Source organism: Vibrio sp. R78045 (genome assembly GCF_042466085.1).
GTDB lineage: Bacteria > Pseudomonadota > Gammaproteobacteria > Enterobacterales > Vibrionaceae > Vibrio > Vibrio cyclitrophicus.
Map to the genome: position 1 here is coordinate 1,384,115 of NZ_JAXHBS010000013.1, position 115,343 is coordinate 1,499,457.

Below are 115,343 nucleotides of genomic sequence, written 5' to 3' on the forward strand. Positions count from 1 at the left end.
CAAGAGAATACGAATCCAATCTGTAGCACTCAAAACCTTACCGGTGGTTGGTCGAAAAGTGATATCACGCCTCAGGCAGAGCAAGCTTTAGACGCAGTTCTTGGTCAAATGAACACTGCAGCTGAGCTCAAACAAATTCTGAGTGTTCGTACTCAGGTCGTTGCTGGCTTGAACTATGCTATTGAGTTTGAAATGGATAATGGTGAGGTATGGAATACTATCGTCTATCGTTCGTTACAAGGTGATATCGAGATGATGGAAGTCGCGCAACAAGGCCGTTTGTGCCAATAAACAAGTTTAACAAATTCGGCTGTTAAGTTGGGTTGCACAGCTCAACAAGTGGTTAAAAAAATGGCTCTCAACGGAGCCATTTTTAATGTCAGTAGGAGCGGTTTAAACGTTATTAACTATTAACTAGCTAGTAGTTAATAGTTAGCTGTTATTAGCTAGCTATATTAGTTAGCCAGTTCGGGTTCCGATAACTCTTTCACGCAAGCGCGACTTATGTCTTCATCAATGTATGCCATCCCAAGTTTGTTGAGGTAGTCCATACGATCGGCATTACGTAGTTCTATGTTTGGGCCTTCAATGTTGTTCTCTTGATAGATCTGAGCCAAGTGTTCCATGAACTGCTCTCCAGCACTCATCATTAGTAGGCTCATTGCACCAACGTCAGGCCTTACTTTTTGACGTTGTTTTTCTGGTAGGTTCACTGCTAAAACGACAGGGAGTTCTGTGCCTGCAAAACGAACCGTGCGTTCTCGAACCGTTTGCTGAGCCCAGTAATACGCGAGTTCTTTACTCTGAGTAAGAAAGATAGGTTGAACGGATTCTGTGTAGTCGTTTCCAATAGTCGCCATGGTTTTTAAGGCGGCTTCGGTGAGTGATTTATCGCCAGAGCGTTTTAGCCCTTGACCTTGGATTGAAGCAAGTAAGGCTGAAGATGTACCGTGATACCAAGTATCCCCCGTCGCGAAACCATTTTCTGATAGCAGTGTTTTTGCATCTTGTAAGTGTGTAGGAATTGAAGTCATAGGCACTCTCAATAAATAGGAAAGTCAACGAACGGGAATGTAATTAGCTTAAACAGAAGTTGTTCAGTTAACCGTGGTGTGGAACACAAATCTGAGGCTTTGAGATGAAGCTTATAATAAATACAATCTTCATTTCAAAACCTCCTCCCTCCGAAAACCTAACAGGGAATGGGGAAGGAGGAGATTTTATTGGGGAAAACGGTTAGCGATTAATCAAATTGATTTGATGTATTCGCTTCACCTGCTGCTTTCAATGCATTTTCACCAGCAAAGTATTCTTTGTGGTCATCGCCCATATCTGAACCAGACATATTTTGGTGCTTAACACATGCGATACCTTGGCGAATCTCTTTACGCTGAACATTTGCAACGTAGCCCAACATGCCTTGGTCACCGAAGTACTCTTTTGCAAGGTTGTCGGTAGACAGTGCAGCTGTGTGGTAAGTCGGCAGAGTAATCAAGTGGTGGAAGATACCCGCTTCGCGAGATGCGTCCGCTTGGAATGTACGAATCTTCTCGTCAGCGCTTGCAGACAGTTCCGTTTCGTCGTATTCCGCACTCATTAAGTTTGCACGGTCGTAAGCTGATACATCTTTACCTGCTGCTACCATTGCATCGTACGCTTGCTGACGGAAGTTTAACGTCCAGTTGAATGATGGTGAGTTGTTGTATACCAGTTTAGCGTTAGGATGCACTTCACGTACGCCATCCATCATCTCTTTGATTTGACCTATGTGTGGTTTCTCTGTCTCAATCCAAAGTAGGTCAGCACCCGCGTTGATTGCTTCAATACAATCAAATACACAGCGGTCTTCACCAGTACCTTCACGGAATTGGTACAAGCCAGATGGTAGACGCTTAGGACGAACTAGCTTGCCGTCGCGGTTAAAGCAAACATCACCTTCAGCCATATCTGCAACATCGATCTCTTCAACATCTAGATATGAGTTGTAGATATCGCCTTGGTCGCCTGGCTCTTTCACTACTGCGATTTCTTTTGTCAGACCAGCGCCTTGTGAATCGGTACGAGCAACAATGATGCCGTTGTCGATACCTAGCTCAAGGAATGCGTAACGAAGTGCGCGAAGTTTTGCGTGGAAGTCAGCGTGTGGAACCGTTACTTTACCGTCTTGGTGACCACATTGTTTCTCATCGGCTACTTGGTTTTCGATTTGTAGACAACATGCACCAGCTTCAATCATCTGCTTAGCCATTAGGTAAGTCGCTTCTGCGTTACCGAAACCTGCATCGATATCTGCAATGATTGGTACTACGTGTGTCACGTGGTTGTCGATTTTGTCTTGGATAAGATCCTGTTGATTAACATCGCCGGCTTCACGTGCTGCGTCTAGCTCACGGAATAAACCACCCAGTTCACGTGCATCAGCTTGGCGCAAGAATGTGTATAGTTCTTCTACTAGGCCTGCAACCGATGTTTTCTCATGCATTGATTGGTCTGGAAGTGGACCAAAGTCTGAGCGAAGTGCTGCAACCATCCAACCTGATAGGTATAGGTAGCGTCGGTCTGTTTTACCATCAAAGTGCTTCTTAATAGAAATCAGCTTTTGTTGGCCGATGAAACCATGCCAGCAACCCAGAGACTGAGTGTATTGAGAGCTGTCTTCGTCGTAAGCCGCCATATCCGCACGCATGATATCTGCTGTGTATTGCGCGATATCTAGACCTGTTTTGAATTTGTTTTGAGCTCGCATACGAGCAGCAGATTCAGGGTTAATTGCATCCCATGGTGCACCTGCAGCGCTTTTTGCAACTTCTATCATTTCGATATCTTGTGTAATTTGCGACATAACTATTCCTTAGTTTCACGTGGGGTATGGTAGCCAAATTGGCTTGGATTAAAACTTTGCTATGGACAAAGAATAACCATGCATGTGATAATTTTGTTAATTTATAGTTATTATATTCGGTATTTTTCTTGTGAATATTGCTCGTATAGACCTTAATTTACTTGTGTATTTAGACATGTTGTTACGTGAAAGAAACGTAACTCGTGCGGCAAATCAGCTAGGAATTACTCAACCAGCCATGAGTAATGGACTGCGCCGACTGAGGGATTTATTTGAAGACCCACTGCTGGTGAGAACAAGTGAAGGAATGGTTCCTACCGAGCGAGCGCACAAATTACAGCCGCTGATTCGCAACATACTGGCCAATGTAGAAAAGACACTCCAGCCGACTACAGAGTTTAATGCAGAAGACAGCGAACGCGTGTTTCGTATCATGGCGAGTGACTATGCAGAGTCGACCATTATTCAGCCGCTATTGAAAAAACTGAGCGAGATAGCGCCGAAAATACGACTGGATATAATGACGCCGAGTGATGTGAGCTATCAGGATGTAGAACAAGGCACCGTTGACATTATCATCAACCGTTTTGATGACATTCCACAGTCCTTTCACCAGATGAGTCTTTGGCACGACGGGTTCTCTTGCCTATTTAGCTGTGATAATCCAATAGCCGATAACTTTGATATTTTGTCTTATCTAAAGGCGCAACATATCTGGGTAAGTAAGACAGGTATGGGAACCGGAGTGGGAATCAACCCAAGTGAAGCGCAAAAGCTCGGTTGGATAGATGAAGCGTTAATGCGCATTGGTAAAACCCGTAATATCACGGTGTTTACCCGACATTACCTATCTGCGATTCTCTTCGCTCAGCAGAAAAACCTGATCCTTACTATTCCAACCAAAGCCGCGCAATTGCAGCGCAACAACCCTAATTTGTTAATCAAACCTGCCCCATTTGCGATTGAACCTTTTGAGGTAAAGATGGCGTGGAGTCCATTGTTACAAACCAATCCTGACCATCAGTGGATGCGTCGATTGATTAAAAGTGTCGCTAATGAAATAGAGAGTGGCGTGACGGAATAACACAGTTTGTAGGGTATTTTTTATATGAATATCCAGTATAACTGGCATAAATTAGCTAAATTTACGCCCGTTAAGTAAGTTTAAACTAGTTATTTAGATTTAAGTCAGTTAAGTAAATATATTGAGTAGTCATCAGTTAGCTTGAGAGAGATTTTATGAGCAGTCGTATTCAACAGGGAAGCTTGAACATTGATAGCACCCTCTACCAATTAATTAATGATCAGGTCATTCCTGGAACGGGCATTGTCGCTGAAGACTTTTGGCAATCATTTGCAACCATCCTTGAAGACTTGGCTCCAAAGAACCGCGCATTGCTTATTAAGCGCGACGATCTTCAACATCAAATTGACGTTTGGCACCAAGAGCGTGCTGGACAAACGCTAGATGCGGCAGAGTACAAACAGTTCTTACAACAGATTGGCTACCTAGTCCCTGAAGGCGATGATTTTCAAGTGACAACAGCGAACGTCGAACCAGAAATCGCCACCCAGGCAGGGCCACAGCTTGTAGTGCCAATTATGAACGCACGTTTTGCACTTAACGCAGCCAACGCGCGTTGGGGCAGCTTATATGATGCGCTCTACGGCACCGATGTGATCAGCGAAAGTGACGGCGCGGAAAAAGGTGGAAGCTTTAACCCTGTGCGTGGCGCTAAAGTCGTGACTTATGCTCGTGAGTTCCTTGATGATGCTGCGCCACTAAATGGCGTTTCTCATAAAGACGTAACCAAATACAGCATCAGTAACGCTAGTATCGGTAATAAGCTGATAGCGACACTGGATAACGGTGAGGAAGTCACTCTAATTGATAGCGACCAGTTCATTGGCTATCAAGGTGACGCAAGTTCCCCTTCGTGCATTCTGCTTAAACACAATAATCTGCATATCGAAATTCAAATTGACCCGAGCGCACCGATTGGTAGCGTTGATGTTGCTGGTATTAAAGATGTATTAGTCGAAGCTGCCTTGACGACCATTATGGATTGTGAAGACTCGGTTGCTGCGGTTGATGGTGAAGATAAAGCGCTTGCCTATAGCAACTGGTTAGGTTTGATGAAAGGTGACCTGAAAGAGTCGCTAGAGAAAAACGGCAAAACCATCGTTCGTAGTTTGAATCCAGATCGCCAATACACCAGTGTCACTGGCGGTGAGATCTCGCTCAAAGGCCGCAGCATGTTATTTATACGTAACGTGGGTCACCTAATGACCAACCCTGCGATCATTGACGCCGAAGGTAATGAAGTACCTGAAGGCATTATGGATGGTATGATCACCTCGCTAATCGCGATACATGATTTAAAAGGCAATAGCGCTTACCAAAACTCGACCGCAAACAGTATCAACATTGTAAAACCTAAGATGCATGGCCCTGAAGAAGTGGCGTTTACCAATGAGTTGTTTGGTCGCATTGAAGATGCTTTAGGTTTAGACCGCTACACCATCAAAGTTGGCATTATGGATGAAGAGCGTCGTACTTCGGTCAACCTGAAAGAATGTATTCGTGCGGCTAAAGATCGTGTTGTGTTCATTAATACCGGTTTCTTAGACCGAACGGGTGATGAGATTCACACGAGTATGGAAGCTGGGCCATTTGCGCCTAAAACACAGCTGAAAACCATGACTTGGATTGGCGCATACGAAGATCAAAACGTTGATCTTGGCCTAGCTTGTGGCCTGCAAGGTAAAGCTCAAATCGGTAAAGGTATGTGGCCAGAGCCAGATAATATGGCGAAGATGATGGACGCGAAAATCGGACACCCACAAGCTGGCGCGAATACGGCTTGGGTACCTTCTCCAACTGCTGCGACTTTGCATGCTCTGCACTATCACAAAGTGAGTGTACCAAGCCGCCAGAAAGAGCTTCGTGAGCGAGTGAGAGCCAATGTAGACGATATCCTTACTATTCCGCTATTAGGTAATCAAAAGCTAACAGCTCAAGATATCCAAAACGAATTGGATAACAACACGCAAGGTATTCTAGGTTACGTGGTTCGTTGGATTGACCAAGGCGTAGGGTGCTCTAAAGTACCTGATATTAACGATGTAGGTTTGATGGAAGATCGCGCAACATTGCGTATTTCAAGCCAACACATCGCTAACTGGTTACGTCACGGTATTTGCGATGAAGCCCAAGTAATGAAAACTATGAAGCGTATGGCAGCAGTGGTTGATGAGCAAAACGCTGGCGACCCTAGCTACCGTAATATGGCTCCTAACTTTGAAAACAGCATTGCATTTTCAGCAGCTTGTCAGTTGGTATTCGAAGGTTGCGCCCAACCAAGTGGTTACACAGAGCCAGTGCTACATGCGATGCGATTGAAGTTAAAAGCACTTGCATAAAACAAGGTTGCTAAATAGGCCACAGAACAAAATAGCAAAGTAACGTAACTGTGTTACGGAGTAGCTAAATAACAACGTCACTAAATAATAAAACCACTAAGAAAAGAAACACCCATTTAAACCGAGCCCAAGGTGCCGCGCTTTATAGCGCGGCTTTTTTTGAGGGGTTATAGAAAGAGAATAGCTGAGTCAGTGAGGAAACTTAGTGACTACCAACCCTATTTTCAACCAAAGCAAAGATACTTAATATCCATATACTCATCGATGCCTTCCTTTGCGCCTTCACGGCCAATACCTGATTGTTTAACCCCACCGAAAGGCGCGACTTCGGTTGAGATTAGGCCATCATTTATGCCAACCATACCGTACTCAAGTGCTTCCGCGATGTTCCATACTCGATGAATGTTCTGACTGTAGAAGTACGACGCCAAACCGTAAATAGTGTCGTTGGCCATCTCAATAAGCTCTTCGTCTGTCTCGAATTGCATCACGGGTGCGACTGGGCCAAAAATCTCTTGTTGAACGATGTCCATGCTGTGTTTTACATCTTTAAGAACAACGGGCTGAAGGAAGAGTCCATCAAGTTGTTGAAGTGGCGTCACAGGTTTAGCACCTTGTTCAATAGCTCGGTTTATCAATCCTTGGATGTTTTGCTTAGCACCTTCATTGATAACAGGGCCAACCGTTACGCCTTCGTCCAAACCGTTTCCAATTTTAAGCAGCTGTACTGCTTGGTCGAATTTAGCCACAAACTCATCGTGTACTTTACTGTGTACGTAGAAACGGTTTGCACAAACACAGGTTTGGCCTGCATTACGGAATTTTGAAGCCATTGCGCCTTGAACTGCAGCGTCGATATCCGCATCGTCAAACACGATAAACGGTGCATTGCCACCCAGTTCCATTGAGGTGCGCTTAATGCCTTTTGCCGCTTGAGCCATCAAGATACTGCCGACTCGAGTCGATCCAGTAAAAGAGATCTTTTTGATCAGTGGGTGTGATGTGAAAAGCTCACCAATCTGTTCGGGGCTGTCGCCAAGTACGACTTGGAGTAGATCTTTCGGAATGCCTGCTTGGTAAGCCAGTTCAACCACAGCAAATGCAGAAAGCGGCGTTTCATCTGAGGGCTTCACAATAAAACTACAGCCAGCAGCAAGGGCAGGAGCGGCCTTACGAGTGATCATCGCAATCGGAAAGTTCCACGGCGTAATGGCACACGCGACCCCAATCGGCTGCTTGATTGTTACTAAGCGTTTGCCAGCGACTGTGCTAGGAATGGAGTCACCGTAAGTGCGCTTGGCTTCTTCGGCGAACCACTCAATGAAACTCGCGCCATACACCACTTCGCCCGTCGCTTCTGCTAACGGCTTACCTTGTTCGATGGTCATTAGGCGAGCAAGATCTTCTTTGTTTTCAAGGATCAGTTGATGCCAACCACTTAGCAATGCAGCACGGGATTTAGCGGGAATTTTTGCCCACTCTTTCTGCGCAACATGAGCGCGTTCGATAGCGCTCTCTAACTCTGCCTCAGATGAGATTGGTGCATGCCCAATAAGCTCACCCGTTGCTGGGTTTGTGACTGCAACTGCGTTGTTCGCTTCTGTCACCATAAAAGAGAGTAAGTGCTGGTTCTTAATGTTTAGCATCGTGATTCCTTTGTTGTGATTACTTTAGACGTGTTGCTTATGTGCGGGTTGGCGTGTGTTGAAATGACTTCGACCAAATGTTCATTGGTCGAAGGGCATGGATGTTAAGTCGCTAATCTTGGTTATTCTCTGAGATAAATCTTCTCACTAGCCCCAGTTATCAGACTCTATCTTCGCGAGCGCTTTGGCTGCTTTTTGAAGAGCTGGCAGAAACTTGATCGCTTCGTCTGGTTTTACTCGAATCACTGGAGCTTGTATTGCTAAGCCTAGATTGGATTGGCCAGTAGAAGACGGTATTAATACGGCGATACAGACTAACCCTGGTAAGAACTCTTCATCATCAATAGCAAAACCTTGGATCTTCGCTTCTTCGATGTCTTTCTCTAACGTCGAATAGTCAGTAATGGTTTTCACTGTGTACTGAGTCAGTGGCACGTTTTCAATCAGTCTTCTGCGCTGTGATTTCGACATGTGCGCCAAAAACAGTTTGCCTGTAGCTGAGCAATGCACGGGTACGCGAGAGCCTGGCTGTAGATGGAAGCGCAGCGGGGCTTCAGTTTCTGCGCGATCAAGATAGATGATCTCACCGCTCGACAGTGCCGTTAGGTTGCAGCTCTCGCCGACTTCTGCTCGAAGGTTTTCAAGAATAGTGCGTCGTGCGCTGTGCATGGTGCTATTCAACAGCAGATTTTCAGCAAGCTTTCTGAGTCGAATACCAGAGCTGTAATGCTTCTCATCGCCGTCTCGTTGAATGATGCCTGCTGCTTCTAACTGCTGAAGCATTCGGTGCAGGGTCGGTTTTGGTAGTCCAGTTTCTTCGACTAATCCCTGAAGAGAAATAAACTCGTCTTTTTGCGCTATCACCTCTAATAGTGCAAAAAGTCGGAGAGTCGGTGTATCCCCTTGAACTGGTGGTATTTCTGTTTGCATATAATGATCCATCCTTGCGATATGTCTATGCCTAAGAGTGTACATACCAAATCATTATTCTTCAATTATCTGAATAAAATTTGACCTTTTTTATTATTCCAATAATATAAATATAAATTATGGAACAATTAATCTCAATAAGTGGAATTTAAGATGAAGGCGATTGAACGGATTATTGATAAGGCTCACTTAGATCGTAAGCTAGTGGTTTTGAGCGAAGCAGAAGACCCTCGTGTACTCAAAGCGGCGCGATTGGCGATAGATAAACAGCTCGCTTACATCACGCTGGTCGGTGATGAAAAGGCGATTATCGAAGCAGCGCAGTTGAACCACATTAATCTCGCCGGCATTCATATTGTTTCACCTGATGCATCCGCGCTTAAAGAGGTGTTGGCCGAACGGCTTCATCAGTTAAGGAAAGCCAAAGGCATGTCGTACGACGATGCTTTAGAAATGGTCAAAGACCCGCTAATTTTTGCCAACTTGATGGTGAGGGAAGGGTTAGTTGACGGCACGGTTAATGGCGCGGTTTATACCACGTCTGATGTAGTGCGAGCTGCGCTTCAGATTATTGGGCCAGCACCAGACAGTGAATTGGTGTCCAGTTTCTTTCTGATGATGTTGTGTGAGCCTTTCCATAATCTCAAAGGCGGCATGATTTTCAGTGACTGTGGTTTGGTGATTAACCCCAATGAAACCGAGTTGGCATCGATTGCAGTGGCTGCATCAAACAGTGCACAAACGCTGTTGATGGAAGAACCGAAAGTGGCAATGTTGTCGTTTTCGACCAATGGTAGTGCGAAACACGAATCGGTCGATAAGGTTCGTAATGCCGCTCAGTTAGTGAAGCAACGCTGTCCCGGAATCGCCGTCGATCAGGACGTTCAACTCGATGCCGCGATTGTGACTGAAATTGCCGCGAAAAAGCTGCCCGATTCAGAAGTGAAAGGCCAATCTAACGTATTGATATTCCCTAATTTAGAAGCGGGGAACATAGGCTATAAACTTGCAGAAAGGTTAGGAGGCGCGGTCGCGATTGGCCCGTTACTGCAAGGATTGAATCAGCCTGCCAATGACTTATCCAGAGGGTGTAGCGCGCAAGATATCTTTAACGTAATTGCGGTGACTGCCGTACAAGCGCAGCAAGGGAAAGTGTCTAGCTCTAAGGCTGATACTGAAGCTGATGTTGAAGAAAAAGAAGAATCAGAATTTGAGTTCCGGTATTAACATCTAGCTCTCGTATCTAGTACTCAGATTCAAATCAAACCCAAAACAACCTAATTAGGATAGCTAATGGAGTTACCTATTTTACTCGCCATTCTTGCCACCATCGCGGTAGGTACCTATTTCCAAACCGTTACGGGGTTTGGGCTGGGTATCATCGTGATTGGTTTGACGGTCAGCCTTAATCTGGTCTCTTTACCCGTTATAGCCGCTGTGGTCAGTATTGTGACCTTGTTCAATTGCTTGGTCGCTTTGATGGGTAAGCCACTGCTTGGGGAGCTCAAAATTCTGGTGGTGTTAATCATCGGTATTATTCCCGGTGTGTCGATGGGGGTGTTCTTGCTGGACGAGTTGAGTGACTCTGCGACCAATATCCTGCGAGGACTATTGGGTGCGATGGTGCTATTCGCAGGTGTGAGCTTTATGTTCAAACCTAAAACCAGAAAGGATCGTTCGGCAACGGTATCATTCCTTATATCAGGATTTAGCTCTGGTTTAGCGGGCGGGTTATTTGGGATGGCGGGCCCTCCGATTGTTTATCATCTCTATCGGCAACCTTTTACACTCGATCTGGTGCGAAGCACACTGCTGATGGTGTTCGCTTGTACGTCGATGTCGCGTACTGTCAATGTCTACGTTGCAGGCGACATGGAACCGAGCATACTGTGGCTATCCGCTATTGCTGTCCCCTTGGTGGCGCTTGTCACGATGTTTGCTCGACGTTTCCCGCCACCGTTGTCTAATGACCAATTAAGAAAGCTGGTGTTTACGGTACTGATGTTGATTGGTGGGTATCTGATGGCTGTGTCTGCATGGTCGTTGCTTGCTGTCTCTTAGCTACTTGTTATATATCAGCTTCTTGCTACCTATTAAGAACATTCCGATAAAAGGCTAGCGGTCTGCTAGCCGATACTTCACTGCTCACGACTTATATCTCCTAACGCTTTAGCATCTCGAAGATGTTCCTAGATAACCCAAACAAACAGCTCTCCTGCACATCTAAAGTGATATTACTGCGGTAGTACGGGCTTAAATCGACGCCCATTCCTACACCATGAATTTCGATATGGTTTTTGTTTGATTCACGCTCAATCACTTGTTTGAGATGGTTATCCAAATAGAACTGGTCGTTGGCTGTGCTGGTGGCGGTATCCATCGGGCAGCCGTCTGAGAACACGATTAAAACCTTTCTTTTTGCACTGTGCTGTTGCAACCGCTGACTAGCGAACTGCACCGCTTCGCCATCAATCCCTTCTTTAAAGGTGTCTGCTTTACGAAGGCTCGCAATGCCAAGGCGAGAGCGTCTCCAATGTGTATCAAAATCTTTAAACACAATATGTCGAACTTCGTTTAAGCGGCCTGGGTGTTTCGGTTGGCCTTGTTTAAGCCACTGTCGATAAACTTTTCCACCGTTCCAGTTATTGGTAGTGAAGCCAATAATCTCAAATGGAATGTTGGCCAGTCCAACGGATTTGAGAATTGTATCCATCAGTAGGCTTAGCTTGTGACTGTGTTTCTTCATTGAACCTGAACAATCCATCAAAAACGTGATGGCACATTGATGAGACGCGCCGATGTCAGGTTGATAAAAGACAGTACGATCCAATGGCGAAGTGATGAGCTTGGTGATGGTCGTGGCGTTAACAATGCCTTCTTCAAGATGATCCTGACGTCGACTCTTTTGTGGCGTCGCAACAAAGCTGGTGAGCATAGCGGCTAAACGGCGAGTGTTTACTTGTCTCGGCATGATGTCATCGGTGAGCTTTTGCCTCAGTTCGAGTAACAGGGCGCGCCTGACGAGTTTGTCTGCCGCGATGACTTGATCAAATTCTGAATTGAAGACCTGATAATTGGCGCCTGACAGCTCGAATACCTTACTACTGCCCGTTATGTCGCTATCGACGTCTTCATCTTGAATGTCACCATCAACAATCAAGGCTAGCTGCGCAAGGATCTTAATGTCTTCTTCGACCGTTGGAGTGGGCGAGTTATCACTTTCTTGTTCTTGGATGATTAACTTTTGTGCAAGGGCCGCAAACTCATTGGCGCAGTGCGCAAACTGCTCTTGGTCGGCTCGATGTTGCTTTAAGCGTTTAAGGCAGTGACCAAAAGTAGGCACGATGCCGGCGCGAGTCGATTCAATGGTTTCAGCGATAGGCTCCGAAACTGGAACGCCAGTTAAGCGGGTGTGGATGACCTGCATCAGTGTAAACAGCAACATGCCTATTCGTGATTCGGTAAAGCCATTTTGATGATATTGGTCGCTCCAATACGCAAAGTTGAATTGAATACTCTTAGTGACGCCTTTTAGGTAAGACGGGACTTGTGACTCGATTCGTGCCTGTTCGCAGAAATCATATAACAGACGTTCGACTTCGTTTTTCGGTCGCAATGAGTAATGAAGAACAGCATCTGAAAGCAAGAGTCGTAATGCTGATGAATCGATCTTGCCTTGCATCGAAAGCTTGCTGTTTTTCAACTCGTGGCGAGAAACAAAGGTGAGATCGTTAGTATGTGCGGACTGGTAATAACAGGGGCTATTGCCTTTATAGAGACGTTTTCCCCGATAATTCAGACTCAACTCACCGCTGATCGCTCTGGCGACAGACACGCCAAGATCGAGGATCTTTTTCTGCTGGGAAGAAACATTGGCCATGGTTTACGACTCCGAATGCGAATAGTTTTGAGTAGGCGTTTCTAAATCTTCACCAAAGCAACGGAAATAATATTCGCTAACCAGTTCTTTCTCTTCGTCTTCGCAGCGATTTAAGAATGACAGTCTAAATGCCGTTGCTACATCGTCGAATATTTGGATGTTTTCGGCCCAAGTGAGTACCGTTCTCGGAGACATCACCGTCGAAAGGTCACCAGCCCGAAACCCGTTACGCGTTAATCCGGCGGTCGCGATCATTTTCTCAACCAACTGTCGGCCACTCTCATTATTCAGCTCTGGAAGCTTGGATAACACGATCTTAGTTTCATGCTGTGGATCTAAATAGTTAAGCGTGGCGATGATGTTCCATCTATCTAACTGACTGTGGTTAAGCACTTGAGTACCCGAATACAAACCTGAAAAATTACCCAAGCCAAGCGTATTGCAGGTAGCAAACAGGCGGAAAGAAGGGTGAGGAGTGATCACGCGGTTTTGTTCTAAAGAGGTGTATTTACCGTCTTGCTCTAATAGCTGTTGAATCACAAACATCACGTCAGGACGACCAGCGTCGTATTCATCTAATACCAGTGCGATGGGTTGTTGAATGCTCTGAGGAAGAATGCCTTCTTTAAACTCTGTTACTTGCATTCCGTCTCTAATGACGATGCTGTCTTTACCTATGAAATCCAAGCGACTTAAGTGTCCGTCTAGGTTGATCCTCAAACACGGCCAATTCAATCTTGCGGCAATTTGCTCAATGTGAGACGACTTACCCGTTCCGTGTGTGCCTTGTATCAATGTGCGACGATTGGAGGTGAACCCCGCCAATATAGCCAACGTCACTTCAGGATCAAAACAGTAATTTGGATCGACTTTAGGAACATATTCGCCCGCATGTTCAAATGCCATCACGGTTAGGTTGCTGTCGATCCCAAAGCGTTCTCTCACGCTTACTGGTTGCGTTGGTATCAATTCCGCCTCATTCATCATTTTTCCCTCTATATAACTCATCACTTGTCGCTGCTATCGCGATATGTCCTCGATTATTAACAGCTCCGCTTAAGTTAACGGCACTTTTTGTACGAAAAACTACCAATAATGTGATCTGGTTTTATTAATTAGAATGATTTGTTCCAATTTAATATAAAAAGTTGACGCGCAAAAATTCTACTACTAAGGTGAAAATGAATTCGAAAAAGAGACAATTCATTCCGAAAAATGAAATTTTGGTTAACTCAAGGAGAATGGAAGAATGAGCGAGCAAGAAAAACGTACGGTTGTTTCCGGCACAGTAACAATGACACCATCAGAAGCGTTCGTTGAAACTATGGTTGCTAATGATGTTACCGATATGTTCGGCATCATGGGGTCGGCATTTATGGACGCAATGGATATCTTTGCTCCTGCTGGCATTCGATTGGTCCCAGTAGTACACGAGCAAGGCGCTGCTCACATGGCAGATGGTTACTCTCGTGTATCGGGTCGCCATGGCGTGGTTATTGGGCAAAATGGCCCGGGTATTAGTAACTGTGTGACTGCGATTGCAGCGGCGTTCTGGGCACATAGCCCTGTCGTAATTGTGACGCCAGAGACAGGTACAAAAACAATGGGCTTAGGCGGTTTCCAAGAGTGTAACCAGCTTCCAATGTTCCAAGAGTTCACTAAGTATCAAGGACACGTAACGCACCCAGATCGTATGGCTGAATACACAGGTCGATGTTTTGACCGTGCGATGAGCGAAATGGGCCCGACTCAGCTGAACATTCCACGTGACTACTTCTATGGCGAAACTCAAACTGAGATCCCTAAACCCGCGCGTTTAGACCGTGGTCCAGGTGGCGAGAAATCTCTAAATGAAGCGGCAGACCTGATTGCTGAAGCGAAATTCCCAGTCATAATTTCTGGTGGCGGCGTGGTAATGGCAGATGCAGTTCAAGAGTGTGCGGCATTGGCAGAAAGATTAGGCGCACCCGTAGTGAACAGCTACCTACATAATGACTCTTTCCCTGCGAGTCACCCATTATGGTGTGGTCCTTTAGGCTACCAAGGTTCGAAAGCAGCAATGAAATTGATGGCTCAAGCGGACGTGGTTATCGCTTTGGGTACACGTCTCGGTCCATTTGGTACTTTGCCTCAACATGGCATGGACTACTGGCCGAAGAACGCGAAAATCATTCAGATTGATGCCGACAACAAGATGCTAGGTCTGGTTAAGAAGATTTCGGTTGGTATCTGTGGTGATGCGAAAGCCGCTGCGGTTGCTCTATCCGAAAGATTGGAAGGCCGCGCACTGTTGTGTGATGACAACAAAGGCGCTCGTCAGGATACAGTCGCAACAGAGAAAGCACTTTGGGAAAAAGAGCTTGATGAGTGGACACACGAACGTGACTCTTTCAGCTTAGATATGATTGAAGAAAACTCTCAAGAGACTCCGTTCTCTGGCGGTGAATACCTACACCCACGCCAAGTACTGCGTGAGCTAGAAAAAGCGATGCCTGAAGACGTAATGGTCTCGACGGATATCGGTAACATCAACTCAGTGGCAAACAGCTACTTACGCTTTGAAAAACCACGTAGCTTCTTTGCTGCAATGAGTTTCGGTAACTGTGGTTATGCGTTCCCGACCATTATTGGTGCGAAAGCAGCGGCACCTCATCGTCCAGCTATCTCTTATGCAGGCGACGGTGCGTGGGGCATGAGCTTGATGGAAACCATGACATGTGTTCGCCATAACATTCCAGTGACAGCCGTGGTATTCCACAACCGTCAATGGGGTGCTGAGAAGAAGAACCAAGTCGACTTCTACAACCGACGCTTTGTTGCTGGTGAACTTGAGAACCAAAGCTTTGCAGAGATCGCACGAGCAATGGGCGCTGAAGGTATCACAGTTGATAAGCTAGAAGATGTAGGCCCAACTCTGCAAAAAGCTATCGACATGCAAATGAACGAAGGCAAAACAACCATCATTGAAATCATGTGTACTCAGGAATTGGGCGACCCGTTCCGCCGAGATGCACTATCAACACCGGTTCGTTTCCTAGATAAATATAAAGACTACGTATAAGTCATAGGAAGTTTGTCCGGCCACCGCATTATAAAGAACGTGGTCGGGCAATATTAACGGGTATTGGCAAAGTGCTTAAGTGAAGAACGTAAACGCTTAGTTCAATAATTTCTACTTAAACATTAGAACACTAATTAAATGTTCCATCGGTACATAAGTGGTTCTAGCTATATAAATTTTGTCACTCATTATTATTGTTCGATCCGTAACTAATGGATCCATAAATGGTCATCTTTGACGAAGATATATACCTATTATCATTTTTCAATAATTACAACTATACCAATTGAACAATTTATTAACGTGATTATTAATACTTTAACTTTACCGAATATAAACTAAATGACTTATTGTATGAATGTTGTGAAAAATAAACGTTATATAAGCTCACTCGAAGAGCTGTATGAAATAATCGATTCACTCATTGCTGAGTGTAGTGGACATCGTGATTTGATTTATAACGTGTGTGATTATGAAAATAATAACTTGATGCCGAGCTTAGGCCGATCAAATCGAAAGAATATTCGCCGTGTCGAACAAGAGCTTCTCTCGACCGTGAGAGTTTATGGTGGGCATTCGTTGAGTGCACACGAGATAAACGATTGGTTACTGATGTGTTTAGCCAAGAAACAGGGGTTTCCAACCCGTTTACTTGAATGGACAGATAACCTGATTAATGCGCTGTGGTCTGTATGTCATAGCCAAAGTAAAGACTGTATCAATATTATTAAAGCCATTGATTATCATAAAGTTAGTGTTTTCAACTCACCATGTGACCTCAATAGGACTCAGATATTCAATGTGGCTGATTGTGATCAGCAAGAGCAACGAAAAGATAAGTGGTATTCCATTCACCCATTTAAGGAAGGTGGCAATGATGCCATTCAGCCTTTGTACGATGAAAAAGAATATTCAAACGGTCTAGTATCCGTTCATATTCTTCCATCAGCGAAAGTAAACCTGATAAAGGAATTAATCTCCATGAATGTTTTAAATGAACCGACAGAATATATTGAAGAGAAACTGGCTGATTTGAAAAATGAAGCCCATATAGACAGCAATCAAGCAATTAATAAAGGCGAGGGTAATATCGAGTTACAAGTTAATACTCATGATCGCCAGCTTGAGCAGTATGGCCGAAAGTACCATCAAGATTTTGATTTCGACTAAAGTCTAATATTTCTAATGATTTTATTTAGACCTCATATAAATCTAGTGATTACGAGATAAATAAAATCAGAACACTAATTAATTTATAAAAAGATGAAATCTGTGAGCTTAAAGATTGTTTATAAAGTAACTCGAAGTTAGAGTGGCGAATCTTGTTATCAAGTTGTTAAATTTTCACAGATCTAGTTTAAACACTCTAATAAAAAAGTGGCGCAAAGCTACTGAAATTTAAACCAATAACGAAAACATAAAGGATTCTGGAATATGAATATGCAAACCAATGCAGCGACATTCGTGCTGGAAAACCAAGTCGACACCGCCTTTTTACAGTCTTTTAGTGATGCATGGAATAACCATGATATTGAAGCGCTAATGTCGTTTATGACCGAAGACTGTGTCTTCCACACCGTGGCAGGAGAAGGCGAACTTGGAAACACTATCGAAGGGTACGAAGCCGTTCGTAATAGCTTTGAATTGGTTTGGCAGAACTTTCCAGATGCAGCCTGGAGCGACCCTGTCCACTTTGTATGTGGCGACCGCGCGGTAAGCGAATCAACGTTCTCTGCGACTAACCCTGATGGCGCCGTCATCGAAGCTCGTATGGTTGATGTGTTTACCCTGAAAGAGGGAAAAATCAGCGTAAAAAATGCCTTCCGTAAAACACGACCTCTTTTGACTCCTAACAACACTCCCAAGAGCTAGACACGAAACCACAACCCGTTCACGTGTTATGACTAGGAGAGTCGAATTATGAGTTTAGTAATGGAACAACCGGCAGCCGATGTGCCACCAAAGGTGAAAAGCACCCGAGCACAAGAAAGTACCCAAGCAAAAGAAAGATACGATCCAAAATACGACCCACTTAAAGACAAGAGCCCAGGTCACGGCAAGGAATACGCCCCGACTTATTGGGTAGATACCGCAGGCGTGCCACCTGAAGATGATGGCCCAATTACATCGGATATGGATGTCGATGTGGCGATAATCGGTTCAGGCTACACAGGCCTAAGTACTGCGATACACCTTGCTGAAATGTACGGCATTAAAGCGATTGTGATTGAAGCTAACCGTATGAGTTGGGGCTGCAGTACCCGAAATGGTGGTCAGGCTCAGTGTGCGTCAGGACGTTTGAAGCGTTCTCAGTGGATTGAACGCTGGGGATTAGAAACCGCGCTAAAAATGCACCGCGAATGCGTCGATGGCATGAACACATTTAAGTCTCTAATCAAAGACATTGATTGTGACCCGCAGCCGGGTGGCCACTTATATGTTGCTCACCGTCCAAAAGTGATGGCAACACTCGAGAAAGAAGCCAAGTTGCTGCGTGACACGTTTGATTACGATGCGCAGATCTTAGATGCGGAAACCGTAAAGCGTGATTACGTCGGCGACCAAGAAGCAGCAGGCGCAATGCATGAGCCAGAAGGTATTGGCATCCATGCAGGGAAACTGGCGTTTGGTTATCTAAGAAAGGCGCGAGCACTCGGCGTAAAAGTTCACCCAGCAAGCCCTGTGATGGGATGGGAAACTCGCAACGGTGTGCATTACCTGAAAACGCCTGGTGGTGTGGTTAAGGCTCGTTCTGTCGGTGTTTGTACCGGTGGATACACCAGCCAAGGTTTGCATTCAGAGCTTAAGAATCGCTTATTACCCGTACTTTCTAACTCGATGGTGACGCGTCCGTTAACTCAAGACGAAATCGCTGCGTGTAACTTCAAAACTAATCAGGTGATTACTGATACCAGAATTTTGCGTCATTACTACCGTTTGTTACCCGATAACCGAGTGCAGATCGGTACACGCAGTGCCATCAGTGGCAAGAATGCACCTGACAAGAAATACGAAGACATGTTGAGAGCGGATTTAACTCGAAAATTCCCTTCTCTCGATCAGATCAAAATCGATTATTCATGGTGGGGGTGGGTAGATGTTAGCCACGACATGATGCCAAGAATCTATCAGCCGAATCCAAAGCAATCCATATTCTACGCACTAGGGTATGGCGGCAATGGTGTGATGTACTCCGCTCAAGCAGGCAAGCGCCTCGCTCAGTGGATCGCAGGTGAAGGTCATAAGCTTGACTTGCCAATATTTGAATCAAAACTTCCGTTCCCCAACGTGAGGGAAGTGGTGGAATCTGAGATGTTTGCACCATTTCGAAGAGTAGGGCAACAGTTCCTTTATCAGTGGTATTCGCTAAAAGATGAAGTGCTTTAGCTACTCGAACATTGTTTCCAAAATAGGGAAATAGAACTACGACCAGGAAAGTTGTACCAGGTCACCTTGTGAGCAAAGTACAGGCAGGAAGTCTGTATGATATGAAAGGTTAAGACTATGAAATTGATTAAAAATAAAATTATTGCTGGCGTCACAATTGTAGCAACAGCGATGCTATCTCATACCGCGGCAGCAGCAAATTTTAAAATGGCTATCGGAGATGCTGCTGGTGGTACTCAGTGGGAATTAGCGACCTCATTTTCTGAATTGATGGAGCAAAAAACAGACGGCAAAGTCAAAATCGACCTGTTCCCGAATGGTCAATTGGGTAACGAGCAAGACACCGTTAACGACGCGGCAATCGGCCTTCTCGACTTCTCAGTATTGGCGATCAACAACGTGACGCCTTTCTCTCCAACGGTTGGTCTATTGACCATGCCTTATGTCATTCAAAGTGCAGAAGAAGCGGTGCTATTAACTCAAGGCCAAGTGGGTCAAGACCTTGTCGATAACACCATTCGTGATGCTGGCGTTCGTATCGTTGGCTGGGCTTATTCTGGTTTTAGGGTTCTGACTAACTCTAAAAAATCAGTGGCTTCACCAGCGGATCTAAAAGGACTAGTGATTCGTGTTCCTCGTAACGAAATCATGATTGCTTCCTACCAAGCATGGGGCGTAAACCCAACACCAATGGCATGGTCAGAAACATTTACTGGCCTGCAGCAAGGTGTGGTTGATGGACAAGACAACCCATACATCACTGTGCATGCGATGAAGTTCAATGAAGTACAAAAGTACGTCACAAACCTTCGTTATATCTTCTCTCTTGAGCCGCTAATCGTCAGTGAAACAGTCTTCCAACAACAGACGCCTGAAATGCAAAAAATCATTCTTGAAGCGGGTCAGGAAGCGACAGAGCACAGCTTTGCATACTTAGAAAATACTGAAAACAAGATCCGTGAAGAACTGCAAGCAAAAGGCATGGTCTTCACTGACCCTACAGACAACGAGCAAGAGTGGATCAGCAAAGTCACTAAGTCAGTTTGGCCTGAGTTCTATTCAAGCATTGGAGGCAAAGACAAGCTAGACGACGTTCTTGAGTTACTAGGTAGAAAGTAACGATTAGATTCGCCCTATCTGCTGTTCTTCGCGACTTAATCACCTAGCGATAGAACGGTTAGGTAGGGCATTTACATGGCTTTACTCGTTGATCTGTCCAGTACCTGATCTTTTTAGTACCGCGAGCGACTGGTTGTCATGTGGAAATCAACATTGGAGGTTATATGTCAGTCGCTAAAACAATAAAAAAGCACCTTAACAACATTGAGGAATATACATGTTGTTTGTTGCTAGCAAGCTTTGTCCTATTGCTGTTCACACAAATCCTTACTCGTCAGCTTTTCGATTACTCCATACCTTGGGGTGATGAAGTCGCTACTTACATGTTTGTTTGGTTTGCCTATCTAGGGGCTGTTGTTGCGGCCAAGATGTCGGCGCATAACCGAGTCAGTTTTCACTTCAAGTTCTTCCCCCCGATTGTTCAGACCGTCTGTGAAACCATTGCTGACTTCTTATGGCTGCTGTTTAACGGCTACTTTGTTTATCTCAGCTACGATTTCGTGTTCAACAAAATGAATTTGTTCTGGAAGTCTCAGACGACAGGCATCCCAATGAAATACTTCTATATGATTTTGCCAATCGCATTTTCTCTAATGATGCTGCGCATTATCTGGAACAACTACGAGCGCTTATTTAAGGGCGCTAAGAACGAAGATCCTGAAGTCAAAGAACTGCGCAAAATGACGGCACAAAAGTCATCACAGTAGTCGTCACAGAGAATAGCCGTAATAGAGAGATGTAATAATGGAATCCTATTTAACTCTAATTTTATTTGGTGGTTTCTTAACCCTGTTAATTCTGGGTGCACCAATCACAGTATCACTGGCCGGCGCTTCAATGGCGGCCTATATGTTGCTCGACAAAAACCCCATCGCTTTAGTACAAATCGCGTTCACTTCGGTGGGTAACTTCCCATTAATGGCGCTGCCAGCCTTTGTTCTTGCTGGCGCATTAATGGAGGCGGCGGGTATCTCCAAACGTCTGGTGGATATTGCAGAGAGCTTAGCCGGACCCGTGACGGGTGGCCTTGGCGCTGCAACCGTGATGGCGTGTTTGTTTTTTGGTGCTATCTCAGGTTCAGGCCCTGCAACCACAGCAGCGGTAGGCATGCTAATGGTGCCTGCAATGGTTAAGCGAGATTATGATAAGAGTTACGCATCGGCAGTAACGGCTGCATCAGGGGGCTTGGGGATCATTATTCCGCCATCCATCCCGTTAGTTATTTTCGGCATCTCAGCAATGGGATTAATGGCACCGCCTGAAGCCATCGCTCAACACGGGCAATTTGCTTCTTTATCTATTCCTAAATTGTTTGTTGCAGGCGTTGTTCCTGGCTTCATCATGGCATCTACACTCGTTGTCACTAACTACTTCATTGCCAAGCGAGAAGGCTATAAAGGGCTGTCTGAGAATTGGTCATTTGGCGAAGTAAGACATGCTTTACGCCGTGGCATATGGTCGATACTGGCTCCATTTTTGATTCTCGGAGGTATCTACAGCGGTATGTTCACACCAACAGAGTCAGCGGTTGTGGCAATTTTCTATTCGCTGTTTGTCGGTGTGTTTATTCACCGAGAGTTATCGTTTAAAAGCACCATCAAATCATTATCGACAACCACATGGATTACCGGGCGTGTGTTGCTGATTCTATTCGCTGCAACGGTATTTGGTCGCTTGTTAATCGAACAAAAAATTCCGGTCGTGGTGGCTGAGTCACTGCTCGGTTTTACCGACAATATGTACATGGTGTGGGCGCTGACGATCACCTTGCTGTTGTTCATTGGCATGTTCATGGAAACGTTAGCCGCGATCATGATTATCGTGCCAGTGCTGTTGCCAATTATGTATATGCTAGGCGCGGATCCAACCCACGTAGGTATTGTGGTGGTGTGTACGTTGTCGATAGGTTTTGCTACGCCTCCGCTCGGTGAGAATATTTTTGTCGCCTCGGGGATAGGCGGGGCCACGGTCGAGCAGATCACCGCGAAGATCCACCCCTTTGTTCTTGCATCCGTAGTGGGCGTGTTCGTTATCGCTTTCTTCCCACAAATTACGCTTTGGCTACCGTCCTTAGTGGGCTATTAGGAGAAGTCACTATGAATATATCAAGAATTATCCTTATTGGTTGTGCCGTATTTGCAGTGATCAGTGGTATTGGATTACGTGCCGAACATTCAGAAACAGCGAAAGAAAATGAGCCAGTCAATGTGCTCGAAATTTCAGAGCCACATGTGGTCAGTGACGCTGAAAGAAGAGCCAAAACCCTGCTTGCTAAAGCGGTTGTCCATGTACAAAAAGAAGGCGATGAGAGCGTAAAAGACTTTATGAGTAGCGCCGAATATATAGACGGTGAGCTCTATGTATTTGCGCTTGGTATTGATGGTCAATTCCTTGCCAGTGGTGGCTCTTCAATGGTGTTGGTGGGCGACAGTGTTTTGGATACCCAAGACGTCTACGGTAATCCTTTTTTTAGAGAAATGATCACTAAAGCTGTGCACAACGGGTTTGGCGAAGTTCAGTACCATTGGACTAACCCTACTGATCGCATGGGCGAACCTAAAACGACCTTCTTTGAGCGTGTCGGTGACGTGATTGTTGCCGTGGGGTATTACCCAGAACGCTCCAGTGCAACAGAAGCTAAGCGGTTATTGGCAAGAGCCATGACCGCGATGGTAGAGTCTGAGCAAGACAGCATTGCCGAGTTCAATAATAGTGAAGGCAGCTTTGTTGAAGGAGACCTGTATGTGTTTGTGATAGACATGAACTCCGGGAAACTGCTCGCTCATGGCGTGTCTCCTGAGCTTGTCGGACGGTCACACAATGAAATTCTAAGCCCTGACAATAAGCCAATTCTTACTGAGATGCTGAATCTCGCTAAAGAAAATGGTCGTGGCGTTTACACCTATCAATGGTTAAACCCGCTGTCGAGAAAAGTGGAAACCAAACACACTTACTATCGAGTGATCGACAATAAGCTGGTTGGTGTTGGTTACTACACTAATTCAAACAGCACGTAAAAGTGTTTCTACTGAGCCCTCAACCCCATCAGTTAAAGGCTGAGGACTCGAAATACCGGTTTGTGTAAAAAAGCAATTTAGTAAAATTCACACTGTGAAATTTTTGTTGTGAAATTGTTTAGAAAATACAAGTAGTATGAAATACATGGAAGCAACACAGTAAAGAACAATTTTGAAAAGGGTCAATCAGGATTTTTGACCTACATGAAATTCAAAGCCGTAAGAGGGAAAAACTATGAATATGCTGACACTAGACAAAACAGAACTTCACAGAAACCATTCAACATTTATTGCTGAAGCTGTCTTTGCCGTTGAAATGGTGAAAGCAGACAAGCAACTCGAAAAGCAGAGAATGGCGAAACAGTTGCTTGATACTCTATTTCCTCTTGAGGCGGGTTCACACGAAGACGTGGTGAGCTACGAGATTGATTATCGACATGTTCAGGTTTACTTCAAAAACGGTGAACACACAGGCCTGAAACGCGCTAAACACTTTGTGGCTTACACAGGTGATAAATCTAAGCCTTCAGCAATATTATTCCGTGACGAAAGCGGTACACACGTTGAAGTGACAATCGGTGCTCGTAAAGGTACTGGCCACTTGGAATTGGTTGATATTCAAGATATCCAGCTAGAAACATGTACTACATTTGGCCAAACAGAGGTTAGCCGCTCTTCAGGAATCCGTCACTGGGTGAGTCTGGTGAAAGGCGATGAAAGCGGTCGCTCGAACGCATCGAGCGAAGACAAAGAGTTCACGGCGAAGAATGGCGAAGACTATAACTTAGGTTTTTGCTACGCGCTCTAATACTCTGTAGCGATTTCGTATCTGAGCGCTGCGATACGTGGCGCTAAAATTTCATTATTGATTTCTCTTTTACCTTTGGTAATTTCCCCGCCCCTATAGCGGGGCTTTTTTGTTAGAGCTATAAATAAATTGGGCTGTTGTTAATACTATCTGTCGAAAGTTTAGTTTAGATTTTACGGTGTGCAACTTTGATTTAAGATGCTGTCTTTAAAGGTTTTTATTTCTTTATTTTATTCTGATTTTATTGGCGTAACTGTCACTATCAACGGTGGTTCGGGTAACTTTTAAGCTGAAACTCCGTCAAAATGCTTCGTGCTGTGCTATAATGCGCGCCTTGGGATTGAGCAAGTAAGTCCAATCATCATCTATTTCGGTGATTTTTATCACGTTTTATTTACGTGGCTCGGCAAGTCAATCAAGTAGTAATTGGATATGGAGAGCGTCCTTATATTCGTTGATTCGGATATGCGAACATCATAATTTATGAGTTTTAAATCAAAAAAATACAGTATCGATTCTACTGACTATCAAGTTGGTCAAGATAACGTCAGTAAATGGGGCATGGATGTCCACAACACAGTTTTTCTAGCCTCAGTTGGCTTATCTCTTCTCTTTATCATCACTCTTCTTGCTCTTCCTCCAGCAGATGCTAAAGCTGCTATTGATTCTATTAAGGGTGCTGTTCTATCAAAGTTTGACTTCCTGTTTATGTGGGGAGCTAATATCATGCTAGCATTTGCTGTTGTTCTTGCTTTCTCACCATTGGGTAAAGTTCGTTTAGGTGGCGAAGATGCGACAGCAGACTATTCAATGTCATCTTGGATTGCGATGTTATTCGCAGCAGGCATGGGTATCGGGCTTATTTTCTGGGGTGTGGCAGAGCCAACCGCGTTCTTCACTAACTGGTTCGGAACCCCACTTAATGCAGAACCTTTTACAGAAGCAGGCCGTGAACTCGCACTAGGTGCAACCGTATTCCACTGGGGCTTTCATGCATGGGCTATCTATGGCATGACGGCGCTCTGTCTTGCGTACTTTGTTTATAACAAAGGTTTGCCGCTTTCAATGCGCTCAGTGTTTTATCCAATTCTGGGTGAACGTGTTTGGGGTAAAACCGGTGATGTTATCGACGTACTAACCGTACTGGTTACTTTGTTTGGTCTAGCAACTTCATTAGGCTTAGGCGGTACACAAGCGGCAAGTGGTATTAGCCATGTGTTCGGTTTGGAAAATAACATTTTTCTTCAGCAAGCTATCATTGTTCTAATCATGGGTTTGGCGATCATTTCTGTTCTACGTGGTATGGACGGTGGTGTTAAGTTCCTAAGTAACTTGAACATGGTTATCGCGTTCGTATTCCTTGGTCTTATCGCAGTATTGAACTTCACGACTGTACTTGATTCCGTGGCAACAGCGGTGACGGGCTATGTGAAAAATATCGTAGCTTTAAGCCAAAGTTCTGGTCGTGAAGACACAACATGGCTGCATGGTTGGACTGTGTTCTACTGGGCATGGTGGGTTGCGTATGCACCTTTCTTCGGCATGTTTGTAGCGCGTATTTCTAAAGGTCGCACGGTTCGTGAATTCCTACTTTGCGTACTGATTATCCCAACATTAGTAACTTCAGCTTGGATGTCTATCTTCGGTGGTGTGGCTATCGAACAAGTAATTAATCAGGTAGGGCAACTTGGCCTTGACCAAGGCATCACAGACGTTTCTCTAAGTTTGTTCTACATGCTAGATGCATACCCGTTTGGCAACATTCTATCTGTTATCGCAGTCGCGTTGATCATCGTGTTCTTCGTTACCACGTTGGACTCAGGTTCTATCGTTATCGATGGCATGACGGCAGGTGGTAAGCTTGAAGTGCCAGTGAAACAGAAAGTGGTTTGGGCGGTTATCTCAGGCGCGATCGCAATGGTGATGCTATGGATTGGTGGCACTCAATCTATCCAAGCACTTCAATCGATCACTATCATCGCAGCATTGCCGTTTACGATCATTCTTCTGATTGGCTGTGTCAGCTTGTTGAAAGGTCTACTGACTGAAGTAGATAAAGGACAAGCAAGCGTTAGCGAAACAGCGAAATAAAATAGCTAAGACTCTGAGTAAGTAATTAGGTAAATAACTACTTATTCCGGATGAAGCGTTATTTAAAAGCTCTCTTGTACTGTGCAAGGGAGCTTTTTTATGTCTAAGAAGAAATCAAAGATAAGCAGAAAAGACATAATAAAAGAGCCACAAGTGAATCGTCACTTATGGCTCTTTTTTAGTTTTAGAGATTCGCTTTAGGTAGGGAACTCGCTATTAAGTGCTTGGTGCGAGGTCTTAAGTAGTCGCTTAAGCGTTTAATTCGTGTTGGATTACGTAATCCAAAGCACCGGTTACCGCAGCCACTTGAGCGTCATTGCACTCTTCGTCTGTCACTTTGTCGCTGTCTGGGTAAACTTCTGTGGTTGTGCCGTATTTGCAATCAGTAACGCTGCCACATAAGCCAAGCTTCTTCATTGGGTAGTTGATCACACCGTGCTGAGTGACGTCTGAACCAATGATCTTGCCATCTGCATCTGCTGGAGCAATATGCGTTACTTTTTCTACTGAAGCAATAACCGCTGCTTGGAATTCTGGTTGTGGGTTATCAGTATCGCCAACAGTATAGAAACCGTCTGGGATCATGCCTTCAATGTATTCAAGGCCGTCACGCGCTGCGAGTGCTGGTCGGAATTCAGTTTCATCAGAATCTGTCGTCTCATGCAGGTCAACGTGAACCAGTACTTTTGGCAAAGAAGCCACTAACGCACGTAGGTTTGCTGATTCTTCTGCTGGCGTACCGTCGTAGAAAGAGCGGTTTGGATCGACCGCATTTTGGTTCCAACGGTTGATCACTTCGTAGCCCCAAGGGCTCACACAGGGAGCAACAACAATGTTGAAGTGTGCTGAGTATTGTTCTGCTTGAGTTGCCGCGAACTTAATCGCACCGTGTACACCACTGGTTTCGTAACCGTGTACACCACCTGTTACTAGAACCGTGGGTTTTGATGCATCCCAGTTTTTGCTTTTGATAGCGAAAAGCGGGAAGCGAGCTTCATCGTAGCTCAATGCACCGTATTGTTCGATGTCGAGGCGGTCTGCAAGCGCTTTAATCTTTGGTACAACTTCTTGTTGGTATTCACGCTTAACCGTTCTTTGAGTGAACCACGCTTCACGTTCTGCTTGTTGCCACTTTTGTCCTGGCTGACCGATTGGGTAGAAGTATTCACTTTTCATCTATACTTTTTCTTTTATGTTCATGAAAGATGAAGACAGACTAGTCCTGTCTAACTGCGACAGCAATAGAAAACACAGTTTGTGACTTTATTTATTACAGACTCATAACTTTGATGAGTGGATTGATAGTGTTACATTCCATTTGTTGTTCAATCCTTTGAAAGAGAATAAAAAATGGCTGGAGCAAGTTTACTCACATTGCTAGATGACATAGCAACAGTGCTAGACGATGTCGCGCTAATGTCTAAAGTTGCGGCGAAAAAAACCGCAGGTGTATTAGGTGATGATTTAGCTCTGAATGCCCAACAGGTATCAGGTGTTGCTGCTGAAAGAGAGATCCCAGTGGTATGGGCGGTTGCAAAAGGCTCATTTAAAAACAAGCTGATCTTAGTGCCTGCAGCATTATTGATCAGCGCGTTTATTCCTTGGCTGATCATGCCATTACTCTTGATTGGTGGCTTGTTTCTTTGTTTTGAAGGGGCAGAAAAAGTATTAGAGAAGATCTTCCCTCATGCTCATCCACATGAAGAAAAAAGTGTAGAAAATGACACTAATGAATCCTTAGAAGAGTATGAGAAGAGAAAGGTAGCGGGTGCGATTCGGACCGACTTCATCTTGTCTGCAGAGATCATAGTGATTGCGCTGGGTACTGTAACGGGGACAAGTATTGTGACTCAAATTCTTGTTGTGAGTTTAATTGCAGTTGTGATGACGATGGGTGTTTATGGCTTGGTTGCAGGAATCGTGAAGCTAGACGATTTAGGTTTTTATCTCCAGCGTACATCGAGTGGTAATGCCATTAAAACCAAGTTGGGGAATGGGCTAGTTGCATTTGCCCCAAAACTAATGAAGTTACTTGCTGTTGTTGGTACGGCTGCGATGTTCTTAGTTGGTGGCGGTATTGTGGTACACAGCGTGCCAGTTATCCACCATTTAATCGAACCGATCATTATGGATTTTAGTGGTCATACGATTGCGACAGCGATTATTCCAACTCTGTTGAATGCCGTGATTGGTGTTCTTGCTGGATTGTTTGTCGTAATCGTTTGGGGTGCAATAGAGAAAGTTCGTGGTAAATAAGTGATAAATTGTGTTCGGTGAAAGGATGCCTGTCATCAGAACAAAAAGGGGCACCATAATCATTATGGTGCCCCTTTTAATCTAATGGGTCGTGTTTAATTAACACCACGCTCTTATTTTTCAATATAAGCGCTTATTTTTACGACCAAGTGTTTACTTTACAGACCAAGCAATCGTCTCGCCTCCACGGATTGGCACTACGATGTCTGAACCGAAAGGCATGGTTTCAGCAACGTTCCACTCTTCTTTAACAAGAGTGATGGTGTCTGTGTTACGCGGCATACCGTAGAAGTCAGGGCCGTTGTGGCTTGCAAACGCTTCTAGGTTCTCAATTTTACCTTCTAAGTCGAACACTTCTGCGTACAGTTCAACGGCAGCGTGCGCTGTGTAAGAACCTGCACAGCCACATGCTGACTCTTTTGCGCCTTTTGCGTGTGGTGCAGAGTCTGTACCCAAGAAGAACTTCTTGCTACCACTTGTTGCAGCCTCGATTAGCGCTAATTGGTGAGTGTTGCGCTTTAGGATAGGTAGGCAGTAGAAATGTGGCTTAATGCCACCAACCAACATGTGGTTGCGGTTGTAAAGTAAGTGGTGAGCTGTAATTGTTGCGGCTACGTTGTCGTTTGCGTTTTTCACGAAGTTTGCAGCATCAGCGGTTGTGATGTGCTCTAGAACAATCTTCAAGTTAGGGAAGTCGTTTACAATTGGAGCGAGTACTGTGTCTAGGAACTGCTTCTCACGGTCGAAGATATCAACATCGTGAGTGGTTACTTCGCCGTGAACCAGAAGCAACATATCCACTTCTTGCATTGCTTCTAACACGTGGTAAATCTTTTGAGCCGAAGTTACGCCTGAATCCGAGTTTGTCGTCGCGCCTGCTGGGTAAAGCTTCGCTGCAACAACTGCACCAGACTCTTTCGCTTTGCGAATTTCATCAGGAGTCGTGTTATCTGTTAGGTAAAGTGCCATTAAAGGCTGGAACTGTTCACTTGGCTGCTCTGCCATGATGCGTTCACGGTAAGCTAAAGCCATTTCGGTATCGGTTACCGGTGGGATGGTGTTTGGCATGATTAACGCTCGACCATTGTAGCGGCTGATATCGCGCACTGTATCTTTTAATACGTCGCCATCGCGTAGATGAACGTGCCAGTCGTCAGGACGAGTAATCGTAAGTTGTGTCATTGAAGGCTCCCACCAATTGAAGTGTTATGTAGTTGGAGCCTAAACTCGGCGAAATCTGTGAAAGCAATCGCTTACGTTTAGGCGACAGGATGATAGTGGAAAAGCACTTTCATTTCATCCTATTTTTAACTCTTCAGGGTTAGGAGCCTGTTTTTATAGGTATTTATTCTGTATTAGATTAGTCGAAGGGCTAGCGAGTAGCGACCCATAGCCCGTGAATCATTCCTGGCACCCAGAAAAAGAAAGTGAGGACGATGTTAATCAGTAAATCTTTACCTGCGCCGCGAGCGAAGAACACCCCAACAGGCGGGAGCAGGACACATAAGATGATAATGACGAGTTTGTTCATGATAAATCCTTTTTATTCAATGAAAGTTTAATGCGATACCGTGTTCAAATTATAGAACGTATGGAGAGTGTTAATACATTGCTGTTTTTATGTATATGGGATACTAGGATAAACATCTCAAGATAATAGCTTGGTATCAAGTGTTTAGTGCTTGTCAGTTTATCTATTTATAACCATTTGTTAGCATTAGGACAAATAACAAAACATTGGAATCGTTATGTCGCAGCTACCGTCAGATCAAAAGGCTTCAGAGCAAGTGCCTTCTCTATCTCAAATCAATGTGTTTCCGGTTAAATCAGTAGGTGGGATTTCACTCTCTTCTGCTTGGGTCGAAAAACAAGGTCTCACCTTCGACAGACGTTTTATGTTAGCGCTAGCTGACGGTTCAATGGTGACGGCCCGTAAGTATCCGAAAATGGTCAAGGTATCTTCAAGTTTGCAGCCTGATGGTTTGATTTTTACTTATGAAGGTAAAGAGCCGCTGCGTTTAAAGTACACAAGCTTTAAGATGCAAGAGGCGCCAGCAACGGTCTGGAAAGACAGTTTCACGGCGTATACGACCAACGACGAAGCTGACGATTGGTTCAGTGAAGTGTTGGGGGTTCGAGTTGAGCTTCTGTTCTCTGGAGATCAATCGAATCGTGTTCGTGAAAAGCTCGGTCACAATGTGAGCTTTGCCGACGGTTACCCAATGTTAGTGATTAGCCAAGCCTCTCTTGATGAACTCAATCGTCGTAGTCCTGAAACTCATTCGATGGATCAGTTCCGCACCAACTTTGTTGTTTCTAATACCGAAGCATTTGCTGAAGACGGCTGGAAGCGTATACGAATTGGTGAGGTTGAATTTGAATCCGTTAAGCCTTGTGAACGGTGCATTCTCACAACGGTTGACGTTGAACGTGGTGAGTTTAGAGAAACAAAAGAGCCGCTTAACACTTTTTCTAAATTTAGAGCCAACGAGCGTGGTGGCGTTTTCTTTGGTCAAAACCTAGTTGCTAAAAATGAAGGTTTAGTCAAAGCAGGTGATGTCGTTGAAGTATTAGAAACTAAAGAGAAAGAGCACTACGAAGATACTTGGATAGAGTCGTTACATTTAACCTGTGTTGAGCGTGAAGAGATTGCACGTGATTTTACAACTTTTTGGTTAGAGCCTGCGAAAGAGAATCACGCATTACCAAGTTATCAACCTGGTCAGCATTTGCCGATTGAAATGGTTATTGATGGCGAGACGGTTTCACGTCGTTACACACTGTCTTCAAGCCCATCACGATTGGGCCGTTTAGCTATATCAGTTAAGCGTGTAGATGATGGTCAAATTTCTAACTGGCTCAATGATCACTTTCACGTAGGCGATACCTTAGTCGCGAAAAATCCAGATGGTGCATTTTATTTAGAAGAAAATCCAACGCACCCGTTACTGCTTTTGTCTGCCGGTAGCGGTGTAACCCCAATGTTGTCGATGCTTCGTTATTTAGCTGATCATGGTCAAATCGATGATGTGGTTTTCTATCACCAATGCAGCAGCGAAGAGGATATTCCTTATCAAGCTGAGATTGATAAGATTGCCAGCGAGCATACCGGTCTGCGTGTGATTTATTCTTTGAGTCAGCCAACCAAAGAATGGGATGGTTTGTCTGGGCGCTTGAGTGTGTCGCATATCGCTAAAATTGAAGAACTGCACAAGCGCCAAGCGTTTGTGTGTGGCCCTGATGGTTTTATGAATAACGCAAAAAAATTGTTAATTCAAATGGGGCTTAACCCTCAGCATTACCATCAAGAAGCATTTGGTGTTGCCCAATCCACTGAAGAAACTGTGAAGCAACTACAGTTGAGTGTAAACGGCTACTTGTTTGAAGGTAATAACCAATCAACGCTTCTAGAACAGGCAGAGTCGGCGGGTGTGCCTATTGCTTCTAGCTGTCGTGCTGGTTTTTGTGGCGCGTGTAAAGTGACACTTGAATCAGGGCAGGTTCACCAACCTGACGTACCAGCACTGCAAGAGCATGAACGTAACATGGGCCAGATACTGGCGTGTTGCAGTGTTCCGCAAACGGATATCGAAGTTGTGGATTAGCGACTCGTTAGACCATAAAAAAGTGCCTCAAGTAGAAAAGGCCTGAAGTTCGTCTAGATGAACTTCCGGCCTTTTTGGTTCTTACTGCGTTGCTAGTTGTATAATCCCACTAGCTTTACGTTATCACTAATTAACTAAAATTAATCGTAGATCGTTGGGATAGGTTGACGCTTGTGCTGTGTTGCTTTGTAGATACTAACTAAGCGATCTGATACATCTTGAGACACTTCTTTGCCTTCAAGGAAATCGTCGATCTGATCGTAAGAAAGGTTCAATGCTGCTTCATCAGCTTTCTGTGGGTCCAGTTCTTCTAGGTCAGCGGTTGGGGTTTTCTTCACCAGCAATTCTGGGGCACCTAATGTTGCAGCCAGTTCACGAACTTGTCGTTTGTTCAAACCGAACAGAGGAGCCAAATCACATGCGCCATCGCCGTGCTTAGTGTAGAAACCAGTGATGTTTTCTGCTGAGTGATCGGTACCAATAACAAGACCACCGACGTAACCTGCGATTTCGTATTGTGCGATCATGCGAGCTCGAGCTTTCACATTGCCTTTTACAAAGTCGATTTTCGCCGAATCTGTTGGTAATAAGCCTGTGCTTTCTAAAGCAACATGAGATGCTGCGTGAAGCCCATCAACGCCCGCCTTAATGTTTACAGAAACGGACTGAGAAGGCTGGATGAAAGACAGAGCAAGCTGTGCTTCATCTTCATCTTTTTGCTCGCCATAAGGTAAGCGAACAGCAATGAATTGATAGTCGTTACTGCCAGAGCTTTCATTCAGGCTATCAATTGCCATTTGTGCTAAACGGCCACAGGTTGTTGAGTCTACACCGCCGCTGATACCAAGGATCAGAGACTTGCAGCCTGACTGTTGTAGTTTCGTTTTAATAAAGTCCACACGACGAGTCACTTCGAAGTGAGGGTCAATTGAAGGTAGTACGCGCATTTCATCACGAATTAACTGTTCCATTCGTATTCCTTTCCTGCAAGCAAATTAAAAATCTAGTGTTATCATACCTAAATCATTCGATTTAAAAACCTCTTTGCACAAGCTTAGAAAGAGAAGGCAGTAATTAATAATGGAAAAAATAGCCATTTTCGGTAGTGCGTTTAATCCACCGAGCTTAGGGCATAAAAGTGTGATTGATTCGTTGGCTCACTTTGACAAGATTCTACTGGTACCAAGCATTGCCCATGCTTGGGGAAAAGAGATGCTAGACTTTGATACGAGATGTCAGCTTGTCGAGGCGTTTATCTCTGATTTATTGCTGGATCAAGTTGAACTGTCATTAGTTGAGAAAGGACTATTTACTCCTGGTGAAAGTGTCACGACCTATGCCGTCCTTAGTCAGCTTCAAAAGCAGCATCCAGAGGCCGAACTGACCTTTGTCATCGGGCCTGATAATTTCTTTAAGTTTTCATCGTTTTATAAATCAGATGAAATAACAGAACGCTGGTCTGTTATGGCTTGCCCCGAAAAAGTAAAGATTCGAAGCACTGATATTCGCCACGCTTTGCAAAATGGGAGCAATGTAGCAAAACTGAGTACAAAGTCAGTTACAAGAATATTGCAAGACAGTGAACTGTATACAATAATATAGATTCACTATTTTAAGAGGTCTGATGACTATGCTGAAGGGCGCGATACCAGCGACGTTAATTATTGCTGCATGCAGTATGCCTGCGTACGCTGATTGTGATTTTTTTAGTTTAGATTCGATCATGCTGACTTCTGGTGATGAAAATAGTTGTCTAAATTTTTCTACTAGCATCGAATCTTTTGGTCAGCGTATGCTAGAAATCAGTGGATTTTCAGGCGGAGACTCAGAGAGTAAACCTGACTATTGGTCCGATTGGGTTATCCAAAGTAAAGATTCCCCTCTGTTAACACAAAGCCTTGAATCAAACTATGTTGGCTTGGGGATGTGGTTCCCTGAAGATCTGGAAGACGAGCAATATGACATGTCTACAGAAGAATGGTTAATGAACCATGGTCTTCAGTTGAGTATCGGTTTTGGTGAGAAAGTAGAAGGGCAACCTCGTATGCGCTTTGATTACCGTTGGCATGACTCACGAGACGCAGACTTGATGATGCAGGTTGAATTGCCATTCTAGACCGAAAGGCCATTAGTCGATGTTGAGATGCGAAGAATTCAAAGTTGAAATGTTAAGAATTAAAAAAGCCGCAAAAACTGAGTTTTTGCGGCTTTTTAGTATCTAGTGTTTTTGGCTTGGTTTAATAGTTAGCTCATAGACTGGTTTACGTCTGAATTTAGTGAGTAAAGAACGGGGACCGGACTCTTTTGTCTAGAGTTCTTCACCGAACACTAGCATACACAGTTGCTCAAACTCCTCTTCCTTACCTGAGAACAAGTCATCAATCACCAACGCACGCTTTTGACCTGATTGCATGCGTTTCTTTGCTTCCCTCATTACCATCACCAAGGTGTGTTCTTGTGGCAGGTTAGAGTCATCAATATTCCATTGATTGAATCGCTGAGACAGGGCGCTTTCGCAAAGTAATGGTTTGAACGCTAACACTTCTTGTTTAAGCACAGAAAGCATATCTTTGAATGCTTGCTCGGTATTATTAGCATTTGAAGCGCGAGCTTTGGTTATCTCTAGTTTTTCTAATAGCGCCGAAGACAGGTTCGTTTGAGTGATGTAACCCGCTTGTCTTGGGAAAGAATCCGTTAAACGCACAGAAAAATCGACACGATTAATTTGGGTATTTGGAAAGTAGGTCAGTGACGTTAAGCAGTCATAGGGAATCCAGATACTTTGACCTGGCTCAACGGCATACTCTTGTTTACCTAGCTTTATCAAAACCAAGCCACTTTGAACCGATACAAGGCTATGTTTAAGTACTTTCTTGCGTGGTGTGATCACCAAGTGTGAAAAGTAAGCCGATGTATATTCAATAGCGAAGTTCATAGATAGTACCTTAATTTTGGGGCGTCAAGATTACCGTTAATCTGTAAGAATGCCAACAATAACAGGGGATTTTCAATGTTTCTGGTCTGACCTTGTCAAAAGTATGGGCTCTGTAGCTGCGAGAAGTCAAAACAACGCGTAGAATGAGCCAGCTTTTTATTATATGAATTAAAAAATGACCTCTCCAAGCGATCCATATGTTGATATTCGTCCTTACGGCGATGATGAAATTCCTGCGGCACTAAACCGTCTTATTAATGATGAAGAATTTATCAGTGCGATTTTGCACTACCGTTTTTCAAACCATGCGTCTTGGTTCAAAACGTTAATGAGTCCAATTCTACGCGTTTACTTAAAAATGAAGTGGAGCAAGCTGACTAGCGTCGAATCCATTCAGATTGAAGTGAAAAAATACTTACGTGACACGCTAGCTAAAACCACCAATGGTGTGACATACACTGGCTTAGAGTCATTGGATACTGATCAAGCTTACCTGTTTGTATCAAACCATCGTGACATTGCTATGGATCCTGCGCTAGTTAATTACGCTTTGCATCAAAAGAACCATCAGACTTGTCGTATTGCTATTGGTGACAACCTATTGAAGAAGCCATGTGCGACTGAATTGATGCGTCTAAACAAGAGCTTCATCGTAAAACGTTCTCTGAAAGGGCCGCGTGAAATGATGAAAGCGTTAAGCCAGCTTTCTTCTTACATTAAGCACTCTTTAGAAACGGGTAACTCTATCTGGATCGCTCAAAAAGAAGGCCGAGCTAAAGATGGTAATGATTTCACTGAGCCAGCAATTCTAAAAATGTTCCACGTAGAAGGACGTAAGCAAAAAATCGCATTCCCTGAATATGTGAAGTCGTTGAAGATCGTGCCTGTTGCTATTTCATACGAAAACGATCCGTGTGACACCGCGAAAGCGATAGAACTTTTTGAGAAAGACGTAAACGGCAGTTATGAAAAGGGTGAATTTGAAGATATCGAAAGTATCATTCAAGGCATTATCGGTAACAAAGGGCGCGTGCACGTTGGTTTTGGTCAGGTTATTGACCAAGACTTTGATACGCCTGAAGCGCTTGCCGAAGAAATCGATCGTCAAATACACGATAACTACAAACTGTTCCCAGTAAACTTATTAGCAGCCGAAAAAGAAGATGACTCAATTACAGATTCGGTTAAAAAAGAGTTTGAAGAAAAGTTATCGAGCTTGCCACAAGGTGCTCGTCAGTACTTGATTGATAGCTATGCGAACCCTGTGAAGAACATTGGTTAGTTCGCGTTCACTTATGGCTAGTTTGCTTATGATGATTAGGCGAACGAGCGCATTAGCTAACTAACAAGTGAATGAATTAAAAAAAGGAGCCTTGGGCTCCTTTTTTGTGTCTGGTTTTGGTCTTTTATTGCCCATAAGAACAAAAAACGAACTTCGTCTAAACTAGCGAGCAACAGCACCGCCGAGTTCTAAATTGGTTGGCCATGTCGTCACGGCGTTACCACCTAGATAGATATTGCCTTTGACCGTCATGGTGTCTGGAAACTCGGTAATGGCAGAGCCGCCAATATACAAATCACCGTCAATGACGATACCGTTTGGAAGTTCCGTCAAAGGAGTTCGAATGACGCTTAAGTCACCTTTTACTCTAAAGCCATTTGGAAGCCTCTGTAGTGGAGTATCTGTGAGATTAATAAATCCACCGACGCGCACACCTCTTGGCCAACTGGTGATTTGGCTGCCAATCAAGTCGGCGTAGCCCTTTATCTTAATGCCTGTAGGAACTCTTGTCAGTTGGCTGTTAGACGCTTTAAGACTGCCGTTCACTTCTAAACCTTTCGGTAAACGGGTAATTGCGGTGTTCTCTATATTTAGATTACCATCAACAATCAGGCCGCTAGGAAGTGATGTGTACGGCTTATTACGTAAATATAAGTTTCCGTAATTATCCAAATGGTTCAATATTTGATACTGATCGAGGGGTTCTGCTGCCACATTTGTTATGGTTAAATAACCAATAATAAGTGCAATTATTCGGATCATAACAAGCTTCTTTATTACGATAAACGATAACACTATAATGAAAAAATTATTCTCGCCTAGTGTTTTACTCATTTATTGGTAGGTAAAAAAGGAATAGAACGACAATGATAGGTAAATTTTGGGTTGGAACAAAGCGTCAAACTTTACAGGCTTTTATGCTTCTAACTTCTATGTGTTGTTCAATATCAGCGAATGCTAATAAAATAATATCAACGCCCGCAAAAGCAGCTGTGGTCGTCACTCAGAGTAGTTCACAGCAACGAGTTTGTTATTACAATGATAAGGCTTATAGCATAGGTGCTGTCGTTGAGGTTTCAGGAGTGGTGATTAAATGTACAGCGGAAAATGATTTTGAAACTAATGGGGCACTTGGTTGGGTTGAAATGATAAAAAAAGACGAGCAGTAAGCTCGCCTTTTTATTTGTATGAATATTGATGCTTATATTAACGCGCTAAAGAGCGAGTTTTAAGTTCAAAAATAATTTTTTCAGCGCTGACTTCAAATTTAAAGCGCGCTTGCAATTCAGTGCTATCTTCTGTCATCTCTGACGCTTCAAACTCAACATTGCTAGACACTTGTTTTGCTAACTCAACGTACTTAGCAAACTCAGCTTCAATAAGGGCTTTAGAGCTACCGTAAACCTTTACTTCAGCAACTTCGTCGCCTTCTTTAATGATAAAGCCGATTTCACCTGCACAACCGCAAGCTTCGCATACATCATTGTTACCGTTATCTTGGCTCATAAATAATCCTCTTACAAAGTCTGAGGTTATTCTAACGAGCAATTTGAACGGTATCTACAAAAATTAAAATCTTTGAACTAATTTATACTGGTATGCTATGTTGTTTGTTTAGAGGTGAAATGAATATCAACATTCGCGACGCAAAATATGTATGTGATCTCCATCATGTTTTGTCGAAGATTAATGTTATTAATTTGTCAGAATATCATTCACTTAGTTGCACCAGGAATGATTTTATAAGACTATCTATCGCTTGATAGGTATTTATACAATGAATTTTTCGTTGGGTATTTCATATTCTAAGTAGTTATTTAAAATTGCAGACTTAGGATCGTAAGGTGATTATTCGAAGAATAATTAGACAAAGCGTCCAGAGAGGCGTCACTGTAGAATTATTCGTACATAGTATTTGTGTGAAATTAGTTATAAATACTTGCGAAAAAATACCTTGCTCACATAATGCTGATAACGATTTGCATTCTGACTTCATTTGATTGAGTTAGATGGATTTACAAAGAGAAGAGCCTGAATATGCCAAAGCGTAGTAAAGAAGATACAGAAATCACTATCCAGAAGATCATGGATGCCGTTGTAGACCAGTTGCTAAGGTTGGGTTACGACAAGATGTCATACACGACGTTGAGTCAGCAAACGGGCGTTTCTCGTACAGGTATAAGCCACCATTTTCCAAAGAAAACTGACTTTACAGCTGCACTAGACGGTCGTATTTTTAAGATGTTCATGGAACACATTGACTTTGAAAATGGTCTTGACGCATTTTCGGCTAGCTGGGTTAGCGCACTTGAAGACGCTGAATTCCTGGCTATCTTACGTCTACTTTTCCATCATATCGTTACAGCTGAAAGCGCGCACGAATTTGCTGCAAACGGTATTGATCGTCTATACAAACTGACGGAAACTCAGTTTGGTGAGACTAGCGGTAAAGAACTAGAGTGGTTGATTGGCAAGTCATTAATTCGTATGAGCCAATAATCAACACGCCATAAAAAAAGCTCCTGAGGGGGCTTTTTTTATGGCTGTAATTTCACTTTTCATTACTCTCCTCTAATGTATTGGTCTTGTTTTCGTCGGTTTACTTCCGTCTTGATAGCGTTTATTTCTTTTCTTTTTATATGCTTACGTTTTCCATGCCTTTACTAATAATGGTCAAATCTCCGTACCACCAACGGCTATGGTTCATATTTAGAGCCTCAAACGCTTAGGATGAGACGTTTGGACTTTATTGCTATGGTTGCTAATAAAGTTGAGTTTGAGACGCGAGAGAGGCTATGAGCCAATAAAAAAGCCTCGAAAAAATCGAGGCTTAGTATGACTTAGTTGTTATTAAGAACGAATACTTGAAATGAGTAGGCCTTAAACCGAGCTTATTGAGCGGGGTGAACTTGAGGAAAACTCATGGTTGGGTGCTTTTCTACGATACTCTTATAGCCATATACATCCTCAATCATCGAAGGTCTAAGTGCCTCCCAAGGACTACCATCGCAAATCAAGTTCCCGTTTTTTAAGACTACCAATCTATCTGAGTATTGTGCGGCTAAGTTAAGATCATGTAGCACGACGATAACAGCAGCATTGTGATTGTCGGCTAACTCTCTCGCGATCTTTAAGGTGTTGTGCTGGTGGGCGAGATCCAGTGCAGACGTAGGCTCATCCAGCATTAATATGCATTGATCACCAGAATAGTGAAGCTGAGTTAACACTCGAGCCAAGTGAACTCGTTGTTTTTCACCGCCAGATAGAGAAGGGTAGAGCCTTTCACTTAAGTGAGTCACATCGGCAACATCCATTTTTTTGCTAGCAATGCTTTTGAGGTTTTTGTGGGATTCTTGCAGAGGGATTCCACCAAGTTCAACAACTTCATGTGCTAGGAAGGGGAAGGTTAACGTACTGTGTTGAGGAAGCATAGCCAGATGCTTTGCAAGCTTATGAGAAGGCCACTTGTCTTTAGTGTGTCCAAAATATTGGATATCACCGTTGCTTGATATTTCTTGGCACAAGGCTTTGAGTAGTGTGCTTTTACCCGCGCCATTTGGCCCAAGCAGTGTGGTTACCTTTCCCGCTTCAACCTCAATAGAAACGCCATCTAATATCACTTTATTGCCGAACTTCACTTCGATATCGGTCGCTTTTAACGCTGAAGGAAACATTAAAGGATTCTCCCTTTCTGTTGAAATAGTAGGTACAGGAAGAACGGTGCGCCGATTATTGCGGTGACAATACCTACAGGTAGCTCTGCTGGAGCAAGTATCACGCGTGAGAACATGTCTGCGGCGGTTAACAGCAATGCACCTAAAACGGCAGATAAGGGAAGTAGAACTCGATGATCCGGGCCCGCTAACATGCGACCTAAATGAGGGATCACAAGCCCGATAAAACCGATCATCCCAGACAAACTAACCGTGATTCCTACGCCTGCGGCGGTCAGTAGAATCAACTTTCGTTTAAGTTTTTGTACTGGGATACCAAGGTGTTGCGCTTCTGACTCACCTAAGAGCAGGGCGTTCAGTGACATCGCTTGGCGGTAGAAAATAATAAACAATCCAACGAGCGTGACAGCAGCAAGTAAAATGCCAGACCACTTAGCACCCGCTAATGAACCCATTGACCATAATGAAAGATCACGCAGCATTTGGTCATCAGCAATGAAATTCAAAAAGCCAATACCTGCGCCAGATAGTGCACTGATCGCTACACCCGCTAACAGCATGATGGTGACTGAAGTGCCAAATTTGCCTGTACCCAGCTTATACACCAATAGCGTAGTTAATGCGCCACCAAGAAAGGCGAAGACAGGGACCGCAGCAAAATTCATAAATGCTGGGTATTGGACGGAAATTTTTGAAAAAAGGACAATAGCTAATGCGGCACCCAATGCAGATCCGGCTGACACGCCAATGATTCCAGGCTCGGCAAGCGGGTTTCGAAATAAGCCCTGCATGACTGCGCCACATAAAGCGAGTATTGCGCCGATTAGCATGCACAATATCGTTCTGGGTAAGCGAATTTCTTGAATCACCAAATTGATGTGAGGTGCTAAGTCATTGTTTAGTTGGAGCAGGCTGGCTGCGCTGTCAGCCAAGCTAATGTTCATTGGCCCAACAGTGATCGAGTACAGCGCGACGAAGACTAAGGCAGTTCCTAGGCCTAACATCGATGTTTTCAGTGGGACGGATCGTAGCAACATAAAGGGCCTCAATGTCTATCACTAGCTTCAATACTGATCACCGACTTCGCAAAAAGCGAGACGGTGATGAGCATTAAGCAAGCAACAGTAGAAATAGGGTAGTCTAGTTATAGCGGGTAGATAAGTTATAACGGATAGATAAGTGCGTTTAATCGCTTCGCTTCAGAAAGGCTTTCAAGGCCAAGCCCTCCAACTAAAGCGCTGCCCTTCACAGTAATAATTTGCTTGTTCATGCCTGCTGGCGTCGCCGCTAGCATAGGTAACGATTTAAGAATGGCATCAGCGCCGCCAATTTTCTGGTAGCTACGTCCGCTCACTAAGATGACATCTGGCTGCATTTCTATCAGAGATTCCATCGACAATGGCTTGTAAGACGTTAGGCTTTGAGCTGCAGGGTTAACACCGCCAGCCAATTCAATGATCGCGTTTGGTGAAGTCTCACCACCGGCAACGTTCGCAGGGCGACCTTCATGCAACAACAGGAAAAGCACCTTCTTCGCTTCGTTGCTTGGTACTTGGTTTGCTTTCAGTGCTGCAACCTTCTGATTGACTTCGGCTTTAACTTTCTGTGAGTGTGCTTCGGTATGGGTAATCTTGGCGATTTGGTCTATTCGCTGTAATAGCCCTTCAACATTCGCTTCGGTATTGACGATCTCTACATCGACGCCCGCAGATTTCAATTGAGATATTGCGTTATCTGGCCCCATTTCATCTGAGCCAACCAGTGTTGTTGGCTGTAATGCTATCAAGCCTTCTGCTGACAGGTTTCGGTGATAACCAATTTTCGGCAGGTTCTCTGCTTGAGGGAAATGGCTTGTTACATCAATCGCCACTAACTGATCTTGAGCACCCAGCGCTAAAACTAATTCGGTAACAGCACTGCCCGCGCTGATGATTCGAGGTTGTTCTGTATCGTTGGCCATTGCTGCTGGCGCGGTCAGAGCCAAGCTCATCGCAGCGATTGATAGTAAATGCTTGTTGGTCTTTAATTTATTGAGCACGTTTAAGTTGTTCATAATAAGTTCTTTATATTTTCTTTTTGTATCGCGAAGATACTCAGTGAGCAGTCCGTTCGCATTGTGAGTTCGAGTCGATAGAGAGGCTTAGCTCTGATTGTTTAGTCTTATCGGTCAGAAGCCAAACCTCGTGAAAATTGAGTCTTGTTTTAGCCATCGTCAGTGAGCAATTGAGTCGCTGGTATTCCGTTTTCTTGAAGAAATGAAAGCAGCTTCACTAAGTTTTCAACGTTGGCGGCTTTATCCGCGCCAATGATGATCGGCTTTTTATCTGTTGAACCTGTCTCTTCTAACAAGGCAATCTTGAAGTTTTCCCAGTCGATGTACTCTTGGCCGTTAATCGCCCAGTAGGGTTCATGGTCTAGAATGTTGACGCTAATCGAGTCTTTGTGGACTTCAGAAACGTTTTTAACGTCAGAACTAGGCAGTTCAACTTCCAGTGACTCCAGCTTTACTGATGCCGTAAGCAATAGAAAAACCATCACGATAAAAATGATGTCGAGCAGCGGTGTTAAGTCCGGCGCTAGGCTCTGTGTGTGAGATGAGTGGGGCGTCTTAATCATGCTTGGCTCACATCACCGATAGAGGCTTTGTTGACTGGCTTACCTTGATTATCATCAGATTGATTGGTTTGAATCGACATACCTTCTAGCCACACATTCACATAGTTCAGGGTATGTTCTAGCTGAGCGAGTACTCGGTCAGCCCAAAGGCCTAATAGCTGTGCGCCTGAAATTGCAGGCAGTGCAATCATCAAACCTGCAGCTGTGGTTCTCATTGCTAAGCCAAGGCCGTCAGCTAGATCATTTGGTGTAATACTTCCGGTGGTAGCAGCTACACCTTTGAACATCTCAATAAGACCAAGCACCGTACCAAGCAAGCCAATTAGTGGACTGATCACGCCGATTAAACCAAGCAACCTTAAACCTGCATGAAGCTGGTGGCGTTTTTCTTGTAGCCAGATGCCTGCTGCATCTTCACGTAGTCCTTTCGAAAAAGAGTGGTGAGCAAGCAACATCGAGACGCCCTTGTACAGCAGCGGTCTTTTCCCTGAAATAGACTGAGCAAGCGCTTCAATCTCTTTGTTGTTGGTTGGTGATATTTGATTGAGCTCGCGACGAATGGCGCGCTTGCCAACACCAATGCTTAACATCACTTGGAAGACTCGTTCAGCGATGATCATTGCGGTTAATGCTGAACATATAAGAAGAGGCCAAGTCATTAAGCCAAGTTGATCTTGTAAGTAACTGATTTGTTGCATGATTAATCCAACCTAAAACGAACAGGTATTTGTACACGGTGAGCAATCGCTCGACCATTGACAGTGTGAGGTGAGAATTTCCATTGTTTAATGGCGTCTAAAGCGGCGTTGTCGAGCATTAGTGCGCCTGATGAATTTACTAATGCTTGTTTAATCTGTTTGCCTTCAGCGTCTAACCAGACCTCATAAGTTGCGACACCTTCAACCCCACGACGTCTCGCTTGGCGTGGGTAATTCGGTGGTGTCGGGCGTGAAGAAAAAGAGGGCTTAGTCACTAATACGGGCTCTTGGTTTGATACGCCTTGGTTTACTTCCTGAGGTTGGTTGGCAGACTCGGCCAGATTTCTATCGATTTTCTTGTCGGCCAGTTTTTCTGGTTGAGGCGTTGGTTTGGACTTTGGTTCTGGGCGTTCTTTCTTAACGACCTTTTTCTGAGTCACTGGTTTCTTTTGAATCGGCTTCTTTTCGACTCTCTTTTCAACAACCTTTTTCTCTACTTTCTTGGGTTGAGGCTTATTGGTGATCGCTTTTTTCTTTGGCGTCGGTTTGGCTTGTTTTGGCTCAACGGCCTTGGGTTCGACAGGTTTAGGTTCAGCTTGTGAGACTGTTTCTTTGATTGGTTCTGGTTCAACCGGCTCTGTGATGGTTTTTTGTTGAGCTTGAGAAGGCGTGCTCTTAGGCGTGAAGTTGATCGATACCGTGTTCGATTGGCTACCTGCAGGCATCGCGAATACTTTGGATTCTTGAGCGACAAACAATAGCGCTGCATGAATCACTAACGATGCACCGCCTGCAATAACATATCTAGGAACGTTCACTTTCAATCCTTTACCAAATCTAAAATCTGTACCGGATTATTGCTCAGAATCTAAATAAGATCAATTATCAATTGCATTATCATTTGCGTCTATTTATGATTCTCTCAGTTTTAGCGAATAGTCTTCCAGACTTTGCTATGTAAGTGTTTAGAGAGATTATATGAGTCTTGATATTTATAAATTTGACGAATCAATTCTGGGTGTTTCTAGCCCAGATCCGCTTCGTTTTGCGTTTGCGAAAAAGCATTCTGCACATGCCGGAGGAAGTTCAATTCCGGTCGACCCGAGCAAGAAGTTGGAGCTCTTTGATGAACTGATGCTAAGCGAAGGGAAAAAACAGGATAAGCGTTGCTTGTATATCCATATTCCTTTCTGTCGTGTGCGTTGTACGTTTTGTAACTTTTTCCAAAACGCCGCGAGCCGTAAATTAGTCGATGAGTACTTCGATGCATTGATGATTGAGTTAAAGCAAAAAGCCAAAACCCCTTGGGCTCAGTCTGGATTATTTCATGCCGTCTACATTGGTGGCGGAACACCTACTGATTTATCGCCTCAACAAGTAGAGCAATTAGGTAAGGCTATTCGCCAATATTTCCCACTAGCAAACGATGTTGAGATGACATTGGAAGGGCGCATCAATCGATTTGGCGACGAGATGTTTGATCGTGCGCTTGAAGGTGGCTTCAACCGTTTCTCATTCGGTATTCAAAGTTTTAATACTCAAGTGCGACGCAGTGCTAAGCGCCTAGATGACCGTGAGGTTGTGCTAGAACGTATCAGTGCTTTGAGTCGTACCGAGCAAGCGCCAATCGTTCTTGATCTGTTATACGGATTGCCATACCAGTCAATGGAAGTGTTCCAACAAGATTTAGAAGACTACATGTCTACTGGTGCACACGGTATTGATCTCTACCAACTGATTGTTGGGGGTAATGCTCCTATGCTTAATCTCGTTGAGAAAGGAAAAATTCCACCACCAGCGAATACGCCAGATAAAGCGAGCATGTACTTGGCGGGTGTCGAGTTCATGACAAAAAATAAAGTCAAGCAACTGAGTGTGAATCACTGGACTCGTGATAACCGCGAACGCAGCATTTACAACAGCTTAGCGAAAACCTATGCCGAGGTTCTTCCAATTGGTTGTGGTGCTGGTGGCAACATCGGTGGTCATGGAGTGATGCAACATCGAACTTTAGACAGCTACATGGAGTCTATAAAGCAAGGTCAATTACCTATTGCCATGATGACGAAGCAAAGCTCACTAGAGCCAATCTTCTCGACATTAAAGGCCGGTTTTGATTCTGGTGTTGTTAGAAGAAGTACGTTGCCGACCTTTATGGGACAAGACACTTTCGATTACTTGAAGCCTCTGTTCTCACATTGGGAGAAGAATGGTTTGGTTGAACTTTCAGAGAATTACCTGAGCCTGACTATTGCTGGTAGCTTCTGGGCAGTAAGCCTAGCTCAGAGTGTGATTCAAGTGCTTAACGCTGAATATCAAGCGATGCACCCTGCACCGAAAGCATCAGGTTCAGGCGTTCACCCGCATGCAAGTTTGAAGCACGCTTAATATCGAATTTTTAGTTTATAACTTACTCGTTTATACGGACACATATTCAATGACAGATACAACATTAGAAATGACACAAACCCTAGAACAACGTGTCGCACGTATTCTAGAAGAAGAACCAAAACTGCTTCCTACTGCGATTGCTGAGAAGCTAGGTGTTTCAGAAGTTGAAGTGGTTGCTGCTTTTCCAAACGACATGGCGGTAATGCTAGATGGCAGCCGTGCTCAAGAGATTCTAGAAGGTTTGGTTGGTTGGGGCCCTGTGACCACAATTATGCATTCATTCGGTTCAATCTTCGAAGTAAAAGCGCCTTTCCCTAAAGGTAAAGTCGCGCGTGGTTACTACAACTTGATGGGCAAAGAGGGCGAGCTTCATGGCCACCTGAAACTCGACAACATCAAACATGTTGGTTTGGTGAGCAAAGCGTTCATGGGTCGTGAAAGTCATTACTTCGGTTTCTTCAGTGAAACCGGCGAGAACATTTTTAAGATCTACCTAGGTCGCAATGAAAAGCGTGAGCTTATTGCCGACCAAGTAGAACGCTTCAAAGCACTAAAAGAACAAGCTTAAGCAGACTTAACGGCAAGCTTAAATAAGGTTGCCAACTCGTTTAAACAGAACATCAATGCTCGAGGATCGTTTAGTTCGCTAATGATCGCTCAACCTCGAGAAAAATAATAAATCAGAGAAAGTGAATAAAGGAATTACCCATGGAACAGCAAGTAAAACAAGAACGTCTACAAGGTCGCCTAGGTCCAGAAATTAAAGAATTTCGCCAAGAGCGCCGTACCCTTCAACTTGCAACGGTTGATGAAGAAGGTCGCCCGAACGTAAGTTACGCGCCTTTCGTTCAGAACCAAGAAGGTTACTTTATTCTAATTTCTGATATTGCTCGTCATGCTCGTAACTTGAAAGCAAACCCTCAAGTCTCTTTGATGATGATTGAAGACGAAGAGAGCTCGAAGCAGCTTTACGCACGTAAGCGTTTAACGTTTGATGCTCAGGCAAGTGTTGTAGAGCGTGAAACGGAGCTTTGGACTCAAGTGATCTGCCAGATGCAAGAGCGTTTCGGCGAGATCATCGATGGTCTGAGCCAGCTTCAAGATTTCTCTCTGTTCAACCTTAAAGCAGAGAACGGTCTGTTCGTTAAAGGCTTTGGTCAGGCATACCAAGTGTCAGGTGACGATCTGGTGGATTTCGTTCACCTACAAGAAGGCCACAAAAAAGTGTCTAACGAGTAACTTAGCTTAAGCTATTGTTTTAAGAGCCCTCTAATGTGAGGGCTTTTTTATGTCTAAATCAAAGAGTTTGCTATATTGGCATCTGATTAATATTTTGTGTGTAAGGATCGATACGTGAAACCAGTAAGTCGAGATTGGGATGAGTTCTGTTACCCATTTATTTATGAAGACAGTCCTATCTGTGATTTTGAAATTTTGTCGGATGAACTTTGTTGTCGTATTGGATTAGTACTGTCTTTAGACCTAGAGCCTCAGGTTCGTGAGATCTTGCAACGCTTGCAGCCGAACATTTATCACTTGAATGGTTCTGTGCGCGGTAAGCTCGCCATCACCGAATCTGAATTGGTCGATCTCAAGCAAGATTATCATCACATTCGCGATCAGCTAGAAGGTGGTTTCAAAGGGTTTGTCTTACCGGGCGGGCACCGAGTGTCCAGCGAGCTTCACTTATGTCGTTGTCAGGCTAAAAAAGTCGTGCGAGCCTTGGTGAGTATTGAGCATCATGAAAGTAAAAAATCGCCAGATCCGATTCTTTTTAAATACGCTAACTTAGTCGCGAACACACTCTATGCATTGGCGTCTTTTACCAATCATGTCAATGAAGTTGAAGAAGTGGAATTTGTGAGTAAGAGCTATTCTATGCCAAAGAAATCTTAAGGAAGAGTTCTACACTGATTTATCTCTGATGCTTAAGAAGCTAAACCATTAAGCATGATGCTAGGTTTAGCTTCCAAAATAGCGTCTAAGCAGCCGAAGATGCTTCGTTTAAAACTTTTGCACCGCGTAGCATGGCTTCGATTAATTCACCTGCATTGAACTTCTCAAGTGCTTCATGAGCCCCTACCTGATTGGCACGGTCGACACAGATCTCACTCGATAGTGAAGTATGCAAAATACAGTAAGCATGCCTCAGTGCGTTGTCGTTTTGTACTTCAAACGCAAGCTCATAACCATCGAGCCCCGGCATTTCGATATCGCTTACAAGAAGATCAATCGCATTACCTTTGCTAGCCTCTCGTCGCATCAGATCGATTGCGTCTAACCCGTTGTTACAAATGCTATATGGGATGTTGATACTGTCTAAGGCATCAGACAGCTGCTTTCGCGCGATCAAAGAATCATCAACCAACAAGATATTCAGCGCTTTGAGGCGCTCTCTCTCGACATCGGTAAGCATCGGAATATGCGCATTTTCGTAATGTGGGTAGATTTTAGAAAGCAATAACTCCACATCGAGCATCTGCACGATACGATCTTCAAAACGTGTAATACCCGTAACAAATACATTGCGACCAACGCTGGTGGGCGGCGATTCAATGCTCTTCCAGTCACACTCAATGATCTTATCAATCGAACGAACCAAGAATGCAACAACGGTTCTTAAACAATCGGTGACGATGAGTACACAGCTTTGGTATTCAGAAGGGGTGATAGGACGAAAGCCAATCGCCGCAGACATATCAATGACAGGAACCGTAAGATCACGGATAGTGACGGTGCCAATGACGTGGTGATGAGAGTAGGGGATTTGGGTCATTGGTTGGAAAGGAACGATTTCTCTAACTTTAAGCGTGCCAATCGCAAAACTTTGAGTGAGGGATAACTTGAACATCAACATTCCCTGTGACTGACTCGCTTTACTGATTGTTTTAGCCATATGTGGCTCCTACTTAATACGCGCTTAACTTATAAGGATTAATTTAAAGGGAAATGGAAGCAGGGGCAAGTGACTAACCCGTTTTTAAGGGCCTTTAAGAGGGTTGTTTTCGGTTATAGAGTGAAGAATAGTGGTTCTTGGGTTAAAATCACGCTAAATGCGAGTTGCTGAACAATTTCTGTCGATGAAGCTAGTCGACGGGCAAATCGCGATAAACTGATCGTTAGAACTAGCAGTAACGAACTGACAGAAACAAACTGAGAATTATCATGGCAAGAAAAGCAGCAGCGCTTCACATTTTAGTGAAGCATAAAGAACAAGCAGAAGACATCATTAAACAGCTTAAGAAAGGCGCTAAGTTTCAAACACTAGCGAAGAAGCACTCTACTTGCCCATCGGGTAAAAAGGGAGGTGACTTAGGCGAGTTCCAAAAAGGTCAAATGGTGCCTCAGTTCGATAAGGTTTGTTTCTCTGGTGAGACGTTGGTACCACATCTGGTAAAAACAAAATTTGGTTGGCACGTGGTTAAGGTTCTTTACAGAACCTAGTGTAAGATATGTGTGCAATGGAATAAAAGGAGCGTATGTACGCTCCTTTTTTGTCACTTTTTGGCGTATTTAAAAGCATGATGGCTGAGTGTTCATCCCAGACGTTATGCGATAATTGGTGCTACGCCCTCAACTATCCGCCGTGACTAATTGATAGGAGGAGGAGGGGTTTTAATGAGTAAGTCATATAATAAATGCCATTCTTAAGGAAATTTATGCAGCTTTGCCTTTTAGCCTTGTCTTTATCTAGAAAGCTGTAAACAAGTTTGGTAGGAGAACAACATGGAGAGTTCAGCTATGTTAAGCAACCCAGCGACAGATGTCATATTGCATGCCTTTGACTGGTGTTACGCTGACGTAATGAAGAACGCCCCACTGATTCAAGAGTTGGGTTATAAATCGGTTTTAGTTTCACCAGCAATGAAGTCGTTACGCGGCCCCAAAGGTTGTGACCGAGAGTCTGGTACCGAATGGTGGCAACGTTATCAGCCACAAGACTATCGTGTGATTGATAATCAACTTGGCGACACGCAAGATTTCATCACGATGGTGAACACGTTAAAACAACATGGGCTTCGTACCTATGTGGACGTCGTGTTCAATCACATGGCCAACGAATCTGGCATCCGAGGTGATTTAACGTATCCCAATCAACAAGATATGGCATCCTACCAGCAAGATTCTGAGTATTACGAATCCATACGTTTGTTTGGTGATCTTTCTGAAACTCTGTTTGATGAAAACGACTTTGTAGAAGCGTTTGGTATTAAGAATTGGAAAGATACTTGGGAAGTACAAAATGGACGTATTACCGGTGGAGCGAGCGATCCCGGCTTACCAACGCTATTAGATAATGACAATGTGGTCGCGCAGCAAAGAGCTTATCTCAAAGCCTTGAAAGCTATTGGCGTGAAAGGTTTCCGTATTGATGCCGCAAAGCACATGACACTGTCACATCTGCGTAAGGTGTGGACTGATGACATCTGCGAAGAAATGCACATCTTTGGCGAGATCATTACTGATGGTGGTGCGACGGAAGAAGAGTATGAGTTGTTCCTTGAGCCATACCTCAAACACACTCGCTTAGGCGCTTATGATTTCCCGCTGTTCAATACCATTTTCAAAGCCTTTGAAGAGCAGGGCAGCTTTAAGTCTCTTATCAATCCGTACTGTTTTGGTCAGGCGCTATCGAACATGCGAGCCATTACGTTTGCTGTGACTCATGATATTCCAAACAACGAGGTGTTTTTGGAACATGTGATGGATGAAGTGGACGAACGATTGGCACATGCTTTCATTCTGGGTCGAGATGGCGGTGTACCGCTTGTTTACAGTGAGTTGAGCACAAGCGGTATTCTGGATCAGAACGGCCAGCCTCGATGGCTTAACGACTGGCAAGCGCCTTACATGAAAAATATGATTCAATTTCATAATCATGTTCATGGCGAAGCAATGCGTGTGGTTGAAGCGAATGATGATTTGTTGGTGTTTGTTCGTGGAGACAAAGGCATTGTGGTGATTAATAAATCTAAGCGATGTAAAACGGCATCACTAACTTGGACGGGTGATGTGACGGATTTATTGTCCGGTAACGTGTTTGAATGTGCAGACAAGGCTTTAACCATTAAGGTTGAACCTAACCAATGTATGATGTTGATTACTAATAGCTGATGGTTGCATTTAGGCTAAAATAGTTAGGAAATCAGAGGTTTGTAATTACTGATTCGCAAAAGAAAAGGCATGCTCAAATAATGATTAAGCATGCCTTTTTTGTTGGTTCCATCTTAGATGCAATCTTACACGGTAAACTTATTCAACAGTTCATCCTGCGCACGAACATTATCAGTTTGCACTTGCATTGCCGTATTCGCTTCTTGAGCTGAGTTTGATACTTGTGTTGAAAGGTCTTTGATCTTAACCGTGTTGTTATTGATCTCTTCCGCTACCAAGCTCTGTTCTTCTGCTGCTGAAGCAATCTGAATATTCATATCAGAGATACGCTGAATCGCGTCACGGATGCGGTCAAGTGAAGAGTTCGCTTGCTGCGCGCGTTCAACGGCGTCAGTCGCAGTGTCTTTACTTTGGTTCATCGCGTTAGATACTGAGCTTGCGCCAGCTTGGAGCTGCTCGATCATGTTGCGGATTTCAGTTGTCGACTCTTGAGTACGTTGCGCCAGAGTACGAACTTCGTCGGCTACAACTGCGAAACCACGACCTGATTCACCCGCACGCGCGGCTTCAATCGCAGCGTTCAATGCCAGTAGGTTAGTTTGGTCAGCAATGTCGTTGATTACTTTAAGAATCGTTTCAATGTTTGCTGTTGCTGATTCAAGTACTTGTACTTCTGCAACGGCTTGGTCGATACGAGCTGAGAGGTTATCAATGGCTTGCGTGGTGTCACTTACTACTGAAGTACCGTCTAGTGTTGCTTCGTCAGCTTCACGAGCTGCTGCAGCCGCCCCTTGAGCGTTGTTTGCTACTTCTGTTGCAGTCACTGCCATTTCGTTCATTGCGGTTGCTAGCTGTTCAAGTTCTTGCAATTGCGTATTCATTGCGTTTGCTGATTCACCTGCACCTCTAACTGTGATTTCAGTACCACGCTTAATCTCAACGCCAATTGCTTTAGATTGAATGATTTGGCTTTGTAGGTTTTCGGTAAAGGTGTTGAAGCCTTTCGCTAGGTCAGAGAACTCTTTGTCTGTGTTGGTATCTAGGCGCTTAGTTAAGTCACCTTGTCCGCTTGCTACGTCCTGAATTGCTTCGTTAAGTGCATCAAGTGGGCGCATTAATACACGAATCAGAACCGTTAGTGCAATGATGCTGAGAATTACGGCAACCAACGAGTAAATCATCGAGCTGTTTTTCAGGTCTTCAACGGTTTGGAAAGCTATTGCTTCATCAACGATTGCCCCAATATACCAATCTTCACTTGGAATGTGAGTGAAGTTTACTAGGAACGTTTTGTCATCGACTTCAATTTCTTGAGAGCCTTCACGAATCGTAGCTTGTGGCATGTAGCTTGAGAGCATTTCACCATTGTTCTTTGCATTTGGGTGGGCGATGGTCGTACCGTCGGCTGTTACTAGGAATAGGTAACCTGCATCAAACAAGTTTACTTGATTTACTAGGGTCGCTAGGTTAGTCAGCTCTAAGTCGTAGAACATGCCAGCAGTGAAGCGGCCGTTGTCTTTTACGGGTGTACCTACTGAGATGATGACCTTTTTGCTTGATGCATCCACATAAGGAGCGGTAACTACTAAACTGTTTTTGGATTTAGCATCAATATACCAAGGGCGAATTCGTGGGTCGTAATCTGGGCCGGCTTCCCATCCGTCATCATTTTCAATGACGAAACCGTTTGCCTCATAGCCAAAACCAACTGCGAGAAAGCTATTTTTAAGCTTAGGCTTTTCTAGGATAGTTTTTACATAAGCATGATCTTGAGGAGCGATCTCGATGACTTCAGTTGTTGATTGAGCCAATGCTTTCTTGGCGTTCATTTCAGATACTACGGTGTTCTTAACACCTGAGACCATCTCATTAACGCTCGCACTGACGTGGTTTTCTACCGCACTTCTCACGGTGTAAAGTTGTTGTATTGAAAGCAATGATACTGTCACTAGCAGCAAGGCTGATGATGCAGCAACCACCTTATGGCTAAATTTCATTGAATTTTCCCCTTCTCACTGTCTTTGCGAAGATTAAAGTAAATATTGTTTCTGTGATTATATATATCGACGAGACTTGGATTTACTTGAATGTAATTTCACAAATCAGACCACAAAATACAACAACTCATACGATGTAAAATTCACTCTATTGCAAAATTACGAGTTTTAGTATTTTGTTCAATGAGTTGAAAACTTAAGCAAGCTTGAGTCTTTGGGAATTAATAATTTATTAATGAGGCGTTTATGAATATGGTTTTCTATTCAAATGAGAGGAGGGCAATAATGAATATGAAATTAAATGATATGCCGAATTTTATATATTGTTCAGGTTATAACTTAAAAGACTAAGTATATTAATTATAAATAAAAAAGCCTCACAACAGTAAGGCTTTATAAATTACATATTTATCGTGCTACATCTAATTTAGAATATTAGATGGGCTACACCAGCAATGACCGGAAGCGTAATTAGAGTACGCAGAATAAAGATAATAAATAGCTCTAAGATGTTCACTGGGATCTTACTGCCTAGAAGTAAAGCACCTACTTCAGACATGTAAATCAGCTGAGTCACCGACATGGCTGCAATAACAAAGCGAGTCATCTCGTTGTCGATAGAGGCTGCAAGGATTGCTGGAATGAACATATCCGCAAAGCCAACAACGATCGTTTCAGAGGCTGCTACCGCTTCAGGCACACCAAGTAGCTCAAGGAAAGGAATGAAAGGCTGACCTAAAAATGAGAATACAGAGGTGTATTCAGCAATAACCAGTGCCATCGTACCTAAGCCCATAACAACAGGTAGTACACCAAAGACCATATCTACTGCGTTACGAACGCCTTCGCCAAATACAGACTTAGCCGACTTCACTTGTGATGCTTTGTTTACCGCTAGTTTAAGACCCCAAGAGAATGTTGAGTAACCAGCAGGAATTGCATCAGCGTCTTTATGCGGCTTGCTACCATCGATGAAGGTGTCTTTCTTCATGCTTAGTGGTGGAAGGCGGGGGATGATTACCGCAGCCACAATACCCGCTAGACAGATAGCTGCATAGAAAGGTAGGAACAAGTGCTCTAACTCGACCTGAGCAATAACCACAAGGCTAAACGTGATAGAGACTGCAGAGAACGTCGTACCAACAACAGCCGCTTCACGCTGAGTATAGAATTTCTTCTCGTACTGCTTACTCGTTAGTAGGATACCAACACTGCCGTCACCTAACCAAGAAGCCATACAGTCGATAGCACTACGGCCTGGTAGGTTAAAGATTGGACGCATGATTTTACTTAATAATGTGCCAAAAAGTTCTAGTAAACCGAAGTTAAGTAGAAGAGGTAGTAGCAAACCTGCAAAGATAAATACCGAGAACAGGGTTGGAAGTAGGCCTTCTAGCACTAAGCCGCCAGTGTTCTCTTCCCAAATAAACTCAGGACCGATTTGGAAAAATGCCATGAATGCGGCAGCACCACCAATCATACGAACCAGCAACCAAAGTGGAGATGGGTTGAAAAGGCCGTTTAAAAATGAACTTGATGTGATGAATGCTGGCTTGAAAATGGAGCTTAAAACGGAAGCTACAGACATGAAAGCAACGATTGCAGTGATAATTGCTACTAGAGACTCACCGAAAACCGCTTGAATTGACTTGGCTAAGATAGCAACAGGGATGGTTAGATCGCCTTGGTAGCTAATTGGTGCCATGAAAAGGAATAAACCAATCAATGATGGGATTAAGAAAACCCAGAAACTGCCTTTAGATTTCTCTGGTTGAGCAGTATTCGTGTTGTTAGACATGTTAATTGTTCTCGTATTTCTACATGTAAAAAAGCCATATCCTTGGCATTTTATTCTCTAAACATCCGTATTTTCTCATTGGCTGCAAGATTACCCAGTATTGATAGTTCTTGCAATACTATTCATCAAATACCGCTAAATATTCAAACTGGATATTCTGAAACTCATTAATAGTTTAGAATAAAGTGTTGCGGATGTTACGTAGTTTAAGAATATATTGCCAGATATTTATAAGTTGGCCTGTGTTTCAGTTCGATAGGTAAGATAGAGCCAATAGATAAACGCAATAATGAAAGCAAAAGAGGCAGGGAAAGCCAGTGCCAAAATTTCAAAGCGCTGGAATAGACAAGCTCCGGTTAAGCCACCAAATAAAAAGCCAACCACAATGAACATCAGTAGCTTGCCTTTGCGACGGTCAAAAGGCACTCCCTTTAAGCCTGCCCCTATCATTATCCCGAGATCTGTGATGATACCGCTCATGTGCGTTGTTCTAATGATCGCGCCACTGTAGGTCGTGATCATAGCGTTCTGCAAGCCACATGCTGCTGAAGCGAAGTATTGGCCTGACGTGTAGCCTTGTAACAGTGCCCATAGTGATAAGAATAGCAATCCGCCTTCGATACACAGAGCGACACCATAGCGACGTCCTAGTTTCAATGCTTGATTCTCAATAAAGAACCCACTGAACGCGGCACCCAACATAAAGCTCATAACAACCAACAAAAGATGTATAGATGCAGACGTTGGGGTGAGTAAGCTACTGCCCAACAAAGACATGGTGCCCGATATGTGTGAGATGGCTTGGTGTTGGAAGCCGAGCAGCCCAATAGCGTTAACGCTGCCAGCAAGGCCCGCTAACAGTAAAGCGCCGTATTCAACCCAGCGAGGTAGCTTTGAAATCATGTGGTTCATTCCGGGTTAAAAGAGGAGCAAGATTATAACGCTAGCAAAAAGATACGCTAGCGTTGTCTAGCCATCATATTTGATCTTAGGCAACAGTATTGCATTTGTTTCTAGCATAGCAGTTTGTCGAAACATTACTGTTAGCTGTACTGGTTCATTTGATGTTCAAACTTAACCCAGCCATGTTTTCTTTCCTCGTAAACTGAAAAGCTCGGTAGCGGGAAATCTTGTTCTTTAAATAATCCTAGCGGGACGATGTAAAAATCGGCGGCGGCAACGGATTGTAAAAGCATGGTAGTGCCGCACTTAGGGCAAAATTGATAGGTGACTTCATTACCAGTGTCACTTATGCGAGAAAAACGAGTCACCTCTCCGTTTAATGTCACTTGATCTAATGGGTATCGAGCTTGAACTCCAAATACACTTCCAGTTCGTTTCTGGCATTCGTAGCAGTGACAAATAGAGGTTTTTTGAGGTACACCTCTGCATACTAGGTTGACTGCTCCACAGCGGCATTCGCAACTTCTGATATTTCTATTTTTAATATGATTGATATCCATCCATGTTCCACTTCTGGTTAACCCTGTATTGATAATTATACTAAAGCCATTTATGGTCTGCACAACTGGATGAAAACAAAAGAATATAATTGCTCATGAAAAAGAAAATCTTACCAATACCTCTGATTTTACTGATTCCCATTGTCATGCTAGTAGTGGTGATCTTGGCGGGTATTTATCGCTTTAGCTTAAGTGATGAAGAGATCTTGGCGAAGTTTCCTTCATCTCAAGTCACTTATGACTCTTTGGTTGAAGAAGTTTTTGATTTGAAGACGACCAATCCATGGACAATTAAAGTGCCTGAAACCAACGCATTTGCTTTTATCAAGGAATTGGATACAACAAGATCAATTGCTTTTGGTCGTTACGATTCGGGAGCAGAACGTGGTGTGGTGACGGTCGACACTAAAAATCTTTCAGGTGTTACGTTAGGGCAGGCGAACTTCTTTGTTTCACCTATGTGGGTGTCAAATCAAGGTAGCGGCGTATTTTACTACCTAGGTCTGTTTAAACACGATAAACAACGAAGCCGAGTTGTGTTGGTCGATCAACTTTTTTTGGGTGATCGCATACAGATTCAAACTTTAGAAGTGACGAATGCACAAAATCTTCAAACGGAAAATAAACTCACTGGGGAAGGTTTTATCGGCTTTACTCAGCATTCTTTGGAACAATCATTTACAGAACCACCTTCTGAAAAGGTATTAATGAGCTTTTCTTTTGATACGCAATCAATTGGTAAGCAATAAGGTTTTTGTTCGCGCAAGGATCTGTTGTTTATGTGAGCTAAATTACATATTATCTTAAATAGACGAATGAAATTTAGACACACTTTGCTTTGTGTCTGCTTATTTTTACGAATGGAGCTTGCGAATGATTAATAAACGTTTTTTTAAGACGAAAGATGAAGTGGAAGTGACTTTTGAGCTAGAAGCTCAAGAAGCGAATTCCGTATCCATCGTTGCCGACTTTCTTGATTGGAAGGCGACGCCAATGAAAAAATTGGCAAAAGGTAAAGTTTACAAATTTAAAACTCGTTTGCCTAAAAATGGTGAATTTCAATTCCGTTACCTAGTTGATGACCAACAATGGGTGAATGATGCGGATGCAGATCGCTATATTGCGAATGAGTTTGGTGAAGATAATTGTCTAGTTTCGACAGTTAACGCCTAACGACGGCATCTTACGTTTTGCTTATTTTTCGGGAAGGAGGCGTTGTTGTTTTAGGTACTTCTTTTACTTAAATAAACAACTAATTCGCTTCGGTTATTAATCAAGCGAAACGGAATAACGTAAATCAATAAAAAGCAGAAGCTAGCCGTTTCTGCTTTTTTGTTTCCAAAATCAGCGGTTAATTTTTTCATAAAAATGTCTTTCCTCATTAACGGTAACTCAATGACTTAGCGATACAGAGTAAGATTCGCATCATATTATGACAATGCATTGATGATTTATGCGTTTGAAAAGCATATCCTAGCCTTTTATATCGTAGAAAGACCTGTTTACCGTGTATTCAAAAATATTTTCCTCTCCGTTTGCTGAGCTTTCACCTGTAAAAAAAGTAGCGATTTTAGGACTGCCACTTATTGCAGCGATTGGTGTTGCTTTGCAACCTTCGCCATCGGATCTGACGAAAACCGTCGATCTGAATTTACCGGACTCAACGGTTATTGAGTCAATTCTGTCATCTTCTTCTGTTACTGCTATTGAACCGCCGACGTTTGAGTATCAAATACAAACTGGTGATAACTTGAGTAGCATTTTCACTCAGCTTGGATTTTCATATAAATCGATGATGAGTGTGATGGAAACCGATCTAAACTTCCTTGCGTTGGATACGCTTCGTCCTGGTAATACATTGCGCTTTTGGCGTAATGAGGCGACAGGTGATCTTTCAAAAATGGAACTTCAATTTAGTGTTGCTGATAAAGTGGTTTATCGACGACTTGAAGATGGCAACTATGAATTCGAAGATATCTCTATTCCTGGTGAATGGAAACAAAAGCCTCTAGTCGGCGATATTCAAGGTAGTTTCTCGATGTCGGCGAATAAAGTCGGTTTGAGCAGCATAGAGATCGACCATATTGTGACTCTTCTTAAAGACAAGCTGAACTTTAGCCGAGACTTACGCGCTGGCGATCAGTTTGAAGTGCTTCAGAAAGCTCAATTTGTTGATGGTGTTGCTACCGGAAAACGTGAAATTGAAGCAATCAAGATCATCAACAGAAACCGTGTTGTATCTGCTTATCTTCATACCGATGGCCAATATTATGATGCGGACGGTGATAGCCTACAGCGTGCTTTCCAACGTTATCCCGTGAGTAGCGGCTGGCGTCAAAGTTCTCAATTCAACCCGAAACGTCTACATCCTGTGACAGGCCGAATCTCACCACATAACGGTACCGACTTCGCGACGCCAATTGGTACGCCAGTTCAAGCAACGGGTGACGGCAAAGTGATCATGACCCGTAAACACCCTTACGCGGGTAACTACGTGGTGATTCAGCACGGCAGCACTTATAAAACGCGTTACCTGCATTTAAGTAAGATTCTCGTGCGTAAAGGACAAACGGTATCGCGTGGCCAACGTATTGGTTTATCGGGTAAAACGGGCCGAGTGACGGGTGCGCATTTGCACTATGAACTTATCGAGCGCGGTCGCCCTGTTAACGCGATGACTGCGAATATTCCGATGGCAGATTCAGTGCCTAAAAAGGAAAAAGCAACCTTCATTGCCGCTCGAGATGAAGCCGACAAGCTGTTAAAGAAAGCCCTAGAAACGCAATCTAACAATAGTTAACGTTAACTGGTTTACTTGTCTATATCGTTGAATGAAGCTACCTAATAAAGCCGTGAGTAGTATGCTAAACAGCTAAATGGTTTAGTTGATATACCGCGGCTTTTTTGATTATTGGTTGCGCTGAGGTCCACTTGTTGTTGATTTCTTGGAGTATGAACGCTTACGGTTACTCCGCAAGAGATTCTGAGTGAGTCACATAGCTGACTATCGCTTCTGGTCGCATAGGCGGCGAGTAGAGATACCCTTGGATTTTGTTACATCCCATTGCGTGCAACTTTTCTAATTGTTCACGCTTCTCAACACCCTCGGCAACCAATGATACGTCTAGCCTATGAGCCAGCTGAATGATCAACCATACGACGCTTTCTGAGGTCGAGTTAGTGAGTAAGTTTTGAATGAAAGTGGCATCAATTTTAATGCAATCGATAGGGTAGCTGTGAATGTAATTTAAGCTTGAATAACCTGTGCCAAAATCGTCGAGTGCAATGGTAAAACCTTGCCCTCTTAGGAAGTTTAGCGCTGATTTCGTCTCTTGTGTCGGAGACAGAAGCACGGTTTCTGTCAACTCAATAACAAATTCATCAGCCTTAAAATGGTGCTGTTCAATAGTCCGAGTTAGGTAGGAGATATAGCGCTTAGAGTCGGTAAGTTCATGTGCTGAACAATTTATCCCAAGTTTAACTTTGTAGCCTAATCCTTGCTCCAATATCGTTTTCGCATGGCATACTAGTTCTATAATACGTTCACCCAGTTCAACAATTTGACCTGATTCTTCCGCGACTCGAATGAACTCTACCGGAGAGATATCTCCGTGTTTGGCGGTCTTCCAGCGAGTAAGTACCTCAAAATATCCCCATTGTGTTTCGCCTTGATCAACGATTGGTTGCACCACCACGTACATTCCATTGTTGCTAGGGTGAAGGCTCTGTGAAATCGGGTTCGCAAGCTCACTTCGTAATGCTGCGATCAACTCTGTTTTTCTTTGATAGCGAACTCTCAGGTGAGTGTCATAACACTGAATGTGGACATCTTGGTTTCGTTTGCACTCTTTTAGCGCCAAACTGGTGTTGAATATTATCTGTTCTACATCTTTATTATCGCCGTCTGAGCTAGCAATACCGATGCTAACGTCGAATTCAATCTTGATGTCGACGCTACTGTATCCTTGCTTTATCTTAGCTAACACCTCTTCGCATACGGCTATGGGATCGGAATGATATGTGATAAAAGCAAACTCATTTCCGGCTGTTCGAAACGTTAAGTTGCTCTCCGGCAATGTTCGGCGCAAGATCTCGGCGAGGTGCTGCAGCACTTTATCGCCAATATAATTGCCGTGAATATCATTAATTGCTTTAAAGCTGTTGATATCTAGCAGCGCTAATGTGAATGGTGTGACGCTTTGTTGAGTGATCGACTCTAAGGTATCAGATAAGCAACTGCGGTTTTGTAAGCCAGTAAGACTGTCGTGTGAGACTTCATAACTCAGTTGATTGACGAGTTGTTCAGAACGATCGTTAAACCACATTTCTCTCAGTGTGTGTATGATGATGTCTGCAAACAGTTGATGATATTTAATTGCATCTTGTTGTTGATCCGGAGTTAGAGGGGAAGTGAATGTTGAAAATAACACCCCCATCACTTCACCACTCTGAGTACGAGTGGGAATCGCGATTGAATTCTGTGATGTTATTTCTTGTCTAAATGCCGATGTTGGTAGCGACTGAACGATGTGTTGAGCGAATGAGCAGTCTGGGTGTTTTTGATTAACTGCTTGCTGATAGATATGCCCATGACGTGCGTTGATTTTGTCACGCAAGACATGGTCCGAATGGGCTATGACTAAGGGAACCGTTTGATCCGGAAAGTACTTTTTCTCTATGATACTGGTGTATTGAGTACCAAATGTTTGATGCAAAGTAAGCACGGCCGACTCTAAAAGGTCGATACCTTCCAATTTAAGTAAACGTCCGATACGCTCGGTATCTATCATTCTGTTGTGTGCATGTTGAGTCATAGTCATCATCCGTAGCTAACCAGAATCAGTATATAAACTGTGTTTGTACAAGCCATATCGTTAAATCTTGAATATGTTTAATCTATATGCGTCTAGTTTATTATCGGCCGTGTTATATAATTTTTCAAACTCAGTTGCGACTTATTTCACAGAATCTAATTCAAAAATCTGATTACTACGCTCTTTGTTTAGCCTGTCTTTAAGATGATCCAAAAATAGCTTTGTTCGTGTATGTGAGTAATCAAGCTTAGGATAGTACGCGTAAACCATCACCTCATCCGCCGTTATATTTGGTAATACTGGAACTAATGTCCCTTGTTTCAGATCCTCTTTTATCATTGCCTTAATGGTTAAAAGTACGCCCATCCCTCTCTTGGCTGCATGAAATAAGGCCTCTGGGTTTGTGGTGGCAAAATTCCCTTTGAGAGTAATGCGTTGGCCTTTGGTTAGTGTTACTTCTCGAATAGGGCGTTCTCCCCATATTAGCGAATTGTGCTGCTCTAAATCTTGCTCGCATGTTGGGTAGCCATGTTGGGCTAAGTAACTTGGCGCGGCGTAGAATCCAGTTTTGTGCTCAAACAAAGCGCTTTTTTTAAAGCTTAAGGAATTGAGTTGTTCCAGTTCACGACTGATCACGAGGTCCAAACCCAGTTCGGGTAATTGACCCGGTGTAGTAGTGATGAGCTGCACCTTAATATCTGGGTACTTTTCCAAAAAGTCATCCAGATATTGCACGAGAAATTTAGACCCGACAGCAATGGTTGCTCCTATCTTTAACAAGCCAGCAGGGGTTTGGTTGACCGAACGAGTTTCATCGATAATTGACTGCCAACTATCGAGTTGATCTTTAGCTCTTTGATAAAAGAGTGCCCCGGCTTCAGTTTGGCTAATTGAGCGGGTAGTGCGTTTGAGTAATTGAGTACCAATACGTTCTTCTAACCAATTAACCCGTTTGCTAATCGCTGAGCTGGTGGTATTCAGCTTACGTGCAGCACCATTGAAGCTGCCTTCTTCAACGACCCTTACATAGCTTTGTACGTTAAGAATCCAATCCATATTGTTTCCTGTCAAGACCTAATCAAATTCCAATTAGGTCAATTATCAATTATTGGTTTTGAATGTAAACTCATTTCTACGAGTGAAAATCAAACAATGAGGAAAGTTTTTGAGCCAATCGACCTTTAAAAAAACACCATTACTTCTCGCAATGATGATCATCGCGACGGGCCAGGTGGGCGTGAGTATTTATCTTCCGTCATTACCATTAATTGCCACAGACCTCAGTGTTACCCAAGTGGACGTTCAGTTACTAGTTACGCTGTTCCTTGTCGGATTTGGATTGTCTCAGCTTTTTTATGGGCCTATGTCTGATGCTGTAGGAAGAAGGCCGATTTTTTTATTGGGTCAAGGTATTTACTTGGTTGGCACAATCGTTTGTTTTGCTTTTTCTGACAATATGACAGCGTTGGAAGTCGGGCGGTTACTTCAAGGCTTAGGGGCGGGCAGTGCGTCCGTATTAGGGCGTAGTGTTCTTAGAGACAGTTATGATGGCCCTCAGTTAACCAAAGCTTTATCTTACATTTCAATGACCGCGTCTATCATGCCAATTATTGCGCCAGTATTTGGTGGTTGGATTTCATTTCATCTAGGTTGGCAGGCGGTATTCCTATTCGTTTTACTGTATTTGTTAGCCATATTTATCTTGGGCTACTTTGTGTTACCCGAGACTCTTCCTTATGGAAAAAGTCGTTTTGATGCGACTCAAGTTATTAAGAACTATGGACGTTTTCTGACCAATCGACAAGTAATCAGTAGTGCGAGTTACAACTGGATGAGTTATCTGGCGAGTTTGGTGTCGCTTTCGTTATTCCCATTTTTAATGCAAGAACAATTGGGATTGACGGCTGCTGAATATGGCTCTTTGATGATCGTCCCCTCGGCTGGATTGTTGATTGGTAGTGTTACGTTAAATTTGCTCAATCGTAGGTTCAGTACGCCGCAATTGATGAGCCTTGCGATTTTGATTATTTTGGCTTCTGGAGGTTGGCTGCTTACGCACGAGCTAACCATTTTTAACCTCGTGTGGGCTTTTACTTGGTTAGCGATAGCTCAGGGGATCTCTTTTCCTCTATCGATTAGCATGTTGTTGGAACCCCACAAGAAGCAAGCTGGTGCCGTGTCGGCTTTATCGGGCTCTATTCAAATGTGCTTGGCTGGCTTATTCGGTGGGTACTTGGTCGAAAGGTGGGTGACAACTCACCTGCAACTTGGTGTGTTTTACCTGGTCATTGGTGTAGGGATGGGTTGGGTTCTTTGGTCTTCAACGAGATTGAATAAGAAACTCGATGTGACTGAAGTGGAGTACAGTTAAGCACTTAGCTTACTATGCTCTAACGTAATATCGTTAGGCGTTGTATTTGTGCTGCTGGTTTCCTACAATGCTCCGGTCCATTTAATAGGTAAAACAACATGCAGCAAAATGAATTTGAAGTATTGGTAAAAGCTATCTGCGCACTAGATAGCCTGCCTCAAGCACTTGAGCTATTGAAATCCAATGAGGATACAGAAGTCGCTGAGGCTGCTGCATCACTAACTGGTCAATTTTCGCTAGCTGAAGTTGAAGGCGAAAAGCGTATTTACCACGTGACGCTTCAAGAAAATGAACTAGGCGAAGAGCAAGAGTATATCGAACATGTCATGAATGAAGGCGATGACTTAATTAAATTTGCAGCTTGGTTCTTTGAAACTATGTTTGAATTGAAACAAAAAGATACGTACCAAATTGCTGGAAAAACTTACAGACAGCCAAAGCGTAGCTAGGGTTTCTAAGTGAAATATTTTAAAAGCAGCTCAAATGAGCTGCTTTTTTTATAAATTTCGAATCCACCTCTTTAACTTCAATAGACTTAATGCGCTAGGTTTAGTATGAATTGTATTAACTCGTTAGTATAAAATTGATGATGTTGATGAAAGCTGCGGTGGGAACCTGTTGGTTGCAATGTCATTAGTAATTTTGCATTAAAGTGTGATTTGGATCTTGTTTTTGGGGGTTTTACGTGTAGAATCCGCACACAAGAAAAGTAGATGATGTGCGGAGATAAGCATGAATTACGAATTGGGCCACGCATACCTTGGCCAAATGGCAGCAAAAAACATGATGCATGAAGCATTGTATGGTACATCAAAGCCAAAGAAGCCATCATTCTTTAAGCGAATGATGAAGAAAATGGCTAAATAAGCATTTTCAGAAACGGAATTTTAAAAGGCCTTAAACTCGATGAAGTTTAAGGCCTTTTTCGTTTTAGCGATGGATGAATGTCATCGCCGAGCTTTTTTGTGGATGGACACAAAAAACTTATATGTTAATCATCTTATTCGTTAACCGATTGGCTGGATAAGTCGACAACGTTGTTAGGAATGGTGTCTAAACCATTTTCTTTCATCCATGCTTCCAAGTTGTCGGCACCGCCGATGTATTTTCCATCAAGCCAGATTTGAGGTACGGTGACGGGTGTTTTCTCACCAATGTGCGCTTTCACTTCAGGGATCATTCGATATAAGGCTGCGCTATCTTTTACAACATCGTGGTATGTGTATTCGACGCCGGCTTCATCAAGCATTTTTTTTGCTTTGACGCAGAATGGACAGGTCGCTTTGCCGTAAACAATGTTGCCTTTCAAGCTGTCTCGCTTAGTCCACTCTTTAATGACCGACTGAACTAACACGCCGCGGTTAAGTGCTTCACCTTGACTAACAACTTTACCTTCTACAACTAGGATTGGAGCATGCCAAGAACCCAGTTTTAAAGGTTCCCACCAGTGAGATAACCAATCTTTCACTTCCAGCTCTACATCAACGCCTGCTAACTCATTCTCAAAAGTATCCTTCAGAATGTCTTTGGTGAGGGTACATTCTCCACATGGGATGTTTATTTTAAATGGACCCCAGCTGCCTGCCCAACGGTATAGTGTGATCTTGACTGGTTTCTTCATGGCTACGACCTCGTTTAAATTCTCTTATCAATATAGAACGGACAGCAGAACTATTTATTTCATTGGTCCTAAATTTACTTTATTTTCGCCGGCTTTTTTGTTTCCCAATGGGTAATAAACGCGACTGATGCAATAATAATAGCGGCTCCTAGCCATAAACGACCAGGTGGAACCCAACTAAACACGATCCAACCTGCTAATACATTGAGTGGAAGCTTAGCGTGGTCAAATGGTTGAACAAAAGAGGCATCGGCCACGGAGTAAGCTTTCACGATTGCCCATTGTGCAAGCGCAGTCATTATGCCAATGATAATTAATATTCCCCAGATAGTGCCTCCGCTTGGAGTTTGCCAATCAGGCACAGCAAGAAGAAGGTTAAAGGGTGTAATCAAGAGAAGCAGGTAAACCACCATGGTTGAAGGACTATCTTGTGACGAAAGTTTCTTCACCATCAGAGAGTAGCAAGCCCAGAAAAAAGCGGCGCCAACGGGTAATAGTGTTGCCCAACTAAAGTCTTCGCCCCATGGTTCAAGGATGACCATCGCACCAACGAAACCGGCTAAAGTTGCCCCCCAACGAGCTGCCCCCACTTTTTCTTTCAGGAAAAGGCCAGAACCTATAGTTGCAAACAGTGGTGAGGTCATGAGCAGGGCTATGCCTTGCCAAATGGGTACAGGGTAAGCAAGTGCCCAGATCCAGAGTTGGATACCAATAACTGATAAGAAAACACGGAATACGTGCATTTTTAGATTGTCGGTTCTGAGTGCACGGCGAATCCCCAGTGTTTTTAGGTATGGGAGAATAGCGCACAATGCAATGGCATATTGGATAACGGCGACGGTGGTAGAAGTAAGTCCGAAATGAATACTGGCGACCTGGGTTAAGCTATTAATAACGGCAAAGGCTAAGCCTGCGGTTAGCATCCAGCTAGCGCCTTGGATCGGATGATGTTGTGACATGATGCTTCTAATTCTTTGATGTGGTCTGCGTATGATACGGATTTAGCACCACTTAACCAGAAAAAGCATTGATGAAGTTCGTCAGAATATTTGAATATGAAAAAAGGTTGAGCGATTGCCCAACCTTTTTACTTTCAATCTAAAGTCGATTTAGGTTAGAAGTCGTAACGTAGACCTAGGCGCAGAGAATCTTCGCTTTGTGTTTCTAGGCCTGAAACCTTCACATCGTCTAGGTTGTTTAGTTGGTAAGCAACGTATGTACGGATAGATTTGTTGAATTTATAAGTCCCCGTTAGTTCAAAGAAGTCAGCTGTGTCTACAGTTAAGTTCTGTGTCGCGTCTTCTTCTTGTTTTTGGTACAAACCCGCCAGTTCAAATTGGTCTGTTAGCTTGTACTTAACAGCAACTTCCACACCTGAGAACTCAGTTTTTGATTTGTCGTCTAGGTCGCCCATTGTATATGTCGCACCTAGGTATAAAGCATCCATTTTGTAATTAATACCAGCGATTACAGCCGTTGCCGAACCATTACCAGTACCGTTGTCATTACCTGAGTAGCCAAGACCAAAGCCTAAACCCATTGGTAGTGTGTAAATACCAGAGATGCCGTAACCGTCAGTGTCTTTATCTTCACCTGCGATAAAACTTGCTTTCAAAGAAAGCGCGTCAGCGTCGTAAGCGTATACAAACGTGTTGTTTATCTGTTCGTCGCCAGCGTTGATGAATGCTTTTTGGTCACCAGAGTAGATAGTAACATCTGACATTTCCGAAATTTGAGCAGCAGCTGTATCTTGACGGCCTACCGAAACAGCACCAAAATTACCTTCTAGGCCTGCGTACATATAACGTTGTTTGAAGTTATCTGTCTTATCGTTATCAGCTGAAGATTTCACGCTTTGTTCTGCTTCGTAGAAACCAAAACCTGAGAGGTCACTATTGATTTCTGTAGTACCGCCAACGTTCAAACGAAAACGGCTTTTATTTTCCATTGTACCTTCGATTTCTTCACCGCCTGAACCAATGAAATCACCACGGAATTCTGCGCGACCGCCAATTTTAAGTTCAGTACCATCAGAGCTGTAAACTGTTGCTGCTAGAGACGAACCTGAAACTAGTGCCGCTACGACTGCAGAAGCTAAAACTGCCTTATTCATAATCACTTACCTTGTATTTTAAAATCCGTGAGCAATGTGCTCTCCGTTTCGATATGAAGCTAATTTAGAGCAGCTAAATTACGCTTTCATTTCTATAAAATTACATTTTCGTGAATGGGGAACTTTTTACGTTTTGATTTTATTGCACTTTTATTTCCAATACCTAAACGGTTTGTGAATGGTACGGTCAATCATGTGGGTTTGAGTGCTGACTTTCGAAAAGACGTTTTTGGATCAGTGGTGACAGGATGAGTGATTTTTACGCTCAGATTCGGGTTTGCTCATCCGATTAACTGTTTGTGCTGGTTAATATATCCTCTATGATGCAACAACTTAGAAAGAATAGTTTTGCTCAACAAGATGGAGACGTTGGATGAAAACAGAGTACTTAGGCGATGTTTTACAAGGTAGGCAGGTTATTGGATCCTTGAATGTTGAAGACTTACCCGCTGGAGAGCATCAGTTTTGGTTTCAAGTAACCAGTGATGGGTTAGGGCAACCTAAGAATATGCCTGTTTCTGTTTTTAAAGGCAGTCAAGAAGGCCCTAAGCTGATGATTACTGCTGGTATTCACGGTGATGAGCTAAATGGTGTGTTGGCTGCTCAGCAAATTATCAGAGACTTAGTAGGTAAAACTCTCAAAGGTACGGTAACGATTGTGCCTACTGTGAATTTGTCTGGTTTGCTGAACCATAGCCGTGATTTTATATCTTCGGATCCAGGTTCTTGCCCGGCCAACCTCAATCGGCTCTTTCCGGGGGATGCGAATGGCCTAGCTGCGGAGCGCTTTGTTGCGTCTTTGTGGGAGCGTTTGCTTAAGCATAATGCTACCTTCGCCGTCGACCTCCATACTCAAACTCGTGGTGCAGTCTACCCGCTTTATGTGTTTGCTGATTACCGAGTCGAACAATGTTTGGAGATGGCGAGACTGATGCAACCCGATTGCGTTCTGAATGACCCTGGCGACCCCGGTATTTTAGAAACGGTTTGGAATCGAAGTGGAATTCCGAGTGTCACGGTGGAAGTGGGTATGGGGAAATTTACTCAACCTGACATGATTCAACGAGCAGTAGGCGGTGTTTTTAACATGCTGTCTTATTATGAAATGTTCGAGATAGACCGACATAACCCAGACAAAATACAATTGCCGAGCATAGATTGGGTAGAGGGTAATGACGTGGTTTCTATCCGCGCTGATATTGGTGGCTTCGTATTGCCACAGGTTGAACTTCTACAGAGCGTAGAACAAGATGATTTGTTGGCCATCCAGTATGATGCTTTCGGCAATGAATGTCGTCGTTATCGCGCGCCATCTTCTGGCCGTGTACTCAGCTATAATGTCGATGCGTTAAGGGAGCCGGGTGCGCTTGTTTGTCGCTTGTTAAGTTAGGATTATATCTATTGGATGTTTCCGTGTTAACGCGATGTGTCGCTATTTAAACACGCAAAAAAAGACCGAGCGAGGCTCGGTCAAAGGACAGTTGTCTAGAGTTAACACGTCTTTGACTCTTCGACAGAACTACTTTTAGGGTAGCGAGGCTAGATTAAGAACCCATTGCAAGATAGTGACACTTCGACTGCTTTTCTGTTTCAAATATAATACTGAAAACATTATCTTAAGCTCATCAAAAAGCCGACTGCGAGTTACGCTAGTCGGCTTTTTATTTACTTCTCTTTTGAGTCTTTGTCTCTATTAGGCTCGATTAAAAAGCGTCATCTACAATATCTTTAAGTCGGTCGTAAGGCACATAACCCGGTAATACTTGCCCATCTATCATTAAAGTCGGTGTCCCTGTTAAACCAAGAGCGCTAAAAGTTTGGTGGTTTGTCATTAGCGTTTGGTTCTGTTCAGCAGTTGTGTTTAATTGGTCTTCAGTTCCTGTTCTTTTAGCGACTGCTTGTAGTGAGTTCTTAGTGTGACTACCGCTTTTGGCCATAAGTAACCGACTGACCTCTTGGAATTTCTCCGGTTGTTCTTTCCATACTTTCATCGAATACAGAGCTGCATTTGTGTCGAGACCATTAACTTGTTGCTGCTTAAAAGACAGGAACACATTGATGATCTTAATATCACTATTTTCAGCTGTGAGTTGAGATAGGCCTTTTTCTAAGCGTTTGCAATATGGACAGTTATAGTCTGTAAAGTTAATGATAATCGATTTGCCTTTTGGATTACCTGATACTGGGTGAGCGTCATTGTTGTATAGCCAGTCATGACTGGTTTCCTGGGCTTTTTTAGCTTGCTCTTGGCCTGCAACATATCGTTGTAGGCTGGTATGTAGGCCTGAAATGGTCGCAGGGTTGTCTTTTAGAAATTGGTTAATTTCTTCAAGTTGTTGAGTTTGTTCTTTATTTAATTCGGCAAAAGCGCTGGCGCTCATCAGTGAGCCAATAATCAACGTGCTTATAATGTGCTTTTTCATTTCAATTCTCTAATTTTGGTGACCGCTAGAGGTTCGTTTGTGCCTATAGCGATTTAATTCTAGTTATAAGTGGGTTAACTTTTACCTTTTTTATTAGGAAAAGTAGGCTCTTAGCCAAAGCCCAATAGGGGAAGTAACACCTGTTGCGATACTGCTTATTTTTCCATCTTTGATGATGACAATGCTTGGAGTGACATTGATTCTCCAATCTCTACTGATCGAACCTGAGACATCGTTGATGGTCGGAAATTGATATTCTTTGGCATCTAAAAACCGCTGAACACGTTCGTCTTGCCCAGATGACAAGGCGACTGACACTATTTGATGGGTGTCGCTGAAACTGTTGACGGTTGGACTCACAAATTTGCAGGCACCACACCATGTTGCCCAAAAGTAGACAATCACGGGTTTACCATTTTTGCTTAGTTCGATAACGTCAATATCTTCGCCTTGGAGCGATTTCCCCACGATTGGAACGGCGTTGCCCTGAGGCATACTTCTGCTATGATAAAAATCCATCGCAAATGAAACTACGCCAACGATCAGTATCATTGAAACCAGTTCCTTTCCCCACTTCTTAAGGCTACTAGACTTCTTGGCTTTACCCTTTACAGCGTAGTTTTCAGTCGTGCGAGATTTCTCTTCATTGTTGGGAGTCTTCATTACTTACCTCGCAGCATCGAGAGTTTGAACGACAGTATCGCTGTCTAGAATGATAGGTAATGGGATACCGCTTTTATAGCTTGGCCCGTAGACGATATTAAATGGCACACCAAATCGCCCATTACTTTGTAGATATTGAGTGACACTCTCACTAGGTGTTGTCCAGTCGCCTTTCATCAAGACAATGTCTTCTTGTTGTAGGTGGTTGTAGACAGGATTTTGAAGAATGACGCCGATCTTGTTGGCTTTACAGGTGATACACCATTCTGCTGTTACATCAACAAATACCGTTTTGCCTTGCTCAACGAGCTGAGGGATTTGTTTCGAATCAAGCTTCTGCCAAGCAAGGTCATCAACAATTGGCGTTGCCCAATTATCAGCGGTGACACTGCCTATGATTAAAGCCGCACCAAACACAAGAGTAGTGGTAGCCACTATAGGGATAAGGACCTTGCGACCTAACTTACGGCCAATCCAAATCAATACTGAAATCACGATGGACAGTGACATTAATATTGTTGAAAACTTGCCAATAAACGGCGTCATCAAGCTGGCTAACCATAAGCTGGTGGCAAACATCATCAAACCAAAGATCAGTTTGACCTTGAACATCCACGCTCCAGGTTTTGGTAGTAGCTTAGTCAAATTAGGGAAAGTTGCGAAGATTAACCAAGGCGCACTCATGCCTATGCCTAAAGCAATGAAGATCGCCCACAGTTCTTGATAGCTCGCACCTAGTGCATAAGCCACAGCCGTACCTAAGAATGGTGCGCTACATGGTGTTGCTAACAACGTCGCAAACATGCCTTGAACAAAGTGGCCTGAATGTGAGTCATCGCCTTTGGTTGCTATCCAAGTGTTTAAACCCGATGGTAGTCTGAATTCGACTAACCCAAGTAAGTTAACCGAGAACAGCAAAGTGATGATCAGCATGAATGCAATGAACCAGACGTTTTGGAATTGGATTCCCCAACCAATCGCGTTGCCACCCATTTTTAGAACGGTCATGCCAAAGGCCAACAATGCAAACGAGGTAATCACCCCCATAGCCGAGGCTAAGAATGAGATTCGGATATGACGATTTGATGCGCCTTGGTTGTGAATGATGCTGTTTAATTTCATTCCTAATACTGGCAGTACACACGGCATAATATTGAGTATCAAACCACCAATTAGGGCAAATCCAAGCATTACCCCTAAGCCATTATTGCTCTCTTGGTAAGTGATTGGGGTAGATCCAACCGGTGCAATCATCTCTTCCGCTAAGTTGGTGTCAGAAACGGTGATGCTCACCCTGCGACTGGTTAAGTCGACCTCTCCAAGCCAGTTGCTAACATCGTAGACAGCGGTCAACGTATTACCTGTAATATAGATCGCTGGTTGAGCGAAGAAGTCATCGATTACTTCTTGGCCGTCGATCAGCACCTGGGGCTTATCCCAACCTTTTTTACTCGTTAACTGGGTCACCAGTTGTTGCTTACTCTTGTCCCAGAACAGTCCGTTAACTGAGGTGCGATTCGCTTCTCTTGGAGATTGGCTCATGCCTTGATTGAAGAGGAACATTGCTTCCTCATCGAGCTGCAATGTTTGCGTGTCGATAGGGAGTTCGATGTCATAGTCAGTCAAAACACAGATATTCGTACAAGATGGAAACGAGAGAGAGGCTCTGAATACCGCAGGTTGCGTGTTGTCTTTTAGCGTTAAGGTAACCGGAAAGCTGACGTGTTTTTTGTAACCTAACGTCATCACACCGAGCTGCTCGTAGTACTTAGGAATAGGCCAGTGCCAGTTTACAGACTCTATATTCGTTGAATCAGACCAGTCCCAGCTTGGTGGGATTCCGCCTTCACCGGGGCTACGCCAATAGGTTTTCCAGTCGCCGTCTAGCTCAACATCCAATATCGTCTGAACTGTTGAACCGTTATCTGACTGTTCACCCGTCGACATCATTCGTATTTTTACAGGTGGATGCTCTGGCGCACTTATCCAGCCCGTAGTTTCCGCTAAAGCAGTAAATGACGCCATAGCCAAAATGGCAACGACGATAGTTTTCGTGCATGCACGCATGCAGAGTGCCAACGAATCGACAAACTTAGTTAGTAGTGTGTTGTACACAAATGTATCTCCAAAAAATAAATAAAAGGGTGGAATAGCCCGGTTATTTATTCTCTAAATATACAGTGCTTTAGATGTAACCGAAGTTTTGTAGGTCGAGAAGAGCGATGGTTGTCTCTGGATAATCTAGAGATGTGAGGTGGCAAGTTGAATGCGACAGCGAGAAGTAGGATAAAAGGGGTCAGCCAGCCCGTTTTAGGAGTGGCGAAAGTTAGCATTTTTGAACTTAGACTGCAGGAACTTGAATTTGGTGTTGTCAGTGTTTTAGACGCTTCAGCACCAAAAAAATTGGCGTATAGCGTTACCATGTTGTCTGAAAATGTAACTTGAGTTTTAGAGGCGTTGGTTTCTGCGTGAGCCGGCTTTTCTCCCAGAATCTTAGTTTCCGTGAGGGCCTGTGTTTTTGTGCTAATTAGGATTGATTGATCACCAGCCGATGAAGGTAGCATTACTTTTTTTGAAGACAGCGTACTCGCCAGACAGGTTACGATAACTAGTCCAGTAAGGAGGAGCGCCCAGAGTGAATGCTGTTGCCGGCGGTTCTGTTGGGATAAAAAACGTAGTGGTGTGCTTTGCAAATCAGTCAGTAATCAAATCAGTAATCAAATCAGTAATTGAAATAGCCAGTAATTGACATAGTTAGCGAGCTAGTCGAGTTGCTGCTAGCTTAGATAACTTTTATACGTGCCACAAGTTATAAAATTGTCAAAGTAAAGGGCTGCATAAACGTCAGCTCTAACAACTCAGGCATCGAGGTCTGACTTAAGTTCACAATAATCTTCTCTTTTTCCCTTTTCGCTGATTTTTTCAGCAAAGGAGGGTTGCCGGGGAGTAGCGTGAGCAAGCCGCTAATAGCTGGCACAAAAAAGTCCAACCATTCGTTAGGAATTAAGTTGGACTTACTTTATTCGGCTTTGTCATCTAATGCTTTGAACTACGAAGCATTACGAGAGTGTCTTAGTGATTGCGACGTGGGCCGTTACGAACTAACTCTTTGCCATTGTCAAAAACTTCTTTGGTGATCCAACGAGCAAGCAGAACTTTATGGCTGCTGTTGAATACGGCAACGAAGTGGCGACCATCAGCGTTATTGGTTGCCATGCCCACGCCTTCAACACCTTCTAGGCCGAGACCGCCAGCTTCAACTGAAATTAGGAATTGTTCTAGCTCTTCTAGAGACTCAATAATATCAAGTTCGTTGTTCATTTTTATGCTCTCTTACTGTGAGCCAATATCGTATTTAGAGGCGTTTTAGTGCTGCGCCTGAGTGAAGATATTGGTCGTTGTTCTTTGTTGGATGCGTACTCTACAGGTCATAAAGATGGATTGGAACTGTCAAATATTAGATGCGGGTTTATTTTTTGCTAATTTTTAGCACAACATACGTTTAAATGCTTGTTATCCATCTTCTTTTTACTACTATTTATAAGGTCAATTTAGACATTAATAGGAATTAATATGATGAAGGTTTGGCGTTGTCTATTGTTGATGTTGACGCTTGTCGCATTTGGAAGTTTTGCACAAGGCGTTGATAAAATTGCAGAAGCACAAGATCAGCTAATGCTGGATCTAACAACATTAGAAACCGCGCATGATGCTGAGAAGCCGTTTCTAGAAGATATATTAAGACGAAAGAACCAAGCACTTCGTGAGGAGATTTTTTCCCAGTTATCCTCCGATAAAGAGGAAGGGTTAGATACCGTTCTTGCTCAGCAGGTTGAACTTTTACAACATTTACTGTCATTGAACGAAGTTAAGATTGTCTCGATGAGTAAAGAGAATCGTTCGGCTGAAGGGGATGCTAAAAAGCGTCTTGAGCTGCTGATTCAAAAACGAATTGGGATGATGGATGTCTACTATCAACAACTCTCTAAAACTTTAAGTTGGTCGAAAGAAAGAGGCGTCGATGTAACGGCCGCGGAAAGCCAGTTAAAAGCGGCATTGATTTCTCGTTCTCAATATCTCACTAATGCGATTCTTTACACAGACACTCAGCGTCAAGATCTAGAACGCCGCTTGTCTTTTGTTAGTGAAGAAGAAAAAGCGACGATCAAAACTGAACTAGTACGCTTTAGCGAACGAACCAGTGTCATGGTCGCCAGTTTAGAGAAAAACATCTCTATGATGGCGCCATTTGGTGTGGATGTGACGTCTTACAAGCGCATCCTATTGGCGACGACAGGGGACATTAATGCTGACGTACTGGATGTTGATGTCGCATTAGATCTATTGGATAGCTGGTTGCGTTCGTTTAGTTCATGGGCATTTGAAAATACTCCTTCTTTTGTCGTCAAGCTTGCACTGTTCTTGGGTATTTTGTACGTAACTCGGCTTGTTGCCAATGTTGCTCGTAAGACGGTCCGTAAGAGTGTTTCGCATTCAAAAATGGATTTCAGCGTATTGATGCAAGAATTTTTTGTATCCATCGCCTCTAAAGCTGTTGTGTTTATTGGTTTGCTTATTGCCCTATCTCAGATAGGAATAGAGCTTGCACCATTACTTACTGGTTTTGGTGTTGCGGGTGTCATCATTGGTTTTGCGTTACAAGATACTTTGTCTAACTTTGCATCAGGTTTGATGATCTTAATCTATCGTCCTTACGATGTTGGTGACATGGTTAAAGTGGCTGGCGTGCAAGGAACGGTAAAGGACATGAGTTTAGTGTCAACCACGATTCAAACTATCGATAACCAACGCTTGGTGATCCCTAACAATAAGATCTGGGGTGATGTGATCAATAACATTACTGCAGAGCGTGTTAGACGTGTTGACATGGTTTTTGGTATTGGTTATTCCGATGATATCGATAAAGCAAAAGGTGTGTTAAATGACATCATTCTTGCGCATCCTTTAGTGCTTAAAACACCAGAACACATGATCAAGCTTCACACCTTGAATACGTCTTCGGTTGATTTTGTAGTGAGACCTTGGGTTAAGACTGAGGATTACTGGGATGTATATTGGGATGTGACGGAAACTGTGAAGAAACGCTTTGATGAAGAAGGCATCACGATTCCATTCCCACAACGCGATGTACATATTTACAATCACGAAGAGAATTAGCCGGAAGAGCCAAAGAGTGGTTTGGAGGCCGTATTCTTAATGCTATATCAAATGGACGCTGAATAGCGTCCATTTTTATTGGGTACTATTGTTACTGAGTTTCCGCTTATCTTGAGCGGCATTTCTGTATCTAGCTTCACCCGCCTGAGAATTAAGTTATGATGGGGTAGGCTTAGTTTGGACAGTTGAAACCGAATGGATGATTTACAGCAAAAAACGAATACTAGAAATACAACGGTAAGAAAAGCGATACGAATCGAAAGTGTTATGAACTCTGCGATGTGGCATTTAACTCAGAGAGATATGACAGAAAGCGAGCTGATTGCAAAGCTCAAAGTGAAAACCGACAATCAAGAATGGATCGATGAAACTTTGGGCACCTTGAAAGGCTTTGGGTATCTCAAGTCTGACCAAGTGTTTGCAGAACAATTTGTGGAGCAAGCTTTTTCTGGTGAATTTGGCTCTCGATATATTGTTGAAAAATTGAAGAAGAAGGGCCTAAAGGACTCTGTGATTTCTGATGCCATCCATAAGGTGTCCTTTGAGAAATCAATTGATGAACAAAACATCTTAATAGATCGAATTAACCACTATTACACAAGCTTTACCATGAGCCGTGAAAAGCTTGTGGCGACACTGCAAAAGCGCGGCTTTAGCTATCAACAAGTTAAAGTGGCGATTGATCAGCACCCGCAAGCCCATGAACTTATGAGTAACATGCAAATTAAAGCAGAGAAGGCTGACTTAGAGAAAGAAGTGCTTAAGTATGCTCGTAAGGGTAAAGGCTTGACTGCTATCCAGCAAGAGTTGAGACAAAGACAAATCGATACCAGTGAACTGCCATCGTTAATCGACCGATTGATTAATGAAGAGCAACTGGATTTCTACTCTTCTTGTTTAGAGCAGTTACAGAAAAAATCCTATGATCTTAATGACCATAAAGAACGCTCTAAAGCTTATGCAATGTTGAGTCGAAAAGGTTTCTCTTCTGATGAGATCAAATTTGCTCTGAGTGAAGGTAACGAGTAACAGGCGGTATCGAGCTTAAGACATATCTAGTGCCTTATTTTAACGTGTCGTGTGTATGTTTTCTGTAAGACCTAGGCCATTACGTAAGGCGAATTGAATGAGCTCGTTATGGTTATTTAAATTGAGCAGTCCAAGCATTCTATACTTATGAGATTCTATGGTTCTTGAACTTAAGTGAAGTTGCTCTGCGCAATCTTTTGCGCTAAACCCTTGAGCAATCAGCGCTAAAACTTTGGTCTGCTTTTTTGTCAGTAATAGTAGCTTATCACTGTCGTCTTCTAGTCGGTTCTCATTCTGTTTTAGCGTTCTAGCTAGTGTGGAATGTTGCCAGTAACAAAGCCAAACTTCACAGACTAACTTTAAGCGTTTGATGTCTTCTAAGTCGAAATTGGTGTCGGCATCGTGAAAATTAGTAAAAGACAATGCTCCCCAACGTTGATTAAATAGCTGTAGTGGTATGATACAGTGCCAACGTCCCCCTTCTTTGTACAACTGCTTTAATACATAGTTATTGCTGTTTATGAGCTCATCTTTTGAGAAGGTTAGATAGGTCTCGTTAGTCTTCAAAAGCTTTAAGTAATCAAGATAATTACCACCAATGAGGTTCTTCTTGTTAACTGGAGGAATGTGTTTTTTGGAGACTGAGCACGTTTTGCCATCTTCTAATAAGACCATTGAATTTGGATAAAGTGTAAGACGATCAATACCAAACCAATCAAGTACGTCAAAGCTCGCTTGCGACCAAGTTGTTTGAAAGTTGTTTGGGTCACTATTGATCAAAGTTGCAGATTGCTTCATTAATAATTGTTCAAAGCTATAGTTAGAAGCGCTCACATTTTTTCCTTATCAATCGTTCGGCTACTCATTCACGCGCTGAAGATATTCGCTAAAGCACGACAGCGCAAGTTAACATTACAAGATCGCGAAGGTGTTCTAAGTTCTCTTTTTTTATAACGCTTTATTATATGAGGCATGGCGAAAAGCCGTACTTTTACTGCAGCAATTGAACGGTGTTTTTTATAGGCTCAGGAATTTTAATTCTGCCGTATAACCCTGTAATTATTTTAAGAACACTACTGACCTTATCATTGTTGATGCTAACTTTTCGTACAGCACTAGCGTCTCCTCTGTTTGTTTATGCACAATCTCCAATACATTCAAATGTGCTTTCAACTCAGCTTCGTTCGGCTCAACCTAACAGAGCAGGCACTATTGAATTCAAGTCCTCTTATACTCAGGCGAGTATATGGGCTCATACGGGTACTTATTCACTCGATTATTATCAGAATCAATCCACCATGGATTTTAACAATGCGGGTGTTCATGTGTCTGACTTTGAAAGTGATGATTTAACTAATGCGCTGACTTTTTACAATGAACTACTGCTGTATTCTAGAGGGCCAATGTCGCTCTCGGCTGGTGGTTCGCTGTTTTATAACAATGTAAAAAATGGGCTGTTTGCGAGAACAAGCTTCGAGCAAGGTATTCAACTCAACTACAGCTACATCACGCCAAGGCATAGCATATTCTCCACCCTCGGGCTCGTACATCGAAACAGCGATGGCTCTTCTGTGAGAGATGAAAACCTAAGCCCTGAAAACCTAAGTACAAGTTGGGCGATAGGGTATGAATACCGGCTTAACCAACAACACAGTTTGGTTATAGAGTCTCTCAACTATCAAGGTTGGGCGAGTAATGATCCTGATTTTTCAGAAACCTCTAACGAAGTGGTCGTTGGGTATCGATATCGTTTGTATCGACTCGCGGTTGAAACCTTGATAGTCGAAAACATCCGTAACATGGATAACAGCACGGACATCGGCTTTACACTCGGATTGCGTTTTTCTATATAAACGACACATTAATATATTCTTATTTCATGAAATTCACCAAAGCTATAAAATTTCAGTAAATTTACGGTATATCAATAACATAATTTTTTGAACAATAGCGCCACTCCAAAAGGCCGGACTAACAAGGCCGAATCAATATATACAGGTAGTGGTTATCATGAAAAAGACATTAGTAGCACTTGCGATTGCGAGTATTTCAAGCTCAGCTTTCGCTGTAAACACAAGCAGCCAAAACAGCCAGAACGAAGATATGTTTGCATTTGATTCAATGCATAAAGATCAATTCTCAGTATCAGGCTCTTTTGGTGTTGGTGGTTACTACGACACGGGCTCTAAAGCGTTTTATGATGACTGGGCGACAGGCCTTACGCTTGCAGTAAACTACCGCAACAACCGTGTTGTCGGTTACTTCGAAACTGACTTAATGGTGAATTACACGACAGACAACAACGTTTCTGCAAATGACGCAGCAACGGCGGGTTGGACAAACGGTATCGATACAGGTCCAGCAACTGACGTAGATAAAGCGTGGCTTGGTTTTGATACTGGTTTCGGTATCGCTTCATTCGGTTGGGAAAACGATACTGCATTAGACAAAGTAGATGGCGCTGGTGATACAACATACGAGTTTGGGGCTTCTGCTGGCGACGCTTCTGATGCGTTCAACGTTATCAAGTTCCAAGGTGCAACCAATGGCTTTGCTTACGGCGTTTCTTACTTTGAAACTGACGATGATCATAACGATGCTGACAAAGGTATTAACGGTTACATCGGTTTAGAGCAAGAAGTGTTCAATATTTACGCTGGTTATGAATCGCGTGATAACGATGCTGATTACGAAGTATATACGGTGTCAGGTAATGTAAAAGTTGGCGACCTTACGCTAGGTATGAACTCTTGGATTGATGAAAGTGACTCTAAGAAAGACACTGGTTACTACGTTTCAGGTGGTTACGCGGTTTCTGCCGATCTAACAATTGCAGCGGGTTACGCATTTAACAGTAATGAATTAGATGGTCAATCTGACGTAGATTCTTCTTACATCAATATTGCGGCAATGTACCGTATCGCTGATAACGCTGACATGGGTATCGATATCAAGCAAGATTTAGACGGTTACCGTGTTGGCGAGGCTAGCGCGCAATACGATGAAGAGACACACGTATTCGCAGCCGCTTACTACTACTTCTAAGATTTCAAATACTGAAACTGAACACTATGGTGTAATCGCTTGCCTGGTCGTTATACCGTATTCTCTTCTTTATGCAGTTTAAGCATCCACAAATCGACATGTGGTATGCCACTCAATACCACGAGTGGAATTATTATTTGGAGAAATGTAATGGTTAAGAGCATTACGGCTAAGGGTATTATTTATGGAAATGATACCCTATTTACGTGTAAGCCTAATCGAAATGGATTCTTCGAGTTAGCACGTAAACATGGAAGAGTTGCAGGTACTCGCCCACAAGATCTCAAGAATAAGGTTTATGCCGAAACTCTTGATGAAGCTTGGCATTTACTCAAAACAGAAAAGTTTTATATTGTTTTGACGGGACAAGTATTTGGTATTCACAGAAAGTCTTTACGCAGTGTTGATTCTGTCGATATTGATTTCGAGAATGACATTCAACCTGTATGTGCCACGATGTAGACTCGGGTACAAAGCAAAAAAGGACGCTCATTGATCGTCCTTTTTTCGTTTGGTCTTTTGGTTCAACCTAGGTTAAAGGTGCTTAGCACCTGCTATCGACCGTATTGCCCAACGATGAATTGCTCAAACTCATCACACATCTGATGGTTTGAGCTATTATTATTCGCTAGCTCGGCTGCCCCATCAACGATCGAAATCTTAGCATTCAAATCAGCAATTGGTGCACGTTCTCTTGTCGACAGCTGCTTTATTTTTTGCTCTTCAATCGCCCAAGCTTGCTCTGGCGATAAGTTGCACTCGTCGGCGAGGTATTTGGCGTTAAAACCTTCTCCTGTCAGGCTTTCGATTGTCCCATTATGATTCACGCTATTTCCCTTGTACCAGTAGTGCTTAGCCAACAAAGGGCCGATTTCTGGGTTATCGGTTAAATAACCAAACTTGTCAGTGAAATAGGCACGAGTTTGGTAAACCGCCATATGAGCCAATAGATAGCCTTGGTAAGCACAAGAAGCTTCATCGGACAGCAAATGTGGAATCGCCATTAATGGGCGTGGACTGCAAGATAATCCAAGAATCGTTTTCTCACTATGACGTGCGAGCTCCGTGATTTTTTCAGGTGTCAGATCTTCATCCGCCAATTCGTATAGCGCTCGTTCAAAGTAAGGAACCACAAGAATGCTGCGTTCTTCATAGGCTTTGAATGGTTGTTTGTTATCAATGATAGCTTTAATCAATTCATCTGGTATAGGTTGGCCTTCTGAATTCAGCGCATACTGTTTTAGCCAATCGGCATCTGTCAGCAGACTGTCGCAGAACATCGATTGGGTTTCGGCATAAGCCATCGAGGTTGGTGCAAATTCCTGAGAGAAACAAGGCGCATTCATTTTCACATTGGCAAAGTGTGCGGCGTGTCCACCTTCGTGAAACAGCGTATTAATACCATCATAACCACTGCCAATTTGATCGGGTTTGGCATTGCTAGTGAAGTTTACTTTAGCAGCAACCCAAGCACCTTGATCATAGAAAGAAGGAATAGGCCCATGACAGAACCCATTTGGGTATTTACCTTTACGATCAAGGAGATCCAGTTTCAGTGTTGCTTGAGAATATTCGATGTTGAGACGGCCAAAAGACTCTATCCAGCGTCTGAGTGACTTTGAGAATGGAACATAAGGGTCCAAGTCATTCATAACATCACCAGCAAAAGAGTAGATAAAGTTATGCGCTTCCAGTGCATTCTGGCCTTTTTTCTCAGCTAAGTTAGTTAGGCTTTTTAGATTGTTATCGCGCGTGCGTGCTTCGAAGTCATCCAATATCGTGAACAATTGTTGTGTCGTCATTTGCTCAGTTTTAACCACTGAGTAATCAAAAAAGGTTTTGAAACCAAGCGATTGAGCAAACTGATTGCGCTTTTTGATAAGTTCGATGAAGCCGTTAGCTAATAGCCATTGTTCTAAATCTAATAGTGCTTGGTGTGCAGAAAGTCTTACCTGTTCATTGCCATTACTTCTGACGGCTGAACCTAGAACCGGCAATGATCCTTCGGTCTCTTCACCCGCTTCATTTACGTAAGTCATGACATGGTTTTGTTTTTTCTCAAATAATTCGGCCTCAAATTTGATGAGTTCGGCTTTCAACTTCTGAGATGGTTCTGATTCGATCGAGTGAGATCTAAAGGTCGCTAGCCAACCATTTAATCCGGTTAGTGTGCTCTTCCTTTCTTCAAGATCTTGAATCTCGCCGATTGCATCAATGTGTTTTTGGATAGCAGTAATTTGCTCGGCAGAACTAAGAAACTCGGTCCACTGGGTTTGTGCAGATGTTGACCCATCGTGGTCATCACTTATTCCCATGTAAGTATCCCAAAAGAAGTCTTCTTTTGCTTTGTGAGTCGCAAGATAATCTTGATTTAATTGGTTGAGATAGTTCGTTGCAGTCATGATGTTCCTTGAAAAATAACGCCTGAGTTTCAAGATTATGACACATTCATAGGACGTATTTTGTGACGTTGCATATAACGGAATGTAAGTCACAGGATCTCGGTTTACATTACGGCGTATGTGTGTAAATTAATTAACTGTTAACGTTTTGTTTTTTGCTAGTATTATTTAAAGAATATCCGCTGATTTTTTCGCCTTTTATTGAGCAAATGGATGTCCTCAATGTCAGCGTTTTTGTAAGGAAGAGGTTTAGGATGGATCCTATTTTATATATCGAAGTTGGTGGTGTCGTATGGCAGGTATTTGCTGATGGTACATGGCTTCAAGTGCCCGCATCACAGCCTAAAGTTGAAGGTGTGCAAGTTGTTAGTATTGAGTCTCAGAATTTAGATCAGACTCAATCGATCACTGAGCCACAAATAGCGGCTGTCGAACAACAACTCGAAGAGGTCGTGACTCAGCTCGTCAACAATATCGAAAGTGCGCCTCAACAACCGAGTTCTGCCAATGATCAACCCAGCTCCAGTGCCTCTTTTATTGCATATGTTCGCTCTACATTAGATGAAACTCTTGCAGAAGCAGGTTTTGACACTCGACCGACCGAATATGAAGAGGAAGACACCACTTCAAACGATGGGAATCTAGATGCGCTGTTACCTAGTGCAGAACTGACCGTAGATATACTTGATGGCGGCGACGGTTACGAAAACCAGTTTGAAGTACCAGGTGTCACTATTAAGGGTACGGCTGTGGATGTTCGTGATGGACGAACAGTTGCAATTACCATCACCGATGTTAACGGCAACACATTAACTACCACTGCGATCACAACTAACGAAACCTATGTTGTAAATGGTGTCGATCTTACTTCACTAGCTGAAGGTGATCTCCAAGTTGACGCGATTATTGCCGATGATTTTGGTAATAGCATCACTGCTAACGATTCCACAATCAAAGATACGCTAGCGACAATTGATGTCGATTTTGATGGTTTTGGCGATGAGTTTTATAACGAATTCGAAGTCAGCAATGGTGCATTGGTTGGCACAGTGACCAATGTGGAAGATGGTCAAGTTATCTTAATTACGATTACAGATAGTGATGGCTTATCTGTAGATTATTCCACGAACGTGTCTGGTAACAGCTGGACACTCGAAAACCAAGACTATTCCAATTTCGCGGAAGGCGAACTCACGGTTGTTGCAAGCACCGTCGATATTGCCGGAAACCCTACGTCAGCTACCGATACCATTGTTAAGGATACGCTTGATCGAATCCTTGTTAGATTCGATGGGTTTGGCGATAACTATTATAACGAAAATGAAGTTAGCAAAGGTGCATTGATTGGTGCGATCTTCAATGTCGAAGATGGCCAAGTTATTGATATCACGATCACGGACAGCAATGGTTTATCCGTTGGCTACACGACAGTTGTGTCTGGTAATTTTTGGAGTCTGAAAGACCAAGATTACTCTGATTTTTCAGAAGGTGAGTTGACGGTTGTCGCTAGTACTACGGACGTAGCTGGTAATACGATTTCGTCTACCGATACAATTATTAAAGATACCTTAGTCAACATTGGTGTTGATTTCTCTGCATCTGATGATGAGTTTTATAACCAAGCTGAAGTCTCAAATGGGGCGTTGGTTGGTACTGTGGCAAATGTGGAAGACGGTCAAACTATATCTATCACAATCACAGATGCTAATGGCAAGTCGGTTGATTATTCAACAACGGTATCCGGTGGTAATTGGACTCTGACTGACCAAGACTATTCAGGTTTTACAGATGGCGAGTTGACGGTTGAAGTTAGCGTTACAGATATCGCAGGTAACACAGCAACATCTAGCGATACGATAGTTAAAGATACGTTAGCCAGCATTGGCGTTGATTTTTCTTCATCTGATGATGAGTATTACAACTCAGTAGAGGTGAGCAATGGCGCATTGGTCGGCACGGTGACCAATGTTGAAGATGGCCAGACAGTATCAATCACCATCACCGATGCCGATGGTAAGTCAGAAAATTATACCGCGATAGTTTCTGGTGGCGAATGGAGTCTCATTGGTCAAGATTATTCAGCCTTCGCTGAAGGCACGCTAACAGTAGAAGCTACGGTTACGGACATTGCGGGTAATACGGCAACTTCTAGCGATACTATAGTTAAAGATACGTTGGCGGATATCAGTGTCAATTTCGATGGTTTTGGTGATGAGTATTACAATTCTGCCGAGGTGAGTAATGGCGTATTAGTTGGCACGGTGACCAATGTTGAAGATGGCCAAGAAGTTTCAATCACTATCACCGATGTTGATGGCAAGTCAGAAAATTATACCGCGATAGTATCTGGTGGCGAGTGGACATTAGTCGGCCAAGACTATTCGGGTTTTGCAGAAGGTATCATGACTGTAGAGGCTACAGTTACTGACGTTGCAGGCAATACTACAACTTCTAGCGATACTATCGTCAAAGATACGTTAGCAGACATCAGTGTCGATTTTGATGGCTTTGGTGATGAGTATTACAACTCCGCCGAAGTGAGTAATGGCACTTTGGTCGGAACTGTGACCAATGTTGAAGATGGCCAGACAGTATCAATCACTATCACCGATGTCGATGGCAAGTCAGAAAATTATACCGCGATAGTTTCCGGTGGCGAATGGACTCTCATTGGTCAAGATTATTCAGCTTTCGCTGAAGGTACGTTAACAGTTGAAGCTACGGTTTCAGACGTTGCAGGCAACACTGCTACTTCTAGCGATACGATCTTCAAAGATACGCTGGCGGATATTAGTGTCGATTTTGATGGTTTTGGTGATGAGTATTACAACTCTGCCGAGGTCAGTAATGGCGCATTGGTCGGCACGGTGACCAATGTTGAAGATGGCCAGACAGTATCAATCACTATCACCGATGCCGATGGTAAGTCAGAAAATTATACCGCGATAGTTTCTGGTGGCGAATGGAGTCTCATTGGTCAAGATTATTCAGCCTTCGCTGAAGGCACGCTAACAGTAGAAGCTACGGTTGCGGACATTGCGGGTAATACGGCAACTTCTAGCGATACGATCGTCAAAGATACGTTAGCGGACATCAGTGTCGATTTTGATGGTTTTGGTGATGAGTATTACAACTTAGCCGAAATTACTAATGGCGCATTGGTCGGCACGGTGACCAATGTTGAGGATGGCCAAACAGTATCAATCACTATTACGGATATTGATGGCAAGTCAGAAAATTATACCGCGACAGTGACTGCTGGCGAGTGGACTCTAACTGGCCAAGATTATTCAGCTTTCGCTGAAGGTGAGTTAACGGTTGAAGCAAGCGTTACGGACATTGCCGGTAATACAGCAACTTCTAGCGATACCATCGTCAAAGATACGCTGGCGGATATTAGTGTCGATTTTGATGGTTTTGGTGATGAGTATTACAACACCGCTGAAGTCAATAATGGCGCATTGGTCGGCACGGTGACCAATGTTGAAGATGGTCAAACAGTTTCAATCACTATCATCGATGTTGATGGCAAGTCAGAAAATTATACCGCGACAGTGACTGGTGGCGAGTGGACTCTAACTGGCCAAGATTACTCTGCCTTCGCTGAAGGTACGCTAACAGTAGAAGCTACGGTTACGGACGTTGCGGGTAATACGGCAACTTCTAGCGATACCATCGTCAAAGATACTCTGGCAGACATCGATGTCGATTTTGATGGTTTTGGTGATGAGTATTACAACTCCGCCGAAGTGAGTAATGGCACTTTGGTCGGAACGGTGACCAATGTTGAAGATGGCCAAGAAGTTTCAATCACCATCACCGATGTTGATGGTAAGTCAGAAAGTTATACCGCGATAGTTTCTGGTGGCGAATGGACATTAGTCAGCCAAGACTATTCGGGTTTTGCTGAAGGTACGCTAACAGTAGAAGCAAGTGTTACAGACGTTGCGGGCAATACTGCTACTTCTAGCGATACCATCGTTAAAGATACGTTAGCGGACATCAGTGTCGATTTTGATGGTTTTGGTGATGAATATTACAACTCTGCCGAGGTGAGTAATGGCGCACTGGTCGGCACGGTGACCAATGTTGAAGATGGCCAGACAGTATCAATCACTATCACCGATGCCGATGGTAAGTCAGAAAATTATACCGCGATAGTTTCTGGTGGCGAATGGAGTCTCATTGGTCAAGATTATTCAGCCTTCGCTGAAGGCACGCTAACAGTAGAAGCTACGGTTACGGACATTGCGGGTAATACCGCAACTTCTAGCGATACGATCGTCAAAGATACGTTGGCGGATATCAGTGTCAATTTCGATGGTTTTGGTGATGAGTATTACAACTCCGCCGAAGTGAGCAATGGCACTTTGGTCGGCACGGTGACCAATGTTGAAGATGGCCAAACAGTGTCAATCACCATCACCGATGTCGATGGTAAGTCAGAAAGTTATACCGCGATAGTTTCCGGTGGCGAGTGGACTCTAACTGGCCAAGATTATTCAGCTTTCGCTGAAGGTGAGTTAACGGTTGAAGCAAGCGTTACGGACATTGCCGGTAATACAGCAACTTCTAGCGATACCATCGTTAAAGATACGTTGGCGGACATCAGTGTCGATTTTGATGGTTTTGGTGATGAGTATTACAACTTAGCCGAAATTACTAATGGTGCCTTGGTTGGCTCGGTGACCAATGTTGAAGACGGTCAAACGATCACTATTACCCTTACCGATAGCCTTAATGTCTCCCAAGTTTATACGACCACAGTAGTTGGCGGAAATTGGACGCTGACAGGTCAAGACTATTCGGGGTTTGCAGAAGGAATCTTGACCGTAGAGGCTAGCGTTACGGATGTTGCGGGCAATACTGTTACTTCTAGCGATATAATCGTTAAGGATACTCTGGCAAGTATCACAGCAAAATTCGATGATGCCGACAACATACTCAACACTGAAGAGGTTCAATCTGTTCGTCTACAAGGTGTTGTTCAAAATGTAGAAAATGGACAGCCTATTACCGTCACAGTTTCGGATAGCAATAATCAGTCTATCACGTTACAAACCGTAGTTGTTGCAGGGGCTTGGAGCATCGATGATGTGTCTGCATTTGCGGATGGCAACATTACCGTAGAAGCAGTTACCGTTGATATTGCAGGTAATGAAACAACGGGCACAGACTCGACAGGACAAATTGATACCGTCCCACCTGTTATCGATATTGATACCTTATCTGGCTTCAACATCTTAGATTTTCGTAGTGGTGATTTAACCACCATGCAGGGTACGACCGATGTTTCCGAAGGTTTACCTGTCTACATAGAGATCAATGATGGTACGCAAACGCTGACTTTTGAAGGTGTAGTTGATGCGTCAGGTGGCTGGCTAGTCGAGAATATTGATGTCTCTAGCTTAGACCCATCTACTGAGTGGATTATAGATGCGAGAGTGGCCAATTCGATTGGCAATGAAGTCAGCGATGACATGCCAAGTATTATACTGCCAGGTTCAGTCTCATTTTCTGAAAGCACGGTCGGGATCTTCGGAGATCAAACCCAAGTTGCTGACATCAATATTCAGTTTGCTGACGAGTTCGCTTTTAGTGCAAACCAAGTCTCTGCCGAGGGAGTGACGTCTCAAGGTCAATCTATCGCTATTGCATTAGAGTCTGACGGCCAAGTGCTCAAAGCAACACGAACCGATGGAACACTGGTTTTCGAAGCTAAGATTGTTGGAGATACCGTTGAGATCACCTTTTACCAAGCGGTTGACCAACAAGCTGGTGAAGAGTTACTTCAAACGGCGATCATTATCGAAGGTCTTCAGATTGATGACGATGGAACCACTGAGCTCGTTTTAGGCGAATTACCGATCACGATTCTAGATTCCGAACCTTTGCTGTTCGGCGAGTCTTACTCGATGGTTGAAGGTGAAATATCGTCAGGCAACGTTCTTAGCAATGACATTGACCTTGATACTGCTCTAACCATTAGTAGCGTCGAAGTTGGTGGAGTCAGCAAGGACATTTCAGGTGCAACTCCTGCGGTGTTCAATACCGGGGATGGTGTATTGACCGTATTTGCCAATGGCCAGTGGACCTTTGAAGCAAATCGAAATCTAGATCATAACCAAGACCATACCGTTATCTTCAATTACGTTGCCGCTGACTCTAGTGGTGATTTTGGCTCTGCAACGGCGACCATTGATATCACTGATGGTGCGGCAGGACAGATATTGGATGATTCGAAAACGGTGACGGAAGTCGACGTTACCTCCGGTTCGCAAACCATCAATGCTCAATTTACTGTATTAGGTGGTTCGGATAACCCAGACCCAGATTCTATACAATTTAGCCCTGAGACTGTCGCGCAACTAGAAGCATTAGGTATCACTTCGGGAGGCGACTCTACAGCACTTACTTATACTCTCAGCGCAGATGGTCTCATTATTACAGCTAAGCAAGGTGATGATGATGTGTTCTCGTTTTCAATGACGACAACGGTCGACGGGAACAATGTACTTGCCGATATTGTATTAGTGATTGAACGGCCACTCGACCATGTGCTCACCAGTGATTTACTTACGATTCCGTTAAATATTATTGGTACAGACACCGATGGCACTGCTTTAGAAAACGGCCAAATATCATGGGTGATCGAGGACGGTAATGATCCGAGTTTAATTCTCGATTCAAATTCTTCGGTCAACGAGTCGGAGCTAAGCAATGATCCTATCGGTGAAGTCAGTAGCACCGGAACCTTCAGTATCGGGATTGGCAGTGATTATTTAGATAGCGTGTTCTTTGATTTAGCTGATCAACCTCAGCTCTTTAGTGGCGGCGAGCAGATTTATTACACCGTTTCTGAGGATGGTACATTATTGACTGGCTACGCAGGGCCAGTCGCTGGTGGTGACGTTGCCTTTACCGTGAGTTTCGCAGCGCCGGTATCAGATGATGTAGACAGCAGTGTGGATTACGTCTTCACACTGTACAAAGGTTTGGATCAAGCCAATGGCACGGATACCATACCGTTTACTGTTACAGCCCGTGATTCCGATAACGACCAAACTAAACTAGATTTAATCGTTTCTATTACCGACGGTGGTGAGCCAACGATTGGCAGCGGTACGGTTGAATTGTCTGAAACCCCAATTGCGGATACTACTCCTGATGGCGTAAAACAGAGTGCAGTGGTTAATTTGGATATCACGGCATCGCATGATCCTATCGTTTATCTTGGTATTGATGTGACAAACGGTCAAGCCGTTTTGGATAGCGACGGTGAAGCAGTCACCCATAATGGCGAGGCTTTATCTTGGAGAGATAATGGTGATGGCAGTTTTGATGCGATATTAAGTAATGGCGATGTCATTATGCAGATTCGTCTGCCATCTGATTATTTCTTAGAAGCTAATATCTCAGGTACCGCTGCCGTTGAGATTGATTTATATCGCTCTATTGATCATGGTGCTGGGTTAAAAGATACCGAATTGAGCATACCGGCCACGGTTGTCGTTATTGATTCAGATGGTTCGCGTTCCACCCAAAAATCAGACATTAAAATATACGATGGTAAGGATCCTGCATTCTCGATTGTAGGCAGCATATCTGTCGATGAAGATGGACTCATTGGTGACAACGAACAAACTGGGACTGAAGAACCAAGCCCATCGATCGCTATTATCCAAGGCTCGGACGATATCGCATCAGTTTCAGTTAATACCGATGCTTTTGACGCATTAGCTTATACCAGTGGTGGGCAAGCCATTTCATTGCAGGCAGTGAATGCCGATGGTTGGTATTACGCTCAAGATACGTCGGGTAACGATATCTTCCGAATTCGTTTTAACAACGATGGCACAACAGAGTTCAATCTATATGCGCCGCTTGATCATGCTACGGGTGATGGTGAAAATAATCTTGCTGTGAATTTTGAATTGGTCGTTACTGATGCCGATGGTGATAGTTCTGATCCGGCTATTTATGTTGTTAATGTTACGGATGCAGTGCCAACTTCTCGTTCTGGTTCCATTGAAATGGTGGAAGGCGATAATCTCAGCGGACAGTTCTTAACAGAAGAATTTGCTGGTGCGGATGGCGCCGTCATTGTTAGTTTTGACTATCGCGGTGATACCTACACTTTTACCGATGTAATTACGTCAATCGAGATTGATCTCATTAATGATTTTGATAATAGCGTCTACGGTCAGTTTACTCTTAACTCTGATGGCAGCTACCAACTGACTACTAATGCCAATGTATCAACTGACCCTACCGATCCTCGATTAATCGATGACATTGATTATTTGGTTCGCGATGCCGATGGTGATGAGGTCACGAGTACTGCAGAGCTTGTCCTAGATGATAACGAAGGCTTTATTCGTTATGAGGATTCTGAAACTACAGAAGATAACGATGCCATTATTGTGGTGAGTGTTTCTACCGGAGACGTTGACCAAAGCGAAACCGTTACGGCTATTGAATTCTCAGAAGATTCTTTGCAAGGCGGTAGCCTGTATTTAGATGGCGTATTACTTCAAGTGGTTGATGGAAAAGTGACGCTTTCAGGCAATCAGTTAACGGTGATTGACAGTCAGTTTACCGGCCCTAATGGTCAGTTAACTTATCGACCTGCACTCCATGAATCGAATACGACCTCAACGGTTATTCTAGCGATCAACGCCATCATTAGTACTGACACGGTTCCAAAAGAGCTGACCGCAGATGTCTCTGTTTCTGTTTTACCGGTGGCCGATGCTCCAGATTGGTCAGATTCTGTATTTACCTACCAATCCGTAGAAGATGATGCAAACCCAATTAAATTAGATATCACCGCTCAGTTGGTTGACCAAGATACATCTGAAGAACTGTCTTACACCATTAGCGGCATTCCAGATGGGCTGAATATCACCTTGAACGGAAACGCGGTTAAAGAAGGCAAAGAGTACACCCAGACCCAAATCGACAAAATGGAAATCAGAACTGATGAAAACCTTGCAGGTCGATTTGAGTTTGAGATTACTGCGATTGCAACCGAAGCGGGAAGCACCTTCGCTGACCCCGATGATAAAACGGCCGATATCGTCAATACCGTAGTCGTTGAAATCTCACCGGATGCTGATACTCCACATGTATCCGTTAAGGACTACAAAGGTCTAGAAGATGAAATCATCTTCCTCAAGAACGTGATTGATGGATCGCTAACTGATACCGACGGTTCTGAATCGTTAAGCTATCAAATCGAACTGCAAGATGGTTGGTCTATCCAAGGTGGACTGTTCGACTTAATTGGTCCTGATACCTACCTAGTCTCTGCGGAGGCCATCGAGAATGGTGTGGCTTATCTTCTACCAAAAGAAGACATCAGCTCGTTTACTGAAGATTTGTACATTAAGGTCACGGCGGTAGCCACAGAATCTGCCATTGACTCACTAGACCCTATCAATGTGACTGCGTTAAGCGATACTCAAACCATCAACATCTTCCTCAAAGGCGTTGTTGATGAACCTGCTGTTGTGGATGGAGGAAATGCGCATTGGGAATATGACAGTATTACCAAAGTCATCAGCAATCAATCTGTTCTCAATGAAGATGGTTTGATTCAACTCGACTTTGTCGTCCAAACAACTGATGACGATGTTTCTGAAGATATCAATATACTGCTTACTAATATTCCTGACGGCACCTTGCTGGTGGATTCATTGGGTGAGCCTGTGTCGCTGACCATCGCCTACATTGACGATGTAACAGGCCCAGTATTCCAGGTTTCTAACGCCCAACTGAATGATTTGTATCTCAAGCCAATTACTGATTTTAGTGGTGAGCTAGAGCTAACCGTTATTGCTATTTCAACAGAGCCTGATGGTGATTCGGGTGAGTTCCCGATGGCGTTGAAGGTGACTCTCGATCCTGTTGTCGATCAGACCGATGGTGTAGTCGTGAGTAGCGTTGGTATTGAAGATAGCTACATTACACTGTCATTAAATATTTCGGTTAATCAAGATGTTGACAGTAGTGAAACGTTAACAGGTTACATTATTGATAGCTTGCCTGATGATCTAACTCTGTATTTCGATGGTGTGGAGATTACTGTTGATGCTGCTGGTTTAGACTTAGGTGGGTTAGCAAGCTCAGAAGGAGTCACTCTTCAAGAATTACTAGATAGCGACAGATTAACCGTTCTTGCTACTGAAGATTTGAGCGGTACATTTTCGATCCCAATTACCTATGAAGTTACCGACACCTCGCCGACAGGCGCAACTGATGTAAAAGATATCTCGGGAGCCATTAGTGTTACCGTTGATGCGAGGGTCGAGTCAGATACACGTTTAGAAAGTTCGGGTCAGCTGTACACCAGTGATGACGGCTCTCCGGTCAACGTGTCAGACGCGGTTACTTTTGTTGATGCTGATATGGATGGCTCAGAGTACTTAGATTATATATTGATCGATGTACCTGATGGGTACTCTTTGATTATCGACCACCCTAACGGAGCTGCTCAAGATATTTCAGGAAACTGGATTATCTCGGCGAACGGCCTGACGAGTGATTCTATCCAAGAACTGGCGCAAGAAATCCTGAGCGGAATGACGATCTCCAGCCCAAGTGACACCCCTGTGTTAGATATTGTGGTGCGTGCTCGTGTTATTGATGGTGAAGATTCGAAATACATTGATACCTCATTCCAAATTCAGATTACAGGTCATGACGGCGGTGGCGGCACTTGTGATCCTGTTGGACCTCCAAGCCTAATTCAGCCTGATGGTGATATCAAAACGCCTGAGGGAGAGGACATCGACCTTACCGGTTTATTGAATACCAATGTAGGTAGTGATCCGGACAATGAGATCTCTTTCTATATTCCTGCGGACTCTCTGCCTGATGGCGTCGAGATTTCAGGTGATGGTGTTATTGCCGAATACGACGCTTCTGGTGAGGTTGTCGGTTACTCGATTACAGCGGATGGACTATCCAAACTAACGCTAACAGGATTAGATGAAGACTTTGCCGGCTGTATCGACTTTACGATTAAAACCATTGAGACCTCTCCTTGTAACGGAGAGACCGTCACAACAGATCAAACCATCAGTATTCAAGTATTGCCTGTTGTGGATGACATTACCGTTGCCACGGATTCGACAACAATCCAGGAAGATATTACAACCGACCTTAACCTTGAGTTAGTTCTCGGTGATAGCGTTGAAGACGGGCAGTTAATCACGGGAGAGGGTAACAGTGCTACCGGTAAAGAGACCATTAACTCTCTAACAATAACGGTATCAAATGGCGGCACGCTATCGGAAAGCCCTACTGATACTGATACTGGTTTGTTGGTTGATAACGGCAATGGTACGTGGACGGTAACCGATCCTAGCCGATTGAGCGATGTGTTGGTAACACCACCAGAACATTACAGCGGCGAAATTACCTTAACAGTGACGGTCAATATTACCGATGAAGCGGATTGTGTCGTTGAAACCGATACTCAAGACAAGACGACCGTGGTGACGATCACCGTTGAACCTGTTGCGGATGCGGCGAACTTGGTGACGGAGGATATAGTAGGCGACGAAGACAACTACATTTCACTGTCATCACTTAGCGCGGAGCTGATTGACCAAGATGGCTCTGAAAATATGTCCTTGGCATTGAAAGGCGTGCCTGAAGGCGCGGTTGTTGCGATAAAGGTGGGCGATAGCTACGAATTAGTTCCAAATAATGGCGTTGATGGCGGTACCTTTGATGGTAACCCTACTTATGAGTGGCAGCTCGATCCAAGTCAGCTTGCTAATCTTGTTATTCTGCCGCCACGAGATTTTAGTGGTGATATGAATCTAGTCCTTGAGGCGATTACTCAGGAAATCGGCACGACAGATATTCGTTATACCGAATCTGAATTTACCGTTGGTGTAAACCCTATCGGCGATAAAGTGGAGTTCTTCGATTTACCTGAACAGCTCACTGGAAGTGAAGATGATGGCATCGTGATTCCTCTCGATGCTAATAGCTTTGAAACCAACAGTGATGAATTCTTAGCAATTACCGTAACGGTGAATTCGACTTCGGATCCATCAGGTTTAGTTGGGCTAGATCGAATTCGAATTGGATCAGAAACCAGCTCTTTCACTAATGTGGGTGGCATCATACAGGCGACGATCCTCGTTAAAGCAAGCTCTGTTGATGAGCTCGAATTCTTTGCGGGCGAAGCGTTTGGTAACCTTGATATTACGATTACAGGCCGAACGGTTGATCAAAATACGGTACTCGGTGAGTTAGTGGTCGACACGGGTGACCCAAGTTCACAAGATATGACGCTTATCATCACACCAGAGCCTGATGCTCCGTTATTGAGTGTTGAATACTCTTCGATTGTGGCAGAAGCGAGTGGCACGATTCCGCTTAACCTAGATCTCTCTCTTGTTAACCCTGCCGACTCAGAAGCGGGCTTCATTACCATCTATGATATTCCCGCAGGTTTGACGTTCTCACACGGTTCTATGGTCGATGGTCAGTATGTGGTGGATTTAGCGGATGTACCTAATTTGGCTATTACTGGCGGTTATGATGGTGTTGAACCATTTGAACTCACCATCGAACCTTCTGCTGAAATAGGCAATAACCAAGCGGTAGGGTTACCTCAAACGGTATCAGTTGAGTTTGTTGCTGAAGGGAATTCTACGATTACCGCGACAGATGATAATGATCTGCTGATTGGCGGTACGGGCTCTGATAATTTTGTGTTCGCCTCTTCAGGCTTAGGGAGTGCAGAAGCCCCAAGCTACGATGTAGTTCAAGATTTTGATGCGTCTCCAGATACTGATGCAATTGACCTCTCGGGTATTTTGGGAAGCCTAGGGCTTAATACAGGGTTAGGGGCAACACAATATCTAGATTTAGAAGAATCTGGTGAAGGTGTGACCATTTCTATTAAACCTAATGGCGATGAAGACGTTCAACAAAACATCTTATTAGCCGATGTTACGTACGACGATCTGTATCAAGGTGACAGTAGCAGTGCATTAGAAGCACAAATTTTACAAAAAATGATAGAAGACAATAATTTAACGCTGTAAGTTAGATGTACAGTCTATAAAAGGAAGTTTAGATTGGTAGAACAAAAAGACAGCTGGCTAGGTTGTGTTGAATGGTTATGTGAGCATTTTAATGTTCGCAGCCATCCTTCCAAAATAGTGTCTGGCCTACCTTTAAATGAAGGAAGGCTCAATGAATCCCTTTTTCCAAGAGCTATTGAAAAATCGGGGTTAACTTTGAGCCACGTTAAAAAAGAATTACTGACTCAATGTCAGTTCCCTGTTGTTGCTGTTAATTCCGCGACAGGGAGCCCCCTTGTTGTCACTCAAGGCTCCGGTGGCGAATTTCAAGTATTGGATTGTGAAACCAACTCAAGCCAAGAAACATCGTTAAAAGACTTGGTTGCTCAAGTGGAATCGTATGTGTGGCAAGTAGGTGCTCAAGCACTTGATGATGCGCGTGTTCAATCCCATGAACGTAGCGAGAATAAATCCAACACCCGTTGGTTATGGCGTGTCGTCAAAGAAGTGAAACCTTGGTATCGAGACCTGTTTATCGCTTCATTCTTGATCAACTTACTCGCGCTAGTCGTGCCTCTGTTTACCATGAACGTGTACGACCGCGTGGTGCCAAACCAAGCGTTTAACACGCTTTGGGTTCTGGCAGCAGGCGTTGGTATTGTCGTTATTTTTGATTGGGTGTTGAGAAGCTCACGCAGCTCTGTGACTGATATGGCTGGGCGCTATATTGATAACAAGTTGTCTTCCCAATTGTTCTCAAAAGTCCTTGGTATGAAGTTGGAAAATCGACCTCAGTCGGTAGGCGCCTTTGCCAGACAGCTTCAAGATTTCGATAGCGTGAAAGATTTCTTCACTTCTATTTCTTTGGTTACTTTAGTCGACCTGCCATTCACCTTGTTATTCCTATTCCTTATCGGCTGGCTCGGTGGTGCGATGATGTTCATCCCTGTCGCGATCATGTTGGTATTGATCGTGCTAAGCATTGCGATGAAAGGTAAAGTCGAGAAAACATTCGATGAAACCGCACGTTTGTCGACACAAAGACAAGCACAGCTGTTTGATTGCTTAACAACTCTTCCGGATATCAAGCAAAACAATGCTGAAGGTATTACCCAGAAGCGTTGGGAACAGACTATTTCATCGCTCTCTCAATGGCAGACTCAATCTCGCCACTACTCTAATATCGTGACACATTCCATTCAATCGAGTCAGCAGATCGTCACCATTACTCTCATCATCTTCGGCGTGTATCAGATCTCTGAAGGCTTGCTGAGTATGGGTGGTTTGATAGCTGTGGTGATGTTGAGTGGACGTGCCGCAAGCTCGGTGAACCAACTTTCTCTTCTATTGCTGAGGTTTCAACAAACACGCTCAGCCGTTGAAGGCCTAAATCAGATCATGGACTTACCGCAAGAAGAGTCCAAGCATCAAGTGATTGATAAGGGTGACTTTGACGGCGGGGTTAGGCTGGATGAAGTTACGTTTACTTATCCAGAGACTCAAAGCCCAGCGCTAAAGGAAATCTCTTTTGAAATAAAACCGGGTGAGCGAGTTGGCCTTGTTGGTGCGGCAGGCGCAGGAAAAACCACACTTTTATCGATTGTTGCACGCCAGTATTTGCCAACAACAGGACAAGCTTTCTATCAAGAGATTGATGGGCAGTTATGGCCAACCAGTGTCTTGCGCAGTGGTATGGGTTGGGTGGGGCAAACCACCAATCTTATCTTTGGCAGTGTTTACGACAACGTCACACTGGGTGCGACCAACGTTGATGAAGAAAAGCTAAGACTAGCGCTGCAACAGTCTGGCCTTAACGGTTACATGGGGCGCTTAAGCAATGGCTTAGAAACGCCTGTCGGTGAAGGTGGTAGATTGCTTTCAGGAGGACAACGACAAGCTGTTGCTATCGCCAGGGCGCTTTATCGCTGTCCAAAATTACTGATCATGGATGAGCCAACCAGCGCACTTGATAATCAAGCCGAGATACAGTTCTTCAATGCGTTGCAAAGTATGCCAAGAGAAACCTCGATGCTGATCAGCTCGCACAAATCTTCCTTCTTGATGATGTGTGATCGTGTGGTTGTATTAGATAAAGGTCAGATCGTGGCAGAGGGTGAGCCAAAAGACATTCTCTCTCTACAGAAGAAAAGTGCACCCAAAGGGGCGAGTCGGTTTAAGACGGTTTCAGTGGTGAAGGGAGGCCGTCATGAGTAATGATATTCAATGGACCAACAACCACTTGGCATTTCGTTCTCGCAAGCTGATCTGGCTAAGTGCGTTATTGATTGTGTCTATCATCGGTTGGGCGTCATGGGCAACATTGGAAGAAGTCGTGATCGGCGAGGGCAAAGTCGTTCCTAGCCTTTCTGTACAAACCATTCAGAGCTTAGAAGGTGGTCTAGTTCAAGAGATCATGGTGCGACAAGGTCAATCAGTGTTGAAAGGACAGCCTTTAGCTAAGTTAGAAGACACTCGTTTTAAAGCGGCTTTTTTAGAGTCGGCTCAACAAGCGGATACCTTACTGGCTCAACAATTAAGATTGAAAGCAGAGCTGTCGACAGTCGTTTTAAATAACGATGCAAAAGAGTGGTTTGAACGAGTGGTCTTGGTGCCACAAGATATTGTCATCGATGTATCGAGCCATCCGGCATTAATGAACGCCAAAGCCAACTATCGAGAACGTTTAGGTCAGTTGAAATCGGAACTGGAAGAGGCGGCACTTCGCATCGAGCAACAAGACCAAGCACGTGTCGATACGCTCAATAATATTCAGACTTTAGAAAGCAGCCTCGATATCGTTATTCGAGAGCGCAACATGTTGAAAGATGTGGTTGCTAGCGGTGCGGTTGCAGAAGTTGAGTTGCTGAAACTTAACCGTGATGTGGTCAAGTTGAAAGGCGATATTGCCAGCTCAAAAGTGGCGGCTCAGAAACAGATTGCTGCTTACTCAGAATCGATAGCCGACCACCGCAGCATCGCGTTAGATTTTCGCGCCAAAGTACAAGGCCAACTGAACGAAGTTGCCAGCAAAATAGCGCAATTGAACGAAAGCCAACAAGCTATTGCCGACCAACTGAAACGAACACAAATCTTAGCGCCTGTTGATGGCACGGTGAAAGAGATATTCGTTCGTACTATTGGCGGTGTTGTTCGTCCCGGCGAGCCGATTATTGAGATCATTCCATCAAACAGTGATCTGATTGTTGAAGCGAGGATCTCTCCGCAAGATATCGCGTTTGTTCATAATGGGTTAGGCGCAACCGTTAAATTCACGGCCTATGATTTTGTCATTTATGGCGGACTTAAAGGCGAGGTGATTTATGTCAGTGCTGACGCCTTACAAACGGAAGACGGTAATGCCTATTATCGCGCCCACATTCAATTAGATGAAGATCAACAACACAACTCTGCGTTCAGTATTATCCCGGGGATGCAGGTTGCGGTGGATATATTAACGGGTGAAAAAACAGTATTGAGTTATTGGTTGAAGCCAATTTTACGAGCTAAGGAAAACTCACTTCGCGAGAGATGAAGTGTGTTAAAGCATAAATATAAAAGGAAGTGTAATGCATTCAAAATTCTTACTCTCTTCTTGCTTACTAATGAGTGGACTGTCTCAAGCAGCTTCATTAGAAGAGTCCGTGGCTTTTGCCATCGACTATAGCCCAGAGATATTGGCGCAGTACTCCCGATACCAATCGGTGATCAGAGACGGAGACGCGGCGAGTGGTTTGTATATGCCACAAGTGAACTTGTACGCGGCAGCAGGTTATGAAGAGACACGCTACAACAGTGGCAGCAAACTCGATACCGATGATCGTGGCCTAACGAGAACCGAGATTGGCGTTAAAGTATCCCAGTTGTTATTCGATGGTTTTAAAACGACGTCGAATGTCGACCGATTAACCTTTGAAGCGGAAGCTGAGCGTCTAACTCTGATTTCGCGAGCTGAAAACGTCTCGTTAGATGTGGTGAGAAACTATCTCGATATTCTCAAGGCAGAGACGTTACTTGAACTGTCTAAGCGTAATGTAAAAGAACACCAAGAGATCTACCAAGATATCCAAGATAAAAAAAGCAAAGGGCTGAGTAGCAATTCGGATTTGGCTCAGATTTCTGCCCGTGTTGCGACGGCGCAATCTTCACTAATCGCTGCTCAAAACAACCTGTTTGATTTACAAACTCAATACCTACGCTTAGTAGGCAAGCCTGCTGTGAACTTGGTTTATCCACGTTTTGATTATGCTTTGTTACCAAGTTCAGCACAGGTCGCGCTTGAACAGGCTGTTGAGAATCACCCTGAAATCCAAGCTTCTTTGCTTGATATTGATGCCGCTCGTAAAGAAATGCGCCGTGAGAAGGGGGATTACTACCCTGAGCTTAAACTCGAACTTCATGCCAACAAGAATGACAACGTGTCTAATCCTCCGGGTGGTGTTGATGAAGATGCGCGTATCATGTTAACGATGGATTACGACCTGTTTAATGGCTTCTCTACCGACTCCAGAGTTGAATCATCTGCTTGGCGAGTTGAAGAAGCAAGAGCGATACGATTACGAACGGAGCGTGAGGTTAAAGAGGGCACTCAGCTCGCTTGGAACGCCTACAAAATGCTTGAGCAGCAAAAATCGCTACTTCAACAAAACGTAGATGCGGCAAAAATTGCAGAGCTTGGTTATATCCAACAATTCAATGTTGGAAGACGAAGCCTATTAGACGTACTTGATGCGAAAGTAGAAGTCTTCTTGGCTCGAAGAAACTTTATTAGCACTGAATACGATCAAACATTGGCGGCATATCGAGTTTTGAACGCGATGGGCATGTTGACCTACGCGTTGAGAATTGAGCATCCAGAAGAGTGGCAAGGGGAGAACAAGTAATGAGACATTTTAAATTAGCGCTACTTAGTTCTATCTTGCTGATGGGATGTGCAGAAACGCCCGATACGACGATGACTCGTCATCAGATTGATGATTTGGCAGATAATGATCGTGATGGTGTTATCAATCAGCGAGATCTGTGTGCCGATACACCAGAAGGTGTGACCGTTGACATTAAGGGATGTGCAAACTGGAAAATTGTTGAAGACGTTGAAGTATTAAGCGTGGCATTTGATTTCGACAAATACGTTCTTAAACCAGAACACACCGCCGTGTTAAACGAGTTGGTGCGTTTACTTGGGGAGCAACCTGATGCCTCAGTGACCTTAGTCGGTGATACGAGTTCAGAAGGTACCAATGTTTATAACAAAGCACTGGCCAAGAAAAGGACGGGTGTCATTCGAGATGCTCTGATTGACAGAGGTATCGATGGAGAGCGAATCTTCGAACAAGAATTTACTCAAATTACTAGCTTAACTCAGCATCTTCACAAGCGTAAACGTAGAACCATTGCGGTGTTAAAAGCAGAGAGTATGGAAGTAAATCCATCTTGGAATATCTTTACCTCAGAGATGCAACTCGACAGCAATAGTGATGTTGAATCTAAGACATCGATTGATCCAGTAGGAGGCCAGTAATGAAACGTCTATCTAATAAATCGGGCTTACTGCTTGCTGCTGTACCTGCGTTTTTTTCTGTATCAACGTTAGCGAATGACGTGAGTGATATTGGTTTGGTCGCGATTGAGCCTAATATGCAAGGGCTCGTTGAAGATCTGCTTAAGAGCCAAGAGATCGATCTAGAGATTTTACTGAGTGACAGCGTCCCCGAGCAGATGATCATGCAACGCTCACGTGTTGGTATTACTTCCAAAAAGTGGACTGATAAAGAGATGGCTAGGTTCGACATGCGCTACGGCTACAGACCGACCGAGCTGATGTTTACCGCCGATGTAATTGCGATTTTGGCGAATGAGAATAACCCAGCCACATCCATCACCGTTGCTGAACTTATCGATGTGTTTGGGTGCTCTAGCGACCCTAAGCATCCTAAATGGACGCCAAGCAGCGACGTTCGTGATGGAGAAAGCCTAGACACACACATGTTGCCTTTCGCTATCGACCACAACTTGCAAGGCCATACCACCTTTTCAAATTGGGTCGAGTGTGGAACTGACGGGGAATATGCGAATACTCAATTCTTAGCAGATCTGCCGGATCTGATTAATAAGATTGAGGACGAAGATGCCGCTATTGGTTACACCGTTTACTCGGATCAAATCTCTGATGTGAAATGGTTAAGCGTGGTCGACAACCTAGGTGTGAACTACGACTTGAACAAAGAAACGATTCTCTCAGGTCGATACCCATTAGCAACGGTTTACTATATGTACCTGAATATTCCAGCGCATCGCAAAGACTTTACGGAACAGGAGAAGTTCTTTGTTGGGCTTACTCTGTCGGAAGAACATCAAGGTGTGTTGAACCAATACGGTTTCATCAGTTTGCCGCCAGAAGCTATCCAACGGAATAAAGTAAGACTATCGCTTGAAGAGCCTGCGATTGAAGGTGGTTATAAATGATTGGTGTAACATTCTGTCATTGGATTTGCGGAATGGAATTGTTAATTTCGTAATGGTTCTCAATGTGACGGATTACGTTATTCGGCGATAGAATTTATCTAACGGGCATATATGCCCGTTTTTTTCGCCTAAAGTTTGTGGCTTGAGCGGGTGTTTGTTGATTGGTCACGTATAATGAACGCTTCATACCGCGCGAAATAAACACAATTAATGAGAACTCTTCCTGTTTTAATCCTACCTTTGTTATTGGCTCTGAATACCTTTTCATTTTCTGTGCAAGCGAGTGAAAGTTGGTGGCTGCGAACGGTATTCAACAGCAGTTCAGCTCAACCTAGTTCTCAAAATTATGTTAACGATAATGATCTAATGGATTGTGGCGAGATCGAAGGTGCTCTTCTGTGCAGTGATTTGACGCGGTATTACGATCTGGATGTTTATGTTGAATTGGAGTTGGGCGACTCAAGCGTCGAGGTGGTTCGCTTAAACCTGCCTTATTCGAACCTAAGTTACACAAAGCTTCAGGTATACCTTCGCCAAGATGGCTTTGCTCTCAGTTCTATTCGTATTGGGGAAGATGAGTTTGATGTGGTCGCTCAACTCGAACAAGCGAAGCGTGAGGGAGTTGGTTACGACAAGGTAGATAAACAACTCGTCAAATTCATCAACTCACCACATCATTCCTCTGAGCAAGTGAGTGTATGGAATGTACCTAATTCTTCTTCATCATCTCGTTCTTCAGCTCCTTGGGTTCAGTTACATAGTGATGGTGACAAGTTAACGGTTGAACTAAATCGTCTCTAATTGCTCAAATTTATAGATGGTTTCGTCATTCATCAGAGTAAACAAGCCTTTCAGGAGAACGGTTGACGGGCAGACAGCAAGCTATTATTCATTTAAGTGTTCGTTTTTCTGTGGCTCTCACATTTTTAGTACGCGTTTACCTTTGCTATTTGTTATACGTTGAGCCTTCGGTAAAACGAGCTTAGGATACGTGCAGTATTGATAAAGGAGACAACCCATGGTTGCAAGAGTAACGACAGCGCCACAAGGCCCAGAACTTTCTGAGTTGGTGCAAGGATACTGGCGTACAGCAGAGTGGGGTATGACCCCGCAACAACGCCTGACTTTCCTGAAGCTGCACATTGATCTTGGTATCACAACTGTTGATCACGCGGATATTTACGGTAACTACCAATGTGAAAAGTTGTTTGGTGAAGCATTGGCGCTTGAGCCAAGCCTTCGTGATGATATCCAAATCGTCACCAAGTGCGACATCAACTTGTGTGGTGACCATACTCCTGATCGCAAGATCAATCATTATGACACCAGCGCGCATCATATTTACCAATCAGTAAATAATTCTCTAGAGCGCTTGGGTGTAACCGAGCTGGATGTATTACTGATTCACCGCCCAGATGTACTGATGGATGCAGATGAAGTAGCAGAAGCGTTCGCTGAACTGCATAAAGTCGGCAAGGTTAAGCACTTCGGTGTCTCTAACTTTTCACCGCGTCAGTTCGACTTATTGCAATCTCGACTCGGTAAGCCACTGGTGACTAACCAAGTTGAAATCAATCCCTTGAACTTTGAAGTAGCCCATGACGGCACGCTCGATCAACTGCAGATGAACCGTATTCGTCCAATGGCGTGGTCTTGCCTCGGTGGCGGTAGCATCTTCAGTGGTGATTCAGCACAAGCGATTCGTGTTCGTGATGAGTTAGAAGTAATTCGCCAAGAAGTGGGTGCAGATAGCATTGACCAAGTTATTTATGCTTGGGTTCGTCGTTTACCGTCTAATCCGATCGCTATTATTGGCTCTGGTAAGATTGAACGCGTGAAGACGGCGGTTGATGCTCTGAAGATCGAGCTGACTCGTGAGCAATGGTATCGCGTGTGGGTTGCATCTAAAGGTCACGGTGTGCCTTAAAGACTTTTTAGGAACTCGTATTTCTATACAGACTTAGATGTCACAACATAAAAACCAGCGACCCAGCTGGTTTTTTTGTATTCGCCTAACATGTTGCTCCAAAACTGTGATTAAGGTGGAATAATTTTCAAAAACACTCATAATGCACTCTGTTTTTCACCAGTTGGATATTTCCATTGAGCACTTCAAAATTCTCTTCAATCGCCCTTAAGCCAGAGCTTCTAAATACGTTAGATTCTCTTGGTTATACTGAAATGACGCCTATTCAAGCGTTAAGTCTTCCTACTATTCTGGATGGCAAGGATGTTATCGGTCAGGGTAAAACGGGTTCAGGTAAAACAGCTGCTTTTGGTTTAGGCGTGCTGCAAAACCTACGCGTTAAGCGTTTCCGTGTTCAGTCTTTAGTGTTATGTCCGACTCGTGAGCTTGCAGACCAAGTAGCAAAAGAGATCCGTACTCTTGCTCGTGGTATTCACAATATTAAAGTACTGACACTTTGTGGCGGTATGCCAATGGGACCTCAAATTGGTTCACTAGAGCATGGCGCGCATATTCTTGTGGGTACTCCTGGTCGTATTCTTGATCACCTAGAGAAAGAGCGTATTGATCTTTCTGAGCTCAACACGCTTGTGTTAGATGAAGCGGACCGTATGTTGGAAATGGGCTTCCAAGATGCGCTAGATGCGGTGATTGAAGCGGCACCAAAAGATCGCCAAACGCTATTGTTTAGTGCGACTTTCCCTAAACAGATTAAATCTGTTGCAGACCGTATTATGCGTAACCCAGAAATGGTGAAAGTTGAATCAACACATGATCACTCAAGTATTCAGCAACACTTCTACAAAGTGGAAGGAACTGAAGCTCGTGATGACGCATTAGAGTTACTCCTTCTTCATCATCAACCAGAATCTGCGGTTGTGTTCTGTAACACTAAGAAAGAAGTTCAGAACGTAAACGACGAGCTAAGCCACCGTGGTTTTAGCGTTATCGAGCTTCATGGCGACATGGAACAGCGTGAGCGTGACCAAGCTTTGGTTCAATTCTCAAACAAAACCATCTCGATTCTAGTGGCAACAGACGTTGCAGCTCGTGGTCTTGATGTTGATAACCTTGATGCAGTGTTCAACTTTGAACTGTCTCGCGATCCTGAGGTTCATGTACACCGCATTGGTCGTACTGGTCGTGCAGGAAGCAAAGGTGTTGCGATTAGCTTCTTTAGCGAAAAAGAGATGTACCGTGTTGCTCAAATCGATGAGTACATGGATATGCCAATCGAACCGTCTCAGTTGCCAGCTAAACCAATCGCTAAGCCATATTACTCAAACATGGTGACAATCCAGATTGATGGCGGTAAGAAAGCGAAACTTCGTGCTGGTGATATTCTTGGTGCATTGACGGGTCAAGGCGGCATTGATGGTAAATCAGTGGGTAAGATCAATCTGTTCGCAATGCGTGCTTACGTAGCGGTAGAAAGATCTGTGGCTAAGAAAGCACTGAACAAAATCGAATCAGGTAAGATGAAGGGTCGTCAATTCCGCGCCCGAATTCTGAAGTAATTTGAGAATTTACCCCTTTACTGTCTACTCGCGACAGTAAAGGGTGTTCTACCAGGGCTCACTATGGCAGATTAACCCATCGACATACCTGTTAGTATCCAAGTCTATTTTTTATTCAAACGTTCATTGGTCAGGTCTGATCGAATAAACATCGTTGATATGTTTTCCTTCGCCAAGATACCAAGCCATCGCTTCCTGTCGGTTGCTAGCATATATCGTAATGGTAGTTAGCTTTCCATCGTCAAAATAACAAAGCTCGTACTGTAACTCGCTTGTATAATGAGGAGTAGCGGCCATAGCTTACCTCCCAAATATTAATCATTTAAAATACGTCACCATTTCTTTTATAGGATTCGCATTACCTCAAATGAACAATAAAAAATAAGTTTTATCACTGCTATTAATTATTTTTAGTTTAATCATTTGTCGAAATGGTGAGATTATCAAGGCTAAGTCTCAATTTACCTCAAAGTTTTTACTGTCACGGCTTATTCGGGCTAGTTTTATAAGAGGTAGCTTTAGCATTTTAAGGTATTAAGTAATGTTTTAAGATCTTGAGCTAACCTTAGAAGATCGTTTTGTATTTCATTGCTTGGTAAAATGTTGTGAGAGGGTGTGATGAGAAAGTGCCGTTGGCTAGTCGTATTGATCTGTTTTCTATTTGCTGGGTGTGGGACGAAATTCGCCTATAACAACATAAGTTGGTTTGTTGTGAGTTATATCGAAGACTTTGTTTCTCTAACTAACAGTCAAGAATCAGAACTTGAAGAGCGATTGGATTTGTTACAGCAATGGCACAAAGAAACTCAACTACCGCTGTACGTCTCACAATTAGAAGTGATTGAAAATGTAGATCGCTCCGAGCTCACCTCTGCTTTTATCGTTAACCAAAGTGATCAAATAAAAAATCATATTCGCTCAATTGTTAATAAATTCTCACCTGATATTTATGCGTTGAGTATGCAGCTAAGTGCGAAACAAGATAATCAGTTCCTTAAAAATTTTCGAGAGAAACAACAAGATTCCTACCAAGAAAGATTGTCCTTAAATGATGAAGATTCGAGAGAGCGATACCGAGAACGAGTAAAAGAAAGGCTAGAACGATGGTTAGGTTCGGTATCGAAAGAACAAAAACAGATTATTTTTGCTTGGTCGCAAGAGTGGATAAATACCAATGACAGCTGGCGAAAATATCAAAATAATACATATCAGGCTCTATCGACGCTTACTGAAAAGAAGACTGATTTGCATATTGCTCAGCCTATTATTATGAAGCTGTTGCTTAACCATGAAGCTTATTATCCTGATGGCCTTGAATCCACGCTTACTAAGAATACGGAGACATCCGCCAAATTCTTGGTCGATATCGCAGCCACAAGTAGTGATAAGCAATGGGTATATTTTATGAATGAATTAGAAAGCCTCAAGTCAACGTTGGTCGCACTGCAAGAGTAGGGCGGCTCTAAGTAACACTTGTATATAATAAGGCTGATTTCGCGAAACGAATCAGCCTTTATTTCGATCTATGGTTTGTAGCTGATAGCTTTAATTGCGATTGCTCATTAGCAGCTTTGGAATCGAGCCTTTAGCGGTCTTAGATATTTTCTGCATCAGTTGAAAGCTCGGCTGTTGAATACCGTGATCACTTTGCAGTTCATCAATCATCAATAACCACAATCGTGCTGTCATTTCTGAATCGGCTAACGCTCTGTGGAAAGTACCGTCGTTGTCGATATTCTTAAAACGCACAAGGTCGCCTAGCTTATGAGTCGGTGCGTCTTGGATTAGGCGGCGAGCAATCAACATTGAGCAAGCGAACTTGCCTGTGTAGTCTCGGCCAATAAAGTCTAATTCCGCATCGAGAAAGCGCTTATCAAACGACGCATTGTGAGCAACAAGTTGGCTGCCTTGGATAAAGTCTGCAAATTCATCCATCACTTCACTGCAACTGGCCGCCGTGCTTAACATACGGTTATTGATTCCGGTATAGCTTTCAATGAACCCGCTAACACGAAACCCTGGATTCATGAGTTGCTGGAAGGTGTCGACGACTTCGCCGTTAACTAATTTAACCGCACCGATTTCAATTGCTCGGTCACCCATATTGGGTGATAAGCCTGTGGTTTCGAAATCGAGAACGATAACGGAATCTGCGGAGTTTGGAGCCATCATGTTTCCTAATACTATTTGGTTGTATCGCTTTATATGGGGCGCTAGTGCTGCTACGGGTCAATCTATTGCGTGTTGTTGCTGATAGTGAGCTCAGTGTAACCTGTCGAATCGTCATGCTCTCTGTTGAAGGTCAAGGTATCGTAGCGGTGAACAATCAATTCAGCAGTGGTCGCGATAATCGTCCCTTCAAGCAAGTGCCCACCAATCACATTTCCATTTTCATCAGCAACGGATATATGAACATGCTGGTGGTTTGGGGTTAGCGTTGCCATAAGCGACACAATTTCGAACGGAGCTTTGATTAGCTTGGTGTTGTTCGCATTAGCCAAACGAATATTGAGTTGAGAAACACACCCGACACACGACGCGACAGAGCCCGCTGAGATATTGTGCGCTGTCACAAGCTTTTGGAGTTCAAGCTTTAGGTCTTGCCCACGGGTTAACCTCGTTGCGATAGGAGTGATCATCTTATTGCCTCAGTTTTATTTGTATTTCAAAGAACAAAACGAAGCCACATAGGGCTTCGTTTGATTTTCATTTTGGCTAACGTGACTTTTGTATTTTCTGTAACTGAAATTACTTAGTCTTGTTGCTGTTCTCTTTTCTTCTTAGGAACGAAGTTCAATACTGAAATTGGTACTTCTTTGCGTGGCTCGAAACCTTCAACAACGCGACGTTCAATCAAGTGACCAAGACGTTTTTCAATAATACACAGGTTCTTGAAGTTATCTTTCGATAGGAAAGAGATCGCTTCACCAGATGCATCAGCACGGCCTGTACGACCAATACGGTGAACATAGTCGTCAGCTGGGAATGGGATGTCGTAGTTGACTACGCGGCTTAGATTATCGATATCTATACCACGAGCAGCAACCCCTGTTGCAACTAGATATTTTAGACGACCTTTCTTGAAGTCAGCCAGAATCTTTTCACGAATCGCTTGGCTACGTCCACTGTGGAACGCTTCTGCTTGGATACCACGCTTTTCAAGTTGAGCAACCAACTTAGCGGCGCCGTGCTTAGTCTCGATAAAGATAAGTGCTTGGTCCCACTCGCCGTCAGTGATCATGTGGCTTAACAGTGCAGATTTACGGTCCTTATCGACTGTAACTAGCCATTGTTCAATGTTCGCTTTAGATGCGTCAGTCTTGGCGATAGAAATCTCTTCCGCTTCACTGATTGCACTTTTCGCTAGCGCACGCACTGGCGTTGATAGCGTTGCTGAGAACAACAAGTTTTGAATATTTTGTGGCAAACGCGCGATGATTTTGTTGATGTCTTCAATGAAACCCATGTCTAGCATGCGGTCGGCTTCATCAAGAACCAGTACTTCGACTTCATCAAAGTGAACGGCACGTTGTCCGTACATATCGATCAAACGACCTGGTGTTGCCACAAGAATATCTACACCTTCAATAAGACGATCTTTCTGGTGTTGGTAAGACACGCCACCGTACATCGCTAATGATGTCAGGTTTAGGAACTTTGCGTACTTAGTAATGTTCTGTTCAACCTGAATCGCAAGCTCGCGAGTTGGTGTCAAAATAACAGCACGAATACGTTTTTTACGTTGTGTTTCACCTTTACTTAGCATTTCTAAGATAGGGAGAACAAAGCTCGCAGTTTTACCTGTACCTGTTTGTGCAGCAGCAATTAGGTTCTTACCAGAAAGCACAATCGGAATTGCTTTTTCTTGAATAGAGGTTGGCTTTTCATAGCCTTGTTTTGCAACGGCTTTAACAATAGGTGAGCTTAATCCAAGCTTGGAAAATGGCATAAGTTTCTCGGTATGATTTGGCTAAATAGCGATGGAAAGGTTCAACAATCTTATATGAGGATAAGATTAATGGCTGCATTCTACCATGTTGCTTGCTCACCGCTAGTCACATGCACATAAAAAAATCCAGTGTCGACAAGACACTGGATTTTCAGTTTTGGGTGTTCGCTATTTAGCTTGGGTTTATCGAAAGCGTTTAAGCGATCTCAATCTTCTCGGCTTGGTTTTGCTCTGCCATTGATAGTGCTAGCGCTTCTGCAGCCTTAATACCATCGATACCAGCAGAAAGGATACCGCCTGCGTAGCCTGCACCTTCGCCAGCAGGGAAGAAGCCCTTAAGGTTGATGCTTTGGAAGTCTTTACCACGTTTGATGCATACAGGAGAAGACGTACGAGTCTCAACACCAGTTAGTAGGCCGTCTGGTGTAGAGAAACCTTTGATCTTCTTCTCGAACGCTGGGATTGCTTCACGAATCGCTTCGATAGCGAAATCAGGCAGTGCTTTTGAAATATCAGTCAGGTGGATACCCGGTGTGAACGACGGTTGTACTTCACCGATTGCACTTGGATCGCGACCTTTCAAGAAGTCACCGATTTTCTGAGCTGGTGCATCGTAGTTTTCACCACCAAGTACATAAGCGCCACTTTCTAGTTCACGTTGTAAACGGATACCAGCCAGTGCGTCACCTGGGTAATCACGCTCTGGGTCGATACCTACAACGATTGCACTGTTTGCGTTACGTTCTGCACGAGAGTATTGGCTCATGCCGTTAGTTACTACGCGGCCTTCTTCAGACGTCGCAGCTACTACAGTACCGCCTGGGCACATACAGAAGCTGTATACAGTGCGGCCATTCTTACAGTGGTGAACCAGTTTGTAGTCCGCAGCACCTAGGATTGGGTTGCCTGCGTTCTTACCGAAACGCGCTTCATCAATCATCGATTGTTTGTGTTCGATACGGAAACCAACAGAGAAAGGCTTCGCTTCCATGTAAACGCCGCGCTCATGTAGCATTTCAAACGTGTCACGAGCACTGTGGCCAACAGCCAGTACTACGTGGCGTGACTTGATTTCTTCACCGTTAGAAAGCGTTAGGCCAGTGATTTGGCCATCTTCCATATGAACGTCGTCTACACGAGTACTGAAACGGATTTCGCCGCCGAGTTCAATGATAGAAGCACGCATCTTTTCGATCATCGTAACCAGTTTAAAGGTACCGATGTGCGGCTTACTCACGTATAGAATTTCTTCTGGTGCGCCTGCAGCAACGAATTCTTCAATTACTTTACGGCCGTAGTGCTTTGGATCTTTTACTTGGCTATAAAGTTTACCGTCAGAGAAAGTACCTGCGCCGCCTTCACCAAACTGTACGTTTGATTCTGTGTTTAGCGTACGCTTACGCCAGAAACCAAAGGTATCTTTAGTACGTTCACGAACTTCTTTACCGCGCTCAACAATAATTGGGTTGAAACCCATTTGAGCAAGCACTAGGCCAGCGAACAGACCGCATGGGCCAAAACCGATAACCACAGGGCGCTCAGTTTGGTTCTCAACGGCCTTAGCGACAAACTTGTACTCCATATCAGGAGTCACTTTTACGTGCGGATCGCTGATGAATTGTTCTAGCAGCTCAGCTTCGTTTTCAACGAGAACATCAAGCGTGTAGATAAGTAAGATCTTTGATTTCTTACGAGCATCGTAGCCACGTTTAAAGATATTAAAAGATAGTACCTGACCAGCGTTAATGCCAAGCTTTGCTTCAATAGCGTCTTGAATGGCTGACTCTTCATGGTCTAGTGGGAGTTTAATTTCGGTTAAACGTATCATTTTGATGTCTCGTTTTTATAGGTGTCTTAGCTAGATCGTTTCTTAATACAGAGTTTGATGAAAACGCTGATGTTGAAAGAAGCGATAAGCTCACAATGGCGCGCATTTTACGAGAAATTGATTTATCTGTCATACTAATTTGGAAGCATGGAGCAAATAGACACGATATTAGAGTCGTATGATGTTGAATTTTGCCTTGGGATGAGTATTATCCCCCATTCTTCAATTTTGACTAACTTATAGAGCAGAGCATCATGGCGTTTGTCGTAGGCGATAATTGTATTCAATGTAAATACACAGACTGTGTGGCAGTGTGTCCCGCAGATGCGTTCCATGAAGGACCAAATTTCATGGTAATCAACCCGATCGAATGTATTGATTGTGGTTTATGTGTACCTGAATGTGATGCTCAAGCGATCTTTCAAGAAGATGAATTGCCAGAAGACCAAAAGATCTTTATTGAAGTGAATGCCGAGCTTGCCGAGATCTGGCCAGTGCAAACGGAAGTAAAAGCACCGATGGATGAAGCTGAAAAATGGAATGGTGTGTCTGATAAGTTGGCAATGCTAGAAAAGTAGTTGTTGAAAAGAACTCAAATAAAAAGGCGTACTGATTTAATCAATACGCCTTTTTAATATCTGAACACTGTCGACTGGCTCGTTAGCTTATGAGATCTAGCTATGCTGACGACGCATGTTGTCGAGAATAATACCGGTCGCCATTGCTACATTCAGAGACTCTGCGCCACCGAATGCTGGAATCGTAATCTTATCAGTTACGTATTTAGCGGCTTGTTCACGAATTCCGTGAGACTCACTGCCCATCAGTAAAATACCGTTGGCAGTAAATTCCGTCTTATGAACACTTTCGCCTTCTAAGAACGCACCGTAAACAGGCAGGTTCGCTTGTTCTAAGTATTCAGGTAAATCTGTTTGGCTTACGTGTACTCGGCCAAAGCTGCCCATAGTTGCGCTGATCGTTTTCGGGTTATATGGGTCTGCACAATCGCTGCTCGCAACGATATGCTGAATGCCATACCAGTCTGCTACGCGAATAATAGTACCTAGGTTGCCCGGATCAGACACGCCATCCAGCGCAATCATCAATCCAGTTGCTTTTGGTAATTCAAACGTTGGGATCTCAACTACAGCAATCGCTGCGTTGTTACTTACCAAAGTGCTTGCTTTGGTTAGGTCATCTAGTGAGGCTTCAACACAATCAAACTCAATCAATGACGCGTGATTTTCAGATAGGAAATCAGCGGTAGCAAAGACGTTTTTCACGACTAAGTCACTATTGAACAGCTCAAGAACGTTCTTTTCACCTTGAACTAGAAACTGGCCGTGGGCTTTACGTTGTTTCTTTTGGCCCAAAGCACGAAGGAGTTTTAATTGGTTTTTTGAAATCATGTTTTTATCCTAGATATAAGCCCGCGCATTATAGAGCAAAGGTTGGAGAACCAAAAGCGTGATAACTCATGCGATCCACTAAAAAGCAAAAGCAACCAACTTAAAAAAGAAAAGCGCACTAAATAGCGCGCTCTTATCTGATTTACTTGCTTAAGATTAAGCTGAACTGAGAAGGCTAGGTGAACTTATAGCTTAATATGGAACAGGGTAGCTCTTAAACACTGTGTTGATATCAGTGAGTATCTCTTCTGATAGAGGCTTGCTGAAAGCTGCTACGTTTTCTTTCAGTTGTTCCATGGTGGTTGCACCAATAATTGTGGAGGTGACACCATCAACTTGATTACACCATGCTAATGCAAGTTGGCTCGGTGTAAACCCGTGTGCGTTCGCCACTTCAACATAGCCTTTAACCGCTTCATTGGCAGTTTCAGTATCACGGAAGATGCCTTTACGTTGCATGTAAGTCCAACGGCTACCTTCCGGTCTTGCGCCATCGATGTACTTTCCACTCAACATGCCTGCAGCTAAAGGTGACCATGGTAGATAAGCGACATCTTCATGCACACAGTTCTCAATTAGATATGGCCAATCTTTTGCGTGCAGCAGGCTAAATTCATTTTGTATAGAGACCATACGCGGCAAATCATGCTTTTCGCTTAGCTTGAGGTAAGTGTTAATGCCCCAAGTTGTGTCATCTGATAAGCCGACATGACGAATCTTGCCCGCTTTAATGCAGCTCGCCAGGGCTTGTAGGATCTCTAGCATCTCTGCTTCATGTTGTTTTCTGTCGATATCGCTGAATCGAATATGATTTGGGAAATGTTTACCAAAGTGAGGCGTTGTCCGATTTGGCCAATGAAGTTGGTAAAGGTCGATATAGTCTGTTTGTAGGCGTTTTAATGACGCGTTAACGGCTGCGATCACGGCTTCACCGGTTATTGGACCACCATCTCGAACCCAAGGAAGTCCAGGTCCGGCAATTTTACTCGCGATGATTAATTCTTGGCGACGCTGCGGATTACGCGATAACCAATTACCGATAATCGCTTCTGTTTTACCGTAAGTGTCAGGTGAAGGTGGCACCGCGTACATCTCTGCGGTATCAATAAAGTTAATACCTTGGCTTAGTGCGTATTCGATTTGTTGGTCAGCTTGTTGTTGAGTATTTTGCAGCCCCCAAGTCATGCTACCTAGACAGATTCGGGAAACGGGAATTTGACTACTTCCTAGTTTTGAGTATTCCATTGAATTCGGGATTCCTGTGGTTAAGTTCTCTGGTACTCGCGTTATAGTTTTTGAAAGGGGCGAGTGAGGAATGAAAACGAATATGAATTATTAGCACAAAATGACACGACAAGGTATGGCTTTGGTGGGTTTAGTCAGGCGTTTTTTTGCGTTGCGAGTTTGCTTTACTCGGTCAGTACCAAGGTTTATGGATAATAAATCGGCAAGCATAAAAAAAGCTCTACGACATAGAGAAGTAGAGCTCATTTGTTGGGGGTACTATAAATTGGTACGTCGTATAACTTAAGTTAAGAGGCAGCGTTTGTATCAAGCCCGCCTTGGGCCTGCGCCTGTCTTAGAGCTTCCTGCCTTTGAACTTCTTTCTCAGTTAATACTGGTTGAAGCGTTTCCTCAGAGGCTTGAGGAGAGAAAATGAAATACTTATTAATCGTCATAACTGTGTCTCCGTGTAACGTATGACAAATTCTGCATCAAGGATAAATTGTGATCATCATCCACTTTGTACTTTTTTTAGGCTGAGAGCGAAGGGCGTAGAATGCGTACAAAGTCATCGTTTATCATCCCTGTGCAAGGTGTAACTGACGAAACCCTCTTTTTACAGTATAGGCGGCTTATTTAATTTCGCTCAATAATGATTTAGAGCAATTACACAGATGGTCAGGGGCGTAAGATGAAAAACCTCGCTACTGACTTTGTGTTTGTATTTATCGAATACTACATCGTTTTTTTAGATAACAATTAGGTCAGTAAATCAATTACTTAATCCATGGTGAGATAAATTATGGAAAAGCTTGTAGAACGTTTCCTGAATTACGTTACTTTTGATACTAAATCCGATCCCTCTAATCAGCAGTGCCCAAGTTCTCCGGGGCAAAATACGTTTGCTGAAGTCTTAAAATCAGAATTGGTCGCATTGGGATTAGCGGACGTCTCTTTAGACAAAAATGGGTATTTGATGGCGAAGCTGCCGTCTAATGTTGATTACGCGGTTCCTGCTATTGGTTTTGTAGCGCATATGGATACCGCTCCTGATGCTTCAGGAGCAAATGTGAAACCACAAGTGATCAAAGACTACCAAGGTGGCACGATTGAATTGGGTACAAGTGGTGAGAGTTTGAACCCAAGCCAATACCCGGACCTTGATGGCCTACACGGTCATGACCTTATCACTACAGACGGTACAACTCTACTTGGCGCTGATAACAAGGCGGGTATCGCTGAAATCATCAGTGCGATTGCCCATCTTAAAGCGAATCCAGACATCAAACATGGCGATATTTGTATTGGTTTCACGCCAGACGAAGAAATTGGCCGTGGTGCAAACCTGTTTGATGTTGAAAAGTTTGGCGCCGAGTGGGCGTACACCATCGATGGTGGGCCAGTAGGGGAATTGGAATTTGAGAACTTCAATGCCACGAGCGCTGACGTTATATGTCATGGCGTGAACGTTCACCCGGGTACCGCAAAAGGTAAAATGGTGAACTCAATGAACATCGCTGCGCAATTCCAATTGATGATGCCAGCGCAAGATACACCAGAGTGCACTGAAGGTTATGAAGGCTTCTACCATTTGAAATCGGCTGAAATGGGTGTGGCTCGCTCTGAGCTGGGTTATATCATCCGTGATTTTGAACGTGAGGGTGTAGAAGCGCGTAAGACATTCATGCAACAGAAAGTGGATGAACTGAACGAGCGTCTTGAGAAAGGCCGTGTTGAGTTGGTGCTAACTGATAGCTACTTCAATATGAAAGAGATGGTTGAACCACATCAACATATTATCGAGCTAGCAAAGCAAGCGATGATTGAATGCGATGTTGAGCCAATGATCAAACCTATCCGAGGTGGTACAGACGGTGCTCGCTTATCTTTCATGGGTCTACCATGTCCGAACATCTTTACTGGTGGCTATAACTTTCATGGTATTCATGAATTTATTACCATTCAAGGTATGGAGCAAGCGGTAAAAGTGATTGTTGAATTGTCTCAACGCACGGCAACACATTACCAAAAATAGCCGTTTGAAACGCGATATCTCTTTGTATTTTTGAGGGTATTCAATAATACTTTCTTTAGGCATAAGGGAGTACGCGATGAAAAAGTTAGTTTTACTTTGTACCCACTTAGCCGTGGGTGCTGTTGGTTTTGGGCTTGGTGTTTATGCGCTACCTATCTTGATTGAGCCTGATTCTCCGTCTTCAAGTTCGGTTGAAGCGATCAGCCAACAG

Annotated in this window: 98 protein-coding genes (2 of these 98 running past the window's edge); 53 read left to right on the plus strand and 45 right to left on the minus strand. The window is 43.7% G+C overall.

The window, feature by feature from the left end; translation table 11 throughout:
- Positions 1–291, plus strand: the 3' portion of a protein-coding gene (locus SJY39_RS16640) for a cystatin domain-containing protein (protein WP_010431338.1). The gene continues 84 nt to the left of window position 1, outside the view; the window shows 291 of its 375 coding nt (coding positions 85–375); the start codon falls outside the window, past its left edge; its stop codon occupies positions 289–291.
- A gap of 164 nt (positions 292–455) precedes the next feature.
- Here the strand turns inward: SJY39_RS16640 and SJY39_RS16645 are convergent, their stop codons facing one another.
- Positions 456–1,034 carry a hypothetical protein gene (locus SJY39_RS16645; protein WP_010431336.1) on the minus strand — a complete coding sequence of 193 codons (579 nt, stop codon included), beginning with the start codon at positions 1,032–1,034 and terminating at the stop codon, positions 456–458.
- A gap of 209 nt (positions 1,035–1,243) precedes the next feature.
- Entirely contained in the window at positions 1,244–2,842 is a 1,599-nt protein-coding gene (locus tag SJY39_RS16650; RefSeq protein WP_010431334.1) for an isocitrate lyase, read from the minus strand.
- 130 nt (positions 2,843–2,972) lie between these two features.
- Between SJY39_RS16650 and SJY39_RS16655 the strand changes: the two genes are divergently transcribed.
- On the plus strand, positions 2,973–3,926 hold the full coding sequence (locus SJY39_RS16655; RefSeq protein ID WP_016793199.1) for a LysR family transcriptional regulator: 954 nt from the start codon (positions 2,973–2,975) through the stop codon (positions 3,924–3,926).
- 155 nt (positions 3,927–4,081) lie between these two features.
- Complete coding sequence (locus tag SJY39_RS16660; RefSeq protein WP_016793198.1) at positions 4,082–6,265, plus strand: malate synthase G; 2,184 nt, start codon at positions 4,082–4,084, stop codon at positions 6,263–6,265.
- 224 nt (positions 6,266–6,489) lie between these two features.
- Here the strand turns inward: SJY39_RS16660 and SJY39_RS16665 are convergent, their stop codons facing one another.
- Both SJY39_RS16665 and SJY39_RS16670 read right to left on the minus strand, forming a co-directional pair.
- Positions 6,490–7,911 (minus strand): NAD-dependent succinate-semialdehyde dehydrogenase, encoded by a 1,422-nt coding sequence (locus SJY39_RS16665; protein WP_016793785.1) that lies wholly within the window; start codon positions 7,909–7,911, stop codon positions 6,490–6,492.
- Between the two features lie 147 nt (positions 7,912–8,058).
- The gene (locus SJY39_RS16670; RefSeq protein WP_010431325.1) at positions 8,059–8,841 is read right to left on the minus strand and encodes an IclR family transcriptional regulator; all 783 of its coding nucleotides are present in this window, start codon (positions 8,839–8,841) and stop codon (positions 8,059–8,061) included.
- A gap of 153 nt (positions 8,842–8,994) precedes the next feature.
- Between SJY39_RS16670 and pta the strand changes: the two genes are divergently transcribed.
- On the plus strand, positions 8,995–10,068 hold the full coding sequence (gene pta, locus SJY39_RS16675) for a phosphate acetyltransferase (protein ID WP_016793784.1): 1,074 nt from the start codon (positions 8,995–8,997) through the stop codon (positions 10,066–10,068).
- A 66-nt stretch (positions 10,069–10,134) separates the two neighbouring features.
- On the plus strand, positions 10,135–10,902 hold the full coding sequence (locus SJY39_RS16680; protein WP_010431321.1) for a TSUP family transporter: 768 nt from the start codon (positions 10,135–10,137) through the stop codon (positions 10,900–10,902).
- A gap of 100 nt (positions 10,903–11,002) precedes the next feature.
- Here the strand turns inward: SJY39_RS16680 and SJY39_RS16685 are convergent, their stop codons facing one another.
- Both SJY39_RS16685 and SJY39_RS16690 read right to left on the minus strand, forming a co-directional pair.
- Entirely contained in the window at positions 11,003–12,721 is a 1,719-nt protein-coding gene (locus tag SJY39_RS16685; RefSeq protein WP_016792250.1) for a cobalamin biosynthesis protein CobT, read from the minus strand.
- Positions 12,722–12,724: 3 nt separating this feature from the next.
- A complete protein-coding gene (locus SJY39_RS16690; RefSeq protein WP_016793783.1) occupies positions 12,725–13,708 on the minus strand; it encodes a MoxR family ATPase in 984 nt (327 codons plus the stop codon).
- Between the two features lie 262 nt (positions 13,709–13,970).
- Here SJY39_RS16690 and xsc point away from each other — a divergent pair, with 262 nt between their 5' ends.
- The 10 genes from xsc (at position 13,971) to SJY39_RS16740 (ending at position 26,204) form a co-directional block, all read left to right on the plus strand.
- Positions 13,971–15,782 carry a sulfoacetaldehyde acetyltransferase gene (xsc, locus tag SJY39_RS16695; protein WP_010431312.1) on the plus strand — a complete coding sequence of 604 codons (1,812 nt, stop codon included), beginning with the start codon at positions 13,971–13,973 and terminating at the stop codon, positions 15,780–15,782.
- A gap of 354 nt (positions 15,783–16,136) precedes the next feature.
- Complete coding sequence (locus tag SJY39_RS16700) at positions 16,137–16,952, plus strand: FRG domain-containing protein (RefSeq protein WP_016792251.1); 816 nt, start codon at positions 16,137–16,139, stop codon at positions 16,950–16,952.
- Between the two features lie 264 nt (positions 16,953–17,216).
- Complete coding sequence (locus SJY39_RS16705; RefSeq protein ID WP_016793782.1) at positions 17,217–17,654, plus strand: nuclear transport factor 2 family protein; 438 nt, start codon at positions 17,217–17,219, stop codon at positions 17,652–17,654.
- Between the two features lie 48 nt (positions 17,655–17,702).
- Positions 17,703–19,169 carry an FAD-binding oxidoreductase gene (locus SJY39_RS16710; RefSeq protein WP_016767900.1) on the plus strand — a complete coding sequence of 489 codons (1,467 nt, stop codon included), beginning with the start codon at positions 17,703–17,705 and terminating at the stop codon, positions 19,167–19,169.
- Between the two features lie 117 nt (positions 19,170–19,286).
- Positions 19,287–20,288, plus strand: a complete 1,002-nt coding sequence (locus SJY39_RS16715) for a TRAP transporter substrate-binding protein (RefSeq protein WP_372275201.1) — start codon at positions 19,287–19,289, stop codon at positions 20,286–20,288.
- 164 nt (positions 20,289–20,452) lie between these two features.
- Positions 20,453–20,995: a TRAP transporter small permease gene (locus SJY39_RS16720; protein WP_009845769.1), complete on the plus strand. Its 543-nt coding sequence runs from the start codon at positions 20,453–20,455 to the stop codon at positions 20,993–20,995.
- Positions 20,996–21,032: 37 nt separating this feature from the next.
- Complete coding sequence (locus tag SJY39_RS16725; protein WP_016767901.1) at positions 21,033–22,373, plus strand: TRAP transporter large permease; 1,341 nt, start codon at positions 21,033–21,035, stop codon at positions 22,371–22,373.
- Positions 22,374–22,384: 11 nt separating this feature from the next.
- Entirely contained in the window at positions 22,385–23,305 is a 921-nt protein-coding gene (locus tag SJY39_RS16730; RefSeq protein ID WP_016793780.1) for a cache domain-containing protein, read from the plus strand.
- Positions 23,306–23,540: 235 nt separating this feature from the next.
- Entirely contained in the window at positions 23,541–24,113 is a 573-nt protein-coding gene (locus tag SJY39_RS16735; RefSeq protein ID WP_010431291.1) for a malate synthase, read from the plus strand.
- A 483-nt stretch (positions 24,114–24,596) separates the two neighbouring features.
- Positions 24,597–26,204 (plus strand): BCCT family transporter, encoded by a 1,608-nt coding sequence (locus SJY39_RS16740; protein WP_010431283.1) that lies wholly within the window; start codon positions 24,597–24,599, stop codon positions 26,202–26,204.
- A 249-nt stretch (positions 26,205–26,453) separates the two neighbouring features.
- On the opposite strand, the gene SJY39_RS16745 is transcribed toward SJY39_RS16740, so the two are convergent.
- Positions 26,454–27,380, minus strand: coding sequence for a M14 family metallocarboxypeptidase (locus SJY39_RS16745; protein WP_010431280.1), 927 nt, complete (start codon positions 27,378–27,380; stop codon positions 26,454–26,456).
- Positions 27,381–27,554: 174 nt separating this feature from the next.
- Here SJY39_RS16745 and SJY39_RS16750 point away from each other — a divergent pair, with 174 nt between their 5' ends.
- A complete protein-coding gene (locus SJY39_RS16750) occupies positions 27,555–28,460 on the plus strand; it encodes a DUF808 domain-containing protein (protein WP_010431277.1) in 906 nt (301 codons plus the stop codon).
- A gap of 153 nt (positions 28,461–28,613) precedes the next feature.
- Here the strand turns inward: SJY39_RS16750 and pyrC are convergent, their stop codons facing one another.
- Positions 28,614–29,642 carry a dihydroorotase gene (pyrC, locus tag SJY39_RS16755; protein WP_016790492.1) on the minus strand — a complete coding sequence of 343 codons (1,029 nt, stop codon included), beginning with the start codon at positions 29,640–29,642 and terminating at the stop codon, positions 28,614–28,616.
- A 190-nt stretch (positions 29,643–29,832) separates the two neighbouring features.
- A complete protein-coding gene (locus tag SJY39_RS16760; RefSeq protein WP_008215717.1) occupies positions 29,833–29,991 on the minus strand; it encodes a YqaE/Pmp3 family membrane protein in 159 nt (52 codons plus the stop codon).
- Positions 29,992–30,208: 217 nt separating this feature from the next.
- On the opposite strand from SJY39_RS16760, the gene SJY39_RS16765 reads away from it, so the two are divergent.
- Positions 30,209–32,065, plus strand: a complete 1,857-nt coding sequence (locus SJY39_RS16765; protein WP_016784271.1) for a hybrid-cluster NAD(P)-dependent oxidoreductase — start codon at positions 30,209–30,211, stop codon at positions 32,063–32,065.
- A 140-nt stretch (positions 32,066–32,205) separates the two neighbouring features.
- Here SJY39_RS16765 and nadE read toward each other — a convergent pair whose 3' ends face one another.
- On the minus strand, positions 32,206–33,036 hold the full coding sequence (gene nadE / locus SJY39_RS16770) for an ammonia-dependent NAD(+) synthetase (RefSeq protein ID WP_010431261.1): 831 nt from the start codon (positions 33,034–33,036) through the stop codon (positions 32,206–32,208).
- A 109-nt stretch (positions 33,037–33,145) separates the two neighbouring features.
- On the opposite strand from nadE, the gene SJY39_RS16775 reads away from it, so the two are divergent.
- Together SJY39_RS16775 and SJY39_RS16780 are read left to right on the plus strand one after the other, a co-directional pair.
- Positions 33,146–33,667 carry a nicotinate-nicotinamide nucleotide adenylyltransferase gene (locus SJY39_RS16775; RefSeq protein ID WP_010431259.1) on the plus strand — a complete coding sequence of 174 codons (522 nt, stop codon included), beginning with the start codon at positions 33,146–33,148 and terminating at the stop codon, positions 33,665–33,667.
- A 22-nt stretch (positions 33,668–33,689) separates the two neighbouring features.
- Positions 33,690–34,181, plus strand: a complete 492-nt coding sequence (locus SJY39_RS16780) for a hypothetical protein (RefSeq protein ID WP_010431257.1) — start codon at positions 33,690–33,692, stop codon at positions 34,179–34,181.
- 192 nt (positions 34,182–34,373) lie between these two features.
- On the opposite strand, the gene SJY39_RS16785 is transcribed toward SJY39_RS16780, so the two are convergent.
- Positions 34,374–35,000: a hypothetical protein gene (locus SJY39_RS16785; protein WP_016767905.1), complete on the minus strand. Its 627-nt coding sequence runs from the start codon at positions 34,998–35,000 to the stop codon at positions 34,374–34,376.
- Between the two features lie 175 nt (positions 35,001–35,175).
- Between SJY39_RS16785 and SJY39_RS16790 the strand changes: the two genes are divergently transcribed.
- Entirely contained in the window at positions 35,176–36,282 is a 1,107-nt protein-coding gene (locus SJY39_RS16790; RefSeq protein ID WP_010431252.1) for a 1-acyl-sn-glycerol-3-phosphate acyltransferase, read from the plus strand.
- Between the two features lie 162 nt (positions 36,283–36,444).
- Here SJY39_RS16790 and SJY39_RS16795 read toward each other — a convergent pair whose 3' ends face one another.
- A complete protein-coding gene (locus tag SJY39_RS16795) occupies positions 36,445–37,044 on the minus strand; it encodes a hypothetical protein (protein WP_010431249.1) in 600 nt (199 codons plus the stop codon).
- Positions 37,045–37,148: 104 nt separating this feature from the next.
- On the opposite strand from SJY39_RS16795, the gene SJY39_RS16800 reads away from it, so the two are divergent.
- Entirely contained in the window at positions 37,149–37,451 is a 303-nt protein-coding gene (locus SJY39_RS16800) for a DUF1496 domain-containing protein (RefSeq protein WP_016784268.1), read from the plus strand.
- Positions 37,452–37,488: 37 nt separating this feature from the next.
- Here SJY39_RS16800 and SJY39_RS16805 read toward each other — a convergent pair whose 3' ends face one another.
- Complete coding sequence (locus tag SJY39_RS16805) at positions 37,489–37,788, minus strand: YfcZ/YiiS family protein (RefSeq protein ID WP_016768808.1); 300 nt, start codon at positions 37,786–37,788, stop codon at positions 37,489–37,491.
- 531 nt (positions 37,789–38,319) lie between these two features.
- Between SJY39_RS16805 and SJY39_RS16810 the strand changes: the two genes are divergently transcribed.
- The gene (locus tag SJY39_RS16810; protein WP_010431239.1) at positions 38,320–38,781 is read left to right on the plus strand and encodes a TetR/AcrR family transcriptional regulator; all 462 of its coding nucleotides are present in this window, start codon (positions 38,320–38,322) and stop codon (positions 38,779–38,781) included.
- A gap of 392 nt (positions 38,782–39,173) precedes the next feature.
- On the opposite strand, the gene SJY39_RS16815 is transcribed toward SJY39_RS16810, so the two are convergent.
- The 6 genes from SJY39_RS16815 to SJY39_RS16840 form a co-directional block, all read right to left on the minus strand.
- Entirely contained in the window at positions 39,174–39,956 is a 783-nt protein-coding gene (locus SJY39_RS16815) for a heme ABC transporter ATP-binding protein (protein ID WP_016768807.1), read from the minus strand.
- On the minus strand, positions 39,956–40,993 hold the full coding sequence (locus tag SJY39_RS16820) for an iron ABC transporter permease (RefSeq protein WP_016768806.1): 1,038 nt from the start codon (positions 40,991–40,993) through the stop codon (positions 39,956–39,958). Before SJY39_RS16820 ends, SJY39_RS16815 begins: the two co-directional genes overlap by 1 nt.
- A 125-nt stretch (positions 40,994–41,118) precedes the next feature.
- Positions 41,119–42,009: a hemin ABC transporter substrate-binding protein gene (locus SJY39_RS16825; protein ID WP_016768805.1), complete on the minus strand. Its 891-nt coding sequence runs from the start codon at positions 42,007–42,009 to the stop codon at positions 41,119–41,121.
- 149 nt (positions 42,010–42,158) lie between these two features.
- Positions 42,159–42,572, minus strand: a complete 414-nt coding sequence (locus tag SJY39_RS16830) for a biopolymer transporter ExbD (RefSeq protein WP_016768804.1) — start codon at positions 42,570–42,572, stop codon at positions 42,159–42,161.
- Complete coding sequence (locus SJY39_RS16835) at positions 42,569–43,270, minus strand: MotA/TolQ/ExbB proton channel family protein (protein WP_016768803.1); 702 nt, start codon at positions 43,268–43,270, stop codon at positions 42,569–42,571. Before SJY39_RS16835 ends, SJY39_RS16830 begins: the two co-directional genes overlap by 4 nt.
- Before the next feature lie 2 nt (positions 43,271–43,272).
- Entirely contained in the window at positions 43,273–44,088 is an 816-nt protein-coding gene (locus SJY39_RS16840; RefSeq protein WP_016768802.1) for an energy transducer TonB, read from the minus strand.
- 160 nt (positions 44,089–44,248) lie between these two features.
- Here SJY39_RS16840 and hutW point away from each other — a divergent pair, with 160 nt between their 5' ends.
- From hutW to SJY39_RS16860, 4 genes are all read left to right on the plus strand, one after another.
- The gene (gene hutW / locus SJY39_RS16845) at positions 44,249–45,658 is read left to right on the plus strand and encodes a heme anaerobic degradation radical SAM methyltransferase ChuW/HutW (protein ID WP_016789885.1); all 1,410 of its coding nucleotides are present in this window, start codon (positions 44,249–44,251) and stop codon (positions 45,656–45,658) included.
- Between the two features lie 49 nt (positions 45,659–45,707).
- The gene (gene hutX / locus SJY39_RS16850; protein ID WP_010431218.1) at positions 45,708–46,229 is read left to right on the plus strand and encodes a heme utilization cystosolic carrier protein HutX; all 522 of its coding nucleotides are present in this window, start codon (positions 45,708–45,710) and stop codon (positions 46,227–46,229) included.
- A gap of 140 nt (positions 46,230–46,369) precedes the next feature.
- Positions 46,370–46,900, plus strand: a complete 531-nt coding sequence (hutZ, locus tag SJY39_RS16855) for a heme utilization protein HutZ (protein ID WP_010431215.1) — start codon at positions 46,370–46,372, stop codon at positions 46,898–46,900.
- Positions 46,901–47,014: 114 nt separating this feature from the next.
- Positions 47,015–47,557 carry an ATP:cob(I)alamin adenosyltransferase gene (locus SJY39_RS16860; RefSeq protein ID WP_016788095.1) on the plus strand — a complete coding sequence of 181 codons (543 nt, stop codon included), beginning with the start codon at positions 47,015–47,017 and terminating at the stop codon, positions 47,555–47,557.
- 85 nt (positions 47,558–47,642) lie between these two features.
- On the opposite strand, the gene SJY39_RS16865 is transcribed toward SJY39_RS16860, so the two are convergent.
- On the minus strand, positions 47,643–48,557 hold the full coding sequence (locus SJY39_RS16865) for a chemotaxis protein (RefSeq protein WP_010431209.1): 915 nt from the start codon (positions 48,555–48,557) through the stop codon (positions 47,643–47,645).
- A 269-nt stretch (positions 48,558–48,826) separates the two neighbouring features.
- Between SJY39_RS16865 and ppiC the strand changes: the two genes are divergently transcribed.
- Complete coding sequence (ppiC, locus tag SJY39_RS16870; protein ID WP_010431207.1) at positions 48,827–49,105, plus strand: peptidylprolyl isomerase PpiC; 279 nt, start codon at positions 48,827–48,829, stop codon at positions 49,103–49,105.
- A 282-nt stretch (positions 49,106–49,387) separates the two neighbouring features.
- Positions 49,388–50,776 (plus strand): alpha-amylase family glycosyl hydrolase, encoded by a 1,389-nt coding sequence (locus SJY39_RS16875; RefSeq protein WP_010431206.1) that lies wholly within the window; start codon positions 49,388–49,390, stop codon positions 50,774–50,776.
- Between the two features lie 125 nt (positions 50,777–50,901).
- On the opposite strand, the gene SJY39_RS16880 is transcribed toward SJY39_RS16875, so the two are convergent.
- The 4 genes from SJY39_RS16880 to SJY39_RS16895 all read right to left on the minus strand — a co-directional run bounded on the left by SJY39_RS16880 (position 50,902) and on the right by SJY39_RS16895 (position 56,097).
- Positions 50,902–52,773: a methyl-accepting chemotaxis protein gene (locus tag SJY39_RS16880; protein WP_016793779.1), complete on the minus strand. Its 1,872-nt coding sequence runs from the start codon at positions 52,771–52,773 to the stop codon at positions 50,902–50,904.
- 427 nt (positions 52,774–53,200) lie between these two features.
- A complete protein-coding gene (locus tag SJY39_RS16885) occupies positions 53,201–54,571 on the minus strand; it encodes a YjiH family protein (protein ID WP_010431202.1) in 1,371 nt (456 codons plus the stop codon).
- 228 nt (positions 54,572–54,799) lie between these two features.
- Entirely contained in the window at positions 54,800–55,474 is a 675-nt protein-coding gene (locus SJY39_RS16890) for a YoaK family protein (protein WP_010431200.1), read from the minus strand.
- A 140-nt stretch (positions 55,475–55,614) separates the two neighbouring features.
- Positions 55,615–56,097: a GFA family protein gene (locus tag SJY39_RS16895; protein ID WP_198590917.1), complete on the minus strand. Its 483-nt coding sequence runs from the start codon at positions 56,095–56,097 to the stop codon at positions 55,615–55,617.
- Between the two features lie 32 nt (positions 56,098–56,129).
- On the opposite strand from SJY39_RS16895, the gene SJY39_RS16900 reads away from it, so the two are divergent.
- On the plus strand, positions 56,130–56,783 hold the full coding sequence (locus tag SJY39_RS16900) for a hypothetical protein (RefSeq protein ID WP_010431197.1): 654 nt from the start codon (positions 56,130–56,132) through the stop codon (positions 56,781–56,783).
- A 124-nt stretch (positions 56,784–56,907) separates the two neighbouring features.
- Positions 56,908–57,207: an isoamylase early set domain-containing protein gene (locus SJY39_RS16905; RefSeq protein ID WP_010431194.1), complete on the plus strand. Its 300-nt coding sequence runs from the start codon at positions 56,908–56,910 to the stop codon at positions 57,205–57,207.
- A 50-nt stretch (positions 57,208–57,257) separates the two neighbouring features.
- On the opposite strand, the gene SJY39_RS16910 is transcribed toward SJY39_RS16905, so the two are convergent.
- On the minus strand, positions 57,258–57,398 hold the full coding sequence (locus tag SJY39_RS16910) for a hypothetical protein (protein ID WP_016768798.1): 141 nt from the start codon (positions 57,396–57,398) through the stop codon (positions 57,258–57,260).
- A gap of 143 nt (positions 57,399–57,541) precedes the next feature.
- On the opposite strand from SJY39_RS16910, the gene SJY39_RS16915 reads away from it, so the two are divergent.
- Positions 57,542–58,834, plus strand: coding sequence for a peptidoglycan DD-metalloendopeptidase family protein (locus SJY39_RS16915; protein WP_016793777.1), 1,293 nt, complete (start codon positions 57,542–57,544; stop codon positions 58,832–58,834).
- A 166-nt stretch (positions 58,835–59,000) separates the two neighbouring features.
- On the opposite strand, the gene SJY39_RS16920 is transcribed toward SJY39_RS16915, so the two are convergent.
- A complete protein-coding gene (locus SJY39_RS16920; protein ID WP_016788091.1) occupies positions 59,001–60,848 on the minus strand; it encodes a bifunctional diguanylate cyclase/phosphodiesterase in 1,848 nt (615 codons plus the stop codon).
- A gap of 141 nt (positions 60,849–60,989) precedes the next feature.
- Complete coding sequence (locus tag SJY39_RS16925) at positions 60,990–61,904, minus strand: LysR family transcriptional regulator (protein ID WP_010431185.1); 915 nt, start codon at positions 61,902–61,904, stop codon at positions 60,990–60,992.
- Positions 61,905–62,013: 109 nt separating this feature from the next.
- On the opposite strand from SJY39_RS16925, the gene SJY39_RS16930 reads away from it, so the two are divergent.
- The 3 genes from SJY39_RS16930 (at position 62,014) to SJY39_RS16940 (ending at position 64,086) form a co-directional block, all read left to right on the plus strand.
- Positions 62,014–63,219: a multidrug effflux MFS transporter gene (locus SJY39_RS16930; RefSeq protein ID WP_010431182.1), complete on the plus strand. Its 1,206-nt coding sequence runs from the start codon at positions 62,014–62,016 to the stop codon at positions 63,217–63,219.
- Positions 63,220–63,317: 98 nt separating this feature from the next.
- Positions 63,318–63,668 carry a hypothetical protein gene (locus tag SJY39_RS16935; protein ID WP_010431179.1) on the plus strand — a complete coding sequence of 117 codons (351 nt, stop codon included), beginning with the start codon at positions 63,318–63,320 and terminating at the stop codon, positions 63,666–63,668.
- Positions 63,669–63,951: 283 nt separating this feature from the next.
- Positions 63,952–64,086, plus strand: a complete 135-nt coding sequence (locus SJY39_RS16940; RefSeq protein WP_010431176.1) for a hypothetical protein — start codon at positions 63,952–63,954, stop codon at positions 64,084–64,086.
- A 133-nt stretch (positions 64,087–64,219) separates the two neighbouring features.
- Here the strand turns inward: SJY39_RS16940 and SJY39_RS16945 are convergent, their stop codons facing one another.
- The 3 genes from SJY39_RS16945 to SJY39_RS16955 all read right to left on the minus strand — a co-directional run bounded on the left by SJY39_RS16945 (position 64,220) and on the right by SJY39_RS16955 (position 66,953).
- The gene (locus tag SJY39_RS16945; protein ID WP_016768796.1) at positions 64,220–64,840 is read right to left on the minus strand and encodes a glutaredoxin domain-containing protein; all 621 of its coding nucleotides are present in this window, start codon (positions 64,838–64,840) and stop codon (positions 64,220–64,222) included.
- Positions 64,841–64,914: 74 nt separating this feature from the next.
- Positions 64,915–65,799: a DMT family transporter gene (locus tag SJY39_RS16950; protein ID WP_016768795.1), complete on the minus strand. Its 885-nt coding sequence runs from the start codon at positions 65,797–65,799 to the stop codon at positions 64,915–64,917.
- Between the two features lie 155 nt (positions 65,800–65,954).
- Complete coding sequence (locus SJY39_RS16955) at positions 65,955–66,953, minus strand: porin (RefSeq protein WP_010431169.1); 999 nt, start codon at positions 66,951–66,953, stop codon at positions 65,955–65,957.
- 373 nt (positions 66,954–67,326) lie between these two features.
- Here SJY39_RS16955 and SJY39_RS16960 point away from each other — a divergent pair, with 373 nt between their 5' ends.
- The gene (locus SJY39_RS16960) at positions 67,327–68,343 is read left to right on the plus strand and encodes a succinylglutamate desuccinylase/aspartoacylase family protein (protein ID WP_016793776.1); all 1,017 of its coding nucleotides are present in this window, start codon (positions 67,327–67,329) and stop codon (positions 68,341–68,343) included.
- Between the two features lie 313 nt (positions 68,344–68,656).
- Here SJY39_RS16960 and SJY39_RS16965 read toward each other — a convergent pair whose 3' ends face one another.
- The 5 genes from SJY39_RS16965 to SJY39_RS16985 all read right to left on the minus strand — a co-directional run bounded on the left by SJY39_RS16965 (position 68,657) and on the right by SJY39_RS16985 (position 73,360).
- Entirely contained in the window at positions 68,657–69,376 is a 720-nt protein-coding gene (locus SJY39_RS16965) for a DsbA family protein (protein WP_010431163.1), read from the minus strand.
- A gap of 93 nt (positions 69,377–69,469) precedes the next feature.
- Complete coding sequence (locus SJY39_RS16970; RefSeq protein WP_010431161.1) at positions 69,470–70,039, minus strand: protein disulfide oxidoreductase; 570 nt, start codon at positions 70,037–70,039, stop codon at positions 69,470–69,472.
- Between the two features lie 3 nt (positions 70,040–70,042).
- Complete coding sequence (locus SJY39_RS16975; protein WP_016793775.1) at positions 70,043–72,106, minus strand: protein-disulfide reductase DsbD; 2,064 nt, start codon at positions 72,104–72,106, stop codon at positions 70,043–70,045.
- Between the two features lie 742 nt (positions 72,107–72,848).
- Positions 72,849–73,016, minus strand: a complete 168-nt coding sequence (locus tag SJY39_RS16980) for a hypothetical protein (protein ID WP_157608431.1) — start codon at positions 73,014–73,016, stop codon at positions 72,849–72,851.
- A gap of 95 nt (positions 73,017–73,111) precedes the next feature.
- On the minus strand, positions 73,112–73,360 hold the full coding sequence (locus tag SJY39_RS16985) for a hypothetical protein (protein WP_010431154.1): 249 nt from the start codon (positions 73,358–73,360) through the stop codon (positions 73,112–73,114).
- A gap of 252 nt (positions 73,361–73,612) precedes the next feature.
- Between SJY39_RS16985 and SJY39_RS16990 the strand changes: the two genes are divergently transcribed.
- Both SJY39_RS16990 and SJY39_RS16995 read left to right on the plus strand, forming a co-directional pair.
- The gene (locus SJY39_RS16990) at positions 73,613–75,217 is read left to right on the plus strand and encodes a mechanosensitive ion channel family protein (protein ID WP_016784258.1); all 1,605 of its coding nucleotides are present in this window, start codon (positions 73,613–73,615) and stop codon (positions 75,215–75,217) included.
- Between the two features lie 195 nt (positions 75,218–75,412).
- A complete protein-coding gene (locus SJY39_RS16995; RefSeq protein WP_010431150.1) occupies positions 75,413–76,246 on the plus strand; it encodes a RecX family transcriptional regulator in 834 nt (277 codons plus the stop codon).
- A 39-nt stretch (positions 76,247–76,285) separates the two neighbouring features.
- On the opposite strand, the gene SJY39_RS17000 is transcribed toward SJY39_RS16995, so the two are convergent.
- The gene (locus SJY39_RS17000) at positions 76,286–77,080 is read right to left on the minus strand and encodes a response regulator transcription factor (RefSeq protein WP_010431147.1); all 795 of its coding nucleotides are present in this window, start codon (positions 77,078–77,080) and stop codon (positions 76,286–76,288) included.
- A 260-nt stretch (positions 77,081–77,340) separates the two neighbouring features.
- Here SJY39_RS17000 and SJY39_RS17005 point away from each other — a divergent pair, with 260 nt between their 5' ends.
- From SJY39_RS17005 to SJY39_RS17015, 3 genes are all read left to right on the plus strand, one after another.
- On the plus strand, positions 77,341–78,099 hold the full coding sequence (locus SJY39_RS17005) for a DUF3187 family protein (RefSeq protein WP_016784256.1): 759 nt from the start codon (positions 77,341–77,343) through the stop codon (positions 78,097–78,099).
- A gap of 157 nt (positions 78,100–78,256) precedes the next feature.
- Complete coding sequence (locus SJY39_RS17010; RefSeq protein ID WP_010431141.1) at positions 78,257–79,291, plus strand: porin; 1,035 nt, start codon at positions 78,257–78,259, stop codon at positions 79,289–79,291.
- 150 nt (positions 79,292–79,441) lie between these two features.
- On the plus strand, positions 79,442–79,753 hold the full coding sequence (locus SJY39_RS17015; protein WP_010431139.1) for a hypothetical protein: 312 nt from the start codon (positions 79,442–79,444) through the stop codon (positions 79,751–79,753).
- 92 nt (positions 79,754–79,845) lie between these two features.
- Here SJY39_RS17015 and SJY39_RS17020 read toward each other — a convergent pair whose 3' ends face one another.
- Entirely contained in the window at positions 79,846–81,693 is a 1,848-nt protein-coding gene (locus SJY39_RS17020; protein WP_016769340.1) for a M3 family metallopeptidase, read from the minus strand.
- Positions 81,694–81,947: 254 nt separating this feature from the next.
- On the opposite strand from SJY39_RS17020, the gene SJY39_RS17025 reads away from it, so the two are divergent.
- From SJY39_RS17025 to dbpA, 9 genes are all read left to right on the plus strand, one after another.
- Positions 81,948–94,763 carry an Ig-like domain-containing protein gene (locus tag SJY39_RS17025; protein ID WP_390242327.1) on the plus strand — a complete coding sequence of 4,272 codons (12,816 nt, stop codon included), beginning with the start codon at positions 81,948–81,950 and terminating at the stop codon, positions 94,761–94,763.
- A 33-nt stretch (positions 94,764–94,796) separates the two neighbouring features.
- Positions 94,797–96,956 carry a type I secretion system permease/ATPase gene (locus SJY39_RS17030; RefSeq protein WP_016791119.1) on the plus strand — a complete coding sequence of 720 codons (2,160 nt, stop codon included), beginning with the start codon at positions 94,797–94,799 and terminating at the stop codon, positions 96,954–96,956.
- Positions 96,949–98,274 (plus strand): HlyD family type I secretion periplasmic adaptor subunit, encoded by a 1,326-nt coding sequence (locus SJY39_RS17035; RefSeq protein ID WP_016793084.1) that lies wholly within the window; start codon positions 96,949–96,951, stop codon positions 98,272–98,274. Before SJY39_RS17030 ends, SJY39_RS17035 begins: the two co-directional genes overlap by 8 nt.
- Before the next feature lie 34 nt (positions 98,275–98,308).
- On the plus strand, positions 98,309–99,622 hold the full coding sequence (locus SJY39_RS17040; RefSeq protein WP_016793083.1) for a TolC family outer membrane protein: 1,314 nt from the start codon (positions 98,309–98,311) through the stop codon (positions 99,620–99,622).
- Positions 99,622–100,260 (plus strand): OmpA family protein, encoded by a 639-nt coding sequence (locus tag SJY39_RS17045; protein WP_016793082.1) that lies wholly within the window; start codon positions 99,622–99,624, stop codon positions 100,258–100,260. The genes SJY39_RS17040 and SJY39_RS17045 overlap by 1 nt, the downstream gene beginning before the upstream one ends.
- Complete coding sequence (locus SJY39_RS17050) at positions 100,260–101,204, plus strand: PstS family phosphate ABC transporter substrate-binding protein (RefSeq protein WP_102282443.1); 945 nt, start codon at positions 100,260–100,262, stop codon at positions 101,202–101,204. The genes SJY39_RS17045 and SJY39_RS17050 overlap by 1 nt, the downstream gene beginning before the upstream one ends.
- A 210-nt stretch (positions 101,205–101,414) precedes the next feature.
- Positions 101,415–102,005, plus strand: a complete 591-nt coding sequence (locus tag SJY39_RS17055) for a hypothetical protein (protein ID WP_016793080.1) — start codon at positions 101,415–101,417, stop codon at positions 102,003–102,005.
- A 217-nt stretch (positions 102,006–102,222) separates the two neighbouring features.
- On the plus strand, positions 102,223–103,131 hold the full coding sequence (locus tag SJY39_RS17060; protein ID WP_016791115.1) for an aldo/keto reductase family oxidoreductase: 909 nt from the start codon (positions 102,223–102,225) through the stop codon (positions 103,129–103,131).
- A gap of 176 nt (positions 103,132–103,307) precedes the next feature.
- The gene (gene dbpA / locus SJY39_RS17065; protein ID WP_016791114.1) at positions 103,308–104,687 is read left to right on the plus strand and encodes an ATP-dependent RNA helicase DbpA; all 1,380 of its coding nucleotides are present in this window, start codon (positions 103,308–103,310) and stop codon (positions 104,685–104,687) included.
- A gap of 123 nt (positions 104,688–104,810) precedes the next feature.
- On the opposite strand, the gene SJY39_RS17070 is transcribed toward dbpA, so the two are convergent.
- Positions 104,811–104,984 (minus strand): hypothetical protein, encoded by a 174-nt coding sequence (locus SJY39_RS17070; RefSeq protein WP_010431076.1) that lies wholly within the window; start codon positions 104,982–104,984, stop codon positions 104,811–104,813.
- A 321-nt stretch (positions 104,985–105,305) separates the two neighbouring features.
- On the opposite strand from SJY39_RS17070, the gene SJY39_RS17075 reads away from it, so the two are divergent.
- Positions 105,306–106,142, plus strand: coding sequence for a DUF6279 family lipoprotein (locus SJY39_RS17075; protein WP_010431073.1), 837 nt, complete (start codon positions 105,306–105,308; stop codon positions 106,140–106,142).
- Between the two features lie 90 nt (positions 106,143–106,232).
- On the opposite strand, the gene SJY39_RS17080 is transcribed toward SJY39_RS17075, so the two are convergent.
- From SJY39_RS17080 to SJY39_RS17095, 4 genes are all read right to left on the minus strand, one after another.
- Entirely contained in the window at positions 106,233–106,856 is a 624-nt protein-coding gene (locus SJY39_RS17080; protein ID WP_010431070.1) for a PolC-type DNA polymerase III, read from the minus strand.
- 65 nt (positions 106,857–106,921) lie between these two features.
- Entirely contained in the window at positions 106,922–107,326 is a 405-nt protein-coding gene (locus SJY39_RS17085) for a PPC domain-containing DNA-binding protein (RefSeq protein WP_010431067.1), read from the minus strand.
- Between the two features lie 113 nt (positions 107,327–107,439).
- Positions 107,440–108,636, minus strand: coding sequence for a DEAD/DEAH box helicase (locus SJY39_RS17090; protein WP_010431064.1), 1,197 nt, complete (start codon positions 108,634–108,636; stop codon positions 107,440–107,442).
- A gap of 196 nt (positions 108,637–108,832) precedes the next feature.
- Positions 108,833–110,464, minus strand: coding sequence for an NAD(P)/FAD-dependent oxidoreductase (locus SJY39_RS17095; RefSeq protein WP_010431061.1), 1,632 nt, complete (start codon positions 110,462–110,464; stop codon positions 108,833–108,835).
- A gap of 254 nt (positions 110,465–110,718) precedes the next feature.
- Between SJY39_RS17095 and fdxA the strand changes: the two genes are divergently transcribed.
- Positions 110,719–111,042 carry a ferredoxin FdxA gene (gene fdxA / locus SJY39_RS17100; protein WP_004731764.1) on the plus strand — a complete coding sequence of 108 codons (324 nt, stop codon included), beginning with the start codon at positions 110,719–110,721 and terminating at the stop codon, positions 111,040–111,042.
- Between the two features lie 96 nt (positions 111,043–111,138).
- On the opposite strand, the gene SJY39_RS17105 is transcribed toward fdxA, so the two are convergent.
- The 3 genes from SJY39_RS17105 to SJY39_RS17115 all read right to left on the minus strand — a co-directional run bounded on the left by SJY39_RS17105 (position 111,139) and on the right by SJY39_RS17115 (position 113,552).
- Positions 111,139–111,873, minus strand: a complete 735-nt coding sequence (locus SJY39_RS17105) for an RNA methyltransferase (protein ID WP_016793079.1) — start codon at positions 111,871–111,873, stop codon at positions 111,139–111,141.
- A gap of 192 nt (positions 111,874–112,065) precedes the next feature.
- Positions 112,066–113,118, minus strand: coding sequence for an aldo/keto reductase (locus SJY39_RS17110; protein WP_032545978.1), 1,053 nt, complete (start codon positions 113,116–113,118; stop codon positions 112,066–112,068).
- Positions 113,119–113,405: 287 nt separating this feature from the next.
- A complete protein-coding gene (locus SJY39_RS17115; RefSeq protein ID WP_010431051.1) occupies positions 113,406–113,552 on the minus strand; it encodes a hypothetical protein in 147 nt (48 codons plus the stop codon).
- A gap of 347 nt (positions 113,553–113,899) precedes the next feature.
- Here SJY39_RS17115 and pepT point away from each other — a divergent pair, with 347 nt between their 5' ends.
- Together pepT and SJY39_RS17125 are read left to right on the plus strand one after the other, a co-directional pair.
- Complete coding sequence (pepT, locus tag SJY39_RS17120) at positions 113,900–115,132, plus strand: peptidase T (RefSeq protein ID WP_010431048.1); 1,233 nt, start codon at positions 113,900–113,902, stop codon at positions 115,130–115,132.
- 76 nt (positions 115,133–115,208) lie between these two features.
- Positions 115,209–115,343: the start of a DM13 domain-containing protein gene (locus SJY39_RS17125; protein ID WP_010431045.1), read on the plus strand. Its footprint extends 333 nt past the window's final position; the window shows 135 of its 468 coding nt (coding positions 1–135); it begins with the start codon at positions 115,209–115,211; the stop codon falls past the right edge of the window.

What these genes read in the sequence shown, in the direction of transcription:
- SJY39_RS16750 (WP_010431277.1), top strand. Translation starts at nt 27,555, where the DNA reads ATGGCTGGAGCAAGTTTACTCACATTGCTAGATGACATAGCAACAGTG.
- SJY39_RS16690 (WP_016793783.1), bottom strand. Translation starts at nt 13,708, where the DNA reads ATGATGAATGAGGCGGAATTGATACCAACGCAACCAGTAAGCGTGAGA.
- pyrC (WP_016790492.1), bottom strand. Translation starts at nt 29,642, where the DNA reads ATGACACAACTTACGATTACTCGTCCTGACGACTGGCACGTTCATCTA.
- SJY39_RS17005 (WP_016784256.1), top strand. Translation starts at nt 77,341, where the DNA reads ATGCTAACTTTTCGTACAGCACTAGCGTCTCCTCTGTTTGTTTATGCA.
- SJY39_RS17080 (WP_010431070.1), bottom strand. Translation starts at nt 106,856, where the DNA reads ATGGCTCCAAACTCCGCAGATTCCGTTATCGTTCTCGATTTCGAAACC.
- SJY39_RS16820 (WP_016768806.1), bottom strand. Translation starts at nt 40,993, where the DNA reads ATGTTGCTACGATCCGTCCCACTGAAAACATCGATGTTAGGCCTAGGA.
- SJY39_RS16900 (WP_010431197.1), top strand. Translation starts at nt 56,130, where the DNA reads ATGAAAAAGAAAATCTTACCAATACCTCTGATTTTACTGATTCCCATT.
- pepT (WP_010431048.1), top strand. Translation starts at nt 113,900, where the DNA reads ATGGAAAAGCTTGTAGAACGTTTCCTGAATTACGTTACTTTTGATACT.
- SJY39_RS16795 (WP_010431249.1), bottom strand. Translation starts at nt 37,044, where the DNA reads ATGATCCGAATAATTGCACTTATTATTGGTTATTTAACCATAACAAAT.
- SJY39_RS16890 (WP_010431200.1), bottom strand. Translation starts at nt 55,474, where the DNA reads ATGATTTCAAAGCTACCTCGCTGGGTTGAATACGGCGCTTTACTGTTA.
- SJY39_RS16740 (WP_010431283.1), top strand. Translation starts at nt 24,597, where the DNA reads ATGAGTTTTAAATCAAAAAAATACAGTATCGATTCTACTGACTATCAA.
- SJY39_RS17010 (WP_010431141.1), top strand. Translation starts at nt 78,257, where the DNA reads ATGAAAAAGACATTAGTAGCACTTGCGATTGCGAGTATTTCAAGCTCA.
- SJY39_RS16680 (WP_010431321.1), top strand. Translation starts at nt 10,135, where the DNA reads ATGGAGTTACCTATTTTACTCGCCATTCTTGCCACCATCGCGGTAGGT.
- SJY39_RS17115 (WP_010431051.1), bottom strand. Translation starts at nt 113,552, where the DNA reads ATGACGATTAATAAGTATTTCATTTTCTCTCCTCAAGCCTCTGAGGAA.
- SJY39_RS16735 (WP_010431291.1), top strand. Translation starts at nt 23,541, where the DNA reads ATGAATATGCTGACACTAGACAAAACAGAACTTCACAGAAACCATTCA.
- SJY39_RS16995 (WP_010431150.1), top strand. Translation starts at nt 75,413, where the DNA reads ATGGATGATTTACAGCAAAAAACGAATACTAGAAATACAACGGTAAGA.
- SJY39_RS17095 (WP_010431061.1), bottom strand. Translation starts at nt 110,464, where the DNA reads ATGATACGTTTAACCGAAATTAAACTCCCACTAGACCATGAAGAGTCA.
- SJY39_RS16975 (WP_016793775.1), bottom strand. Translation starts at nt 72,106, where the DNA reads ATGCGTGCATGCACGAAAACTATCGTCGTTGCCATTTTGGCTATGGCG.
- SJY39_RS17105 (WP_016793079.1), bottom strand. Translation starts at nt 111,873, where the DNA reads ATGATTTCAAAAAACCAATTAAAACTCCTTCGTGCTTTGGGCCAAAAG.
- SJY39_RS16990 (WP_016784258.1), top strand. Translation starts at nt 73,613, where the DNA reads ATGATGAAGGTTTGGCGTTGTCTATTGTTGATGTTGACGCTTGTCGCA.
- SJY39_RS16760 (WP_008215717.1), bottom strand. Translation starts at nt 29,991, where the DNA reads ATGAACAAACTCGTCATTATCATCTTATGTGTCCTGCTCCCGCCTGTT.
- SJY39_RS16660 (WP_016793198.1), top strand. Translation starts at nt 4,082, where the DNA reads ATGAGCAGTCGTATTCAACAGGGAAGCTTGAACATTGATAGCACCCTC.
- SJY39_RS16950 (WP_016768795.1), bottom strand. Translation starts at nt 65,799, where the DNA reads ATGTCACAACATCATCCGATCCAAGGCGCTAGCTGGATGCTAACCGCA.
- SJY39_RS17110 (WP_032545978.1), bottom strand. Translation starts at nt 113,118, where the DNA reads ATGGAATACTCAAAACTAGGAAGTAGTCAAATTCCCGTTTCCCGAATC.
- SJY39_RS16935 (WP_010431179.1), top strand. Translation starts at nt 63,318, where the DNA reads ATGCAGCAAAATGAATTTGAAGTATTGGTAAAAGCTATCTGCGCACTA.
- SJY39_RS16875 (WP_010431206.1), top strand. Translation starts at nt 49,388, where the DNA reads ATGGAGAGTTCAGCTATGTTAAGCAACCCAGCGACAGATGTCATATTG.
- hutZ (WP_010431215.1), top strand. Translation starts at nt 46,370, where the DNA reads ATGGAACAGCAAGTAAAACAAGAACGTCTACAAGGTCGCCTAGGTCCA.
- SJY39_RS17055 (WP_016793080.1), top strand. Translation starts at nt 101,415, where the DNA reads ATGAGAACTCTTCCTGTTTTAATCCTACCTTTGTTATTGGCTCTGAAT.
- SJY39_RS16670 (WP_010431325.1), bottom strand. Translation starts at nt 8,841, where the DNA reads ATGCAAACAGAAATACCACCAGTTCAAGGGGATACACCGACTCTCCGA.
- SJY39_RS16725 (WP_016767901.1), top strand. Translation starts at nt 21,033, where the DNA reads ATGGAATCCTATTTAACTCTAATTTTATTTGGTGGTTTCTTAACCCTG.
- SJY39_RS16715 (WP_372275201.1), top strand. Translation starts at nt 19,287, where the DNA reads ATGAAATTGATTAAAAATAAAATTATTGCTGGCGTCACAATTGTAGCA.
- SJY39_RS17045 (WP_016793082.1), top strand. Translation starts at nt 99,622, where the DNA reads ATGAGACATTTTAAATTAGCGCTACTTAGTTCTATCTTGCTGATGGGA.
- SJY39_RS16815 (WP_016768807.1), bottom strand. Translation starts at nt 39,956, where the DNA reads ATGTTTCCTTCAGCGTTAAAAGCGACCGATATCGAAGTGAAGTTCGGC.
- SJY39_RS16800 (WP_016784268.1), top strand. Translation starts at nt 37,149, where the DNA reads ATGATAGGTAAATTTTGGGTTGGAACAAAGCGTCAAACTTTACAGGCT.
- SJY39_RS16705 (WP_016793782.1), top strand. Translation starts at nt 17,217, where the DNA reads ATGAATATGCAAACCAATGCAGCGACATTCGTGCTGGAAAACCAAGTC.
- xsc (WP_010431312.1), top strand. Translation starts at nt 13,971, where the DNA reads ATGAGCGAGCAAGAAAAACGTACGGTTGTTTCCGGCACAGTAACAATG.
- SJY39_RS17050 (WP_102282443.1), top strand. Translation starts at nt 100,260, where the DNA reads ATGAAACGTCTATCTAATAAATCGGGCTTACTGCTTGCTGCTGTACCT.
- SJY39_RS16825 (WP_016768805.1), bottom strand. Translation starts at nt 42,009, where the DNA reads ATGAACAACTTAAACGTGCTCAATAAATTAAAGACCAACAAGCATTTA.
- SJY39_RS16730 (WP_016793780.1), top strand. Translation starts at nt 22,385, where the DNA reads ATGAATATATCAAGAATTATCCTTATTGGTTGTGCCGTATTTGCAGTG.
- SJY39_RS17040 (WP_016793083.1), top strand. Translation starts at nt 98,309, where the DNA reads ATGCATTCAAAATTCTTACTCTCTTCTTGCTTACTAATGAGTGGACTG.
- SJY39_RS16775 (WP_010431259.1), top strand. Translation starts at nt 33,146, where the DNA reads ATGGAAAAAATAGCCATTTTCGGTAGTGCGTTTAATCCACCGAGCTTA.
- SJY39_RS16905 (WP_010431194.1), top strand. Translation starts at nt 56,908, where the DNA reads ATGATTAATAAACGTTTTTTTAAGACGAAAGATGAAGTGGAAGTGACT.
- SJY39_RS16940 (WP_010431176.1), top strand. Translation starts at nt 63,952, where the DNA reads ATGAATTACGAATTGGGCCACGCATACCTTGGCCAAATGGCAGCAAAA.
- ppiC (WP_010431207.1), top strand. Translation starts at nt 48,827, where the DNA reads ATGGCAAGAAAAGCAGCAGCGCTTCACATTTTAGTGAAGCATAAAGAA.
- SJY39_RS16960 (WP_016793776.1), top strand. Translation starts at nt 67,327, where the DNA reads ATGAAAACAGAGTACTTAGGCGATGTTTTACAAGGTAGGCAGGTTATT.
- SJY39_RS16780 (WP_010431257.1), top strand. Translation starts at nt 33,690, where the DNA reads ATGACTATGCTGAAGGGCGCGATACCAGCGACGTTAATTATTGCTGCA.
- SJY39_RS16880 (WP_016793779.1), bottom strand. Translation starts at nt 52,773, where the DNA reads ATGAAATTTAGCCATAAGGTGGTTGCTGCATCATCAGCCTTGCTGCTA.
- SJY39_RS16790 (WP_010431252.1), top strand. Translation starts at nt 35,176, where the DNA reads ATGACCTCTCCAAGCGATCCATATGTTGATATTCGTCCTTACGGCGAT.
- SJY39_RS16805 (WP_016768808.1), bottom strand. Translation starts at nt 37,788, where the DNA reads ATGAGCCAAGATAACGGTAACAATGATGTATGCGAAGCTTGCGGTTGT.
- SJY39_RS17070 (WP_010431076.1), bottom strand. Translation starts at nt 104,984, where the DNA reads ATGGCCGCTACTCCTCATTATACAAGCGAGTTACAGTACGAGCTTTGT.
- SJY39_RS16745 (WP_010431280.1), bottom strand. Translation starts at nt 27,380, where the DNA reads ATGAAAAGTGAATACTTCTACCCAATCGGTCAGCCAGGACAAAAGTGG.
- SJY39_RS17085 (WP_010431067.1), bottom strand. Translation starts at nt 107,326, where the DNA reads ATGATCACTCCTATCGCAACGAGGTTAACCCGTGGGCAAGACCTAAAG.
- SJY39_RS16865 (WP_010431209.1), bottom strand. Translation starts at nt 48,557, where the DNA reads ATGGCTAAAACAATCAGTAAAGCGAGTCAGTCACAGGGAATGTTGATG.
- SJY39_RS16765 (WP_016784271.1), top strand. Translation starts at nt 30,209, where the DNA reads ATGTCGCAGCTACCGTCAGATCAAAAGGCTTCAGAGCAAGTGCCTTCT.
- SJY39_RS16910 (WP_016768798.1), bottom strand. Translation starts at nt 57,398, where the DNA reads ATGAAAAAATTAACCGCTGATTTTGGAAACAAAAAAGCAGAAACGGCT.
- SJY39_RS17075 (WP_010431073.1), top strand. Translation starts at nt 105,306, where the DNA reads ATGAGAAAGTGCCGTTGGCTAGTCGTATTGATCTGTTTTCTATTTGCT.
- SJY39_RS16965 (WP_010431163.1), bottom strand. Translation starts at nt 69,376, where the DNA reads ATGAAAAAGCACATTATAAGCACGTTGATTATTGGCTCACTGATGAGC.
- hutX (WP_010431218.1), top strand. Translation starts at nt 45,708, where the DNA reads ATGACAGATACAACATTAGAAATGACACAAACCCTAGAACAACGTGTC.
- SJY39_RS16700 (WP_016792251.1), top strand. Translation starts at nt 16,137, where the DNA reads ATGAATGTTGTGAAAAATAAACGTTATATAAGCTCACTCGAAGAGCTG.
- SJY39_RS16665 (WP_016793785.1), bottom strand. Translation starts at nt 7,911, where the DNA reads ATGCTAAACATTAAGAACCAGCACTTACTCTCTTTTATGGTGACAGAA.
- hutW (WP_016789885.1), top strand. Translation starts at nt 44,249, where the DNA reads ATGAGTCTTGATATTTATAAATTTGACGAATCAATTCTGGGTGTTTCT.
- SJY39_RS16810 (WP_010431239.1), top strand. Translation starts at nt 38,320, where the DNA reads ATGCCAAAGCGTAGTAAAGAAGATACAGAAATCACTATCCAGAAGATC.
- SJY39_RS16645 (WP_010431336.1), bottom strand. Translation starts at nt 1,034, where the DNA reads ATGACTTCAATTCCTACACACTTACAAGATGCAAAAACACTGCTATCA.
- SJY39_RS16835 (WP_016768803.1), bottom strand. Translation starts at nt 43,270, where the DNA reads ATGCAACAAATCAGTTACTTACAAGATCAACTTGGCTTAATGACTTGG.
- SJY39_RS17090 (WP_010431064.1), bottom strand. Translation starts at nt 108,636, where the DNA reads ATGCCATTTTCCAAGCTTGGATTAAGCTCACCTATTGTTAAAGCCGTT.
- SJY39_RS17020 (WP_016769340.1), bottom strand. Translation starts at nt 81,693, where the DNA reads ATGACTGCAACGAACTATCTCAACCAATTAAATCAAGATTATCTTGCG.
- SJY39_RS16955 (WP_010431169.1), bottom strand. Translation starts at nt 66,953, where the DNA reads ATGAATAAGGCAGTTTTAGCTTCTGCAGTCGTAGCGGCACTAGTTTCA.
- SJY39_RS16720 (WP_009845769.1), top strand. Translation starts at nt 20,453, where the DNA reads ATGTCAGTCGCTAAAACAATAAAAAAGCACCTTAACAACATTGAGGAA.
- SJY39_RS16925 (WP_010431185.1), bottom strand. Translation starts at nt 61,904, where the DNA reads ATGGATTGGATTCTTAACGTACAAAGCTATGTAAGGGTCGTTGAAGAA.
- SJY39_RS16885 (WP_010431202.1), bottom strand. Translation starts at nt 54,571, where the DNA reads ATGTCTAACAACACGAATACTGCTCAACCAGAGAAATCTAAAGGCAGT.
- SJY39_RS16830 (WP_016768804.1), bottom strand. Translation starts at nt 42,572, where the DNA reads ATGATTAAGACGCCCCACTCATCTCACACACAGAGCCTAGCGCCGGAC.
- SJY39_RS16785 (WP_016767905.1), bottom strand. Translation starts at nt 35,000, where the DNA reads ATGAACTTCGCTATTGAATATACATCGGCTTACTTTTCACACTTGGTG.
- SJY39_RS16650 (WP_010431334.1), bottom strand. Translation starts at nt 2,842, where the DNA reads ATGTCGCAAATTACACAAGATATCGAAATGATAGAAGTTGCAAAAAGC.
- fdxA (WP_004731764.1), top strand. Translation starts at nt 110,719, where the DNA reads ATGGCGTTTGTCGTAGGCGATAATTGTATTCAATGTAAATACACAGAC.
- SJY39_RS16685 (WP_016792250.1), bottom strand. Translation starts at nt 12,721, where the DNA reads ATGGCCAATGTTTCTTCCCAGCAGAAAAAGATCCTCGATCTTGGCGTG.
- SJY39_RS16710 (WP_016767900.1), top strand. Translation starts at nt 17,703, where the DNA reads ATGAGTTTAGTAATGGAACAACCGGCAGCCGATGTGCCACCAAAGGTG.
- SJY39_RS17025 (WP_390242327.1), top strand. Translation starts at nt 81,948, where the DNA reads ATGGATCCTATTTTATATATCGAAGTTGGTGGTGTCGTATGGCAGGTA.
- nadE (WP_010431261.1), bottom strand. Translation starts at nt 33,036, where the DNA reads ATGGAACAGTTAATTCGTGATGAAATGCGCGTACTACCTTCAATTGAC.
- SJY39_RS17015 (WP_010431139.1), top strand. Translation starts at nt 79,442, where the DNA reads ATGGTTAAGAGCATTACGGCTAAGGGTATTATTTATGGAAATGATACC.
- SJY39_RS16920 (WP_016788091.1), bottom strand. Translation starts at nt 60,848, where the DNA reads ATGACTCAACATGCACACAACAGAATGATAGATACCGAGCGTATCGGA.
- SJY39_RS17060 (WP_016791115.1), top strand. Translation starts at nt 102,223, where the DNA reads ATGGTTGCAAGAGTAACGACAGCGCCACAAGGCCCAGAACTTTCTGAG.
- SJY39_RS17035 (WP_016793084.1), top strand. Translation starts at nt 96,949, where the DNA reads ATGAGTAATGATATTCAATGGACCAACAACCACTTGGCATTTCGTTCT.
- SJY39_RS16970 (WP_010431161.1), bottom strand. Translation starts at nt 70,039, where the DNA reads ATGAAGACTCCCAACAATGAAGAGAAATCTCGCACGACTGAAAACTAC.
- pta (WP_016793784.1), top strand. Translation starts at nt 8,995, where the DNA reads ATGAAGGCGATTGAACGGATTATTGATAAGGCTCACTTAGATCGTAAG.
- SJY39_RS16945 (WP_016768796.1), bottom strand. Translation starts at nt 64,840, where the DNA reads ATGAAGAAACCAGTCAAGATCACACTATACCGTTGGGCAGGCAGCTGG.
- SJY39_RS16985 (WP_010431154.1), bottom strand. Translation starts at nt 73,360, where the DNA reads ATGAACAACGAACTTGATATTATTGAGTCTCTAGAAGAGCTAGAACAA.